The following is a 115,343-nucleotide window of genomic DNA, read 5'->3' as shown; positions in this document are numbered from 1 at the left end:
CCGTGGCCGGGATGCTGGTAGCGCGGTTTGCGGAGGGGAAAAACTGGGCAATGCCCCCTAACCCCCTGAAGGGGGAACAATAGTGTTGATGGATTAACACATAATATATGCTCCACATTTTATACATAGTCGCCATCATTGCCGAGGCCATGACGGCTGCCCTATCTGCCGGGAGGCGGGATATGGATTGGGTTGGGGTTTGTATCATTGCCTGGGTTACAGCTTTAGGCGGCGGCACAGTGCGCAATATCCTGTTTAACCACTACCCCATGAGTTGGGTTGAACATCCCGAATACCTGGTGATCACCGCCGGAGCCGCGATCTTGGCCGCTGTAATTGCCCGGTTAATGACCAAAATGAAAACACTTTTCCTGTATCTGGATGCCCTGGGACTGGTAGTATTCACCATCATAGGCTGCCAGATAGCCGAGCAGATTAACCTTCCCTGGCTTATTATTTTACTAAGCGGTATGATAACAGGCTGCGCAGGCGGCGTACTGCGCGATGTTTTATGTAACGAAGTACCGCTTTTGTTTAGGAAGGAGGTTTACGCCAGCGCATCCAGTGTTACCGGGGCACTTTACCTGGGGTTGGAATATTTGAACGTACCCATCGGAGTTGCCATCTTGATAGCCTGCGTTGTTGGCCTGGCTTTACGCCTGCTCTCCATCAAATATAACTGGCAGATGCCGAAGTTTGTTTATCGCGAAGAATGGCATTGATGTTTGATTTAGGAGTTGAGAATTTCGTATTTGCCCACCTGGTTCACTTTTTGGTGTCTCCATCCGCGGCTTATCTCACCGGGTCTAACTACGCTATCGATGGCGGCTCGTTACCTGTATGACGAATATCATACTTACCGGTTCCATAGGCTATATCAAAAAAACACTTGCAGCGGGCCCCGTCAAGAATGTACATCATGTTACTGCTATTGCCAGCAAGGCGAAGCGCATACCGGCGATTATCTTCGTTTAGGCTACATGAATTCCCGATTTGGCTACAACAAGCACCTCAATAGACCTGACCTTTGTCTTGATATTATTAAAAGATAAAGTTTATGCAGACAAACATGAAGAAAGTAGCCCTTGTTACAGGAGCTAATACAGGTGTAGGGTTTCAGATTGCCAAGGCCCTTGCAAACAATAATTACATAGTCTATATAGGTTCAAGGGATTTACAGAAGGGCGAAGCCGCCGTTTCTGAAATCGGCAGCAATGCCAAAGTTATTCAGTTGGATATTACCAATGCCGAAGCAGTCGAGGCTGCGGTAGCGACAATCCGGGAGGAGTTTGGCTATCTTTCATTATTGGTTAACAATGCCGCTATTTCCCATGCCGGAAAAGTAGGGCGTACTATGGAAGAAATCATAGCGGCCCAAAAACCGAGTATCGTTTCTATTTCTGAATTGCAAACGGTATGGAACACCAACGTATTCAGCACACTTGCCGTAACGCAGGCTTTCCTGCCCTTGTTAAAAGCAGCGCCTTCGGCGCGTATTGTTACAGTATCGAGCGCTTTGGGCTCGCTGACTATTAATTCAAATCCTCACAATCCGTACCGTTCAGCATTCGATGCAGTATATGGGGCATCAAAAACGGCGCTCAACGGCATTTTTGTATCGCTGGCGATAGAGCTTGAGAACACAGGTGTAAAAGTACATTTAGTGAGTCCCGGCTTTACAGCAACAGCGCTGAATAATTTCCAGGGGACTGATACGGTGGAATTTGGTTCATTAGAGCCTATCCGGGTTGCATTGGCAGAAGATCTTCCCAACGGAAGTTTTACCGGGCCGGCCGGCTTTGCAGGAACGGACAACATCCTTCCGTGGTAATATTTTAAGAAAAGGCTGAAACCTACGGCAAAGCCCCTGTCGTAGGTTTTATCTAAATTTGATGTATGAAAAAGAAAAACCTGGTACGGTTTCGATCTATCTCAGAAAGCCATGAGGCATTTGGGTTACCCAAACCCCAACATCCGTTAATCAGCCTGATCCATTTTAACGAAAACAACCCTTTTAATACGGGGATGGCCCCTATTTATGATATAGTTGACTTCTATAAAATAACGTTTATTACCCAAAACAGCGGGCGGTTAAAATACGGGCAGGATTACTATGATTATAACGATGGCAGCATGCTGTTTATAGCACCCAACCAGTTAGTAGGTAGCACGGAATATAACAGTAAGACTTACGCCTATATACTGCTTATTCACCCTGATTTTTTGTTAGGGTATCCATTGGCAAAAAAAATTAAAGAATACGGTTATTTTTCTTACTCGATGAATGAAGCGTTACACCTGTCCGGCCCGGAAAGAGAGATTATTTTATCAGTGTATCAGATTATGGAAAAGGAAATCAACGCGCGTGTTGATGAGTTTAGCCAGGAAGTAATTGTTTCCCAGGTTGATTTGCTGCTAAATTATGTCAACCGTTTCTATAAGCGCCAGTTCATTACCCGTAAAACGGTAAACAGTACTGTACTGCAAAAAACCGAAGCCATTTTAGAAGCCTACTTTAACAGTGGCGAAACCTTGCAACATGGTTTACCAACTGTGCAATTTCTTTCTGAACAGCTCCACTTATCAACGGGATATTTAAGTGACTTGCTGCGTTCCCTCATTGGCCTGAATGCACAGCAGTTTATTCATTTGAAATTGATAGAAAAGGCCAAAGAAAAACTGTCTGGCAGTAATTTATCCATCAGTGAAATTGCTTATGAATTAGGGTTCGAGCATTCACAATCGTTCAGCAAACTGTTTAAGACAAAAACAAAACTTTCGCCGATGGAGTTCAGGCAATCTTTTAACTGAGTACCTGAATAAACCTTGAAGATAATTATTCACTATCCGATCATTTAAGATAAATTTAATGGAGTATCGACGAATACCGATTTTTTTATCAATAAGCAGGCAACTCCATCTCACAGATTGCTATCAATACCTGTAAAGCTGGTTAAATACCCAAGATATTTTAAATTGATTATTTAAATATCCTATCTTAACGCTTTAGTTTTAGATAGATTTATGCCCCCTAAATTTTTACTATTGCTGCTTTTGTTTTTATGCCCGGCAGCAGTTATCAGTCAGATCCCTTCTATACGGTTAAAGTTTGAAAACGGCCAGGTAAAAAGCAGTTTTAAAAGCCCCAACGGTGAAAAAAGTTTTATACTGGATGCCGTTATACCCTCTACCAATCAAAGCCCTGCCCTATTATTGTATTCAGACAGTACGGGGATTATTTTCAGAAAACACATTGAATATTATAAAAACAGCTGCGATTTAACCAGTACCATAAAAAAAACCACCTACGGCTTACAGTGGGATATAGAGATCACTGCAAAAGACACTGATAGCTGGACGGCCCCCATCGAAACTTCATTACAATGGATCCGCCAGGATTCGGCGTTGTTTTGGACAACCTGGGCAGATAATCACACCCATCCCGAAACTGATACCTGGCATGATCCATTTACCTCAGCGCATTTTCAGGACCTGGCATTAACCTATGGCGGGGAAACACACCTTTCGCGTAATACTTTTGTGATACCTGTGGCTACCACCTTTTTTAACCAGGATAATATTGGTTTAAGTTTCCTCCAATCGCTGGATGATACCATCCTTGATTTGGAAATGCATACTACCGCCGATGGAAAAATAGCTTACCGGCATATCAACCACCGGATAAATTCAAAACACAGCATCCATATCCGTCATCAGATTGTTTTTCACCAGGCCGATTGGCGTGATGGCATAGCCTGGATGGCAAAAACTTATAAAGCCTACTTTTCCCCCGAAGAGCCAACGGTGAATAGCATTGTCGGCTGTGCCGCATATTCATCATACGAAGGTGAATTAGACACCGCCAAATACCATAAAATGGCCTTCAGTTTAAACTGGAAAGCATCGCTGGATTTCCCTTACATGGGTATGTTTATTCCCCCCGTTAAAAGTAAAGACGAAAAATGGGTAAAATACAAGCAAAGAGGCGTACAGGTAGATGATGGCTATGCAACTATAAACCGGCTGAATAAATATTCGGAACACTTAAACCAACTCGGCTTCCATACCATTAGTTATTTTAATGTAAATGAATTTGGTAATGGCATAGTTTACCCTTATAAAACCACTACTGTCGCTGATGATTCGCTCTGGAAAAACCCGAATAACTTTGTTTATACGAGGCTAAAAAAGGCTTTTTTGAAGCCGGCCGGTTTACTGCCCGACTGGGACGACCGACCGGTGTTTTCGAATTGGGAAGACTGTATAGTACTTGATCCGGCCGACTCTGTATATAAATCTTTTTTGCTTAACCAGGCCGCCCTGCATATAAAAAATATTCCAGCCTCGTCGGGCATATGTATTGACAGGCTCGACTGGATGCGGTTTTACAACGCCAATGGCGACGACCAAATCAGCATGGTCAACAGGCAAAAAACACAATCATTGCTCATGTCCTGGAAAAATTTGATGGATCCCTTGAGCCGGGTCATGCATAACGCGCATAAAGTTATCTTTTGCAACCCGCTTTACCGGCGGATAGATTTGATGGCACATATCGACAGCATTTACGATGAGTTTGGCTACATGGCATCCAGCTTAAACCTGTGCGCGCAAATGGCTTTTTTTAAACCAATCATCGCCTGGACAGCGTCAAAGGAAAACCTAATGCCCGATCCGGATGCCTATTTTCAGCGTCATTTATACCTCGGCAGCTTCCTGACAGCCCCATATCCCGGCAACGATCACTGCATACAGCCCGATGCATGGGCCGAAAAATATTACCTGGATTATGGCCCGCTGCTGTCGGCGATAAAAGGGCGCGAATGGCTCCTTGTTCCGCATATAGTGCAAGTTGTAAACGGACAGGCAAAGGCTAACGCTTTTAAAGTAAATGGGAAAGTAATTATACCGTTGGTATTAGGCGGGAGCACAAACCAGACATCAGTTATGCTCAGGCTGCCATTTACCGGGTTAAACAAGAAAAAGCTTCAAATAAAAGTATTATACCCCGGCCAAACTAAATGGAAGCTGCTTAAAACCACATCATATGCTCAAACGTTAAAGTTAGATGTGCCTATGAAAAGAGGATGCGCACTTATAGGTATTGATTAAAGACAAAGCCTTGTGCGTTAGACAATTTATAGCGATAGGTTGAACTTTGGTTTCAAATGAATTGAAAAACTTTAAATTCCTTACGATATTTGCTTTCTAAATAATGCCCTACGCTCACGTTCCCAAATTTCTTGATACTTCAGCTTACTTCTATGCCATCTCAATTGGTATAGACAGTAAGTATACCTATGTTAACCCTAACTATGACAGAAACTTTGGTTTAGGTAAAGCTACGCTTAAGGGGCAGCATTTTTCCGTAACGCTCCATCCGGATGACATAAGCATATGCGAGCAAGTCGGGCAGCAATGCTTTGAAGATACAAAGCGGCTTTATCCTGCTACCTTACGTAAACATGATGGCAAAGGTGGTTTTATTACCACACAATGGGAGATGCAAGGCATATTAGATGAGCATGGAGCACCTCAAAGTATATTTTGCATAGGCTATAATATTACAGAATTTCTTGATACCCGAGCGAAGTTGGATCTGGCAGCGCTTCAGCTGGACGAAATCAGCTTTATCCAGTCGCATGGTGTGCGTAAGCCGCTTGCCAACATTATGGCTATTGCCGGATTAATCGGGGTTGCAGAGGATATGGAAGAGGTCCGGCTCCTGACAAGCATGCTCAACCAAAGTGCTAACGAGCTGGATTTAATTATACGTGAGATCTCTAATAAATGATTTCAATCATCAATTTAAAGGCGGGATAACCAATCTGAAAACCATATAATACCGTTTGTATATAAAAAAATGACACACGACTATATTTTTAATGAAGTAGAAACCGACCGTATCATCGAAATGGCCTGGGAAGACCGTACAACATTTGATGCCATAACCCTGCAATTCGGGATCAATGAGCAGCAGGTGATAGAACTGATGCGCAGGGAAATGAAGGCCTCAAGTTTCAGAATGTGGCGGAAGCGTGTACAGGGACGAAGTACTAAGCATGTTATCAAGTCCTTACGTTTTAAATGCAGCAGGCAGCGACAGATAAGCGGAAACAAGATCAGCAAACGAAAATGACGCATGACGACACTGTCTGAAAAAAAGATTGCTTTAGTTTGGTTTAAAACCAATCTTCGTTTACGTGATAACGAATGTTTGACCCGTGCCTTAGCCGAAAACGACGAAGTTGTTCCTTTTTATTGTCTTGATGACCTGCTCTTACAAACTACATCGTACGGGTTTAAAAAAGCAGGCGCCTTTCGACTGAAATTTTTAAAAGAAAGTTTGCAGTGCCTTGACCAAGGGCTGCGCACAGCCGGATCAGGGCTGGTTTTTATAGCTGGCGCGCCTGAAAAAGAAATACCTGAACTGGCTATAACATATGGCGCCCAAACGCTTTATGCAGAAAAGGAAGTTGCGCCCGAGGAATTGAGTTTACAGGAAAAGGTAATAACCGGACTGTCCCGTTTAAATTGTTCGGTAAAAACTTTTGAATGCCGTAATCTATTTCATTCGTCTGATCTTCCATTCCCAACAGCACAACTACCTGAGATCTTTACAGAATTTAAAAGGAAGACAGAAGACGTTGTGACTGTACGTCCGGTATTTCCAAAGCCGGTATTCATACGTTCACCTTCAATCAAAAGCTTAGACTTATCAATCATAGAAGCTGAGGTTGAAGCAGATCCGCGTGCCGTGTTAGTGTTTAAAGGAGGATCAGATGCTGCTCATGAGCGCCTCCAAAATTATTTTTATCAAACAAAGGCGTTATCCAACTACAAACATACACGCAATGGCCTGGTAGGCGAAAGTTACTCATCCAAGTTTTCTGCCTGGCTCGCCGCAGGCTGCATCTCGGCCAGGGAGATCTATGAAGAAGTAAAAAAATATGAAATCATATTTGGCGGCAATGAATCTACCTACTGGCTTATCTACGAATTGCTTTGGCGGGACTATTTTGGATTTTGCATGGAGAAAAACAATTTGCGCTATTTCCGGAGATCAAGCCTCCATTCATCAACCGCGGTGCTTGATCTTTGGGTGGAGGCACGAACCGGTAACACTTTTATAGACGCCAATATGACCGAATTGAAACTGACCGGGTTTATGAGTAACCGTGGGCGGCAGAATGTAGCCAGTTACCTTTGCAACGACCTGAAGGTTGACTGGCGTTACGGCGCGGCTTATTTTGAGCAGCAATTGATTGATTATGACGTTTGCAGCAATTGGGGAAATTGGGCCTATCTTGCCGGTATTGGAAATGACCCCAGATCTAACCGGTATTTTAATACCGCCAAACAGGCCGCTGCTTACGATCCCGAAGGAACATTTCAACAGCTTTGGCTCGGATAAATTTTAACGTTACCTGCCAATCCTCTTCCGGTAAAAGCTTTCAGATGCCTCGAGCTTTTAAAAAATCCTGCTCCACACTGCAATTAATTGACGATCCAATTATATTTTACAAAATTATATTGCGCAAAACATTTTTAAATTTGCATCGTTTTGTAACTATGGAAGATTTATTGAAGCTCGAAAATCAGATCTGTTTCCCGGCATATGCCTTCTCCAGGAATTTGACTAATTTATACAGGCCACTATTGGCTCAACTGGATATTACCTATCCTCAGTATCTCGTGTTAATGGTACTGTGGGAGTATCAGGAGCAAACGGTAAACCAATTGTGCGAGAAGTTGCACCTGGATACCGGAACGCTTACGCCGCTGCTCAAAAGGTTAGAACAAAAAGGATTAGTGAACAGAACGCGGAGTAAACATGATGAGCGGGTTGTAATAATTTCTTTAACATCATCGGGCAAACAACTGAAAGAAAAAGCGAAACACATACCGATGGAATTGCTTAAATGTTCCAATGTTTCTATGGATGAACTTCAACAATTAAAAACTCTTTTAAATAAAGTTTTAACCAGATAATGCATACTACCAGACTACAAAATATTGCCCGCATCGTGCTGGGTGCCTTTCTTACATTTGCCGGTGTAAGTCATCTAACCTTTAACCGGTCGGAGTTTTTAGCGCAGGTGCCCAAATGGCTCCCTGTTAGTCCGGATCTCACGGTTATTTTATCGGGGATAGTGGAGATCAGCTTAGGTTTAGCGCTTATTTTTGCGGTTCGGTACAAGAAATGGGTAGGTATTACCGCCGCGGTTTTCTTTGTGCTGATCTTCCCCGGCAACGTAGCTCAGTACCTTAATAAGGTTAACGCCTTCGGCTTAAACACCGACAACGCAAGGCTGATAAGGCTCTTTTTTCAACCTGTCCTTATCCTGTGGGCGCTTTGGAGTACCAACGCGCTTAAAAAGAACAATCATTAATTGTAACATTAAAAAAATCTGACAATGAAAATTTTATTTGTAGTTACCTCTCACGATCAATTGGGCGATACCGGCCACAAAACAGGTTTTTGGGTAGAAGAATTTGCAGCCCCATATTACAAATTTACCGATGCAGGTTACGAAGTTGTGGTAGCTACCCCAAAAGGCGGACAGGCACCTATCGATCCAAACAGCGAGGCGCCCTCTGCGCAAACCGATGCTACCAAACGCTATTACAGTGATGCAAAGGTGCAGGATGTTATTGCTCACACCTATAAGCTTGCCGATGTGAATGCAACAGATTTTGATGCCCTATTTTATCCGGGTGGCCATGGCCCGCTTTGGGATTTGGCTAATGATACCAAATCGGCACAACTGATACTCGATTTTTACAATAGCGGCAAATTAGTAGGCGCTGTTTGTCATGCTCCGGGTGTATTTAAAAACGTAAAATTTGAGAACGGCGACCCTTTTGTAAAAGGCAAAAACGTAACCGGGTTTTCAAATACCGAAGAAGCAGCTGTAAAGCTGACTGAGGTGGTACCCTTTTTAGTAGAAAATGAGCTGAAGCACCTGGGAGGAAACTACAGCAAAGTGGAAGACTGGGGCGTACATGTGGTTGAAGATGGCTTACTGATCACCGGTCAAAACCCGGCCTCGTCTGAAGGTGTAGCTGAAAAAATGATCAACAGGTTAAAATAATATTCACATTTAAGATCTCATCAAGAAATGAAAACCTTGTATACCGCGGATGCAACCGCGACAGGCGGCCGCAACGGCCATGTAAAAAGCAGCAACGGCGTGTTAGACCTTGAGGTTAGAATGCCTAAAGCGCTTGGCGGTGCCAATGACGATTATACCAACCCCGAGCAATTGTTTGCTGCAGGTTATGCGGCTTGTTTTGACAGTGCCCTGAATCTGGTGATCAAGCAGGAGAAGGTTGCTGCCGGTGGTACCACCGTAACCGCGAAAGTAAGCATCGGTCAAAATGATACCGGTGGTTTTGGTTTAGCTGTGGAATTGGACGTTAATATCAAAGAAGTTGAACTGGATAAGGCGAACGAACTGGTAGCCAAAGCTCACCAGGTTTGCCCCTACTCTAACGCCACCCGCGGTAATGTGGAAGTAAAATTGGCGGTTACTAATAACTAATTCATCAAAAAGCGGGTTTAGATTTTTGAGCCCGCTTCATTTAATTTTTTATAGATGTCATTAATAGAAGATTTAAAGTGGAGATATGCCACCAAGAAATATGATCCGACTAAAAAAGTAAGTCAGGAAGATATCGATAAGATTGTAGAGGCCGCACGGTTGGCGCCTACTTCTTCGGGTTTGCAGCAGTTCCGTGTACTGGTAGTTTCCAATCAGGAGATTAAAGAAAAACTCGCCCCAAGCTCGCTTAACCCCGAGGTAATGGTAGATTGTTCGCACGTGCTGGTATTTGCGGCCTGGGACAGGTACACCGCCGAACGGATAGATACCATTTATGATCGCATCACCGACGAGCGAGGTTTACCCCGCGGCAGGTTTGGCAGCTATACAGATAAGATTAAAAATCTTTATCTGAATGAAACTGCCGAGGAAAATTTTATACATACCGCAAGGCAATCATACATTGGGTTTGCACTGGCCATTGCACAAGCGGCCGAGCTCAGAATTGACAGCACCCCAGCGGAAGGGTTTAACAATGCGCTTGTTGATGAATTGCTTGACCTTAAATCTTTAGGGCTGAAAAGCGTAACCTTGTTATACTTAGGGTACCGTGACGAAAATGATTGGCTGGCACCGATGAAAAAAGTGCGTAACCCGGTTGAGGATTTTGTGATTGAGTATAAGTAAGATCTGCCTGAATGAATGATGCATCTGCCTTTAGATGCATCATTTAATGTAACTAACGGACTGCTCCCCTACTCTTCATAATTTTTAAGATTTTTTTGCCGGAACAATTCGCGGACGATAATTTTCGTATTGCAGCCTAATTCTTCAAGGTTACAACACTTGCTGCTGATCTTTACAGGCAGGGCTTCAACCGTTTCTATAAGGTTGATATGAAGCAAGTCATTTTCTTTATATTGTTCTTCGCCGTGCAAACTATCAAATAAGGCATAGGCAATTTCCCGGTTATCGCCTATAGCAAATTCGCAGATAACATCATAGCCTGTTGGTGTTTTCAAGCTGAATGATATATAAAATGGCGTTTCCATATATTCAAACTTATAGCAAAGGCCCCGTTTCCGGAGCCTTTTGTCAAATTAACCTTATTATCGTTACCTGATCTCAATCTGGCGTCGAACTGCTTTAGCTTCTTCACGCTTGGCGATATCAATTTTAAGTACGCCATCGGTGTAGGTAGCATCAATCTGCTCAGCATTGGCAGTTTCCGGAAGAGTGAAAGAGCGCACCCACGACGCGTAACTGTATTCACGCTTGCTATAGTTTTTTTGCTGATCGTTTTGTTCCTGGCGGCTTTCAACCGAAATATTTAACACATTACGGTCGAGATTAAGTTTGAAGTCTTCTTTTTTGAGACCGGGAGCGGCAAGTTCTACATGAAAATGATCTTCACTCTCGCTGATGTTGGCCGCAGGCACCCTGCTGATCATGCGATCGTTAAAGAATGTGTCGTTAAAAATGGAATCGAACACGTCGCTAAAGCCTGGTAAAAGCGAACCGTTGTTGTTTTTAGCGGGATTAAATTTAACCAATGTCATAGGTCTTTCCTCCTTAATTTAATAATGATTAAAACTTATAATGTTAATTAAACTACTTAACCCTAAGCAACACCTGTGCCAATAGATTTTTTACCCTCAAGACTGAAAAAATATCATTCTTTCCTGAAAAATTTTCAGCGCCGTGATGTCAAATTTTCAAGTCACTTGTCCGGCGCAGGCGGTTCCGGAATTATAAAGAACAATCCCTCCTATCAAAACCAATGCAGATCCAAACAATTCACCTGTCATAAAAAACAAGAGATACCCGCTTGATTTAGCTCCATATAACGCCAAAGGCTCCTTTCTTATCGAAAAAAGCCTCTGATCTATAAATACAAATATTGGAGCCTGCGGTATATTACTTTTTACTCACCTTTCAGGCTTTTTACCGGGTTGGCTAAGGCGGCCTTGATGGCCTGGTAACTCACCGTTAAAACAGATATCAGCAATGTTAAAACCGCTGCTATTATAAACACCCCAATGTTGATACTGATGCGGTAACTATATCCCTTTAGCCACTGGAACATTAAATACCAGGCTAAAGGCGCGGCAATGCAAAATGAGATGGCTACCAGCTTCAGGAAATCGCGCGAAAGCAAAGCGGTTACACTTGTTACCGAAGCGCCGAGCACCTTACGGATACCTATTTCCCTAACCCGGTTTTGCGCCATGTAAGCAGCAAGCCCAAACAGCCCAAGGCAGGATATAACAATTGTTAACCCCGCAAAAAGGCTGGCCAAAGTTCCCATCCTCTGCTCATCGCCAAATTTCTTTGCATATTCCTGGTCAACAAAATTATATTCGAAGGGGTAATCGGGGTTATACTTTTTAAATATAGCTTCGGCGCGGCGCAGATTTTCTTTGGTAGTATTGGCATTATTCAATTTATAATGAATGATGTTGAACCAGGAGCTTGGCCCCTGTATCAGCATATGCTGTACCGGCTCATACGGCGAACTGATGATGAAATCCTTAATAACGCCAACAATATGCCAGGCTTTGGCATCTTTACCCTCTCCCTGGGTTATTATTTTGCCAACAGGATCTTTAAGGTTCATGATCTTAACCGAAGCTTCGTTAACCAATAATGCAGTCGAATCGGTAGGATAGTTTACAGGATCTATATCCCTGCCCGCTACAAGCTTAAGCCCCATAGTCTTAACAAGGCTGCCGTCGGTGGTGTAAATAATAAAATCTACCTTATTATTGGGTGTCGATCCCGGCCAGTTAAAGCCCCAGCTATCGCTGTAACGTTGGGTAATGGGCGAATTTGTTTTGGATACAGACGTTGCCGCGCCGCTTGAAAGTAATTCGTTTTTGATAGACTGATAATGCTTTTCAATCTCGCCCGACATAAAACTGTAAACAAGGTTATCTTTTTTATACCCGGTATCCCGATCCTGCGCATATTGCAATTGCCGACGGATTATAATGGTGCAAATAATTAAAATTACGGCAAAAGTAAACTGAACAATCACCAGCAATTTGCGTGGCGTAACCAACGCGTTAGCTGCCTTAAAAGTACCCTTCAACACGGCAACGGGCTTAAATGAGGAAAGGTACAAGGCTGGGTAACTTCCGGAAATTAAACCGGTAACCAGGATAAAGCCGAGTGCGACAATCCAGAAATACGGATTATTATAGGGAATAAACAGTTGCTTTTGCGTAAGCTGGTTAAAGCCCGACATGCTAACCTGTACAATTATAACGGCAAATATGCCGGCAATGGTTGCAATTAAAACCGATTCGCCTAAAAACTGCCAGATGAGTGAGCCTCTTAACGCGCCTACAGTTTTACGGATCCCCACCTCACGGGCGCGGCTTTCGCTCCTGGCCGTACTCAAATTCATGAAGTTGATACAAGCAATAATGAGGATCAGCGCGGCAATTAATGTAAAAACTTTAACCTTCTCAATATTTCCGCCTGTAATTTTTCCGTTTTCAAAACGCGAATACAGGTGCCATTTGCCGGCCGGGTGCAGAAACTGCTGGATATCTTTAGTGTCGGAATGGTTTTTTGTAAAGTTCTCTATAACAGCATTGGCGTTAGCTTCAGTTACGCCGGGCTTCAAAAGCACAAACGTTTGGATAGAATTATTGCCCCAATACTCATCATCCTGCCCGATTTTTTTAAGGTATGACCACGGCAACAGGTATTCAAAATCAAAGCGCGTGTTATTCGGCAAATCTTTCATTACACCCGTAACCTTGAAATAAGCATTGCTATCTATTTTAACCGTTTTTCCTATCGCGTTAGCTTCTCCAAAAAGTTTTTTTGAAAACTTCTCGGTTATCACGATGTTGTGAATATCGTTTAAAGCCGTTTTCTGATCACCGCTGATCAATGGGAAGCTGAACATGGAAAGAAAATCGGCATCGGTAAAGTCGCCATTCGCCGTTAGCCGTTTGTCTCCAATGGTAAACAAGAAATTGGCGTTGGTAACCCTGGCTACCTTTTCCATTTGCGGCAATTCCGCTTTCATTACCCGGCCCATAACTTTAGGGGTGGTTTCCCAACACCAAAGTTTTCCATCAAATTTCGACCGGTTATAGACAGAATAAAGCCTGTCGCCCTTTTCGTGAAACTGATCGAAGCTAAGCTCGTTCTGAACCCATAATAAAATAAGCGCTGCGCTGGCCATACCAATGGTTAGCCCCAGGATATTGATGAGCGAAAAAGTTTTTTGACGCAACAGGTTACGCCAGGTGATTTTTAAATAGTTTTTGAGCATGGGTCAGGCTTTAATAACGATAAGACTCCGCTGCCAGGCAATTCGTTGCAGCGTTTTTTTATTTTTGTTCGAAATCGAATTTACTAATTATCGCTTATCTTTTTATTGTGGTTCGTACATTGATATAGTTTCGTGTATACCTGACCGATATTGCCGCCGATAGCTTTTAAATGAAGCGGTCAGAACAAAAAACTGACAAGCATCACTTTTGCAACTGATTACGCTCATGCCATAAACATGCGCCTCCCGGTAACTTTGCTATTATACAAAATGCAGGCATATGAAAGTTGTAGCTTACAGTATTAAGGAATTTGAAAAAGAATTCCTGGCAAGGGCAAATCAAAAAAAACATGATATAACCCTGATTTCGAATCCACTAAGCGCTGAAACCGCTTCGTATGCCGAGGGCAAAGATGCCGTAGTTGTTTTTACCAATGATGATGTATCCGCCTATGTAATTAACCGCTTGGCAGACTTAGGCGTTAAATATATAGCCACCCGGTCGGTTGGTACCGATCATATTGATAAAGAGGCCGCGGAACGCAAAAACATTAAACTTGCTAACGTTCCGGAATATTCGCCGCAAGCCATTGCCGAGCATACTGTTGCCATGGCACTTGCCCTGAACCGACATCTTCTCGAATCGAACGAACACTGTCACCGTTTTGATTTCAGGCTGAACGGGCTCATGGGCTTTAACCTGGCAGGTAAAACGGTCGGGATTATCGGTTTTGGGCACATCGGCCAGGCGGTTGCTTCCATATTTAGTGGTTTCGGCTGCCGTGTAATAGTTTACGATCCTTTCAGTACCGTAAACCAGCCGGGTGTTGAACCCGCGGCTTTTGACGAATTGCTGGCTACCTCTGATATCATTTCATTACATGCGCCGCTATGCGTCGAAAATTTCCATTTAATTAATGAGGACACTTTACGTTTGATGAAGAATGGGGTAATGCTCCTGAACACCTCACGTGGCGGCTTAATTGATACCGAAGCAGTTTTACAGGCCCTTGAATCGGGAAAAATAGGGTATCTTGGCATTGATGTTTATGAGAAGGAAAAAGGGCTGTTTTTTGAACAACACCAACATGATACCGATAAAGACCCGCTGCTTGAAAAACTGATGACCTATAAAAACGTATTGGTAACCCCGCACCAGGCTTTTTTAACCAACGAAGCCTTGCAGCAAATAGCCAATCAAACTATAAAAAACCTTGATAATTGGCAGGCTGACAAACGTAGGGTTGATGCTTTTCAACAGCATCCCGGAATGATCAATCAAAGGGCTCCTGCGTTATAGAGCCCCGATATTTCAAGTGATCTTTTACTGCATCTTTACAGGAATTCTAATTAAATCGACTTTTTTAAGATAATACGTTATCTGTACGTACGTGGGTTGGTTATATGATTGAAGATAAATTAAACCCGGCGGTTGAAATTAAAAATTGCAACTCGGCTTCTGTTACTTCTGTACCCCCCTTACAATCAAAAACGCGGTTAAAGCCGCTGCAATACCCACCGATGCCTTTAACAAGCCGGAGGTTACACGCGGGGGAATATATTTTACACCCATCTCGTCGGCAGTTGAAGGATGCCCGACGTAACGCCCTGTAGCGGGAACGGCTGTTTCCTCGAAATAATCGGCAAGTTCGCGCAGGTCTTCCTTGAACTCGCGGCCGCGCATTACCGGGCCATGGCCCGCGCCCACCGTGCGCGGATGCAAACCAGCCAATTTTCGAACGGATTCGGCTGCAGCGGGCCAGTCGGTTGTAAGATATCTTGGCGGACCGGTCAGTTTCCTGATAGAACCGAAAGAGTATATAGCCGATTCGGCTTTGGTGGTTGAAAAGGCGTCGCCTGCAATCAGAGTGGAGTTTACCTGTAAAAAAAGTGAAATATGGCCGGGTGAATGCCCCGGGGTATGTACAACTTTCCATTCAGGCAATTCAGGAATGCCCTGCTCCATATCAATAGCTTTTATCCTGCTGCCGAAATTAAACGGGCGGAGCGGGAAGAAAGCAGACAAAACACTCATCAGCCCATCCTTTATAGACGGATCGGCAGGCGGATATGACGATAAACCGGTTAAATAAGGCAACTCCATGGCATGGGCATAAACCGGTACGTCCCAGATTTTTAAAAGCTCTTCGAGACCACCGGCATGATCTGCATGGCCGTGGGTGAGCACTATAGCTGCCGGCCTTGTGCCTGGGCCAAACAACTCTTCTGCCATATTAATAATTTTGTTGGCCGAACCTTTCAAGCCTGTATCAACCAATATCCAGCCCCTGGCTGCGCCCGGTCTGTTGGCGATCATATAAATGTTTACAAATAGGAGTTTGGTTCCCCATACCCTTTGGGATACCTGGAAATATTTTGTACTAAGCCTGCTGTTCATTCGGTTTATAATTGTTAAGAGAACGTAAGCAATATATTAAAAGTTTTAATGTACACGATTTTTCCGTTTTTGACATTTACACAAATATTGCAATACAAATCATAGCTATGTGTTAAAACAGAAGCCACGGGGCGCTTGTTAGCATAACAAAAAACGCAAAATATGGAACAACAATTTGAAGCTACCCTCACAGGTACCGATGGCATTATTGATGGTTTTGCCCAGGCCGTGAGCACGGATGCTTACCCCGAAGCTTATGAATTTAAATCGATAGATGAAACACTGCACCTTGTTATCGCGAGGGAGAGTGATGGAGCCTGGATCAGGATAGCCGGTACCGAGCCGTATCTTTCAAGCTGGATTGACGAACTCGCAGCCCAGGCGGTATAAACATAAAACGGATAGGCAAACAGCCTATCCGTTTTACATTTTGGTCATTGGGTAATTTGCGTTGCGTCATTTGGTTATTTTTCTCAGGCATGATTAAAATGACCTGATGACGCAATGACCAAAATGACTAATCCAATTCAACCTGCTTCATTTTAGGAGATAACAGATGCATAATAAACCATGCTACCAGGTACGCGCAGCCGCAAATAATAAATATGATGTTATACCCTATCGTAACATGACCGGATTTTTTGTAAAATTCAAGAATATTACCTACCAGCAAGGGAAATAAAATCCCACCCACCGAACCGGCCATCCCTCCTATGCCTACTATTGAGCTAAGTGCCTTTTTCGGGAACATATCTGATGCGGTTGTAAAAATATTGGCGCTCCAGGCCTGGTGCGCGGCAGCGGCAAGGCCAATCAAACCAACCGCCTGCCAAACGTTTGTGGCGTATTTTGCAGAGAAGACGGGCAGCACGCACAGTGCGAATATAAACATGGCTGTTTTACGTGCTTTGAAAACAGGCCAGCCTTTTTTGATGAAATAAGAAGACAAATATCCGCCGCCGATACTGCCAATTGATGTGGCTGTATACACCAATATCAATGGCAAACTTGGCTTCTTCAAATCAATGTTAAAGGTAGCCGAGAAATAAGATGGCAGCCAAAAAAGGAAGAACCACCAAATAGGATCAGTAAGTAATTTGCCGATAATGAACATCCAGGTTTGCCTGTATGAGAATAGCCTGATCCATTTTACTTTAGTTTCTGTACCGGTGTTTGTAACAGCCGGTTCGGCATCGCTATGGATATACTCGTACTCGGCCTTGCTTATCTTTGAATGTCTTGATGGTATTTCATAGCAAAACCACCAGAATAGCAACCAGATAAAACCAACTGCCCCGGTTACAATAAATGCCACTTTCCAGTTATAGGCCCCCAATAACCAGGGCACCATGATGGGCGCTACCACAGCGCCTATATTAGCGCCCGAATTGAAGATGCCGGTAGCAAGCGCACGCTCCTTTTTCGGGAACCACTCGGCAACTACTTTGATTGCCGCCGGGAAATTACCCGATTCGCCTATGCCCAATACAGCCCTTATAGCGCCAAAGCCTAACGTGCTTGTAACGGCAGCATGTAACATTGCAGCCAAACTCCATACAATTAATGAAATGGTATAACCAAGCTTAGTGCCTATTTTATCTATAAAATTGCCAAACAATAGTAAGCCCGCGGCATAAGCCGTTGAAAAAGCCATTACAATGTAACCATAATCTTTTTCAGTCCAGTCGAATTGCTTTTCGAGCGTTGGCTTCAATAAACCGATAACCTGCCTGTCAAGGTAATTGATTGTTGTTGCAAAAAACAACAGGGTAACTACAACCCACCTGTAATTGCCAACTTTTTCTTCTCTCATTTATAATTGGTTTTAATTGGCTATTTACCGGCTTTCACCATTTCAAGCAGCTTAACGGTATCGGCATAAAGCTGATTGTACAGCTGATTTTCCAGCACCGCTTTACTGATCAGTTTGCTCCCCATGCCCACCGCGCATACCCCGGCTTTAAACCAGGTACCGATGCTTTCGCTGTTCAAATCAACCCCACCTGTTGGTATGAACAATTGCCCGGCAAACAAATCGCGGATGGAGGACACAAACTCCGGCCCTAAAATATTGGCCGGGAATATCTTTATTAAGGCCGCGCCGTGTTGCTGCGCGGTGTAAATCTCGGTAGGTGTCATACAGCCGGGAATCCAAAGCAGCTCTTTTTCAGCCGCCATTTTACCAACCGCCGGGTTAACAATAGGCGATACGATAAAATCAGCACCGGCATCAATAAAGGCTTCAGCTTCTTCAAAGCTTTTTATAGTACCTATACCAAGCACCAGGCCGGGCATTTCGCCGTTGGCCAGGGCATTTTTCAGTATTTTGAAATTCGCAAGCGCCGCCGCCCCGCGATTAGTGTATTCAAATACCCTGATCCCGGCGCTGTAAAGCGTGCGCGTTATCTGCAGGCTTACTTCCGGGTCCTGGTAAAAAAATAACGGCAGTGTACCTTGCTCAATGATCGCGGTTAATGCAATTTCCTTTTTACTCATTATTTCATTGTGTTATAAACCTCATCAACTGTTTGTGTTGTGGCATCGCCCAAAATGGATAACTTGCCCCAGGCAGCCGCGGTTGCAAAATCAAGCAGTTGCTGCGGATCGTGTTTTTGATAGAAACCATAAATGAGGCCTGCCATAAAGCAATCGCCGCTGCCCACCTTATCAACAACGGTATCAGTTGTATACGTAGCCGAATGATAAAAGCGGTTGCCGGTATAAAGCGCGGTGTAGTATTCAATACCGGCCCCGGCATCAAAGCGGAAGGTATTGGCAACCGCGCGGCAGCGCGGGTAAGCATCCATTATTCTTTCTGATGAAAACAGCGCTTCTTTTAAATAAATGCTTTGCTGGCCTGACTCGTGCATTTCGGGTGTTACCTCGATACCCAACATGGTTTCGGCAGCCCAAACGTTACCCATAATAATATCGGCGTGCTGAACCAGCTGTGGCATAATCTCTACCGGCCTTTTACCGTATTGCCATAGTTTTGGCCGGTAATTGAGATCGACGGAGATAGTAATATGCTTACGGCATGCGGCTTGCAAAACTTCCTGGCAAACATCGGCAGCCTGTTGGCTTAATGCCGGGCATATCGCGCTGAAGTGGAACCAGCTTACACCATCAAGCACCTGGTCCCAATCAACCATACCCGGTTTCAGGTCGGCAAAGGCCGAACCTGCCCTGTCATAAACTACAGCGCTGTGTTTTAAATCTTTACCGCGGGTTAAATAATACAGCCCTATCCTGTTCCCATGCCTGTAAACGGCAGAAGTATCAATTCTTTTTTCCTCAAGAAAATTCAGGATCTGCGCGGTTAGTTCATTTTCGGGCACAGCGGTAAAATACCTGGCAGGCAAATCCCATAAAGCCAGGGCGTTTGCCACATTCAACTCCGCGCCGCCTATAAAAAACGGCAATTTGTTTTCTGCTAACCATTGGCCATCGCCATCCGGACATATCCGTAGTAATAACTCGCCAAATGACAGTATGCTTCCTTTTGTATTTTGGGTATTGCTCATTTAAAAATCAAAATAGTTTTTAGCGTTAAAATAGCAAATATCACTCACTATCTTGCCTGTCCACGCTATATCATCAGGTAACTCGCCGTTCTCCATATCATCTCCCAAAAGGTTACATAAAAGCCTGCGGAAATACTCATGCCTTGGAAACGACATAAAGCTCCTCGAATCGGTAAGCATCCCAACCATGCGGCTCAGCAAGCCCATATTTGATAACGCGTTCATTTGTTTAATCATGCCATCCTTCTGATCCAGAAACCACCAGGCCGAACCAAACTGCATTTTACCCGCAACCGAGCCATCGTTATAATTACCCACCATGGCAGCGAAAAGCTCGTTATCGGCAGGGTTAAGGTTGTAAATGATGGTTTTAGCCAGTTGGTTGGTAGTATCCAGCCTGTTAAAGAATTTGGATAGCGACCTGCCCTGCGTAAAATCACCTATCGAATCCCAACCGGTATCAGGCCCTAAATTGGCCAGCGCGCGGGCATTGTTGTTGCGCAAAGCGCCAAGGTGAAACTGTTGTACCCATCCTTTTTCATGATCCCAAATGGCGAAGTGGTACAACATGGCCGATTTAAATTTCAGGATCTCAAGCGGTAATAAGGCCCCGTTATTTCTTATTTTGTTAAAGATGATTGCAATCTCAGCATCCGTATAATCTTCCGCATAAATTTGCTCCAAACCGTGATCAGATAGTTTACAGCCATTGGCTGCAAAATAATCATGCCTTGCTTTTAAGGCTGATAAATATCCATCAATGTCGGATATAGAAGTATTGGTAACAAACTCCATCTGATCGATATATTTATTTAACCCGGCAACATCATCAGCGTTCATCGCTTTATCCGGGCGGTAAGCAGGCAGTACTTTTACAGCGTAGTTATCCTGTTTCAGCTTTTGATGATGGGCCAGGTTATCCAGGGGGTCATCAGTAGTGCCCACCACTTCTATATTTTTGTTTTTTAAGAGATTACGTACGCTAAACTCCGGCGACTGCAGTTTTTCATTGCATTCAGCATATATTTTCCGCGCCGATGAGGGGCTGAGCAATTCAGTTATTCCAAAGTAGCGTTGCAGCTCGAGGTGTGTCCAATGGTAAAGGGGGTTCCTTAAGGTATAAGGTACTGTTTCGGCCCATTTGATAAATTTTTCCTCGTCGGTTTTGTTACCGGTAATGTAAGCTTCGTTTACGCCGTTGGCCCGCATAGCCCGCCATTTGTAATGATCCCCATAAAGCCAGATACGGGTTATGTTTTCAAAGTTGATATCGTCAGCTATCTGGTCGGGCGGCAAGTGGCAATGGTAATCGATAATAGGCTGCTGCGCCGCATATTCATGATATAAACGCTGCGCCGTTTTGGTATTCAGTAAAAAATCCTGGTCTAAAAAGCTTTTCATGGGCTGTTAACTGGTGTAGTACGGTTGTTGGCAGTACATAGGCTTTGCTTGTTGAGGGGCAAATTACATATCGTAATACTAAGTTTAAAGTAAGTGAACTAAACAATCCACGCAAACGTTTTCGTGATGTAACACTCATGCTGCAAATAAGGGAAAAGCTCATGTTCCGTTCATTAATTATCTCTTGCGAAGACGCAAGGACACAAAGAAGCTATTAAATTTCTGCAGTAACTTATTACTTATAATCAATTGAAGCTGCAAATTCCGAAATTTCCCTCAGCTCTTCGGAAATAATAACGGCGGTGAAATTTCAATTCCACCGCCGTTATGCCGAAGCCATGATCTGCTACCAGAAAATTGAGTACAATGCAACCACAATACCGGTTACAATTAAAGCACCGGCAGTGAAGGCACGTGATGTTTTAAACATTGATGTATCAACCACCAGGCCGTTTGGAACGACGCCGCGGGCGTTTTCAATTTTCGAGATGATGTACATACCGATCACGCAAAGTACAAACACAAAGCCCATACGGTCAAGGAAAGGGATCTCGTAAAGTTTGGTCACTTTATCGTCCTGTAAAGCCAGTTTGGAAAAACCGTAAGGCGACAGGAAGCTAAGGTCAATAAACCGGGGACAAAGTTTAAAGAAACACGAGAAAATAAACCCGCCGATGGTTGCAAACAGCGCCGCGTTTGAAGTAGCCTTTTTCCAGAAGAAGCCAAGGATGAACATGGCAAAGATACCCGGAGATACGAAACCTGTGTATTCCTGAATGTACTGGAAGCCTTGTTTACCCTCACCCATCAGTTTTTCACCAATTACAAACGATAATAATACGCCTAAAGCCATAGCTACAATTACCGACATTTTACCAAGGTTAACCAGCTTTTTGTCGGTTGCTTCAGGGTTGATGGCTTTTTTGTAGATATCGAGCGTAAAAATAGTAGCGATACTGTTGGCCTTACCTGCCAGTGATGCAACAATGGCTGCGGTAAGCGCTGCGAATGATAAACCTTTCAGGCCTGAAGGCAATAAGGAGAGCAGCGACGGATATGCCTTGTTAGGATCAAGCACACCTGATGAACTCAGCATTTCTTTGTGAAACATCCCTTTTTCATGCAAAACGTAAGCAGCTATACCCGGCAATACCACGATAACCGGCATAAGCAGTTTCAGCACGGCAGCGAATAAAATACCGCCGCGCGCTGTTTTAAGATTTGCGCCAAGGGCACGCTGTGTGATGTATTGGTTGCAGCCCCAATAGTTAAGGTTAACAATCCACATGCCGCCTATCAATACTGATAAACCAGGCAAATCCATGTAGTTGTCATTATCTTTTTTCAGGATCATGTGGAAATGGTCTTTAGCCTGATCGTGCAGGTAATTAAGGCCGCTAACTAAACCTGGAGTATTGGTGTATTCGCTTAGTTTGTTCAAGGCGAGATAAACTGCCACCAGGCCGCCTAATACCAATACAGCAACCTGTATAACGTCGGTATAACCAATTACCTTCATACCGCCCAGTGTAATTACCACGGCAAAAACAGCCAGCAAAATGATACAGGCGTTGATATTGATATCGGCAATGTTGCTGATAGCCAACGCGCCAAGATACAGGATTGACATCAGGTTAACCACGATGTAAAGCAGCAACCAAAAAATTGCCATAATCATGGCCACCGTGCTGTTGTACCTTTCGTGAAGGAATTGCGGCATGGTAAAAATTTTGTTGCGCAGGTAAACCGGGATAAAGAAAACCGCCACAATGATCAGCGTTATTGCTGCCATCCACTCATAAGTTGAAATAGCCAAACCCATTTTGAAAGCCGAGCCGCTGGTACCGATAAATTGTTCGGCAGAGATGTTTGATGCGATAAGTGAAGCACCGATAGCCCACCAGGTGAGCGATCCTTCTGCTAAAAAATAATCTTTCGAGGTAGCATCAGCATTATGCTTCCGCTTGTACACCCACAGGCCGTAACCCGCCACGATAATGAAGTAGATAGCAAAAACGACGTAATCGCCGGAAGAAAGGGTTTGTTGATTCATTGTTTTGGTTTGTCTTTGGTTTTAATATGTATGATTGACAATTATAAACTATATATATCGATTTATCAAGTTTTCGATATATTCTTGTTTACCGCTTGTCACGTTAGGCTCGCCGTTAGCTATCGCATAGTTACGCAAATCTTCCAAAGAAACATTGCCGTTTTCAAAATCTTTTCCTGTGCCGGTATCAAAAGAGGCATACCTTTTGGCACGAAGCTTTTTATATTCCGATTTTTGCAGGATGTTATCAGCTGTTACCAAAGCCCTTGCAAACAAATCGATACCACCAACGTGCGCATAAAACAGATCTGCCGGATCGGTAGAGTTACGACGGATTTTGGCATCGAAGTTAATACCGCCACCCTGGAAGCCGCCTGCTTCCAAAATGATCAGCATGCATTCGGTAATCTCGTTGATATCATTCGGGAACTGATCGGTATCCCAGCCATTTTGGTAATCTCCACGGTTGGCATCTATCGAACCTAATAAACCGGCGTCTGCAGCAACCTGCAACTCATGCTGAAATGTGTGGCCAGCTAAAGTGGCGTGGTTTACCTCAAGGTTCAGTTTAAAATCGTTGATCAGATCATATTTCTGCAGGAAGCCTAATACGGTTGCCGCGTCATAATCATACTGGTGCTTGGTTGGCTCGCATGGTTTTGGTTCGATAAAGAATGTGCCTTTAAAGCCTTGTTTGCGGGCATAATCTTTAGCGGTATGTAAAAACTTAGCCAAATGCTCCTGCTCGCGTTTCATGTTGGTGTTCAGCAGGGTCATATAACCTTCACGGCCACCCCAGAAAACGTAGTTCTCGCCGCCTAAAGCTATAGTAGCGTCCAAAGCAGCTTTAACCTGCGCGCCTGCATGCGCCAGCACATGAAAATCAGGATTTGTTGAAGCACCGTTCATGTAACGTTTGTGGCTAAACAGGTTGGCCGTACCCCAAAGCAGCTTTACACCGCTTTCGGCTTGTTTTTGCTTGGCATAATCAACCAAAGCCTGTAAACGGCGCTCGTTTTCAACTACATCGTTGCCATAATCAACTACGTCTACATCGTGAAAGCAATAGTACGGCATGTTCATTTTGGTGATGAACTCAAAAGCGGCATCCATTTTGTCTTTCGCGCGCTCAACGGCATCGGCTTTTTCATCCCACGGGAAAACATGCGTAGCGCCGCCAAACGGATCGGCGCCGGTACCGCAGAACGAATGCCAGTAAGCACAGGCAAAACGTAAATGATCTTTCATGGTTTTACCTGCCACCACCCTATCCGCATCATACCAGCGGAACGCCAGCGGGTTATCTGATTCGAGGCCTTCAAATTTGATTTGACCTATTCCTTTAAAAAATTCTTTTTCGCCTGTTACGATCATTTTATTTAGTGAATTAGTGAGTTAATGAATTATTGATTTTTTTATTGGTAGTTGTTGATTTTAATTATTGAAGGAGGTTTAATGAAGCTACCTTTCGCCTTTATCCTTTTGCCTTTCACCCTAAACGGGCGCCTAATAACTCCTTCCACTCCTGGTAAACCGGTTCAAAGGCATCGGTTGTTGGTTCAATCAGTTTTATGGCCTGGATGTTGCTGAACGCCTCCGTTGCTGATTTGAAAATACCAGCGCCTATGCCTGCGCCTAAAGCCGCGCCAACGCTGCCATCGTTATTGTAAAGTTCAACAGGAACGCCTGTGGCATTAACAAAAGTCTGGGTAAACAGATCGCTTAAAAATAGGTTGCTTTTGCCTGCACGGATCACGGTTGGGTTCATGCCGTTGCCGCGCATAATATCAAAGCCATAACGAAATGAGGACGCGATCCCCTCCTGCACCGCGCGGAAAATATGCGCCGGGGTATGCAGGTTTAAATCGATATTCTGAAAGTGAGCGCCTACCTGTTTATTGTTCAGCATCCGCTCGGCACCGTTGCCGAACGGTAATACCTGTAGACCTTCGCTGCCCAATGGCGCTTTTTCGGCTTCGGCATTCATCTGGTTATAGCTGTAGCCGGTGCCGAATGTATTTTTCACCCAGCGGTAAAGGCTGCCGGTGCCATTTATGCACAATAACACGCCAAGTCTTTTTTGCTCTTCGGCATAATTAACGTGCGCAAAGGTGTTGATGCGCGATTGCTGATCGTAAGCCAGCTGGTCGCTCACACCGTATATAACGCCCGAAGTACCGGCTGTTGCAGCCACTTCGCCCGGGTTAAGTACATTTAATGAAAGTGCGTTGTTGGGCTGATCGCCGGATTTATAGGCCACCGGGATCCCTGCCTTTAGTCCTAACGTGTCGGCAACAGATATTTGCAACGCCCCATGCGAAGAAAATACCGGGTTAATAACCGGGAAAAGGCTTTCGTCGAATCCGAAATAATCAACAATCTCTTTAGAGATGCTGTTGGTTTTAAAATCGAAGAAAACACCTTCGGATAAGGCTGATACCGAGGTGGTGATCTCGCCGGTAAGTTTCATGCCGATATAATCGCCGGGCAGCATGATCTTATCGATCTTAGCATAAGTTTCAGGCTCGTTTTCCTTCACCCAGGCGAGTTTTGAGGCTGTGAAATTACCGGGAGAGTTCAACAGGTGCGAAAGGCAATGCTCCCCGCCTATCGCCGCGAACGCTTTATCGCCAATTTCAACGGCGCGGCTATCGCACCAAATGATGCTGTCGCGTAAAACATTTTGATCTTTATCTACCAGTACCAGCCCGTGCATCTGGTAAGCTATGCCCACTGCTGCTATATGCTGCGGGTTGTAGGCCCCTTTTGCATGGCAGCGTTCCAATGCTTTTTGAAACTGCTCCCACCACATGGATGGTGATTGCTCGGCCCAGCCTGGGTGCAATGCTTTTATCGGCGATTCTTCGTCGGGGTATTGTGCCGAGGCTACGGCTCGTTGTGTGGCGGCGTCAACAACGCTTACTTTTACCGACGAGGTACCTATATCGATCCCTAATAACAGCATAGCTTTTAAGTATAATTTTGGATATTTTGTTTAATTGGTAACTTAACGCAACGAAAATATGTAAATAAATGAAAATTGCAATCGATTGCGTAAAATATTTTTTCCAAATTGCACCTGTCAATGAAGAAAGTTAAACGTACCACCATTTATGATATTGCCGCCAAACTCGGCATTACGGCCTCATCGGTATCGCGGGCGCTGAACAACAGCAGCCAGGTAAACGAAAAAACCCGCGAGCTCATCATCAAAACCGCCGATGAGTTAAACTATAAGCGCAATACGCTGGCATCCAACCTGCGCAAGGGGCATTCAAAAACCATTGGAGTGGTGGTACCGCGCATCAACCAGAATTTTTTCAGTAACGTGATTGCCGGTATTGAGGAAACGACTTACCAGAAAGGGTACAACCTCATCATCTGCCAATCGGGCGAGGTGCATGATAAGGAAATTCAATGCGTTAACACGCTCATTAACCAGCATGTTGATTGTATCGTTATTTCTGTTTCGGCCGATAGCTATGATTACCAGCACCTGCAAAATGTACTTGACCATGGCATCCAGCTGATCCAGTTTGACCGTGTGGCCGAAGAACTGGAAACCCTGAAAGTAATTAATGATAACGAGCAGGCATCCTTTGAGGCCGTAGCCCATATGATTGATAACGGCTATAAACGGATAGCCCTGCTCGAGGGCCCGCAAAACCTCAATATCTTCCGCCAACGTAAAAACGGTTATTTGCGCGCCCTGGCCGACCGTAAAGTGCCCATTATTGATGAACTAATTATAGAGAATGCGTGGACTAAAGAGCTTGGCGCCAATGCCACCCGCAAGCTATTGAATTTGCCCGAACCTCCGGATGCCATATTCGCTTCCACATCTGATTTTTCGGCGCTGGGGGTTTTGGAAGTGGCTAACGCGATGAATATTAAAGTACCATCTGAACTGGGCATCTGCGGATACTCGAACGAGGCTTTTACGCAGATCACCAGTCCGTCAATAACCACCATCGATCAGTTTAGCGTTTATATGGGTAATACCATTGGTAACCTGTTTTTCCAGGAAGTTGCCAATAGCGACGTGGCTGTAAAACCGAAAATTATCAGTATTAAGCCGGAGCTGATCACCAGGGGGTCGACGGCGAAAAAAAGTTAGCTTAGCGTTTTTTGAAATAAAAAAGGTAATACACACTTCAAGCAATTATTCCTGAGTGAGATATTACCTTTTGATTAACAGCAATATAACAAAGTTACTTAGCAATTAGCTTCTGTCGTAAAATGCAGGCGGCTCTATGCCCAGGGCTCGCAGGTAAACATAGCCTTGACCACGGTGATGGATCTCATTATCGACGATGTACTGCAGGGTTGAATTAACCAGGCCTTCGTACTGCCCAAACGCCACAACTTTTTCCTGGAAACGCTGTAAACTTATTTGCGGCCAATAGTTAGTGATAACCTCTGTTGCATTATCCCAGAGTTGCAATAACTCCGCTTTGGTTGTGGCTGTTATTTTACCAGTGTGATGATCCAGACCGGCAATTGGTGTCCAGTCATCGGTTACTACGCCTCTTACGCCAGGCCCGCTCATGCTGATAATTTCCTTCGCCATATCGGCAAATGGCCTCATCCCGCCAATCGAGTAATTAAATAAAGCATCTTCAGGAAAGGCCTCTATCAGTCTGCGGGTAACGCGGCGATGTCCCAACCAATTTTGTAGAAGCTGATCGGGAGTGTATACATAAGCGGCAGGCTGTTCGGTTTGTTGTTGAATTGTGTTGTTTTCCATTGCAGTATTTTTTGTTTGTGATTACCCTGCAAAGAAAATACAGACCGGTGACAGCCCTATGTCAGCAGGAAAAACAAAATTCAACTATTTGCACTCCTGATAAATTCAACCAGCTGCTCCTGCTCGTAAACAGATAAAAAACCTTCCGAATAATGCCAGTCACTATCGCCCGTAAACCGGATCTGCCCAAGGTAGTCCGGATTTTTATTATCATCGATCGGTTGCACATTTTCGCCTATCTCAGGCGCTATAGGCTGCACTTCAAAAATTGTTGTTTCGGCTTCATCGCCTCCTTTGTATAATTTATATAAACCGGTATCCATAAGCTGGTTATCGGTTAACTGGTGCAGAACAGGTTCAATGATTACATGATGCTGAATCCCATTATTATCGGTTACATGACGGTTTATGGTATTAATCATAACTTATACTTTTAAGTAGTACAAGCCTGCGTACAAATTGTTTAGGCCGATTTTGCTTCACCGTACTTAACCGAGCGATTTTCAGCAATCAACAACACAATCATCATGATCAACCCAAGTACAAAGAAACCATCGAGCGCCAGGGTGGAGTTGCGCATTTCGCTGGTGAGCGACTCTACCAGGCCGAAACAGAATAAACCTACAACAATTGAAATCTTTTCTGTAACATCATAAAAGCTGAAAAAAGAAGCCGTGTCGGGTATGTTTTCCGGCAGGTATTTAGAATAAGTTGAGCGCGAAAGCGATTGCACCCCTCCCATCGCTACCCCTATAATAACCGCGGCTACGTAAAACTGAACGGAGTTGGTGATCAGGTAAGCGCAAAAACACACTACCGACCACACCGCTATCAACCAAACCAGGGTACGCACGTTCCCATATTTTTTTGACGATGCAGAGGCCAGCATAGCACCGGGTACGGCCACCACCTGTATAATTAAAACGATCGAGATCAGGGCCTCCTCCGACATGTGAAGCTCTTTGGCGGCGAAGTTGCCGGCAACCAGCAAGATGGTTTGCACCCCCACCGAATAAAAGAAGAACGAAGCCAGGAAGCGTTTTAACAAAGGCATGCTTTTTACTTTGCCATACACTTTGGCCAGTTCTTTAAAACCACCTGTTAAAACGTTATACCGGTGCGAACCTACATTTGGTCGGCCTTTAGGCAACAGTCTGAAGGGGATGATGGAAAAACCGATCCACCAAACAAATACCATAATAAAGGAAATGCGTGCGGGCAACCATTCATCGGTAATACCGAATAGCTGCGGGGCCAAAACCACCACAAAGCAGAGAACCTGCACTACAATACTGCCCACGTAGCCGTAAATAAACCCTTTAGCGCTCACGGCATCCTGCTGATCGGGCGTGGCTATTTGCGGGAGATACGAGTTGTAAAAAACAAACCCGCCGCAATAACCTATCGAAGCGAGGCCAAAACAAATCATCGGGATCTCCAAACCTACTCCTGGTTTAAAAAAGAACAAGCCGAAACAAGCCAGGCTGCCCAGCCAGGTAAATAACTGCAGGTAAGTTTTCTTGTTGCCCTTATAATCAGCTATCGAAGTAAGTATAGGCAATATGGCCGCAACAATCAGGTACGATAGCCCCAGGATATAATTGGATAAAACAGTGTTGACAAAGGTGCGCCCGAAAAAGGTTACCGTATCCTTACCATGCGCGTTGAATTTAGTAACCTCTACAAAATAAGCGGGAAATATGGTAGAAGTGATAACGAGGTTGTACGATTGATTGGCCCAATCAAACATGCTCCAGGCCCAGATGGTTTTCTTATTATTTTTTGCTTCCATTGCGGGTTTAAAATTATGGAATTTTGGGCGAGTAAGCATACGCTGCCGACCTGTGGCTATTATTTATGGATTCTTATACACTGTCAACTGCATTTACATCTCGCCATTGCTGTTTAGCTTCTTCATAAGCTTTATCTATTATTAACTTAAAAGCCGGATCAGTTTCGGATATTTTTGCAAGTACATGTTGTAAATGTTGGAAAAACTCTACGATTGCAGTTTGTCTACCACTATCTTTTTCCTTATCCATCATCTTAGTGAAAAGCTTCTTGCAAATGGATTTTACATCGTCGAATAAGCTTAGAAATAGAAATTTATCTTTCTCTTCCATGAACCCGTTTGTTGATTGTTTCTCACCGTATCTTTTTGTTAAAAATGTTTTCAAGTCATTCAATTTAAAACATTGATGGAACATAAAGATTGTACTGTCATGGGCAAAGATGTTTCTAATCTCCGAGAACTTTATCAGTTTACTTTTTTCTTCTTTATCAATTACGTTAATGTCGGCGAGCAAGTTTAATTTATCATTAAACGACAAACCATTTTTACCTAATGATTTAGAATTTTCGATGTCAATATTTAAAAACATACCTAACATAATTGTAATAACCCGCTCGATAGTGACAGAAGCTTCAATTACTTCAGTACGAGCTGCCGATGGAATACTAACGAATAGAAATTCATCGAGAGTTCTGGATGGTGATTTTGATTCATTTTGTTCACTCATATCGTAATTTATTTATTTGATTTACAAAGCTTATCACTATGTACGCAACCTATTTGCGTAGAAGAAAAAAATATCGACTAAATTAGTTCAACCTAAAAAAGGTCAATATTCTTTACAAATATTATTTGTGTGACTGCAACATAAAGCTAACGTTTATTACGTAATTTCACGTAAACTGAGAGGCTGACAGTCAGAGGCAAGACGGATATTCCCAGTTTATAACTACGAAAAAAAACAGAAAAATTATTAGTTAGTTATGAATAATTCTTATGCTCAAGCTACAATTGCAAATCCTTCCGACGGCAAAGCTTACGCGATTGCCGGCGGTTCGTACCGGATAGTGATCTCCGGCAAAGAGACCGGCGGCGCTTATGCCCTTATTGAAATGATGGTGCCACCGGGTAATGGCCCCGGCCCCCATGCGCATGCCGAAATGCAGGAATCTTTTTATGTACTGGAGGGTGAAGTGGAGGTAAAAACAGAGGCAGGCAACTATACTGCCACTAAAGGTTCGCTTATCAACATACCTTTAGGTGGATTGGTGCATTGCTTTAAAAATCAGAGTGATAAAATGGCGCGCCTGCTATGTACGGTAATACCTGCCGGACTGGAAGACCTGTTTGCTGAAATAGGGCAACCAGCAGAATTTGGCGTTTTCCTTCCCCCGCCGCCTCTTGATGATGCTGCCAGGGAGAAACTGATGGCCTTAGCAAAAAAATACAATCAAAAATTTTACCCGCCCGATTACCTCGACAAAATATAAACGGCCCAATTATTTGTATAACTAATTGTGAAAGCTAAATTTTCAATACCTGCCCATGGCAGGCCGCAGCATTTGCTGTTATTTGCAGCCGTAATTTTGCTTATTTGTTCGTTTTTCAATTATTCCGGCCAGATCGATATCAACCTGCAGGATACTTATTATGTAATTTCATATACCATTTTATTCGGGGGCATTGCCTTAGCCCTATTGCTTTACTGGATAATTTATTTAGTTGGTAATAGTTTGTTACCTGTAAAAGCGCTTAGCTGGCTGCACATATCAAGTACCATAATAACTTTCAGTGCGTTTGGTATCTTAACCACCTCACATCAGCTTGGGATAACAGCCTCAGCGCACAGCCATGATGCGCTTGCAGACTTTAAAAAGCAGATGCAATGGATAAATTTTGAAGGCTACTTATTTATAGCCGCGATAGTTGCCCAGTTATTTTTTATCGCTAACCTGGTAACAGGCCTGGTCAAAAAAATCACTTCACCACCAATAAAATAACCATCAAGCCGCAGTGACAGATATTGACCGACCTTCAACAAGAAGCGTTTCTTACCCTATAAAATTTATAAAAAGACCGGATTACAACATTCCCCCCACAGGAAACAATCAGGTAATCCGGTCAATTGCTACTTATGCGAGATATTTTTAATCAAAAATCTCCGGCAAGTGCTTATAATTTCCTTTCACCGTAGCAAGCACTTCATCAAACTTGCCACCAAGCATCATTTTTGTCATGGAAACAGCCATGCCTTTAACCATTTTCAGTTCGATGTGCGGCGGCATTGCAAGGGCGGTACCGTCCGTTAAAACGTTAACCAGCACCGGGCCATCGAACGCAAAAGCCTCGCTGATGCCTTTTTCAAGATCGGCAGGATCATTAATGGTGATGCCTTTTATGCCCATCGCTTCGGCAACAAGGGTAAAATTGGGGTTTTGCATATCTACCTCATAATCAGGTATACCCATCACCTCCATCTCCAGTTTCACCATTCCCAGTGCCCGGTTGTTAAATACAATAATCTTGATAGGGAGATTGTACTGTTTTACAGTAGCAAGGTCGCCCAATAACATCGAAATTCCACCATCGCCGCACATGGCCACTACCTGCCTTTCGGGGCAGGCCAGCGCTGCGCCAATGGCATGCGGCATGGCGTTAGCCATTGAGCCATGCACAAATGAGCCGATCATTGATCGTTTGCCATTGGCTTTGATATGCCTCGCGCTCCAGACATTGCACATGCCCGTATCGCAGGTAAAAACAGCATCGGCCGATGCGTATTTATCGATAAGGGAGGCAAGCGCTTCCGGATGGATAGCATCCTGCTTACCCCAATCCTTAATATAAGCTTCCTGCTGAGCTTTTACTTTTGCGTGCACGTGCAGCTGCGCGTCCAGGAAACTGCGGTCTGTTTTCTCATCCAGCAATGGCAATAGGGCTTTAACGGTTGATTTGATATCGCCATAAAGTCCCTGGTGCAGTTTTGCCCTCCGGCCCAGGTTTTCGGGCCTGATATCTACCTGCACTATTTTTTTATCCTGCGGATAAAACTGGGTATACGGAAAGTCGGTCCCCAGAAGTATAACGAGGTCGCTTTCGTGCATGGCATGGTAAGCGGCCGGCAAGCCGAGTAAGCCGGTCATACCAACTTCGTAGGGGTTATCATGCTCCAAAAACATCTTTCCGCGGAAAGAGTAACCAACCGTGGCTTTCAGCAAAGCCGCCAGCTCCACAACCTCATCGTGCGCATCTTCGCAGCCTATACCGCCAAAAATGCATATTTTATGATGACGGTTTATCAATTCGGCCAGTTGCTCCAACTCCTGTTGTACGGGGGTAATATTGGCCTTGCAAAAGAAGTTGTTAACCGACGATTCTATTTCTACGGCATCCTCACCGGCTACATCCCCCGGGAAGCCTAATACCCCGACTCCTTTACGTTGTATAGCCGTTTGAATGGCTGCCTGCGTCATGCGGGGCACCTGTTTATTATTGGCGGCCACCTGGTTGTAGTAGCTGCAATCATCAAAAAGCTTGATGGTGTTGGTTTCCTGGAAATAGCCGCTGCCAAATTCTTTGGTGGCGCAGGTTGAGGCGATAGCCAATACCGGCGCGCCTGCGCGGTGGGCATCGTACAAACCATTTACCAAATGTACGTGACCGGGGCCGCTGCTACCCGCGCAACAGGCTAAACCACTCAGTTGCGCATCGGCCGAGGCGGCGAAGGCACCGGCTTCTTCATTACGTACATGAATCCATTTCAGCTCGGGTTTACGACGCACCGCATCGTTCAATTCGTTCAAACTATCGCCGGTGATGGCGTAAATGCGTTTTATACCTGCCTGCAGCAGCGTATCAACCAGTTGTTCGGCTACTTTTTTTGCCATGTTTTTGAGGTGTTTTGTTAGATGTATGTAGTTCTGTCTTTTACAATAACACCAAAAGCGGACCAATTGTTAAGCAGTTTGAAGTCAAATATTTGCAAAAATCATCTCCGGATAAATCTTTTTAAATATCGTTTTTTTACGAAATAAAGTAAACCGTAGCTATACAGGTAGGAATTAAGATTTTACGAAACACTAAAAAGTAACTACGAATTTATGCCAACCCGGTTCGTACTCATATTGGATGGAATAACCGTACAACTGGCAAATATTTTTCACCAGGGTTAAGCCCAAACCTGTTCCCTGCGAATCCTTCCCTTTTTGAAAACGCTCAAAAATCTGCTGCGTGTTCAATGCAATTGCTGTGCCGGTGTTTTTTACCGAAAGCTGGTTGACTGTAAGATCAATAAGTACGCGCCCTCCCGGTACATTGTGCCGGATGGCATTGCTGAAAAGATTGTTTAATAAAATATCAACGAGGTACTTACTGGCTTTAATTTGCCTGGGCGTAAGCGTATGTTCAATTGTAATTTCCTTGTTTTGCAAAAGTTCATGGAACTGGAATATTTTTGTTTCAATCACCTTTTCAACACTGATTACCTCCTCCTCGTTAACCATTTTGTTTTCCAGTTTGGATAATAGCAATAACGACTGATTAAGGCGGCTCGACTTATTTACCGAACTGTAAATGTCGGCGATTTGCCCCAGCTGCGCGGCACTCAATGTTTCATCTTGTATAAGGGTGTCGAGTTTTGTGGTAACCACTGCCAGCGGCGTCATCATTTCGTGCGAGGCGTTTTCGGTAAACTGCTTCAGGCTAAGGTAATCATGATTTACCCTTAACGACATTTCCCTTATTGCCTCATTAAGCTCGGTAAACTCGTCAACTTTGCTTGGTTTGCCCTGAAACTGGTCAACATCAGCAATGTTAAACTGTTTAATTTCATTCAGGGTAAGCTGAAATGGCTTCCACAAACCGTTCAGCATGTATTTATTGGTTACAAAAAGTACCGCAAGTAAACCAACCAGCAATGCCAGCGTGATAACAGAAATTAATTCGATAAGGTGTTTTTGATCTGTGCGCGATACTGTGATCACCACCTTATAGTTACTTTCGCCTAATTTCACCAAATCTTCTACCGCCCTGCCTGCTTCCCTTTTCTGCTCTTTGGGGTTAAAATAAGTGGTATCAAAAAATCGCCTGGTAAACGGTAATTGCGCATTGGTTTTTACAAATACAGCGTGGTCACGGTCAAGGTCATATTGCTGCGGGTCACCTTTATTGCTCCTGATGTATTCTTCAGCTTCTGTCAGCTGTTGCTGCAACGCCCTATCCAGTTGCTGTTTGCCAATGTAGCTTATGGCAAAGTAGTAAATAACCGCTCCTATCACTAAAACAGTAAGGGAGATGTAAACGCTTGTCCTGGTATAATGCTGCGATAGCTTCATTAATCAGTAAATTTATAGCCCATACCATATATGGATTGCAAATAGTCCTTTCCGCCTGCTTCCAATATTTTCTTCCTCAGGTTTTTGATATGGGTGTATATAAAATCAAAGCTATCATACATATCCATTTCATCCCCCCACAAATGTTCGGCAATGGCATTTTTTGAAATTACTTTTCCTTTGTTCGCTATAAAATAAAGTAGCATATCATACTCCTTCCGGGTAAGGGTGATCGGGGTCTGATTAATTTCAACAGTTCGGCCCTGCATATCGATCGAAATTTCATTAAAAACCAATTTATTGCCGGTATTAAATGCTTTCCGCCGGTGTATGGCCATCAACCGTGCTTTTAACTCCGCTAAATGAAAGGGTTTTGTCAGGTAATCGTCGGCACCTATATTAAGGCCTTTTAATTTATCATCAAGCGAATTTCGGGCTGATATGATTAAAACAGCCTCGTTTTTTTGGCTGCTGCTCAGGTATTCAAGTACGCCAAATCCCTCACCATCGGGCAGCCCGATATCCAGTAGAATGCAATCGTAATCATAATCAGAAAGTTTTTGCAGCGCCGGTGTAAGCGCATTGCAGCTTTCGCAGATATTACCGTCTACATTCAAATAACTTGTAATGTTTTCGCGTAAACCTCGCTCGTCTTCTATTACCAGGATTTTCAAAGTTTTTTAATCAAATTTAAATACCGAAACTGAAGAGAAGCTGAAGTACAAACTACAGACTTACTTCAAAATCATCAGTTAATTTACAAAACTTTTTAAACAAGGTTATAACAAATCCATCCCGGTTACAAATTATGGCAACAATACAACCAGATCACGTAGAATCCACTCACCGCGTGTATTCTGCTCCGTTGCGCTTATGGCATTGGGCTAATACCATCGTTATCAGCGGCTCATTAATAACTGTTTTGATCAACGCTACCATCACCGACAGGCACACGATATCAAATTTGGTTAAAACTGAACTTAAAAACCAGGGCGATACCATAACAGACAATCAGTCAGGCTCAGTTGCACATGCGCTTGGCGATAGCGTTTGGGCTGTACATACCTGGTTTGGTTATGTATTGGCGGCATTGTTGCTTTTCAGGCTCCTGCTGGAGTTTTTTCAGTTGGCTGATCAGAAATTTATCCGCCGGATTAAAAAACTCTATATCCAGTTTCACTCCACCAGGAAAGAGCGCGAACTGGTGAAACACAGGCTGATGGTGAAAACCGCTTACGCAGCATTCTACATCGTACTTATTATAATGGCCGTAACCGGCTTATTCCTCGCGTTTGAAGACCTGTTAGCGCCTTTCAAATCTATAAGGCACAGCGTTAAAGAGGTACATGGGTTTTGCATGTACCTCATTATAGCGTTTATAGTCGCGCACCTCGGCGGCGTATTTCTGGCCGAGCGAAAAAACGAAAAGGGTATTGTTTCGGATATGATAAACGGCGGTAAAAGTTAATCAAGCCGGAAAAATTAAAACAATGAGTGTTGTTTGAAAAAAAAATTCACACGAATTATATTTAGGTCATACACAATTTAAACGAATTACACGAATGGTCATTTTTCTATTATTAAAGCATTAGTGTAATTCGATAATTCGTAACAATTCTTGTAAAAATTTTTAAGCCGTATATACCATATTTTTTAAACCGGTTGAAAGTTATTCCACAGCTAATCATTTTTGTTATCCGGTAATCAGCTTTGCCATAATAAACGCGGCCCCTGCTGCAAGCGCCCCAATTACCACCACCTTTAATGCACCGCTTAAGGCAGGCTGCCCGGTCATTTTACTTTTAAAGTAACCGAAAATAAACAGGCAAATGATGGTTACTGCGCAGGAGTACAGCAGGGCCTCCTGCGCTTCCTTAATAATAATATAGGGCGAAAGCGGGATTATTCCGCCCACAATATATGATATGCCTATGGTTATGGCACTGCGGGTAGCCCGGTTTGCATTGGGTTCTTCCAGGCCAAGCTCATAACGCATCATAAATTCAACCCATTGCTTTTTGTCCTTTGCCAGTTCATCTGCAATTTGGTCCTGGAGTTGTTTGGAAAGCCCGAAACCTGCAAATACTTCCTTTACCTCTGTTTTTTCCTGTTCGGGCACGCGCTCAACTTCATCGTATTCGCGCTTCAATTCAGATCGGTAATGGTCAACTTCTGTTCGCCCGGCAAGATATCCGCCAAGGCCCATGGCGATAGATCCGGCTACTATTTCGGCAATACCGGCAGTAACCACCAGCGACGATGAGCTTACCGCCCCGCTTAGCCCCGCCGCCAGTGCGAAAGGTACTGTTAAACCATCAGACATACCGATAACGATATCCCTGATGGTTTCTGAACTTGTTACATGGTGTTCACGATGCATATTAGTCTATTTAAACTTCATTGCTAAAGTTACAATATTTGAATTTAATCCGGTGGAGCGCATGTAATGTCCGGCCCTGATCTCCAGCGAATTGAAATGCTGCCATCCAAACACTCCAGTAGGCGGCGATAATCTGATGTTGGCACCCACAAAGCTGCTGTGCAATGTCGACAGATCGTAATCGCTGGTGTAATAAATGGCCCTTGGATCATGTTGCCCGTACGGCGCGAAATAGCGCGTTCCCCGCTGGTTGTTATACCTGTAATAAGGGCTTACCGATACAAACGAGGTTAGCTTTACTGGTATTTCCAACTCGGCGGTATGCGCCCTGATCCCCCAGTTGTCCAGGTAGTACCTGTAAAACGTCCTGATCACAAAATGATCGTCAAGGAAATAATTGAACCTTACCGCGATGGGAAGTTTATATCGGCTACCGGGTAGGTTTTCAACCCTTTCAGATCCGTCGGTAAAATAATCGCGCTGATATTTTGTGGCCAATAAACCATGCTGATACGAAGGTTCCACAATAAACAGGGCCTGCAAGCGCGTGCTTAACACCTGCGAAATTGCAAATGACGTACTGAATGAATTGCGGGGGCTGTGGTCTACCTTACCCCGCCCGTCGCGGTCTGAACCTGAACCATATCCGGGCGGCCTTAATTCAACCGGCAATATAACTTTCCAGGTATCAAGAAATACCTGTCCCTTAAAATCAAACTGTGTGTTTTTATCTTTTGATACCCTTGTGAGGTTGATCCCGCCTCCGAACGACTGGTAATCGAACTCGTGCGAATAAGACCCGGTTAAGCCGAACGCGTTTCCCGTTTTATCATTAGATACCGTCCAGTTTAGTGAAGGGTAAACCCGGGTATCCTGCCTCGATGCTGAAGAAATGCTGTACGGGTCGATCTTATCAGAAGAAGCGGACGTATAATGATCCACACCCAATTCAAAAGTAAAAGTGTGCTTATTTCCCCCTATACCATATTTAGATAACTGTAAATCGAAAGTATTGGCAAAATCAGTCAGCTTTTCGGTACCGATACCGCCTGTAACTGCCGAGTTGTTACCGTCCTGGTGGTAATAAGCGGATATGATATTAATTTCATCAATTTTAAGTTTCCGTGCCTCATAATTGCTGCTATCTTTTGCGGGCAAGGTTTTAGTTTGTGCATGCCCGGCAACTATCCCTAAATACAAGGCGGCAACGCATAAATATATTTTTCTCATTTCCGGCCGCTGTTTTAATTACATCCGCAGCCGCCGCCGCTTTTTCCGCCATTCGCGCCCGAGCCGCCTTCGCGGTACAACTGGAAACTTTGCTCAAACTTTTGCGATTTACGGGCCGATAGTTCCATTTCCGCGTCATTAAGACGGTTTTTTTGATAAGCCTTTACCGAAGTGCAGGACGACAGACCAATTGCCGGTAAGCTACTCACCAGCATCAATTTAAGCAGGGGTACTTTTTTCATGTATTAATTTTTAACGTTGATATTTTTAGAGGTGTAAAGACGGTTGTTGTCGTCGATGATGACGCAGGCAAGTTGTTGGAGTTGATTGACCAGATCCAGTCCTACCCTTACCCCCATTACGGTTACCGGTGTCGCCATAGCGTCGGCAAATTCTGCGCTCGGGCAAATAATACTCACGCTTTTAATGCCGCTTACCGGGAGGCCTGTTTTAGGGTCGATGGTATGGGAATATTTTTTACCATTTATTACAGCGTACTTTTCATAGTTACCGGATGTGGCAATGGCCATATTACTGATGTTTAGGGTTGAAAACGGTGTCAATTGCCTGTCGGGGTCTGCAATGGCTATGGTCCATGGCTTACCGTTAGGTTGCGTTCCCCAGGTGGTGAGGTCGCCGGCTGCATTTACAATCCCGCTGTTTACACCATTTTGCTGTAAAACAGCTTTTGCACGGTCGGCGGCATACCCCTTCCCTATCCCGCCAAAACCAATGCGCATACCTTTTTCTTTAAGCATCACCGTGAGGCTTTCAGTATCCAAAAGCACGTTTTTATAATTGATCAGCCGCACCGCATTACGCGCGGTTTCGGCATCCGGTAAACTTTTCATGTTTACATCAAAGTTCCACAGGCTTTTATCAATTGATCCGTAGGTAATATCAAAGGCCCCCTGGGTAAGCGCGGATATTTTCAGCGCACGATGAATAAGCTGAAACACCTCCGCGTCCACTCTTACCGGCTTTATGCCTGCGGCGGCATTAATTTGATTGGTTTGACTATCCGGGCTAAAGGTGGTGAGCAATTTTTCTATCCGGCTTATTTCGGCTACAGCCAGGTCAATACGGCCCGACGCCCAATGCTCATCATCGCTTACTACGCTTATTTCAAAGCGGTTGCCCATCAGCTTCAAAATGCGCTTATGAACGGTTGGTATTACACCGGCTTCCGTCATTTTGTAAATGCTTTAACCTGTTCAATAAACTGATCGGCAGATTCATTTGGATACCCATCCCATTGTGTTAACACCTTGCCGTGTTCATCAACCAGTAATGTAAAAGGGAACTTGCCATCGGGATTATATTGATCAGCAAGCGCCTCGTTCAGTTTCACCTGTTCTTTGCTCAATTGATTTTTCTTTTGCCGCGGAAAATCAGCCCTCACCAAAACAAGCTTATCAGTAGCAAAATCGTTGAATTTGTCAGATTCCAGTATCTCTTTTCTCAACCGGATACAAGGGCCGCACCAGTCAGAACCGGAAAAATTTATCAGGATGAGCTTATGTGATGCAGCCGCTTCGGCCTTTGCTTTGCTGAAGTCGCCAAGCCAGGTAACCGGCTGAGCCGTAAATAAAAAAAGTGCGATGATCAGTAATTTCATGTTATTTTTTTAGGAGAATACCCGCAGCGAGGTACCCGTTAGTGTTGTTTTGTATACGGTGAGGTTACGGTTTGCCGGCGCGTTTTTAACCACTCCCGCCTCTGTAAAGGCCGAACCGTGGTTATTACAATAAAACTGCTGGCTGCCTCCCTGGTAAATCAGCGGATAGCTTTCGTGTGTACAGGATTGCTGTACGGCTATGTAACTACCGGTAGTTGTTCTGGCAACAATTACGCCGTTTGAAGCAAGGTAGCCGCCGTTATTAAGCAAAGCCGAATTTGCCGAAACACTAAGATCAAGTGTAAAATCAACGCCGGTAGGCCCGGTAACGCCACCGCCCAACACGTTATCTGATTTTTTACTGCAACCAATGCAATTGATCAATGCGAACGATGCCGCGGTAATGCCGATTGTTGAAAGAAACTCTTTTATGTCCATAAATTTAAGATCGGGTATAGCAATAAACTCCATTAATCCTGCTGAGATAGTTACTGTTTAACCAGCGCCCGGGGATTTGAAACAATAGTATCGTAACATTCTGTAGTTGAGATGAAATCCCGGATCTTTAACAGAATTTAACAAAACGGCGACCTTTTATCTGCCGACCTGTTCACCCGGAAGCGGATAGCATTGAAGTTTAAACTTGCTTTGTGATTACGTTGTGACAGCAATCACAATTTAAACTGATAACGAGCATGTTAATTTTATAAAACCCGGCTTAGTTTTGTTAAGATTAAATACATGCCATTATGTTAGGAAAATTAACACAACCGGAAATTGAAGCTTTATTAAGCCGGCAAATTACGGGCCGCCTTGGATGCCATGCCGAAGGCACTACCTACGTTGTACCTGTTAATTACGTTTATAAAAACGGAATTATTTATGCGCACTCCGGTCCGGGAAAAAAGATTGAGATGATGCGGCAAAACCCTGAGGTTTGTTTTGAAGTGGATGAGATAAAAAGCATTTTTAGCTGGAAAAGTGTTATTGCCTGGGGAAGATTTGAAGAGATTACCGAAATTGACGAACAGCAACAGGCAATGCAGGCCTTAATTCACCGGATCATGCCACTGGTTGAACAACCTACCGGCCATCCCTCCCATGGAATCATCGAAAGCGAGTACGACCTCGGTGATAAAATAGACGTTATAGTTTACAAGATCATCATCGACAAAACAACCGGCCGTTTCGAGCAGAATTGATCTGTTACAGGCGCGAAGCTATACTTCTTACAAACAACCGCTTAAACCTGCGGCGGCCCGGATAAACATATCCAATAAGCCGGACACCTTAATTTATCTACATTAATAGTTATTGATCCTGACCAGCAATTTGGCAAAAAAATTCGTTAACCGGGTTATTGTTCATACCTGTAAAACGGTAGTGCTATAGTTTTTCTTAAAAATTTTGATTTAATATAAAATTTTTACACAGAATGTTATATTTATCCAAATTATTGAATATTGTTTGACAGCATCCTGACAATTAACAATAACGTTCAGGTGCAGTTGGTGGCATTTTCATGGCCTCAGTACGGCCCGGTTATTATGATGATGCTATGGGAAAATTATTAAGGGGTAAATTAAGAACAGCGGTTTTGCTTTCTTGTATCTTTATCGTTATAGCCTGCGGGCGATCAAATACCCCGGGTTCGGATAACCTGCCTGATATCTCGGCTATTATAGAGCGGGCAACTGTTTATAAAGATCAGGGCGCTACTAAAAAGGCCCTCGCTTTAATAGATTCGGCGCGCCATACCTATCCGGGTGCAGGACCTGCAGATCGCAGCCGCATTTATAAATTTATGGCTAACTGGTCGCTGGGAAAAAAAGACTATGAACTTGCAGGTCTTTACATAGACAGTATGCAACAGGTACTTAATCCCTTTGCAAAACAAACCGGCTATGATCTCTTATATGCTGATTCTTATTTGATGAAAGGAGATCTCCTTTTTTCGCAGGGCCTTTACAGTTATGCTTTTCAATACTACTTCAAAAGCCGCGAGCAAATACTTGAAGATAGTGCCCGAAAAGATCTGCATTTTTTTACTGCTCACTACTTTGAACGCCTCGCCATGATCTCTTATAAACAGGAGAACTTCGCACTCGCCGGCAGCTATTATAAGAAAGAGGTGGGCGAGATCGATAAGACCGGCAAAAGTGATTTTAATTACATTTTTGATAAGCAGGGCGCTCTGAGTAACCTTTCCAGCAGTTTCTTAAAATCCGGATTACCAGACAGCGCTTTATTTTATTACCGTGAGGCCCTGCAATTCCTGGAACAAAACCTTACAAAATATCCGGAAAAGAAAGATTTCTTTGAAATGGCGCGTGGTGTGATTGTCGGTAATATGGGCGATGCATGGATGATGAAAAAGCAATACGCTCTTGCAGAGCGTTCTTACCGGGAAGATATTGATATTAATGACCGTCCGGGACGATACAAGCAGGACGCTTTAATGACGAGGCTGAAACTCGCCAGGTTATTTATGCAAACCGGCCGCCTGTCGCAAGCCGGTTTACTCCTCGCGTCGGCCGGCAGGTCGCCCGTACTGGCTGACACTGACAGTAAGATCAACTTTTTGATGACCAGGGCCGACTATTCCCAGGCCGTTGGCAAATATGTTGATGCGCTTGATGACCTCCGCAAAAGATCAATATTGCGGGATTCTATACAACAGTACAGAAGGAAGCTCCTCAGTGCCAACATGAACGGCATATTTAAGGTAATGGAAATGGAGAGCGAGAAAAGATCAATGGAAAAACGCGATCAGTTTGAAAGCGCCGCGATCCTTGTTTTCTCCATCATGGTGTTCATCATTTTAGCGATGCTATCCCGAATGATCTATACTTCGAGAAGGCGGGTTAAAGATGGAGAGACAAGAAACTCGGAGTTACGGCTAACGCTGCGGGAAATGGAAGTTACTACCAGGGAAAGAATAAGAGTATCAGACCTGCTTGCCCATGACCTTAGAAACCCACTGCACGCGCTTTCCACTATAGTTTCATTGATGCTTGAGGATAACCGAAACGATGAAGATACAGAAATGCTTGGCATCGCTAAAGAGTCGATCATGAAGATTAATCTCATCATAGACGACATTCTTCACAAGGATAAAAACGTTGATCAGGGAAAACTGGACTTCAAAGAGATAGACCTGGCCGCGTTGCTTCGTCACAGCGTAGCGCTGCTTCGTTTTAAAGCAGCCGAAAAACAGCAAAAGATCATTAAAAACAGTGTTAGATCGTTGATTGTCTTCGCTGATCAGCATAAGCTGTGGCGCGTTTTTAATAACCTGTTGGTAAACGCTATTAAATTCAGTCCAAATAACACAACGATATGGGTTGAACTTAACGAATCGGATGGACTGGCAATCTTAAGCATCCGCGACGAAGGCATAGGGATTCCTGATCACTTGAAAGAACGAATATTCCAGAACACAGCCGAGGCCCGGCGGGTTGGTACCGCGGGGGAAGAAACATTCGGGTTAGGATTGTATGCTTCGAAACAGATTGTTGAGGCCCATGCAGGTAAAATTACTTTTGATGATCGTCCCGAGGGCGGGACTACCTTTTATGTCTGTCTTCCTTTGGGAGGCCCCCGGAGCAGTTCATAAACTTACCGGTCGGCATCCGCCGCATGTCAGGATCGGGTTATTTTAAGGCAATCCTGCTACCCACCTGTGTGAACAGGAACAGGCAGGACAAAAGCTCAACAATTGTTATAGCACTTTCAACAATAGTTGTAATGGTTTAAACCATGGTAAGGGTACTTTTAACTAATAGCTACCGTCCAATTTGCCGGTATTAAAAAACCCCAAAACATCATGACCAAAATCCGCCTTGCTGTTAGCTTATTGATCATTGCCGCCTTATATGCAGGCACCGCGTCGGCCCAAAACAAAAAGTTTTATATTTTTTTATGTTTCGGTCAATCAAACATGGAAGGTAACGCCCGCATACAACCACAGGACACGACGGTCGATCCGCGTTTACGTGTTTTAGAAACTGTTGACTGCCCCAATCTTAAACGCAATAAAGGCAACTGGTACACCGCCGTACCGCCTTTGGCAAGGTGCTACACCGGCCTTACCCCCGCCGATTATTTTGGCCGTACCCTAATAGCCAGTCTGCCCCACGATATCACAGTTGGCATAGTGAATGTATCGGTTGCTGGTTGTAAAATTGAGTTATTCCAGGAAGATAGTTATAAGACTTATGCTGCTACAGCCCCATCATGGATGGTAAATATGATTAACGAATACGGCGGCAATCCGTACGGACGATTAGTTGAAATGGCTAAGCTGGCACAAAGAGACGGGATCATCAAAGGGATCTTACTACACCAGGGCGAATCAAACCCGAATGATAGCCTTTGGACACAAAAAGTAAAAAGCATTTACGATAGGTTGATCAAAGACCTGCACCTTAAAGCAAGGAAAGTTCCGTTGCTGGCCGGAGAGCTGGTTAACGAAGACCAGGGAGGCAAATGCGCCGCTATGAACAAGGTTATTAACCAGCTACCGGAGGTTATCCGTAACTCTTACGTAATTAATTCGGCCGGCTGCCCGGCAGCGCCTGATAAGCTGCACTTTACGGCCGAGGGCTACCGGATGTTGGGTACACGGTACGGACTTCAAATGCTTAACCTGCTCGGTTATAAACCGAAGGACTCGGCAAATGCGGTGCCTGTTCAGGTAACCGGCGGCGGCAGGTAAGTGGATTCTGCAAATCAACAAGGCAGGTTACGCCACGCTTTTAACGCTCACTTTTTTTACCCGGTACTCTGATGGCAATATGTTATATTTTGCCTTGAATGATTTGGTGAAATAATGCGGTGTAGAAAACCCGATGGAATAAGCTATCTCGGCGATAGTGAGATCGGTTTTTTCGAGCAATACAGTTGCCTTATCCAGTTTTATGGAACGGATAAACTCCACAGGAGGCTCGCCGGTAAGCTCAGTGATCTTACTGTAAAATGAGCCCCTGCTCATACTGAAGTGATGGCTGATCTCCTCGACCGAAAATTTCGGGTTGTTCATATTTTTCTCGATATATATCACCACATCTTTAATAAACCGCTCTGATGGTGATTCAATATCCAGATCTTCAGGGATAACCTTTATCTTTTTCTGGTAAGTTTCCTTAAGCGAATTATTTAAGTGCAGCAGGTTTTTGATCTTGATATTCAGTATATCGAAATTAAAGGGTTTGGTGAGGTAATCATTTACCCCCAGTTCCAACCCGGCAATCTGGTCTTTTTGGCTGGCCATAGCCGTTAATAAGATGATCGGGATGTGGCTGGTCCGCTTATCTGCCCGGAGCTTGCAGCTCAACTGTATCCCGTCCATATAAGGCATACTGATGTCGCTTACGATTAGGTCCGGGTGTACGGCAAGCGCCTTATGCCAGCCATCGCGGCCGTTAATTGCTTCAGTTACTTTATAGGCAGCTCCGAGGTTTCCGGCCAGGTAATGCCGCATTTCGTCATTATCCTCAATAATAAGTACGTGCGGCAGTTTAACGCCTTTTGCCGCTTCTGTAGTAGCGGGTTTGCCGACGGTATCACCCTCAACAAAATCTACAGCAATGCTGGATTGATTTTGTTGAGGTATTGCCGTTTCTGTTAGGGCGATAAACGGCAACGAGATCGTAAATGAAAAAGTAGATCCCTTACCTAACTCACTTTCTACACCTATTTCACCACCATGCAACTGCACCAACTCGTGTGCTATGGATAAGCCAATCCCGCTGCCCTGGTTAAGGATAGCCGGCTGTGCATCGGCCTGGTAAAACCTGTCAAAAACATGGGCTGCCTGCTCCGGCGATATCCCGGTGCCTGTATCTGTAACCGAGATAGCAAGCAAGTAGGCATCACCATCGGCAGATATAGCCGGAGCGCCAACTTCAACGGTAACCTGCCCCCCTGCCATAGTAAATTTAACGGCGTTGGACAACAGGTTGAATAATATCCGCTCCACTTTATCGTGATCAAACTTTACAAACAACTGCTCACAAGCGGTTTTAAAAACGGCATGTATCTTTTTCCTGTTTGCCAGATCGTAAAACGAATCGGCAACCTCTCGCGCAAACGAAATAAACTCCCCTTCAACCAAATTGAGTTTAAGCTGATTTTCTTCAAGTTTTCTAAAATCGAGCAATTGGTTAACAAGGTTAAGCAACCGGCGCGAATTTCTTTTAATCACACCTAATTGCTCAGAAACCGCCTGGGTATTTGGCTGCTCCAAAAGCTTATCTACCGGAGCCATTATTAAAGATATCGGCGTCCGGAACTCATGACTTAGATTGGTTAAAAAACTGATCTTCATTTCATCAAGTTCATGACGGGCATCGGCATCCTTGCGTTCCTGCTCATCACGAAGTTTCTTTTTGAGCTTTTTGATGCCTTGCCTACGGATAAGCAGTAATACCCCAAATGCCAGCAATACATAGCAAACGTATGCATAAACGGTCATCCAGAATGGGGGCTTCACGATAATTTTCAATGCGGTGCCCGTGTAATTCCATTTTCCGTCGTTATTAGCGGCACGTACCCTGAATGTGTACTCGCCCGGATCAAGATTGGTATAACTGGCCGTTGTTGATGTCCCGGCATTTTTCCACGAATTGCTAAAACCCTCTAAAATGTAGGAATACCTGTTTTGTTGCGGAAGCGTATAATTAAGCGCCACAAAATTGATAGCAAAATCCTGTTTATATTTAATGGTGATTTGTCGCTCTTCGCTGATGTTAACAGGTTGCGGGTTATCATGATCGGGCGAAATCCGCTTATTATCCACAATAAGGGTGGTAAGCATAACCGGCGGAACATTTTTGTTGAGCCTTACATCTGTCCCTTTAAAATAATTAAACCCGGCTACCCCTCCAAAATAAAGTGTACCATCGGTGGCCAGCAGGCCTGATCCGTTTAAAAATACATTATTCTGAAGGCCGTTATCACCGCAATAAACATAAAGTTTCTGGTCTGCCGGATCGATGCGGCCAATACCCTGGTTGGTGCTGAACCATATATTGTTCGTTTTATCCTGCAAAATTTTACAGATCACACCGTTGGGCAACCTGTTATTATATTTAAAGGGGATTATTTTTTTCTTTAGATAACTATAGTAAAAAAGGCCATCGCCATTGGTGCCTATCCACATATTACCGTTTGCATCCTTTTTTAAGGATAAAACCTCTGCTATGGGTAAGCCCGTATTAGTTGGGTTAAAAGTATCAAACAGCCCGGTAGCCGGATTATAGATGGCAATGCCTGTGCCGTACGATCCTATCCACATGTTGCCATCTTTATCTTCTTCAAAAGCCCGGATATAACCGTTTGATGGAAATTCGCGACCTTTTTTTGCAGATAACGAGGGAGCGAACCTGCGAAAACTGTTTGTCCTGGTATCATAAATATCAATACCGGCGCCATTGGTACCGATCCACACATTGCCCAGGCGGTCCTCCTTGAACGCGAAAATGTTATTCTGGCTGATATTCAGTTCCCCGGGGCCTTTGGTATATTGGGTATAAGCGTTGTTAACGGTGTTCAGTTTAAACAGCCCGTGGCCGAAGGTTCCTATCCAAAGTTGCTGCCTGTGATCCAGCAGCATAGCCATGATTGGCAAACCCGCCGAGTTTATTTTTTCTTTAGGCTGTATAAGAACATGGCTAAAACGGTTGGTTTTGTTATTAAAGATGCTGAGACCGCCGCCGTCGGTGCCCACGTATAATTCGTTATCACTTTTTTGCGCAAAGGATGATACGATAGGCGCACGCAAGCCAAAGGGATCCAGTTCGGTGGATTGGACGTAATTGAACAGCGTAAGGTTTTTGTCGTATTTATTAATGCCGCCCATATAGGTACCCAGCCAATAAATACCCTGGGGGTCGACATAGATACTACGGATCGATTTACTGTTGAGACTGTACGGATCTCGCGGATCATGCCGGTATCTCACAGCTTTACCGGTGTTAATGTCCATTACGTTGAGGCCTCCCTCTGTTCCAACCCAGATATGATCTTTATCATCAGCGGCTATACTGTAAACAATATCACCGCAAAGCGACTGCTCATCCTTATCGTTGTAACAATAATTTATAAAATGCTCACCGTCTTTGGCAAGGCGGCTCAGGCCATTTGATGTACCTACCCATATATTACCGGCTTTATCCTCTGAAACAGTCATGATAATATCCGAGGGTAAACTCCGGGGATCACTTTTTTGATGCCTGAAAGCCTTAAAGTTTTTACGTGCTTCATCATATAAATATAAGCCTGAGCCGGTGCATACCCACATCCTGCCATGGCCATCCTCAAAAATATAGGTCATACTTTTAGCTGGTATCCCACCCGGTTCATCTCCACCGGTCTCCAAATGCCTGATATGTTTGCGGTCGGCAGCAATCACGTCAAGGCCGCTTACCGTACCTACCCAAACTTCACCCCTTCGGTTCGCATACACGGCGGTTACTACATTCTGGCTAATACGCTGCCCTTTTAGCGATGAAGTAAAGGACCTGAATACATCCGCCTTCCTGTCATAATAATACAGCCCGAAACCTATGGTACCTACCCATAACGTACCGAAACGGTCCATACTCATGCTGCTTATTTCGTTCGAACCCGGTTCTACCTGCCGTTTCACACCGAGCGGATACACTTTAAACCGCTTACCGTCATAGCGGTTCAAACTTTCGGATGTGCCTATCCACATCATTCCGTTCATATCCTTCATGATTGTGTTAACAGCATTACCCATTAAACCCTGTTTGGTGGTTAACGCCGTAAATTTCAGATTAGGTTTTTGAGCATGCGCCGGGAAGCATACAGCGGTTAAAACAACAGCGGCGATACTGCAAAGCAGCGCGTAAATACTTCCATGCTTATACAACAAGCGTAAAGAATACATCATAACAAACAGGTTATAAATCTCCGGTGCGGGTATAGGCCGCAGGAAAAAGTTATTGATGAACTATGGTTTAAAAAATTGGTAAAGACGACGGTTCCCTAACACATCATTAACCAAATTTACATTTTACAACAATGAAACAGGCAAACATTTGTTCAAAGAAATAACACTATTGTTCAATTATAACCATAATTATTGTACAAAAGTGAATATATAGCAATTTAAATTTATAACAGAAAGATGCCGGCTATTAACAAAAGTTGTAAAATTCGGCTAAAAAATGCGCACACCATTTTTTGCTGAAAGATACCTTTACGTTAATAAAATTGGCTTCTATCCACTTGTAGAGCCTTTATAAACTATTAAGCAAATACCTTATTGGTAAATAGTTTAGCGGTAAGCCGGTGGCAGATACTCAAAATAACAGAAAGAAACTCATTTTAAAATATGTGTTATAAAAACAATTAATAGTATTTAATAACAATTGAATACAAAAGGGCTGATGCCCACCGAAAAAACATACAAAAACTGCTGAACTACCATACATAAACCTCAATAATCTATTATGAAACCGAAACACTTACTTGCCTTGTTCGCCGTTACGTTTGCTTCCGGTATTTGCATGGCGCAAACCTCATCAAATTCAATAACCGACGATTTTAAACCGTCTGCGCTTAACCAACCGGGACAGGAATACCCACAGGTAAACTCGCAGGGTTACGCCCGTTTCCGCATTAATGCGCCAAAGGCCGATAGTGTTAAAGTAAGTCTTGGCTTGGGTGGTCGCGGCGGCACCAAACTTACAAAGGGAACCGACGGGTTCTGGACAGGCACCACGGAGGGGCCGATGGATGAAGGATTTCATTACTACCATCTAACTGTAGACGGCGGGGTGTTCAATGATCCGGGCACATTGAATTTTTATGGTTCCACACGATGGGAAAGCGGCATTGAAATACCTGCACATGATCAGGATTTTTACGCCCTTAAGGATGTTCCGCACGGCAACGTGCAGCAGATCCTGTTTCCGTCAAAAAGCACCAATACATCGCGCAGGGCTTTTGTTTATACTCCACCGGGGTACGATAAGGAAAAATCAAAAAAATACCCGGTATTATACCTGCAGCATGGATGGGGCGAAGATGAAACCGCCTGGAGTAACCAGGGGCACGCCAACCTGATTATGGATAACTTAATTGCGGCGGGCAAAATACAGCCATTTATAATTGTAATGACTTATGGGATGACCAACGGCCTGCGGCCCGGCCCAAACGCGCTTAGAAATTTTAACATCGAAGCGTTTCAGACCGTTTTAACAGATGAACTTATCCCCTATGTGGATGCCAGCTTTCGCACCCGGGCCGACAAGCCCCACCGCGCTATGGCAGGCTTATCGATGGGTGGTATGGAAACACATATGATCACGCTGAACAAACCAGATCTTTTTGGTTATTATGCCTTACTTAGCGGCGGAATTTATACGCCAGACGAGCTTAAAGACAAGCCCAAACCTAAACTGGTATTTATAAGTTGCGGAAGCAAGGAACGACCGGATGGTGTTAAAAATGCCGTGGTTGCTTTAAAAGCGGCTGGCTATGATGCTGTATCGTTTGTATCTGAAAACACAGCCCACGAGTTTCTTACCTGGCGCCGCAGTCTTTATGAACTTGCCCCGCTTTTGTTTAAGGAATAGCACCCTTATCTACCCTGTATAGTCCCTGCCGGCATCTGTCCGACAGGGCTATTTTTTATTAGCTGAAATCCCAAAATCACATCGTCCTTTTGTTTCAGCGGTTAATAGTTGATAAATTATTCAGTTAATGATGCAGCCCTAACTGGTTAGCTGCGCCTGATAAAACAACGTATTCGGCACAACCGGCTATCGTCACTTCGTTTTCGCCCCAGAAAAACGGCCAGTCTTCCTTGTTCTCCGGAAAATCGGGTTTAAGCAGCAGGATTCCCGGCACTACACCACCGGCTATAAATCTGAAATCGGCCCGGTTATTACCATAAGTTACCTTTTTTGAACGTACACCCACTGCCGATACAAACGACAGGTTGGAATAAGGATGACAGCCGAAAATATAATCCAGGCCCTTATAAACATATTCGGCACCAATAACATCAGGGAAATATTTGTTAGCGTAATAGTTGGTAATGGCGAAATTAATAACCTGGCCACTACCGCCCCAGCCACCTGGTGTAACAGGCACCCCATATGGGTTTTGCTTATCATAAGCATCGCACGAGGCTTTGTATTTTTGCATGTAGGCCGCTATTTTATCCTGGTAATCTTTATCCATATAAGGGTAAGCCCTTAGCGCGTTTATCATAACAAAACCCGGAAAGCGGTTAAGCATCGGCATGATGAGTTCTTTGAATCGGCCAGCATACTGCTCATCTTTGGTAGTGATGTACAACTGCAGGGCGGCAAGCATTTCGGTACCGGCCATAAACATGTTCCGTGCCCTGGCCGCCGAATCCATATGCATTTTTAAGCTATCATCTTCGTGCCATAGTTTCTGAGCACATTGCAGGCTTTGGAGGGAAAGCGTATCATTATACCCCTTCAGCGCCCGGCTGGCGGCAGCAAGCGCGGCCGTGGTTTGATAATCAAGCGATATGTTCCTGGTAGTGAAGGCCCAACGGTCATCCGGTGTACCGCTTGATTTTCCATCAGTTTGATAGGGCTTTAAGGAAGCGTTGTAAGGCAGGTTATCTGTTTCGTTAACGGCATCACCCAGGTGGTGATATTGGTGCAGGTTCGGCACTATAATACCGCGGGCCGGGTGACCTATATTTACAACCTGTGCCACCAAGTTCAATGTGCCGTGTTCAATTTGCTGTAACAGATCAGGTTTACCATCCGGGCGGTGTATATCCACATAGCGTGTGGCATAATCTACATACGTTTCATCCCGGTTAATTTTAAAATTCTCCCAGGCTTCAACAAAACTCAGCACCACGTTGCAGTGCGACGGCGTTTCAATGTCAAAGTCGCCGGCATCAAACCAGCCCCCAACGTTAAGCCCGGGAATCCTTTCAAGCGGCTTGTATCTGGTATCGGTGGTGGGCCCCATCTTGTAGGTATCAAAATGCTGGTGGTTTGGCGGCGCCTGTAACGCGTCGTCAAGAAAAGGCGCGCCGTGCCATACGCGGTATGCTTCGTTAACCATCATATGGTCCATTTGCACCGGGAACCACACATCCATAGTAGGATGCCCTATATTTTCATAAACGTTGGTATTAATAGGGAACGCGTTGGTTTTCTGATCGCCATAAGCTATAACATACAACCCAGCTTTTTTAATACTGCTGAAATCAAATTTCAGATAATTGTACCGGGTAAATTGTCCCCATTGCTGCAAGGTTGATCTTAAGCGTTCAACGTATTTACCGTCGGGAGTTACTTCAAAAAGGGTTGCGGTATTCAAGGGCTTATCGGTTTTATCAAGTTCTATTACAGCTGTTTTCCGCTGCTCCGGGCGATAACCCACCTGCGAAAACTCAATAACCGGTACACGTTTCCAGCCGGGTATGGCATTAGGCTCGATGTACCAGGTTAATACCTTGCCTGTTTTACCGGGGGGCAATAAGCTGCGTACAATAAACCAGCCGTTTTGTGCAAGGCTGCGGCCATCAAACAATAGCAAATCGGCATCAGCCGATTGTATTTTGATATTTTGAGCCGGATCTTCCGGTGCCATTACCAGCGTTCTGCCGGTAGCGAGCGGCGCCGGGTCGATAAATTCGTTCCTGCCGCGATCATCAAACGTAGTATGACCGGCAAACTGGGGGATCTTTTGGCTTGACGGAAGCATTTTGGTTAAGCCGGCCGGGTAAAGCGGGAACTCCCCGGGCTTTCCGTCAATTAAAAATGTTTTTTCAAAGTAAGCCGATGGTATAACCTCAAGGTTAAACCCTGCCCTTCCGGCCAGTTTTTCGGGAACGGGCTTATCCAGGTACACATTCAGTTCAACGCCATTGCCTTTTGGCGCCACGCTGATCCTCGAATTGAAATCATAATCTTCATAACGCATGGTAACATCAATGCGGTTATTTACGCTGTCAACCGTGCGGTTAACCAGCGTAGGCACCAGGTCCCATTGCTCTGGTGTATTTTGCATACGGACCGCGCCGCCCGTAATGGTACGCACACCGTGGTGGATCAGCTCAACACCCGCCGTTTTTTCATCCTGGAAAATACCGTTGTATTGACTACTGAATACCAGTACGTTTACGCCGGGCGTTTCGAAATAGCCCAGTTTGTTCAGTTTTAGTTTTTGCGCCCCGGAATGCAATGATGACAGGCAAAAGATCAATGCTATCAACAACCTAAACGGTTTTAGCGGGTAAATTTTTAATTGCATGGTTTATAAATTGCTTATAGAAGTTTACGGATTGGTTGTGCCGATTTCGGACTGTACGAAAGTATCCGTACAGAAAATGGTTTGCTACCACAATCCAATATTTTGATAGCACGAATGTACCTGCCTGTTTAACCCTTGAAAAAAGGCATACAATTGTTACAATTTAACCTGACAATGCAGCTGTCGCTAAAAACAATTTACATAACATGTTAAAAATCAATACTTTGAAACAGAACAAAATAAATAAACACCGTATTTATCCTTTAGTTGCCGCCAGGCTTTAACCGGTTTTGATAATTATTTTAATGTGCTTAAACATTCGTTCTATCATTATCGTAATTTGTGTTAACCGCGGCAAAAGTTGTTCGCCTACTTTCGGGTAATCCTCAAACGAGTAAAAACTAAAAATATATTAACCCGCATTAACATGCTGTTGATCCAATGGCGAGTTTAGCTCGGTTGGTTAACAGGTACTAAAAATTATGAAGAAGATAGTCTACCTTACCATCATCAGTATTTTGCGTGCAATGATGGCCCTCTCTCAGCCCGCTGTTAAGCACTCTCCCACTGGCTTTGATAAGCCCCGCACAGGAATAGCGCATGGAAAGCTGGATACCGTTACTTACACTTCAAGAACGGTCGATTCGCGCCGCCGCGCCATAGTGTATCTGCCGCCCGGATATACCCCCAAAAAAACTTACCCTGTTTTATACCTACTACACGGCATCGGTGGCGACGAATTTGAATGGCTTAACCAGGGCACCCCACAGGTGATACTGGATAACCTATATGCTGATAAAAAACTGGAACCGATGATTGTGGTATTACCCAACGGCCGCGCCATGAAAGACGACCGGGCAACCGGCAATATCATGGCGCCGGATAAAGTTGCCGCATTTGCAACCTTTGAGCGCGATTTGCTGGACGACCTGATCCCGTTTATCCAGAAAAAATATCCTGTTTATACTGATCGCGAGCACCGGGCCCTGGCAGGGCTATCGATGGGCGGCGGGCAATCGCTCAATTTCGGATTGGGGAACCTGGATAAATTTGCCTGGGTTGGCGGCTTTTCATCTGCACCCAACACCAAAAAACCTGAAGAGCTTGTACCCGACCCCGAGGCTGCGAAAAGTAAGCTTAAACTGCTTTGGATTTCGTGCGGGGATCATGACGGATTAATGTCATTCAGCAAACGTACACATGATTACCTCGAGCAAAAAAACGTCCCGCATATCTTCAGCGTTGAGCCCGGGATCCACGATTTTAAGGTATGGAAAAATGACCTGTACCTGTTCTCGCAGTTCCTGTTCAAACCGGTTGATATTGATAAATTTAACAGGATGATTCTGGGCGGCCCTGCATCTACCAATATCAGGGGCTCCAAATATCCTTTCATTCTGCCCGACCACCGGGTGGCCTTCCGCCTCAAAGCACCGGAAGCGCAAAAGGTACAGGTTGACCTTGGTAGAAAATACGATATGGTTAAAGACACCGCCGGTTATTGGACAGCCACTACCGATTCGGTAGGCGAAGGGTTTCATTACTATTCGCTGATCATAGATGGCGTAGCTACTACCGACCCTTCCAGTCAAACATTTTACGGTATGGGGCGCATGGCCAGCGGCATTGAAATACCTTTTGATGGCGGCGAATATTACGCTTTGAAAAATGTTCCGCACGGTGATATCCGCATTAAAACATATTATTCAACCGTAACCAAATCATGGCGAAGGTTATTTGTTTACACCCCGCCGGGTTATGATTTGAATAGCCGCGCTCAATACCCGGTGCTATACATCCTGCATGGCGGCGGCGAGGATGAAACCGGCTGGGCATTTCAGGGTAAAACCGACCTGATCATGGATAACCTGATTGCTGCCAAACAGGCTAAACCAATGCTGGTGGTTATGCCGGATGCTAACTTTAGCGGCGCCGGATTTGGCGAAGCAGGCCTTAAAACTTTTGCAAACGAAATAAAACAGAACATTATCCCCTTTATAGAAAAAACATACCGGGTTGACCGAACCCCGCAGGGCCGCGCCCTGGCCGGGCTTTCTATGGGCGGCATTAATACTTTATATACAGGTATTTACAACACCGACACGTTCAGTTATCTCGGGGTGTTCAGCTCCGGTTGGATTTTGCCCATGCAAAATAGCATCGCAGATGCACAATACGATTTTATGAAGAAGAACGCCGCCAAAATCAATACCAACCTTAAAGCGTTCTGGATTGCGATGGGTGGCAAGGAAGATATAGCCTATAAAAACTGCCAGGTTATGCTTGCAAAGCTTGATGAGATGAAGATTAAACATACTTATTACGAGTATCCTGGCGGCCATACCTGGCCTGTTTGGCGAAATGACCTTTATAAGTTTGCACCCGTTCTGTTTAAATAAATCAACGATAAATTTCACCCGAAATATTTAGTTCATGAAAAATATTAAGTTTTGGCTCTTGCTATTGGTTTCGGTAACGGGCTTCGCCGGGCAATGTGACGCGCAAAACCCATTGATCAGGGACCAGTTTACAGCAGATCCATCGGCGCGTGTTTTTGGCGACCGCGTTTATGTTTATCCCTCTCATGATATCAGGGCGACTCAGGGCCACGGCCGCCCAGGTTGGTTTTGCATGGAAGATTATCATGTTTTTTCATCAGCAAACCTTACTGATTGGACCGATCATGGCATGATCATCAGTCAAACCACCGTGCCATGGGCCGAACCTACATCATACAGCATGTGGGCACCAGATTGCATTTTTCGCGATGGTAAGTATTATATGTATTTTCCTACCACTAAAAAAGGCAGCGAAAACGGACGTGGCTTTGCCATTGGCGTGGCTGTAGCCGATAAACCTTATGGCCCGTTCACCCCGCAACCCGAACCTATTGAGGGCGTACACGGCATCGATCCCAACGTTTTTATAGATAAATACGGACAGGCTTACCTGTATTGGGCACAGGGTAACCTTTATGCCGCGAAACTTAAAGATAACATGCTGGAGCTTGCATCCGCGCCTCAAATATTGACCGAATTACCTGATAAGGGATTAAAGGAAGGCCCGTATCTTTTTGAGCGTAATGGTATTTATTACCTCACCTACCCTCATGTGGCTAATAAAATTGAAAGGCTGGAATATGCTATCGCTAATAACCCGCTGGGGCCATTTAAATTTACCGGTGTGCTGATGGACGAATCAGCTTCGGGCTGCTGGACCAATCATCAATCTATCATCCGGTTTAAAAACCAATGGTACCTGTTTTATCATAATGACGACCTGTCGCCCAACTTTGATAAAAACAGGTCGATAAGATGCGACAGTCTATTTTTTAATGCAGACGGCACCATTAAAAAGGTTATCCCAACCCTGCGGGGCGTAGGAATAACTAAGGCTTCGGAAAAAATACAAATAGACAGGTATAGCGATAAGGACAGCACCGTAAACATTACGTTTATTGATACCGCAAAAAAGTTTGACGGCTGGAAAACCACTTTCAAAAGCCCCGGTAGCTGGATCCGTTATAACCGTGTTGATTTTAACGGTAAAAAATTCAGTAAAATGCAGGTAATGGCCAACGCTGCGGCCGATGCGACGATAGAATTGCGTGTTGGCAGTGCGAGCGGGAAATTACTGGCAACGGCAAACATCGTTAAAGGTAACAACTGGCAACTTGTACACAGCCGTCTCACCTCGTCCCCACCTAAAATCGCAGATCTGGTCATAGTGTTAAAAGCCGGTACCGGCATAGATATCGACTGGATAAGTTTTAAATAAATTGATTTACATCAGTAAAAATACTTTCATATAATGAAGCTTAAATCTACCGCGTTGTTAACTTCTTCGCTATCAATCATGGCGCTTGCCTTGTTTGTTTCCTTCACAAACAGGCGAATTTCAGTCCCTGATTTTGCTGAGTTTCCGGCAGCGAAACAGTCACAAAAAGCCGAAAAAGGGCTGAAAGACTATTATCGAAAATATTTTCCGATTGGTGTGGCGGTTAATACCGCGGCGCTCAGCGGGGCCGAAGCAGCGTTGATTGCAAAGGAGTTTAACAGCGTTACACCGGAAAACGATATGAAAATGGGGCCTATTCACCCGCATGAAAATGAATATAACTGGAAAAACGCCGATGCTATAGTTGCGTTTGCGCAGCAAAACCATATGAAAATAAGGGGACATAATTTGTTATGGCACGCGCAGGCACCCGCCTGGATGTTTAAGGACAGCACCGGTAAACAGGTAAGTAAAGAAGTGCTGCTGAAGCGGCTTAAAGATCATATCACTGCCGTAGTCACTCATTTTAAAGGCAAGATTTATGCCTGGGACGTGGTTAACGAGGCTGTTGACGATAAACCCGGAACTTACCTGCGCAACTCGTTATGGTACCAGATCTGCGGGGAGGATTTTATCGCCAAAGCATTTGAGTACGCGCACGAGGCAGATCCGCAGGCCGAACTTTTTTACAACGATTATAATACCGAAGTCCCATCAAAACGGGATAAGATCTGCAAATTGTTAAAGGGCCTTAAAGATGCAGGTGTACCGGTAACCGGCATAGGCCTGCAAGGGCACTGGAAGCTAAATGAACCAGGTATTGAGGAAATAACCGAAGCTATGGATAAATACGCTGCGCTTGGCTTAAAACTGCAGATCACTGAACTGGATGTTACCGTACGTACTGCTCCGCCACGCAAAACTGAAGACCAGGCACCACCGGATTCTGCTTACACCGAAACTATGGCAGTTCAGCAGGCCGAGAGGTATAAAAGTATATTCGAAATCTTCAGGAGATACAAGAAAGTTATCACGGGGGTAACTTTTTGGAACGTATCAGACAGGTACAGCTGGCTCGATTTCCGCGGCGGTGGCATTGCCGGCGGCGCGGCTGCAAGCCAGGGTATCAGCCGTAAAGTTATCAAAGCCTATCCCCTTTTGTTTGATGGTAATCTTCACCGTAAAAAGGCGTATTGGGCCGTGGTTAACTTTTAATGTTTCAGATCATGATATCCAATCAAAAAATAAAGGGATTTTTCAGAAAACTGGGCTTGATATGCCTGGCATACTGGCTGGCAACGCAGCCGGTAAACGCGCAGAAGGCGCAAAACCCTATCATCTACGCTGATGTTCCTGATATATCGATGATCAGGGTTGGCGATACTTATTATGCAAGCAGTACCACGATGCACCTGAGCCCGGGCTTACCCATCATGAAATCGAAGGACCTGGTGAACTGGCGCATAGTAAACTACGCTTACGATACGCTTGATGAAGGTGATGCCCTTCACCTGAATAACGGGTTAAACGCTTATGGCCGGGGCTCGTGGGCAAGCAGTTTGCGTTATCATAACGGTACTTTTTACGTATCTACCTTTTCGGGCACTACCAATAAAACTTATATCTACAGCACAAAAAACATTGAAAAAGGCCCATGGAAAACGACTTCATTTTCTCCTGCACTGCATGATCATTCGTTGTTTTTTGATGATGATGGCAAAACCTATATGGTTTACGGAAGCGGCAGGATCATGCTTGCCGAACTGAATGACGACCTTTCGGGCATTCGCCAGGATAAAAGGCCACAGGTAATCATCGAAAACGCAAGTGCCGCTGCCGGGCCTACTCCGGGTTTGCCTGCCGAAGGGTCGCAATTATTTAAAATTAACGGCAAATATTTCCTGTTTAACATCAGCTGGCCTAAAGGCGGGATGCGCACAGTTTTGATACACCGGTCAGACCAACTTGCGGGGCCATATGAAGGCCGGGTTGGCCTGCAGGATAAAGGAGTGGCACAAGGCGGGCTAATCACTACCCCTAAAGGCATATGGTACGCCTATTTATTTCGTGATTTCGGCGCCGTGGGAAGGGTTCCTTACCTGGTTCCGGTTACGTGGAATGAGGGCTGGCCGGTATTAGGTGATCACCACGCGCCTGATACGCTGGATTTACCCGCAAGCCAGGGCCTGATCCCCCACTTAGTATCTTCAGATGATTTTAGCCGGAAGAGCGGAGAACCCGAATTGCCGCTGGTATGGCAATGGAACCACAATCCGGAAAACAGTTTGTGGTCGCTAAAAAGCCGACCCGGTTACCTGAGGTTAACCACCGGGCGGTTGGACAGTACGCTGCTAACCGCACGTAACACCCTCACGCAGCGAACCATCGGCCCGGAGTGCTCCGGAACAACGCTGGTTGATGTTGCGAATATGAAAGATGGCGACTTTGCCGGTTTGGTTTTACTGCAGCAAAAATATGGATTCGTGGGTGTTAAATCTGATAACGGATCCAAATGGCTCGTGATGTATAACGCGCAAGCCGGACCGGCTACAGAAGCAGCCCGGATCCCGTTGAAACAATCAACAATTTACCTTAAGGCAAGCTGTGATTTTAAGAACCGGGCAGACAAAGCTTATTTCTTTTACAGCCTCGACGGGCAAAAATGGGAGTCTATCGGTACGCCGCTGCAAATGGTATATACGCTCCCCCATTTTATGGGATACCGCTTCGGCCTGTTCAATTATGCAACCATGCAACCGGGCGGCTACGTGGATTTTGATTTTTTTCATATCAGTAACACCCTGTAAAAAGGGCATGCACCTCACGGGCTACTATTTGACATTAATTACAGATAACCAACCATGAAAAAAAAGTTATTGCTCTTAACCGCCTTATACTTCAGCGCTTTGGGCAACGCGCAGTCGCAAAATCGCCTTACTTCAAATCCTGCCAAAGTTGCACCGGGCCAGCCTGCCGCGCAAAGCGGCAAAGCAGCTGACAAAGCGGGAAGAGACACTACGGCAAGCCTTGCCCCCTATTTTACACAGGCTACCGCGTTGACAAACACGCCGGATGCCGAAGGATTTATCCGCCGCTGGCTGTTGTTGGAACCTATTAATAAGCCCAACCGCAGCAACACCGTATTTACCGACAGCTACCTCCGCGACACGTTTACAACAACCTATTTTCCAAATCAATTTACCACCATCCCTAAAAACGGCGATAAAGTAAAGGTTGATAGCCAGGAGTTGACATGGCATGCGCTGGAGAGCAGCAATTTTAATGTTAAACTTTTCCGGTTTGCATCCGGCTTGAAAAAAAACACTTACGGCGTTTTGTTTTGGGCGGTAACTATTGTTAACAGCCCGCGCGAAGTGAAAAATGTAAGGATGGCGGCAGGATCAAATTCAGGATCGATGTGGTGGTTAAACGGAAGGGAAGCCGTGCTGCTATCGGGAGACAGGCGGATGGTAATGGACGACTGCGTATCGCCCCGTCTTACCATTAACAAAGGGAAAAACATTATACGCGGCGCAGTGATCAACGGTCCCGGAATGAGCGATTTCTGCATCCGTTTTATTGATGAAAAAGGGATGCCTGTAAAAGACCTTACAATTAGTTACAAATAAATTGATTGATCATATCATTATGAACCTTATTACCAAAATAACCGGCGCAACAGCGTTGTTTTTAATATTTACAACCGTAAAGGTGGGTGCGCAAGCGGGGAAACCATTTATCCACGACCCGTCGACCATTATGTTATGTGATGGTAAATATTATACTTTCGGTACGTTTGGCGGTGGCCTGATATCTGAAGATGGCTGGACATGGAACAGCGGCGGCGTACGGCCAGGCGGCGGTGCCGCGCCTGATGTGGTAAAAATAGGCGACCGTTACCTGATTGCCTACGGTGCCACCGGCGGCGGTTTAGGTGGCGGTCATAACGGCAGGATCCTTACCATGTGGAATAAAACCCTCGATCCAACCTCGCCCGATTTTAAGTACTCCGAGGCAGTGGTGGTAGCTTCATCTGATGGCACGGAAGATAACGATGCCATTGACCCCGGGCTTCTTCTTGACCCAACTTCGGGACGGCTATGGCTGTCATACGGCACCTACTTTGGGTTTATACGCCTTGTGGAGCTTGATCCTAAAACAGGCAAACGGGTAAAAGGAAATAAACCCATCAATATCGCTATTGATTGTGAGGCTACAGACCTCATGTACCAGGATGGCTGGTATTACCTGCTTGGCACCCACGGCACCTGCTGCGACGGCCCTAACTCCACCTACAATATTGTGGTTGGCCGTTCAAGAAAGATAACCGGCCCCTATCTTGATAACATGGGTCGTGATATGTTAAAAGGCGGCGGTAAAATGGTACTCGCGGGCGGCAAAAAGCTAATCGGGCCGGGACACTTTGGCCGCATTGTGCTGGGCGAGGGCGTTCAGAAAATGTCATGCCATTATGAAGCCGACTTAGACCGGGGCGCGCGCAGCGTATTAGGGATCCGCCCCTTGCTCTGGAAAAACGGGTGGCCTGTTGCAGGCGCGATCTTTAAAGAAGGCACTTACCAGATCACCTCCGAAAGAAGAGGCTACGCCCTTGAATTGGCAGTTGATTTTGTGCGGATGCCGGGTGGGATGAGATTTGTACGCAATAATGACGAACCTGTAAAAACTGTTCCGCCGCAGGAATTAGCAGACGTAATTAGTACCTGGCCGAACGGAGATATCGGCGTAAGAATAGGAGATTACCTGTCGCGTCCGCACCAAAAATGGACAATTACAGCCGTACCGGATGCGGGGGGCTACTTCGGCAGTCCGTACTACAAAATAACTATCGCTGGCACCGACAGGGTATTAGCCGCGACAGCAGAAGCTGAGGTAATAACAGTTCCGGCATTTACCGGCGCGCCCGAACAATTATGGCGGATAGATCAGTTAACTGATGGCACTTACAGGATTATGCCTAAAGTTGTGCCAAACTCATCTGAGCAGCTGGCTTTGGTAGCTGCCGGAGACAGCACGCCAACGCTTGCAAAATTTGATATGCGGAGTGATAATTCAAAGTGGACCTTTAATGTTGATTGATTCATTGCTCTTCCATTAAACCGCGTTAATAGTCGGCACCACCTAAACAAGCAAAAACCCGGCGATAACAACACCTCATTTAAAGTTAGGTAGTTATCGCCGGGAGTTGATAGCAATCCTGGTGAATTGCTCTTATTGTCTATCCCTTAGTTTTTATACAACTTAATATTGAACACTGTAAAATAACTACCAGGATTACCTTTGCCAACGATATTGCCCAGGAAACCTATTGACACCACCTGCGGCGAAGAAAGGGTAAATGTAAAGGATTTTACCTCGCGTGAGTTTGGACTGGTAGCACCAACATTTGCTCCGTTAAACATGTTTATATATCCTAAAGCGGTTGAAAGTTGGTCAAGCACCGGGATGCCGTTACCACCCGCCGCGGCTACGCAATAAACCGAAGAGTTTGATTGCACTTCAGAATACGCATCAAACGAAACAATGTAAGTTCCGGCAGGCAGCGGCGATGATGTGGCCTGGTAAACTATCCCATTTACAACCGGGGTGTTATTCCAGGTTTCCCAGTTAATGGTTCCTCCGCCATCAGAGCTGTAACCGCCGTTGGTACCGCCATCCTTATTTTTGGCCGCAGCGTTGGTTACCCATGGGGCGGCAAGCGTTCCCCAGCGGCCATCAAAGCTACTCCTCTGGAAAGGCCCTGTATTTGAAAGATAAATACTTGTTACCTCTGCCTTAACACTATGGTCCTGGTAGTCTGCATAAAAAGTATCAATAGCTGTTTTATTAGGCTTAAATGCTGTACGGTAAGTAATTACGCTACCTGCTTTAAATCTTGGCAATGAAGTACTCAAGTTTGCAGGTACTGAAGTAATCAACGTATCGTGCTGTTTGTTGGATACGTCAGTATACTTAATCTCCATAGAAAGTAACCCGTCATCCGCATTCACATCAGCCCAGTTAATTAAAGCAGATCCATCCGGCTGAAGTTCGGCCTTGGCTATCCCCCGGTTAATGAGCGAGCTTTGGTATAAGCTGCCATACACGTTACCGGCCAAAGTAACGGGAACCGATATGTGCCCTTCATTATCATACGTACGCACCTCGAAGCTCATAACCCCTTCGGGCAAATCATTGATAAACAGTTTGGCGGTATCAACACCTGCCGTGCGGGTTACCGGGGTAACTATCGAATCCTGCTTGCTGTTCCAATACACCGTATATTTTACAATTTTGGGGTCGGATGTAAAAAGCCCGGTAAGCAATACCCTGTTCCTGCCCGAAAAAATCTGTACCGAATCAAGCTTACCCGGGTATTTGATTGGGCCGTTGGGCTCATATTTCTTTTTAAAATCATCCATTTTAGTGCAGGAGCCCATGATCAGCGCCGCCGCTATCAACAGATAGTATGATGTTATTTTGTATAGTTTCATAATAATAATTGAATTGATGAATACTTCCGCCCCTGCTATTTTCCAAAAAGGGTAAACTCGCTAATACTCATAAAATACGAGCCGGTCCAGTTCCTTAAACTCCTGATCCTGATATACCTGTAAGCGCTTAGTCCTGCCGGGAAATCAAAGCCCCAGCCGTCGTGGGCGTATTTATAGTCCGCAGCTGTTTCTGTGCCCGATGGCGATCCGGATGGCTTCACCACGTTACAGGTTATCAGCTTAGTCCATGAAGCGTCAAGAGCGCCGTTTACGTTTGGCGAATTGGAACCCCAGATTTCAAAATCACGTAAATTACCGCGCACATAATACACGTTCCCGATCTCGATAAAAGGGTTCATGATAAAACGGCTGAAAACGCGGGGCTTGCCCAGATCGATAGTTACCATTTGAGGGCTGCCGGCACTCTCAACGGTAAAGAGACAGTTAGGCCAGCCACCTGTAAAATTACCGTCGAAAATTTTGGTTACATCGGTATAAGAATACAGGTTGGTAGCATCGCCGGGCAAAGCATAAACAGACCAATCCTGCTTTGAAAACTGCTCTTCATAAAACGGCGTAAGCTTCATAAACAAAGTATCAGATTTGTTTAAGAACCTGTCGCGTACAAAAAACGCATATTTCCGCTCCACTGCCGGTTGCCCCCTTACTGCTGCCTTTATTATAGCACTGTTGCTGTAAATATTATCCATGCCCGTTGGCTGTACATACTGCCCGTTGTTGGCGGTATCAACCATAGGTACAATAGCAAGGTTATCTTTTGTATCGTTATTACAGGTAACGTTAAAACCACCGAAAGTAGCCGTTATTTTAAGCGACCGGAATGCCAGTATAAATGGTGGCGTTAAGGGATTTACGGTAACAGTAACCGGTGCCGACACCTTTTCGCTTGAGTTTACAGCGTATAACTTCACCACATGTGCAAGCGTATCGGCAAAACCGTCAACCGTTAAGTTATTGGTGTAATGCGAGGCAATAACTTCACGTGTTTTGCCGGGCGAGGTTTCATAAACAGCCTTTACGTAAAAAAGATCGTTATCCCCGGGCAGCGTATAAGTTAAGGTAGCCTGGCCGTTAAGGTTTTGTACCTGGACATTACTAACAACCCCCGGACCGCTATTATTGGTTATAGTTGGTTTATTGAGCGTTTCCTGCTTGCAACCGGCTGTTACTATCATTAATAGTACAATGTGCAGGGCAGCTTGTATTTTGCTAAGTTTCATGTTAATTTTTTTTGTGTTCAACATCGTGTTCACCGGCTTTTACCAGTTAGGGTTTTGTACCAGGTTCTGATTAACCAAAAGGTCATTTTCCTGTATCGGCCATAAATAATCGCGCGGTACTACAAAATGCCGCGAAAATATAGTGCGTTCACGGTAATACAGATCGGGCGAATTTTCATTTATCGACCAGCCAGTTACGTTGCCGTTAAGTTCGATGCCGGCTGTTTTCCAGCGCAGCAGGTCCCAGAAACGGTGCCCTTCAAAGCAAAGTTCCACGGCACGTTCCCGCTGAATGATTGACCGCATCCCTTCCTTGGTAGTATACTTTGTTGGGTTTATGCTGTAATTAGACCATGAATCCTGCACGGTAGGCAATCCTGCCCTTGCCCTGATCTTGTTAACATAAGTGTAAACATCGGCAACCGGGCCCTGCGCTTCGTTTAAGGCTTCGGCATAAAGCAGATACAGGTCTGAAAGCCTCATCTCCGGCCATGGATAGTTGATATAAGTTACCGTTGCCCATTCATAATGCCAGTTAAGCGCCTTTTTCATATAAAAACCAGCGATAGGTATAGGCGATGATTGGCCTACTTCAGCACCGCGCGCCTTCATCCACCAGGTATCCTCATCAGTTCTTGAAGGGCTGTTAGCCATGTACCACACACCACGGTCAAAGCCAAGATCGGCATAATAGCGGGGTTCGCGGTCAAAATTAAGGCGGGCAGTTGTTTCACCCTCTTTTATGTTAAACCTATCCGCATGCGTACCTACGCGCAGTTCTGCAATGTTACTGAAATCAAGCGTTTTGTCTTCATTAATGGGTACACCGTTTTTGGTGTAGAACAATTTGGCCATTTTTATGGTAGGGCCGAGCAACGGGCGGTTTGCCGATTTTGCCGCATCTGCATTATTGAAATCATACTGGCCGGCACACATCGACTGGAAAAATGAATTATAGCCGATATTATTATTGGCCGTTAATCCCCAGATCAGCTCACTATTCCATTTTTCGCTCATGGCATTCCTGATGCTCATTTGCGTCATGGTGGTTTGACTTAATGGATTAGTTGGCGTAGGAAAGGTATACAGTTGTATATTTTGCGACTCACAAAAATCAATGGCCACTTTACATGCGTCAGCTGCCTTTTGCCATTTCTCAGCACTGTAAGCAGAATTAAATAGTAATTCGCCGTCCTTATTTTTAAATGAACTATAGTCCGGGTTACCGTTAAAAAGCGGGCTGGCTGCTGTTACCAGTAATTTAGCCTTCATACTTAAGGCGGCAGCTTTGGTAACACGGCCAAGTTCGCTGCCCTCGTTCCTGATGGTTAGGGGGAGTTTAGCGGCGGCCTGGTCATATAACCCCGCTATATAGTTCACCACCTCATCAACCGGGCGGCGTTTCACCCTTATCTGATCTATAGGCGCGTCAATAGGCAGGTTTTTGTCAATAATAGGAATCGGTCCGTAAGCGCGAAATAACTGAAAATGATAAAAGGCTTTCAAAAACTGCGCCTCAGCAATCCATCGCTCGCGGGTATCAATATCAAGGTCGCGCACTTTAGTCTGGTCGCTTACATTTTCAATAAAAACATTACAATCGCGTATAGCCTTGTAGTTAGATACGGCGTCCCTGGTACCGTTCATGTAATTAGCAATAGGGTCGGAAGAGTTTTGAAAGCCCCGTGGTAACTGGAGCACGTTTGTTGACCGGATATGGTTTGCCGGATCTTCTACCCAAACTTCGTCGCTCGCCGTTAAGCCTACGTTAAAGGTAGGATCGGTTTCTATCGGCAGGTAGGAATAGCATGTAAACAGATATTTCTCGGCTTCCGTTTTAGAAACAAAGGCGTTGGCTATTGTTGATACGTTGTCAGGAACTACATCCAGAAATGATTTTTTGCAGGATGATACCGGTGCAAGCATGATTAAACCCATCACTGTAAGGGCGATATTCCCTTTTGATGTGCCGCCCGATACCAACCGCTTAATATTTTTTATAAAATTAGTTTTCATATAACTGATTTTGAAAGCTTTTAAAATTCTACCCTTAAACCCACGTTAAACACTTTTTGAATTGGATAGCCCAATCCTGATGTTCCCATTTCCGGATCCCAAAGTTTAAAACTGCTCAGGGTTAGCAGGTTCAAGCCGTTCAAATAAATGCGTGCGCTGTTCAGGTGCAGGCTCCTAAGCTGTTTTTTGTTAAAATTATATCCAAGCTCTGCGGATTTTAGGCGAACAAATGAGCCGTTACGCAACCACCAGGTTGAAGTTGGTGATGAAATCGTTTGACTGTTATTAGCCTGTATTTTGGTGCTTAAGCGAGGCCAAAACGCATAAGGATTGCGATTGTCTTCCGACCAATGGTCATTAGCGATTGAGCTAAGCAGGCCACTTTGATTACCAGTGTTAAGCCCATTATTTTGTAATCCGTTTACCAGGTAAAAAGGAGAAATATCTGCAGAATTGATCACGAATGACGAGCGTGCCGAACCCTGGAAGAACGCGCTGATATCAAAATTCTTGTAACCAAAAGAGAAACCAAAACCGTAAATGATTTCGGGAACCTGCGGATAACCTATTGGCACCACATCCGAACTGGTTATTTTCCCATCGCCATTCATATCCCGGTATTTGATATCACCGGCTTTATAGTCGCCAAAACTTTGTACAGGCGAGTTGGCCACATCTTTATCATCGATAAAAAGACGCTCGGCAAGAAGGCCATAAATCTGACTTAACGAGTTTCCAACCTTGCTCAGGTATTTCAGATTATCGGGATAAACAGGCTCCTCGTTTTTCAATAATTTACTTTTGGCATAAGTAAGCGTACCGCGCGATTGAACCCAAAAAGAATTATTGAAGCTTTTTTTATAGTCCATGGCTATGTCAATGCCCTTGCTTGACGATTTACCTGCATTTGCAGAAATATCGGCCTGTAACCCCATTGAAGTAGGTATGGTACTACGTACCATCAGGATGTTATCACGGTTTTGCTGATAAGCATCTACGGTTAAAGTGAAGTTTTTAGCAACCGTTAAATCCATACCGATATTGGTCTGCCTTGACTGTTCCCAGGTAATGTTTTTGTTTTCGTAGCGATAGGTAATTACACCAGGCCTGCTATAACTATAGTTAGTACCAAATTGTCCATTAGATCCATTGTCTAACCTCACGTCAGACAGATAAAAAAAACGGTCATTGGCCGAACCGATCTGATCGTTACCTACTAAACCGTATGTAAACCTCAATTTAAGGTTATCAATAGTTGATAATAACGGCTCGAAAAACTTCTCGTTGGATATTACCCATCCTGCGCCGACAGAAGGAAAAAACCCGAAGCGGTGATTACTCGCAAAACGTTCGGAGCCGTTATATCCAAAGTTGAATTCAACAAGATAACGATTGTCGTATCCATAAGTAAACCTGCCGGATACGCCCTGGTTACGCGATGGCAAAGATAATTGGAGCGTTGGTGCGTTAGCCGTCAGATAGTTTCGCATGGTACCGATAAGCAATCCGCTAACTGCATGTTTTTGCCCAAAGGTACGATTGTAATTTATCGCAGCCTCAATGTATGTAGTTGAGTTGGAGACACTGCCACCAGGATTGTAAGTTAAATACTCTGTTGGCGGAGTGCCGATACTACCTGTTTCTCCGCTGTTAAGTAAACTTAGCCCACTGAATTGACCGTTAAGCACGTTTGATTTGTAGTAGTATGGGCTATATTGGCGCGAAATGGTAAAATATGAATAACGTGTTGTATAAGCCATTACTCTCGAGGATAAACCCTGAGTAATAAAATCAAGCTTTTGATTCAAGTTTATTTGCGCGGTTAGCGTACTTGTATTGGAAGTTTGATAACCAGACAAGGATTGCGCGTATGGGTTCATATACAAACCGCCCCCTGGTATAATTGCATTACCGAAAAGAGGGTGGTTTGCATAAGGTAAAAGGCTGCCCGGATAAATAGCCGGAAAAGCTACAGGGTTGCTCCAAAGAGCATTTAAAAAGGTATAACCGCCACCATTGATAGGACCGTGATAACCATCAAACAGACCTTTTAAGCTCACTACTGCCTCGGTTGTTTTGGTGAGGTTTAAGGTGATATTTGATAAAATGGAGTACGACTGTAATTTAATATTGTTACTGAAATTATTCAAGCTGTTTTCAGCGAGGTTGCCATTATCAATATTGTAGGTCATGGCGAGGTAGTACTTCGCTTTTTCCGTTCCTCCGCTGGCATTCATGTTAAATCGCTGATTGTTTGTTTTGGTTTTTATCAGCTGCTTGATCCAGTTATTGCTCGGGTAAAGCAATGGGTCATCGCCTTTAGCCGTATGGTCTATCTTATTTTGCGAATAAGGGAGAACACCAAGTGGGTCACGGGTTAACACGGCCTCGTTAGCCAGTGTCATATAGGTGATATTATCGGCAAGGTCAATGTTCTTGATATTTGACGAGGTTGAATTTTCACCACGGATATTAAACTTCACTGCGCCAACGTCGCCTCGTTTTGTGGTTACCAATATAACGCCGTTAGCGCCCCTGGCACCGTAAAGCGATGAAGCGGTAGCATCTTTCAATACCGAAAACCCCGATATGTCATCCGGCTGCAGCCTAGCCAGGTCGGTAGTGCCTGATTCAATACCGTCAATCAGTATTAGCGGGTCAACTTTACCGGCCCCGAACGTTCCAACGCCCCTGATAAAAAACTGGGCGTTATCTGCACCCGGTTCACCACTTCGCTGGTACGAGATCATGCCCGGTACAACACCGGCCAACATGGTTGTAAGGTTACTTGATGGGCCTTTTAACTGTTTCGGGTTAACCGTAGTGATAGAACTTACCAGGCTCGTTTTTTTCTGCGTACCATAGGCAACCACCGCAACCTCTTCAAGCGCGTTTTTGTCGGCTCCCATTTGTACGTCAATTTTATAAACGCCCGCTGCTGATACCGGGTAATTAGCCAGATCAAACTCCTGCGATTTTGACCCTACAAATGAAAAAACGATGATCGTGCTACTGCCCTCTTTTAAGCTCAGGCTGTATCTGCCATCAATGTCTGATTGTGTTCCGTTTGTGGTTCCTTTAACTTTAACACTTACACCTGGTAAAGTAAGGCCTTTATCATCGGTAACAACACCCTGTACTTTTTTAGGTACTACGGCTTTTGCAGGTTCCTTTTTTGGCGGAGCGACGACGGGCGCGGGTTCATTGCTCTTTTCAATTACAATAAGTTGATCGCGTACAGCATAGTTAAGGTCTTTTCCTTTTAATAGTACGCCAAACACTTCTTTTAAACCGGCTTTGTTAAAATCTACAGAAACAACTTCCTTGTCGTTAAGTAGATTATTACTGTAAAAAACAGTTAAACCGGTTTGCTTTTTAATTGATTTGAATACGTCGGCTAAACTGATATTAGCCTTTTTGAGTGTAATTGGGGCCGTTACCTGTGCGTGCACAGCCGAGTACCGGGTTACCAATAAAAGAAAAATAAAGGGCAGTATGAGCCGCCGGCTAAATAAAATTCTATCCATATTACTGGGTTTATGATTGGTTTTCTTTAAGACCGGATAGTGATGAAACGGGTGAACGAAGAGCTAAAAAAAATGTTTTTTCAATAAAAAAATCCACAAATAAATGAATATCAGAAAGTTAAAAATTCATAAATGTAAATTTCCATGGCGACAACCAAACACCCCGGTAGCAAGCCGGATGATAATATTGAAAAATAAGTATTGGGTTAATTGAGGGTGGTTGTTACCTGATGTGCAGCACCCCGTTTTTAAGCACAGCGTCAACACCGGCAGATGCTTTTATATTCTGAATAAAAACATCAACTGGTTTGTTTTTTTCAATAGCCCCGCTAAAAGCCTCATCAGCTTTTGCCGGGTTATCAAAAACAACATCCACATCAAACCAGCGAAGTAATACATCGCTGATTTCATGAAGCCGGGTGTTATGAAAGTAATAAATATCCTTCATCCATGCCAGTTCAACGGTGGGATCAAATGGCTGGGTATCAAAGCCCGCAGCATCAGTATATATGGCCTGATAACCGGGCTGTAATAGCGTTTTTTGCTTATGCCTGCCGCTGGTTGACACTGAGCCTTCCACCAGTGAGGTTATTGTTTTATCAAGCTGGTAAGTGTTCACATTAAACTCGGTACCTAAAACCTTTACATCGGTTTGGCTGGTGTGCACTATAAAAGGCATCGAAGCGTTTTTAGCTACTTTAAAAAAAGCTTCGCCGGTTAAATAAACATCCCTGGTTTTGCCTGAAAATGCAAAGGGGAAGCGCAAACTCGATAAAGAATTTAGCCATACCTTGGTGCCATCTGATAAAACTATCCGGTAATTTAATTTTGAGGGGATAACAAGCGTACTCCACTCGTCTGTTTTAGCGTTATTGAGCTGATAGCTTAACCCGTTGGCTCCTTTGGTCAGGTTCGCGAAGGGTACACTAACCGTTTTTTTATTGGTATCTGAAAGATCAATATGTTGACCGTTAGCCATCCTTAATTCTATTGCGGGGGCTTTAATATTATTTTTGGCTATGACGGTATTTTTAACCGGCACTGAACGCCAGTAGTACCCAGCGGTGAAGGCAACACACAACAACGCGGCCATAGATAACCATTTAGCGATGGGCAGCCTGCGGGAAGCTTTAGGCAGAGGTGAAGTTATTTGGGGCGATACCTTGTTCCAGGCCTTATTTTCATCGATTGCATTAAAAAAGCTTTGTGCCTGATCAGATGACAGTGTATGCTGCATTTCGTCCCAAAGCTGTTTAACCCGCGAATCATTTTGTATAGCATCTGTAAGCAAATGGCTTTCCTCCTCACTGATCGTGCCGGCTACTTGTTCAATTATTAGTTCCTGAAAATACGCTTTATTGTATGTCATTATTTGTGAGACCTCATTTTATAAAAAAGGGTGAACTTATTTGGCACTTTTTATTCCTGCTTTTAAAGTTTTTACGGCCAGTTTTAAATGAGTTTTTAACGAATTTATACTAATGCCCATTTCATAGGCAGCATCTTTATACCTTTTATTTTCATAATGAACCAGAGTAAAGGCCTGCATCCGCTGCATGGACAGATCTGCCAGTAATTTGTCCGGAAAAATTTCCGGTATGTGCGTTTCTTCCTCCTCCACTTCTGTAAGGGTATATTTATAATCAACCAGGCTCTTTTGGGTTCGTGTTTCACTTTCAACTTTTTTAAGGCATCGGTTTCGCACAGCCGTAGTCATGTAAGCTTTTAACGATGAATTGATGTTGTTAAACAACTGCGCTTCCCAAAGATCGACAAAAAAACCCTGAACCGTGTCTTCAGCTTCCATTTCATCCCGCAAAATATAATAGGCTGATACGTTAAGCAATTTGTAGTATTTTTTAAATAATGCTTCAAAGGCCTCCTTGTTGCCTGCTTTTAATTGCTCAATAATTTGAGAATCGTTCAAAACTTCCATGAATTGGTCTTAACTGGTTTATAACTAAATAGGATGGGCTATTTAAAATCTAAATGTAAATATTTTTATTGTCAAAACAACAATTAATAAAATTATTTATCAACCAGTATAAAATTATGCAGAAAGTCCATTCTCCATCATAAAATCAAGGTTTTTAACCTAATAAACAAGCTAAACTATTTGACAATCAGTATCTCTAATTTGCAACCAAGCTATTATTATTAACGTAACAATTACACTTAAAAGCTACTGTGAATTATTTTGGGCCTTAGCAGAACATAAAAATGCCACTCCCAACGTAGAACATGTTTAATCGGGCTAAACATAAATCCGGCCGGTTTGAGGCTGTACGCTAACGTAAATCCGTGTAATATTTGATGGTAAAAAATGGTGTAGGTATAGGGCAGAAAAAGAGTATGCCCAATTTGGAAAGAAAAAAGGGACGCATCTTAAATGATAACATCCCTTTCGATTGGTTTTTATAGCAAGCTAAATGCTTAAAGGTTGCCGGTGCCTCAAAAGGCAATTTTTTTAAGTTTAAGGAGTCCAATCTAATTTTAAAAACTTTTTAAGTGATCTGCATTATTACTCAGACTTACCCCATTTTGCCTTTAATACGGCAGCTTCTTTTTCCGTGATGGGCATAACCGTACCATGACGTGGATGGAAATCCATAGATACCTCATCGTCGATCAGCTTGAAATTTTCAAGATCGGTAGTGCGGGTGAACTGGTACTTACCCTGGGTATACATATCATACATTAAAATGTAACCACTGCCATCATTCAACTTAAAGGTCCCGGCACCTTCCACCGGATCTTTGGTTTGCTGAACATACTTGTCGCGCAGCACATATCCCGAGGTTAACTTATCCGACACCGCTATTTTTATACCGGCACCTGAACCCTCTGTCTTGAAAAAGAGATAGTATTTTTTGTCTTTATAAACAATGTCGCCATCAATGCAGGCTCCGCCGTCAGGTTTAAAAAAAAGCTGTTTAGGTTCGGTTTCCAGGCCTGTAAAGTCCTTGTTTGCATAAGCATAATAGATTTTATCGGCTTCCTCACCAAAACGCATCGACCAATAGATCATATACTTTTTCACCTTCGGATCATAAATGGTTTGCGGTGCCCATACTCTGTTTACACCATCAAACTTTTTGAAGGTTTTGGTGATATCGATAGTTTTAGATGTCCAATGTATCAAATCGGTTGACTTTAGGAGCACCATCGATGAATCGGGCCCCCAGCCAAACTTTTCGGTATTCATATCCGTGGCTACCATGTAAAATGTTTTACCATCCGCAGCCCGCATGATATGCGGATCCCTTACACCGCCTGTGGCGCTGATTTCGGCCGAATTGATTACCGGCTGGTTGTTGTTTAACGCACGGAAATGATAGCCGTCATTACTCAAGGCGAAACGGATGGCTTCACCGCCTTTATCGCCGGTAAAATAAGTAAAAAGATAAGCGCTGAATTTTTGCGAAGGCTGCGCAAAAAGCGTTGTGCAGAAACCAATTAAAAGGCCCAGTAAAAGTGTTTTTTTCATGTATATAGGTTGTTTTTATTATTGGCGATAAATTAAGGCGGTTTATTTAACCCTGGAAACTTTTATCCTCAGCACGCTGAAAGAATATGCGGGAACGGTAAACGACCAGTTTTTTTGTAAGCTGATCGCCGTAGATTTCGGAAGAACAGCATCCGGATTGTTCGCCGTGTTTTCTGCCTGCATATCACCTGAAATGGTGGTAAGCATAGCCGAACCGGGAAACGCGCCAATCTTGCCCAACTGTGCTACGCCGGAAACAGCATTATTGCCTGCATTGGCGATCTTTAAAATAATATCACCTGTGGCTTTGTCCCTTACGCATGATACGCCGACTGTCGTGTCCTTCGTAGCCTGATCACCTTTAAGTGTTATTACATCGGGCAAATATTCGCTGCCGGAATTGGCGGCAAATTGCTGTTGAACATAATAGTTTACAGTTGGAAAAACGCGGGTGCCATTAAAGTAGATTAGGTCGGGGTTCCATGAGGTATGCCCGATCCTGGCTATCAGCGGCGCGTACGACGCCATTCTCACAACATCTCCGTTGCGTTCAAGATTAGTCATATAAACTGCTTCACAAAGCGCGTTAAACAGTTTATTACCCCATGAGGCATATTCGCCGATATAAACTTTAGACCGTTGCCTATCGTAGTTATTATAACGCGCCGTGTTTTTTAAAAACCATTGTGGTTTTTCATAATAATGCTCATCAACAATACCAACATTGAGCTGGTTGGCCAGTTTCCAGCCTTTGTCAAAATCTTCGCCATTTGGGCTTGGACCTACGGTTCCAATTATCTTTATTTCAGGATGGGCTTTGTGTACCGCATCGTAAATCATCCGGAAACGATCTTCAAACAACCCGGTAATCTTGTCTTCATTGCCAATGCCCAGATATTCCAGGTTAAAAGGTGCGGGGTGCCCTGCAGCCGCACGTTTTGAGCCCCATGTTGAATTTACGGACCCGTTGGCATACTCGATAAGGTCAAGCACATCCTGTACATAGGCTTTCATTTCATCCATCGGGATGCCCTTTTGCCCTGTAGAGCCGATTCTCCAGGTACCGCCCGAGTTTTGGCAGCTTACACCTGCGGCAAGTACAGGCACGGGTTTAGCGTGAATATCCTCGCAAAACTGAAAATATTCAAAAAAACCCAGGCCCATCGACTGGTGGTAATTCCAGATATTACGCTGATCTGTGCGCTGTTCAACCGGGCCGATAGTGTTTTTCCAACGATAAATATTGGCAACACCATCGCCATGCGTGAGACATCCGCCAGGGAAACGCATAAACTTGGGTTTCAGATCGGCAATAACCTGGGCCAGATCGGCGCGCATTCCGTTTTCATGGTGTTTAAACGTTTCGGTCGGGAATAATGACACCATATCTATACCGACTTTTCCCTTTGATTTTACCAGCATTACTAACCTGGCATCATCATCATCAAAATTGATATTGATCTGTTCGGTATACTTTTTCCAGCCATGGCCTGTAGCTGTGAATGTTGATGAGCCTAATTCTTTGCCTTTATCGTCAACAAGCGCTACAGCTATAGGTAAAGGATTAGCCGACATTACATTTAAAAACACGGAAAAGCGATAGCCTTTTCCTGCCTTAACGGGTATGCCGTCAAAACCTGAATTTTCCAGCCCCACTCCTTTCTGCCCCTCTTCCTCTACATTCAAAACAACATAATGAGGGTTATTTGAATGAACCGGAGCAGTGGTTTCTACAGAAATAGTACCGTAACCAAAGCCGTCAGTCTGGTATTTCCAGGCGGTTAATGAATGCCAGTCCCGGTTATCGGCCGGGCTGTATTCAAACGAACGGTTTTGAATCAATTCGGCATAAAGGCCGCCATCGGCGGCGTAACTTAAGTCCTCAAAAAAGATCCCAAAAAGGTCGGGGCTGATCTGTTTGGGTTTTAATGACGATACTTTTTGCTGGGCAACAGTTGGCAACCAGGTAAGTAGCATTAACAACAATGTGGCGTAACTTAATTTTCTCATGATGCAGGCTATAATTTATCAGTTAAACTTTTGTACCCCTTTGGTGCTCACCTTTTTAATATCGCCATTGGTATCAAAATTTAAACTATCAAGGCAAAGCTGGCGTAATACAAAAGATTCCTTCTGCGGAAAAATTCGGTGATATAAAATATAGCGCTGCCCTTTATTGATAAAGGTGGTGTGGTGACCGGGACCGATCACCGTACTGTCTGCCGAGGAGCTCAATATCACCCGGTGATCATTTTCTTTAAATGGGCCAAGCGGACTGCTGCCTTTGGCATACCCTACCTGGTAGCTTGCATCTATCGCTTTCCCTTCCGAAAACATCAAGTAATAAGTACGGTTACGCTTAACCATATGCGCCCCCTCAAAAAAATGAGGGGTAGTAATATCCTGGGGTTTACCGTCAAATGAAACCATATCGCTTTTAAGCTTTACAGCCATGCAGTGCCCGTTTATCCAATTATAGCCCGAACCCCAATACAGGTAAGCTGCTCCGTCGTCATCAATAAAACAATCCGGGTCGATATTATGAACATTTGGATAATCTGTGGATTTTACCATCGGCGAATTATCCTTTTTCAGGTTTTTCCAGGGGCCAAGCGGTGTATTGCTTACGCCACCCCATACTTCTCCGCCTACCGCTACGTACATATAAAACTTGTTGTCCTTCCCTCTTACTACCGATGGCGCCCAAACCATTTCATCAAGCGAGGTTTTGCTGGTACAGGCCTGCTTTGTTGGCCAGTTGATATGGTGCCGGGTAAATTTGATAAAGTCGGTTGTTTCCAGTACCGCTAATTCCTTAGCACCCCATGGATCGATGGTTGCATAAATGAAATAATGCCCCTTATCCTTAACAATGGTAGGATCGGCAAAATACCCACCCGTTATAGGATTATGAACCATTTGCTTTTGCGCCTGCAGGGCCTGGCAACACAAAAGCAGGATGAAAAGAGAAAGTAAACGCTGTATCATGCCCGCAAGTTAAAAAAGATTTTAAAATTAAGTGTGTTTTTAACAATTAATTTTAAAATCAGGGCATGATCATTTTACCACCGATAATTTAAGCTGTGCAGCAGGCAATCCATCGGCTTCGGCCGAAACAACTACCGTCCCGGATTTTTGCTTCGCTTGTATAACAGCCAAAGCAAGGCCATTAAAAGCATAACGGTAATTAGCTTTAAAAGGTTCGTGGCTTGTAGGGTCGCCGTTATCAACCCCGGCGATGAAAGCATCTCCATTAACCCTGAACATTATTTTATTTTTTGCGAATGGAACAAGGTTCCCATCCTTATCCAGTACTTTAGCGGTAATGAAGGCAAGGTCTGCATCCCCGGCTTTCAGTTTATCTTTATCTGCTGATAACTGAATTAATGCAGGCTTACCGGCTGTTTTCACTTCGGCAGATAATACTTCCGCACCATGTTTCCGGGGTACAGCCTTTAAGGTACCGGGGGCATATTTAACACGCCACATTACATGCAGATCATCGCCCTGTTTCTTTTTTACACCTAATGATTTACCATTCAGGTAAAGTTCCACCTCATCGGCATTGTTGTAATAGGCCCAAACGTCCACAGTTTTGCCCGGCTCCCAGTTCCAGTGCGGTAAAAGGTGCAGTACCGGCTTGCTTGTCCACTCGCTCTGGTACATGTAGTAAACATCTTTAGGAAAGCCAGCAAGGTCGATAATACCAAAATAGGAACTGCGTGCGGGCCAGGTATACGGTGTTGGCTCGCCCAGGTAATCAAGGCCGGTCCAGATGAACATGCCCGAAAGAAAATCATATTTTTTGATGATCTTCCAGGTTTCTTCATGGGTCGAGCCCCATGGCGTGGAAGCATTATCATAGGCCGACACAGTGAAATCGGCATTCATCGGCTGCTTATCCTCGTCAGACCAGCGGCGGATACTATCGCTTGGCATATCATAAACACCCCGGGTTTCGAGAGCCGACGTTGTTTCGGTACCGATAAATTTCTTATCCGGGTAACGCTCGTGAAAACCCACCAAATCGGTATGGTGATAATTATAACCCACCAGATCGATAGCGCCCGACCTGATGATCTGATTTTTGGTATCCGGATGATTGTTGGCGGCAGTAACCGGGCGTGTGCTATCCAGCCGGTGTACAATACCTGCCAGATCTTTTGCTATCCTGAAACCACTACTGTCACTTTGCTCAGGAATTTCGTTGCCTATGCTCCAGATCATCACCGAAGGGTGGTTACGGTCGCGTAATACCTGATCTTCCAAATCGCGTTTGTGCCACTGTTTAAAAAACAAATGGTAATCATATTTTTCCTTGGCTTTTTCCCAGCAATCAAAAGCTTCGTCCATCACAATAAAACCCATCGAATCGGCAAGGTCAAGCAGCTCGGGCGATGGCGGGTTGTGCGATGTACGGATGGCGTTACAACCCATCTCCTTTAACATTTTCAATTGCCTTGCAAGCGCGTGTACGTTCATGGCGGCGCCCAGGCAACCCAGATCATGATGCAGGCAAACGCCTTTTATTTTTACCTTTTCGCCGTTAAGGATAAAACCCTTATCAGTGTCGAAATAAAAATCGCGGATACCTACAGTGGTTTTGTAGGTGTCTACAGTTTCATTACCTGCCATAACCCGGGAAATAACCTGGTATAGTGCCGGAGCATCAGCCGACCATAGCCGCGGCCTTTGCAATGTAAGCTTTTGAATGGCGGTAGTTAATGTATCATTGACGAAGAGTTTGGCGGTAACCTGACCGCCAACAGCCTTACCTGCCATATCATACAAACCGGTTACGATTTTGTATTCGCCCTTTTTTCCGCCTTTATTACGAATGGCGGTTTGCACCGAAATATCAGCGCTGGCCTGGCTAACGTTGCTGGTAGTTACAAAGGTACCCCACTGGTCAACCGCTATTTTATTAACGGCAACCAAACGCACATGCCGGTAAATGCCCGAGCCGGAGTACCACCTTGAATTAGGCTGACTGGAATTATCAACCTTTACGGCAATAGTGTTGTTTTGGCCGCCGTATTTTAAATAAGGCGTTAACTCATACCTGAACGAAATATAACCGTTAGGCCTGAAGCCGAGGTGATGGCCGTTTACCCATACATCGCTTTTCTGATAAACGCCGTCAAATTCGATATAGGTCAGTTTGCTTTTATTAGCGGCGGGCACAGTGAATACTTTGCGGTACCAGCCAATACCGCCGGGTAATGCCCCGCCTTCAGGTTTAGCGGGATTATCCTTATTGAACTTACCCTCGATACTCCAGTCGTGGGGCAAATCCAGTTTTCGCCAACCGGCATCATTAAAACCGGCAATCTGAGCCCCGGCTAAATCACCTAAATGAAATAACCAGCTTTTATCAAAATTTGACACCTGTCTTCCCGATACGCTTTGCGCGGAAACCAGGGTTGCAGACAGCAGGAAAATACAAAGCAGGAAAAATTTATACTTCATGTTGGTATGAATAATTTTTAAATATGCCGGGGGTAATACCTTTTATGATTAGATTTTCAGGAAGATCTTATTGCGATATAGAATATAAAGCAAGGTTAACTGTATAAAAACTACAGATATGGCCGACCACACCGGCTGCCAGGTTTGAGAAAGATGACTAATAATACCGCCAAAAAAATAATTGGCAGTGTGCTGAAAATCAACCATTCCTTCCGAAGCAAGATAGATGACTATAGAGTTAACACCGATCAGTACAAATGGGAATGCCCATTTACGCCAGCCGGCAACATCTATAATGAGATAAAACACTGATAAAAAAACACAGCTCCAACCACCCACAAACAACACGAACGAACTGCTCCATAAACGTTTGTTTATCGGGAAACTAAAATTCCACAACCAGCCAATAGCGATAAGTATTAAACCGGCCATAAATATTGCAACGCCTTTTTTCCACATGGGCCATCGCGCATTATCCAACTTTAAAAACTGCCCTGCAAAAATGCCCAGCATGGCCGTGCCAATGGCAGGTATGGTAGATAGTACGCCCTCGGGATCGTGTACTTTATCATGCAGGCGACCTGGAAGCAACAGGCGATCAATATACGATTCGAGGCTGCCGTTCATGGTTAAAACACCTGCGCCATATCCCGGTACAGGGATCCACTCCATAGCCGCCCAGTAGCCCAGCAGCAAAATGCCGAACCATAAAACCTGGCCGCGAACACCGCAGTTGATATATATAATACCCGCGAAAAACCAGGCAAGCCCGATACGGCCCAATACGCTGGCAAAGCGGGTATTTTCATAGCCATTAAATTTAAACAGCCCGTTAACCACCATACCTAAAAAAAGCAGAATGAGCGCCCGCCTGATCATCGAAATATAAATTTCCCGTTTTGCATTGGGCGGCAACAGGTGCGGATGCGCAACGCCATGTTTTGCAGCTTTGTTCCCCAGCGAATAAGGCATGGAAACACCTGCGATGAACAAAAACAAGGGGAAGATCATATCGTAAAATGTGATGCCGTTCCACACTGTGTGGTGCAACTGGCCCGACATCCACACAAAAACAGGCCAGCCTGTGGCTTTGGCAAGCGCGTGTATAACGCCTTCGCCGCTCATGATCCAGAACATATCAAACCCGCGGAGCGCATCTAACGATAACAGCCGGGCCGGTTTAGATACCGGTTTTTCGGCTTGTATTGCCTGATTATGTAAATTACTACTCATGCCCGTTATTTAAGATCGTTACCCATATTAACCCGATATTTATGATATAGCTGCTGCACAATCAGAGTGCTGCTGCCAACCGGCACAACCGGATATGCTTTTGATGAATTTACCCATTCCCACTCCCAGTTTTTGATCGATTGTTCGAATTCCTTAAAATCGGGTTCCTTGCCCGTCTCCAGCGATGCCTGTAGTACGCCGAAAAACTTTTGCCACCGCACCTTATAAAAGTCGTTAAGCAAACCGCTCCATTGCCTGCACGAGTACTCGTGCAGCGGACTATCAGCCCCTCCCCATAAGGTAATGAGGTTGCGGGCGTTCTTTTCGTAAAGCGCCTTTTCTGTCGCGTTGGTTCCGCATTTACGTGCGTCGCTTAGCCAGGGGCCAAGCATAAAGTCCTTTTGTGTAGCAAGCAGCTTATCCATATCGTTGATCAGGTTGAGGTATTCGCCGGTGTACTTTGCAAAAGCCTTGTCATCTTTTTCCTGGTACGCCCTGATCCATTTTAGCTGAAGCGGACGGCCATAGTTGGCAAGCACCTGTCGTGTCACATCAACCAGGTCGTAATTAAAGCCGTTGCTTTGTTTACATTGTGGTATGGCGGCAAACATTTTATCCCAGGCGGGAAGCAGGTCTTTACGATTATAATTAAGATGTGTACGGGTCCATACCGCTGCCGAATCGAGCGTAGGGCGGCCTGTAATGATGGATTCGGCGCCGTCGCGGATATCCTTGCCGTTAAAAACGGTTGTACGGAGTATCTGCCAGGCTTGCTCCGCCTCTTTACTTTTTACACCATAGCGGTTAAACACATATCGCGGCAGCCATTCATCAAGGTTAACGGGTTTGCTTTGCCAGGTATTTTGTGTCATTAATTCGTACAACACTGGCGTTTGCTCAATAGCTTCCATCGTTAAGCCTATGCCTACCATCCTGCCCGAGGCCGGATCGGCAAGCGCCTGTGCGGGTTGTGTAGCCACAGCTTCAATACGGCCGAATAAACTGTTGTTGCCGCCGTAATTGTGCAGCATGTTCCAGATCCAGGGTTTGCCGTAAAAGGCTTCGGTACGTTTCCATACCGGTTCGTAATCGGTGTTCAGGTCCAGAACAATCATATGATCATTGGGCACGGCGTTCAGCAACGCTTTGATCTGCTCGTTTTTCCAGAACTTGCGGTCGCTGAAAAACAGCCAGCCCTGCATCACCCAAACAGCTTTTGGATCGGCTCCCTTCATGCCATCGTAAACCCTCGCGCTCAATTCTGACAGGAACTGAGGATCGTTAGATGGCGGCTCATTTTCGTTGAAAGTATCTGCCGAATACAGGTGGTCAGTTCCGTAAACTTTGGTTTGTTCCTCTATAAACTTCTTGCCTATCTGCGCGAACAACGAATCTTCCGAATCAAGGATATAAGTGTCGGCAAAGCCATTATTCCAATTGGTTTGTTTTAGTTTGGCGTTAGGATAGTGTGTTTTAAACGATGCCGGTACATGCCCAGTAAAAGCCGGGAGTACAGGTTTTATGCCGAGTTCGCGCTCGCGCCGTAATATTTTAACCTGCAGGTCGCGGTGGCTTGTTATCCAGCTTTGGGGAAGCGGCCCGTCCCAGGCATCGATATTGCCCATGTAAAACCAGCCAAAATATGCCGGACCGGTAAAAAACCCCTTCATATCCTGATCGCTGAAACCCATGCTTTTGTACACTTTATCCCATACGTACTCCTGCCCGGTAATGGCCAGGGGCATATTGATGCCATGCAAGGCCATCCAATCAATTTCTTTTTCCCATCGTTTCCAGTCCCACCAGCTCATGCTGTAGCTGTAGGTACAGTAGTTGAGGTAATACCTGTATTGGTAAGGCGTGGTTTTGCGAATTTTACCGGCAGGAACAGGCAACCTAACAGGCAGGTTAAGGTTTGACCCGTTCCAGGTAACCTGGCAGTGCGCATATTCGGTAAGATAATGGTATAGGGCCGAGGCAACAGCCACACCGTTATTACCTCTTAATATGATCTTACCCATCTTACCTTCAACCTCAAAAACATCCTTGGGTTGGTTGGCAGGGAGCGGCTCAACTATAAATTTCGGGGCTGCGGCAGGTATAACCCTTTTTATTAAAGCGTAGGAGGACGGTACATTTAATTGCGCCGCGGATTTGTTTACTTTACAACAAAGGCCGCATAGCAGCATGTAAATGAAAACTCTGGATTTGCGTTTCATCTGTTTTAGAATACTTTATTACTGGGTTTTTATTACCTGGCGGCGCTTATCTGCAGGTTGTATATCCTGCAGCATTTTCACTTTAACGTTATTCAGCAGCATTAACGGTAGTGTTTTAAAGCCGGAAACGGTTACCTTTTCGGCGTAAAGGCCATTTACATCATCAAAAACAAATGGTGTGCGGAAGTCATAACCGGTGTAGCTGATATGTATATTTTTCAAATTGATCCCCTCTGCATGCCTTGCATAAAAAGCGGAAACCGGCAGCTCGCCGAACATGGAAAATTCGGGGTAAGCAGATATCTGCTCGGGTATTTTGGTTAATGAATCGATATTGAAAAAGGCTGTGGTCTTTTTAGCTGTGGCCGCATAGGTGATATCGATATCCTCGAGCGTAACATCCTTTACCGGTGAGCCGGGGATCCCGGTAACCGACACAGGGAAAACATTATGTTTAAACAGCTCGCGCGGGCCATCCATATGATAACCGGCATCCGGCTTTCCGGCGGGAACCTCAGCTTTCACGTCTGCAATATGAATACCGCTAACCGCACCTGCATCCCTTGATTTCTGGCGTTTGCCCAACCTGATAAAAACAGCGTTACCGGTATTTTTCGCGCGCACATGCCTCACATCAATATCCTCGACAATACCACCGTCTACAGATTCAAGCGCGATGGCCGACCGGAACGTATCGTACACATCAATATTACGCACCGTTATTTTTTTAAACCCGCCAAAGGATGCCGTACCCATTTTAAAAGCGCTCGCGCTCGAGCGGATCCTGCAATCTGAAATAACAATGTCTTCGCAGCAACTTTCCGGGTCTGACGATTTAAGACAGATACCGTCGTCAGCTACATTAAAAAAGCTATTGGTTAGTTTTACCTTTTTGCAATCTACCAGGTCAATCCCATCATTGTTTAAAAATGTATTGCTGATAACCTTGATATTATTGATCGTCATATTGCTGCAACCACGGTACTCCTGGATCCAGCACAACCCGTTTTTAATCGTTACATCGCTGATCCTGACGTTATCGCATTTTTCAAAAAATATCAGCTTGGGCCGGTTGTCTTCTTCCGGGCGCATCTGGTGCCAGTCGTTATAGGATTGCCATTCCTTATCCTTCAGCGTACCGTTCCTGAGCATACGGTATATATCTTTTAATAAAGCTTCCCCCCTGCCATCTATTATGCCGGTACCCGTAATCGCTATGTTAGTACAGCCTTTGGCTACTATTAAGGCCGAGGCTTTTGCCGGGCCATAGGCTATGCGTTTTACAGTTGCCAGTAGTTTAGCGTTGGGGTTTAAATGTAATTCGACATTTGATTTAAGTTCGATCACCCCTGTTACAAATTCACCTTGCGGAACCAGTACTATACCTCCGCCCGAAGCCGCGCAGTTATTAATTGCCTTTTGAATGATGAGCGTGTTATCGGTTTTACCATTGCCAACAGCTCCCAAAGCCGCTATATTGAAAATCTTTTCCCCGGCACAAGCACGGTGGGCGAACGCTGTAAAATGCGCAAACAAAACAATAACAAGTGCAGATGTAAATTTCATGGCAAAATATATACTGTTACAAATTGAAAAACAAGGGCGACGGTATATTTTACCCGCCGCCGCTTTAATCAAATAATCAATCAGTAACCCGGGTTTTGAACAAGCGCCTTGTTTAGCTGCATGGCTGCTGTAGGTATAGGGAAAATACGGTGGGCCGGGTTGGCATCTGTTTTGAAGCCCCAGGATGTTTCATACTTTCCAAACCTGATCATATCATTCCTGTGCCATGATTCCCAGGCAAACTCCCGGCAACGTTCGGCATAAAGATCATCCAGCGTTACCGAAGTCCATGCTGGTGACGTAGTGCGCTCGGCGCGCAGCATGTTAACCAATGTAAGCGCGGTTTGCCCTTGGGTTGGCGCGCCGCCCCTTAAAATTGCCTCGGCCTTCATCAGCAGGATATCCGAATAACGGAAAACCGGGATATCATTTTTCATATTCCTGTTCAGCGATGTTGAATCCGGGTAAAACTTAAGGTTGTGGTAACCCATATTCCAGCCTATTTCATCGTTACCCACATCAAAAGTGCCAACGTCCTGTCTTAAAACAATGTTTGGTGTTAACTCAACCTGGTAGGTTATAGAACCGTTAGGGTCGCTCCCTTTATAAAACTGGTCGTAGCTTTGGTTGGTAGTGGTATAAGTTACGGGGGTTATGCCGTCAAACTGATATTGCTTACCGGTTAACCATTGCTTATTCCTGATATCGTTTACATCATTAAAATTGGCATAATACGATGGCAAAGTGCTGATAGCGCCATCCGGTGTAAAATTAACCTTGTATTTGTTCACCAATCGCCTTGGCAGGTCATACCGCTGGTGAAGGTTCTGGCTCCTGAAAGGCAGCGTATTACTTGCCGAAGGGTCAAACGGTATCGCGAATATGAACTCGGCGGTTTGCGGGCCGTTGTTGGGGTAAAACATTTTCAGATAGGTGCTCCTCGGTTCGAGGTGGTACGCACCTGAGCTGATCACGTTATCGCAGGCCGCGATGCAATCATCATAACGTTTGGTGCCGGTGTAATATTCGGCGTTCAGGTACATTTTGGCAAGCAGTGCATAAGCCATATATTTAGTGGGCCTGCCGTAGGTAGTTTGCCCTGTAGTGCTGCTTAGCGCCGGTAACGCGGCTTTGAGTTCCGATTCGATAAAGTTGAAAACTTCAGTGCGGCTTTTGTTAGGGTGCTGCGCGTAGTCGCCCGCAACGGTTACTATTGGCACATTGCCAAAGCTATCCATCTGGTAAAAGTAAGCCAGCGCCCTTACTGCCCTTAACTCGGCCAGGTCCTGCTGCTTGGCTGCTCCTTCCGGTTCTACCGCCTGCAGGGTTGCCAGGGTTTGGTTAGCGAGGCCGATGATGGTCGATGTCCAGGTCCACTCACCGCCTACACCGGGGTGATCTTTTGTCCAGGTATGGTAGTGTAACTGCTGATATTCGCCCCCGTTATACCAGTTACCGCCGTAAGCCGGGAAGATCACCTCATCAGTAGTGGCAGACTGCATAAAAAAGTGCTCAACCGATATATTACCCCTCAAAGCCACATACACCGGGCCGGCCGCCTGCGCGTATTGCGCTGTATTTTGAGGGAAAACATCTGAGGTTAATTCTGTTTTTACGGGTACCGATACTTTTTGGCACGATGTAAAACCTGACATGAGTATAGCGCAAAAGCCAATGCTTTTTAATATTCTGTTCATGATAATTCTTTTAACTGGTTAAACCTAAAAAGTTACGTTAGCCCCTACCAGCAGTGTCCTGGTTTTGGGATAAAAGTTATTGTAATCTACACCAGGAGAAATGCCGCCCTGGTTAATTTCCGGATCAACACCTTTATACTTGGTTATGATAAAGACGTTGTTGGCCGAAGTATAAATCCTGAAAGCCTTGATGTATTTACTGGTCAGTTTAAAATTATAGGCCAGGGTTGCGTTATCTAAACGCAGGTAACTTCCGCTTTCCACAAAACGCGACGAATACAGATAAGCGTTATAATCTGCTGCCGATTCGCCGGCGGCATCCTTCAGGATGTTGGTGTATTGCGCTGTATTAGGTCTGAAGAGATCGGCACGGGTGGCATCAAAAATCTTGTTGCCAAATACTCCCCTGAAAAATATATTCAGATCGAAATTTTTATAATGAAAATCGTTCGACCAGCCTAACAGCAGTTTGGGCTGGGCACTGCCCAAATAGTGATAATCTGTACCTATTGTTGGCGAGGTTGTCAGTTTGCCATCGGCTCCCACAAATTGCGAAACGCCGTCAGCATTTTTACCGGCATACTGAAGCGAAAAGAATTCGCCTAACGGTTTGCCTGATTTTAAGATCTGTAATGAGTGGCTTGACTGGCCTGCGCCTTCAGGGAAGGAGTACAACACCGAATCGCCCCCGGAAAACAGCGGGTTAGATAAGCTATTGATCACGTTTTTATTATGCGCAAGGTTAACTGAGGTTGACCACCGGAAATTTGGTGTGCGTACAGGCGTGGTGCTAACTGATAGCTCAATACCTTTATTGGTCATACTGCCGCCGTTAGCCACGATACTGCCTGTTGGTACCAGCACAGGATCAACCGCATAAGAGAAGATCATACCGGTGGTTTTTTTGTTGTACACCTCAAGCGAGCCGCTCACCTTTCCTTTAAACAGTTCAAAATCTAAACCAAGGTTGGCAGTGGATGTTTTTTCCCATTGCAGGTTTGTGTTGGCTGCCTGTGTGGCGCCCAACGCGTTAATGTAATTACCGTTACTGTAAAAAGTACCAAGGGTACCTGAAATGGCTTGCGCTGTATAAGCGTTAAAACCCGATGAGTTACCGGTGATACCGTAGCTGGCGCGCAGTTTTAGATCATTTACAGCGTTGCTTTCTTTCATAAAGCCTTCCTGGCTTATGCGCCAGGCAGCGCCTACAGATGGGAAATATCCCCACTGATGATCTTTACCGAAAACAGAGCTGCCGTCGCGCCTTACTGATGCCTGTAACAGGTATTTTTCGTTGTAATTATAGTTTAACCTGGCAAAATCAGATATCAACCTTGTTTCCTGGAACACACCGTCCGGACCAAAGTTAACCTGGAAACCGGATATCGCGTAAGGGTTACTCAAAGCGAGGTTATTGTAGCTAACATTATCAACCGGGAAGTTGGATGTAGTTACCTGGAAACCATCGCCAATAGTATTGTTTTGCCATGAATAGCCTAATACCGCGTTAATGGAGTGGTTGCCGATCTTTTTATCCCAGTTAAAATAGGTTTCTAAAATTTTATTCACTGTTTGCAACGCGCTCCTGGTAGCCTGCCCGTTTGTGCCAAACGTTTGCTGAGAGTGGTATCCTAAACCGGGATCAGGGTTATCATACAGGCCATTATAATGCGAAGTATAATAAGAGGTATAATATTCTCCGTGTAAGGTATTGGTTTTTAGATAGGATAAATTTAAGTTGTAAGTTAAGCCAAAAGGAAGTTTGAGCTGGGTATTGAACGCGGCTACCAGGTTGTTATATTTAGTATCGCTCACGCTGTTGTTGAGCATAGCAACCGGGTTGTAATAGTTTTGCGTTGTCGGGTTTTCAAAATAACTGCCATCGGCATTTTTTACAGGCGAAAAAGGCAGGAAAAGGGCCGACTGCAGCAGGATCACGTTGCGGTAAGGCACATCATTAGCATCGCTGTTTGAATTGGTTACCGAAAGGTTGAATTTCAGTTTATCATCAAAAGCGCTTTGTGTTAGGGCCATACGGCCAATTACACGCTCTAAACCGGTGTTGGCAATAATACCGTCTTTTTTCACGTAATTAACGCTGGCGTAATAGCTGCTATGATCGGTTCCGCCACTAATAGATATATTATGATTGTGCGATATAGCCGTGTTACGTTCAATAGCTTTTTGCCAATCGGTGTTAGCGCCTTTGTCGTCGGCAGATGAAGGCGCCTGATTATTGGCTTTCAGAAAACTTCTCAATTCAGTAGCATTCATCATGTCAAGTTGATTAGCTACTTTTTCGGCGCCTACATAACCGTTATACGCTATTGCCAACTGTCCTTTTTTACCTTTTTTAGTGGTAACCATGATCACACCGTTAGCCGCCCTGTTACCATAAATAGCGGTAGCCGCGGCGTCTTTCAATACGTCAATGGTAGCGATATCATCAGGCGCGATGGTTGCGATATCAACGCCCGGAACACCGTCAACAACGTAAAACGGCCCCTGCGAACTGTTTATGGTTGATGCTCCACGTAAAACAACTGCAGCCGGTTTATTAGGGTCACCGCTGGCAGTGATGTTCAATCCGGGAACCTTACCCTGTAATAACTGGCCCACATCGGTAATAGCGCCTTTATTCAGATCTTTATTGCTTACGGTAGATACGGCACTACTTAAAGTTGCCCTGGTGGCATTACCATAACCAATTACCACCACTTCGCTTAAACCTTTCGAAGCCTCTGTAAGCGTAACATTCAGCGTTGTTTGCTCGTCAACCAATACTTCTTTGGTTTCGAAACCAAGAAAACGGAATTGCAAAATCTCTCCCTTATTTGCATTGATAGTAAACGATCCGTCGGCAAGGGTTGATACCGCTGCCTGACCGCCTTTCACCATAACCGTTACTCCAGGAATGGGGTTACCTTTACTATCTGTAACCTTTCCCGTTATTTTTTTTGGTAAAGGCGCCTGATCATCTTCTTTATCCTGTGGTTTGGGTGCTGTACGCTCTTTAATAATAATGGTATTATCATCAAGTTCGTAAGTTAAAGGCTGATCTTTAAATATCTGCACCAGTACCTGGCTAAGCTCGGTGTTCACCACATTAATGGTTACCGGCTTGGCCTTAAGCATAACCGCGTTATTAAAAATGAATAAGTAACCTGTGCGTTTGTGCAGTTCTTTTAAAACCGATTTCAACTCGCTGTTTTCCTTGGTGATGCTAACTTTTTGCGCCATGGTACGGGCGCTAAGCTGCATAGCCAGCAAGAAAATGAGTAAGCCCGTGATCTTCATCGTCCTTAGTACCAGTTTTAAGTAATTTCTTTGTTGTTGGTAGTCACATTCTCCGTGCGGAACAGGCACAGGAATTTTAGAATGCAAGAGTAGTTTCATACATTTGAATGTTTGGGTTAAGTTTAAATCAGAGTCTAATTTGAAATTTGGGTTAATCCAGGCATACTGCCTTTCCGGCCGGAATCCGGGAGGGCTTTTTTATGGGATTACCGCTGAAGTAGTAAGCGTTTATTTATCCATATTTTGCATTTAAATTTAATAATTGGTTTATAGCTATTTTTTCTCGATAATCACTTTATTGGCAGCAATGGTAAACTTAATACCACCGGTTGTTTCTAATATCTTCAGCGCTTTTGATAATGGGATATTCTTTTTAACCAGTCCCGTAAAGTTAAGCTGAGGTTTAACGCCTTTATACTCAATATCTATATCGTACCACCTGGCCAATTCAAGCATCACCTGGTCAAGTTCTGTATTGTCAAAAACAAACAAGCCATTTTTCCAGGCCACGATATCGTCTGTATCAACAGCCTTGATGTCAAACTTTTGAGCGCCGGTGTTGTAAACCGCCTGCTGCCCCGGCACCAGTAATTGTTTTTGGCTTCCGTTAGATATTTTTACGGAGCCTTCTAATAGCGTAGTTTTACCAGGCTGCTCATTATAAGCGCGGATATCAAAATGCGTCCCCAATACTTCTACCTTCTGTTTTCCGAAGGTTACAATAAAAGGCATCTTCTTATCTTTAGCAACTTCAAAATAAGCCTCGCCGGTGATGCTTACATTTCTTATTTTGCCGGTAAATGCTGTTGGATAGGAAACAGATGATTCAGCGTTAAGCATTACTATGGTACCATCGGGCAACTGCAACCTGTATTGTCCCCCGCGCGGCGTACTCATGGTGTTGATCATTGAAGTGCCGGCCGACTGGTTTCCGGCCACATAAGCAACGCTGCCATTGGCAAGCTTAACAACTGCCGTGTTACCCTGCTGTACAAGCTTACCGTTTTTCGCGTCGTTCAGTTCAATTTTAGCGCCGTTGGCCAAGGTCAGAACAGCCTTATTGCCCCCGGGTTTTACATCTGGCTGCGGCCTGGTAGCAGCCAGGGCCTCCTTATTTTTTTGTGACCGGTATTGATATATGCCTAATGATAATGCCAGAACCAACACCGCGGCGGCAGCTATATATATAATTTTATTGAGCCGTTGAGTTAAAGGGATAATCCTTTCTTCAACCGTGTTTTCTACTGTGCCTTCAAACACAGTATTTAGCATTCGCTCCCGGGTACCCGGCGCGAACGGATCGATATCAAAGTGCTCAGATGTAAACACTTCCTCCATCAGCGACTGAACCTCGAATTCAGAGCCGGGCGTGTTGATCAACCGCATCAATTCGTCGCGCTCTGCCGGGGTTTCAGTCTTGTTAAAATATTGGTGGAATAAGTAGTTTAATCTTTCAGACATCTTTTTTCTCTCTTCTGCTACTAAAGAGTCAAAACGATAAAAAAAGGGGTAGTCAGAAAAAAGAAAAAAAATATTTTATTTTAAAAAATGAGCGTAAACCATAAAAAAGAGCAGAAAGAGGTGATCGTTCTTCTCAGAAATACTGTTTTTGATGAATTTATTAGCTGCTACAATATGTTTCTTCACCGTCTCGGGAGAGATGGATAGTAAAGCCGCAATTTCGCCGTATTTTAAATGGTTTATCTTACTTAGTTCATAAACCTTTCGTTGCTGGGGAGGCAACTTCTCTATCAACTCATCTATCATACGGGAAAAATCCTCTTCTGTGCTGGTTTCGTCCTGGAAACAGCATTCTTCCTGGTACTGCTGTTCATATTGCTGCTGCCTGGTATGCGCCAGGGCCTTCTCCTTTAAAAAACGGTAAGTTTTGTTGCGGGTAATAATGAAAAGATAATTTGTAAAACTATCTATCTGCTGAAGATTTTCCCTGCCCGACCAGATCTTAACGAAAACATCCTGCACAATCTCTTCGGTAGCATCAAGCGATTCGGTTAATCTGTACACATACTGCCCCAGGTGCCGGTAATAAAAATCGAACAGGCAGGTAAATGCCCTTGCATCTCCAGCAGAAATTTTGCTGAGGATCTCGCTTTCATTATGGATTGGTCGAATTGGCAATGTTTAATTAATCGAATTTAAAATTATATAAATTTTATTATACCGTTAAATTTATATAAAACTATCACGGTTAACCTTTATTAAACGGGGATTAAATAGGCAGAACGCATAGCAAGTTACTAATTACACCGTACACCATAGCGGCAATTCGCTTTTAGCAATGAAAAAGCCCCCCGTTTAACTTTGGCTAAATTCATGAATGCGGTATAATAACTGTTGAACGCGTATTGCACGATGAGTTCGCCTGGGTATCTTCTATGATCGATGTAAAAACCGGGTATCTCTAAATTTCATTGTAAATAAATTTTTTAATTAAAAAACAAACAAAACACCGAATGGTTGTAAACGTATAGTTTCACTTAAACATCTACCATTATGTTTTATCACGTAAAAGAATTACAATTTAACGCACGCGTTTCACGTCCTGATCCGAGGTTTGCGAACCTGTTACTGGAACAATTCGGCGGTGAAAACGGAGAGCTTGCTGCTGCCATGCAGTACTTTACCCAGGCCTTTGGCGCCAAAATGCCTCATCCCGATAAATACGATATGCTGATGGATATCGCTACGGAAGAGTTCAGCCATCTTGAAATTGTAGGCGCTACCATCCAAATGCTGTTAAAAGGGGTAAACGGGGAGCTAAAAAATGCCGCCGATACTTCGGAGATCATGCAGGTAATGAACGGGAAGGCTGCTAAAGAGGATATCATTCACCAGGCCGTTTTTGCCAATCCGCAATTTGGCGTTATTACCGGCGGTGGTGTTACCCCGCGCAACAGCCAGGGTATTCCGTGGTGCGCGTCTTACATTCACTCTAACGGAGACCTTACTGTAGACCTGCGCAGCAACCTGGCATCCGAATCGAGAGCTAAGCTGGTATACGAACACTTGATGAAGTTTACCGATGACCCTTACATACACGAAACGCTATCTTTTTTAATGACCCGCGAAGTTGCTCATTACAAAATGTTTGAGGCTGCCCTGCTTGACATACAACCTAATTTCCCGCCGGGCGTACTGGCTGCAGATCCGCGTTATACGCAGCAGGCCTACAATTTATCTGAAGGTAGTGTAAGGGGGCCGTGGAATGAAGGCGAAATGCCTGGCTTAGGAAAGGAATGGATTTATGTAGAAAATCCCCTGCAACAGGTAAAAGAAACCGAAGGCCAAGCCAACACTTCCGAAAATTTTACAAAAGAGCTAAAGGCAACCGAAAAGCTCAACAAAGACATGAGTGACCTGAAAAGCAATGAGGTAAAAAGTGCTGAACCTGATGGCCTTTCGCAATGGAGCACATACCCGGCAGCAACTGAAGCATAACCGGCTATCAGACTATTAAATCCAATCTAAAACTTTAACTACGCCATTTTATCATCAGTATTACCGGTGGTAAAATGGCTTTATTGGATTTGTTGAGACTGAAATGCAGCTATTACTACAACGCGTTTCTGTCCGATTACTTAATATAACATCAATAACTTTATTGAACATGAAAAATTTCAAGCGATTGATACCCATGTTTTGTGTTGCCGCCCTGACTGCAGCATGCAATGGCGCTCCAAAAGATAGCAAAGAACAGGCTGACAGCGTTAACAGTAAATACGATTCCGTCAACAACAAAAATACCGAAACAGGCGGCAGGGCGTTAAGCGGTGCGGATGCAGAGTTTTCCGTAAACGCGGCCAACGGCGGATTAACCGAGGTTGAGCTTGGAAAGCTGGCACAGCAAAAAGCAGCGAATGCCCAGGTAAAGGCATTCGGGGCAATGATGGTGAACGACCATACCATGGCTAATATGGAACTGAAGGAACTGGCCAAAAGTAAAGAGATCACCCTCCCCGACTCCATCGGCGGTGAAGAAAAGAAATTGAAAGAACAACTGGAAAAATTGTCCGGTTCAGCATTCGATGCTGCTTATGTTTCGGCGATGGTAAAAGATCATCAGGAAGATATCCGGGAATTTGAGGATGCAAGAAAAAAAGTTAAATATCCGGAAATGGGCGAGTTGATAGATAAAACATTACCAGTGCTTAGAAAGCATCTCACAGCCATCCAAAAAATCCAACAACAGCTGCCTTCAAAATAGCTTAGTTCTATTTAACTCCTGTCGGGCGACAGGAGTTTTTTTTAATGTGCGTTATTAGTCGGCTGCAATTTGCTGCAATTCCCGGATGAGGCTCTCGCTTCCCCAAAGAAATACACTTTGATCATTATAGGAATAGCCAACCTTTACGGCGTTGTTTTTAATAAATGCCTTTAACTTATTTTCAAATTGCTCTCGTTTTATCTGCAGATGTTTTTGTAGCTCCATAGTTATTCACAAATAACAAATATTGTGCCCATGTACCAATTTATAGTGATAGCGAATCGGTAAGAAACACAGCCCAGATATAATAGCCCATTGATACTTAACTCTTAACGCCAGTAAATGTATTTTATTAAGAAATATTTTTAATTTCTAAAAACATCACTACACTTTTGATTGTAATGTATTGTATACAACAGCGCACAATGAAAAGCAGGCTTTCTTTAAGAGACGGGGAGAATAACAGTCCCTGGCAACAAATAACTACCGACACTATACAAGTAACGCCGGATGCGGCAACCGTGATAGATTGCCTTATTGTAGGCGGTGGAATTACCGGCCTTACCGCTGCCTTGCTTTTGCAGAGGGCAGGCAGGCAAACTGCTATTGCAGAAGCACATACCATAGGTTTTGGAACAACCGGCGGTACAAGCGCCCATATTAACACTTTTGCAGATACTACTTACGCTGAAGCAGAAAGCGTCTTTGGAGAAGAAGGAGCGCGTTTATTTGCCCGGGCTATTACAGATGGCGCAGGTTTAATCAGGAGCAACATCAATGAGTTAGCTATTGATTGCGATTACGAAACCAAAACAGGTTATATCTACGCCGAAAACGCTGATCAATGCAAGCAATTGGATGATATTTATAACGGCGCTTTAAAAGTAGGCGTTGCTGTAGCCTATGTGGAAAAAGTTCCTACACCTGTACCCTTCCAAAAGGCGCTGGCTTTTGACGGGCAAGCACAATTTCATCCGACAAAATATCTTAACGGTTTAAAAAAAGCCTACCTCGATGCCGGCGGAGTTATATATCAACATACACTTATTGAAACTATTAACAGTAAAGACGGGGTACACTATGCGCAGTCGGGAGAAAAAAGCCTGGCTGCAAGGGCGGTGATCTACGCTACGCATTTACCGCCCAACATCAATGTATTCAATTTTGAATGCGCACCGTACCGAAGCTACGTTATTGGTGTGAGCCTGAAAAGTGGCAGATATCCTGACGCTTTGATCTATGACTGTCAGGAACCTTACCATTACGTACGCAGCCACCGGCTTAACGGTGAAGAAATTTTACTGGTTGGCGGCAATGACCATAAAACAGGGCATGATGATCCGGAAAAAGCTTTTGCCGATCTTGAAAAATATACAAGAGAATATTATCCCGTGTCTTCGGTTAAATACCGTTGGTCCAGCCAGTATTACGTGCCGGTAGATGGTTTGCCTTACATCGGCCAGATGCCGATGGCAGCCAAAGGTATTTTTTGCGCCACGGGCTATAATGGTAATGGGATGATGCTGGGGAGCATTGGCGGCCGGGTACTTGCCGACCTAGTTGAAGGTAAGGAAAGCCCCTATCAAAAAATTTTCGACCCCGGACGCATAAAACCGGTTGATAGCTTCAGCGAATTTGTAAAAGAGAACGCGGACGCGGCTTACCACTTCGTGGCCGATCGGTTCGGCATTAAAGAAACAGATTCATTGAAGCAACTCCTGCCCGGAACCGGACAATTATTGGAAGTAGATGGTAAAAAAGTAGCCGCTTACCGGGATGAAAAGGGCGGAATCCATGCCTTGAACCCCGTTTGTACCCATGCCGCCTGTATAGTAGCATGGAACGGTACAGAAAAAAGCTGGGACTGCCCCTGCCATGGTGCCCGTTATGACATCGATGGCAACGTGCTAACCGGGCCTGCAACCAAAAACCTGCAACCTATTAATGAAGATGAGATTTAAAGATGTTTTGATATCGGCGATAACAGGCACCACTTTCATGACCCTGTTCAGTTACCTCGTGTCGGTTGCAGAGAATGAAAACTTCAGTGAACCGGAAAGGCTCGGGCAGTTAGCTGGTCGCCTGTTGCCAAAACTTAGCCAGCAACAACGCTGGTCGCTGGGCTGGCTTGGGCATTATGGCGTAGGGATGCTTTTCGCGTTGGTGTATGTTCATCTCTGGCGTAGCGGCAAACTGAAGCACGATTTATTAACCCGAATATGGTTGGGCGGCGTTAGCGGTATTATAGCTGTAGCTGTTTGGAAGGCAACCTTCAAGGCGCATCCGCGGCCGCCGGCTTTAAGCTATGATAAATACTATATACAGCTTGTACCCGCCCACATGGTATTTGCGCTTTTCGCCGGGTTAGGTTATCAAATGCTGAACCGTAACCATCATTGTATTTTAAACAAAAGTGAATATGCTAAAATTAATAGATAACCTGCCCAACCATGTAGTTGGTATCAGGGCCACGGGCGAAATAACCCGCGGAGACATGGAAACAGTTTTACTACCTGCTATAAACGAGCTTGCCGCGCGCGAAGGCGCTATCAATTACCTGTTGGTTCTTGATACAGGTGTACAAAATTTCACCCTGGCCGCCTAGTGGTCCGACCTAAAAGTAGGCCTGAAGAATTTTATCAAGTGGAACCGTATAGCGGTTGTCTCGGAACAAAAAGGAGTGGAATGGTTTACCGACCTGTTTCGGTTCGTGATCCCCGGCAAATCAAAAGGGTTTACGCATGAGCAACTGGACGAAGCCAAGGCCTGGATAAGCGAAACTGGTGAATAAGCAAAAAATGTCGGAACAAAAAATACAACAATGCAGCAGGATCATGGCCGAACTTGGGCTGACAGTAGCGTTTGCCGAAAGCGCTACCGCCGGTTGGTTATGCTCGGAGTTTGCGCTGGCGGAAGAATCAGGAAAGGTGCTTCAAGGAGGTATTACCTGTTATGACGCTGATTTAAAAGTTTCCTTGCTTGGTGTACCGCGTAAACTCATCAACCAATTTACGCCAGAATCGATGGAGGTAACAAGGGAAATGGCTTATCGCCTGGAAAAACTTATCCCGTCAAATATACAGGTTACAATAACCGGTTTAACAACGCCGGGAGGCAGCGAAACCAAAGAAAAACCTGTCGGGACGATGTTCATATTCGTACGCATCAACGGGCATGAAGTCGGCGCAAGAAAGGTTTTTGAAGGCTCATGCGAGGAAATCATCCATCAAACCATCAGCGCCGTAGCGGATTTGCTGATTAACGAATTGCAACAAATTAAAAACAACAAACATAAATCTACCATTATGGCAACAAAAACAAGCAAAAAAGCCGTAACCGCGGCTACCCGTACCCCGGAAGCGGAGAGTGCGCTTAAAGAATTATTTATTGACGAGTTAAAGGATATTTACTGGGCAGAGCAACACCTTGCCAAAGCCTTGCCTAAGATGGCTAAAAACGCCACATCAGAAGACCTGAAGCAGGCGATCAACAACCACCTGGAAGAAACCAAAAATCATGTTGCCCGTATAGAACAGGCATTTGAGTCGATTGGTGAAAAGGCTAAAGCTGTAAAATGCTTAGCGATGGAAGGTTTGCTTAAAGAAGCGGACGAGCTGCTTTCTGAAACCGAAAAAGGCACTGAAGTGCGTGACGTCGCGATCATCTCGGCAGCTCAAAAAGTAGAGCACTATGAAATCGCATCTTATGGTACGCTGAAAACACTTGCCGGAACCTTAGGCTACAATGACGCGCAGGCCTTATTTGAAGCTACACTGGCTGAAGAAAAGAATGCAGACGCGCTACTGACAGAAGTAGCTGAAAATTACGTTAACGAAGCGGCAGCTTCAGAAACTGAATAACGATGATGATTAACATAAATAGCGGCGCCGGAAAAACCGGGCCGCTATTTACGTTAAGGTAAATCCAGTTAACCTGCTACTTCAAATTCTTCTTTTACGGTATTCGGTCTGCCGTTTTTAAATGCCTTACGAGGAGTTAAACCTAAAAGCTCAAACATAGCCATATCGGTATCAAAAGATGGGTTTGGTGTGGTTAGCAGTTTTTCACCGGCAAAAATTGAATTGGCCCCCGCCATAAAGCAAAAAGCCTGCTCAACAGTAGACATTTCGGTACGACCTGCCGACAAGCGAACTACCGTTTTTGGCATGATAATACGGGTTGTAGCCACCATGCGTACCATATCCCAAACAGATACACGGGCCTGATCGGCCAGCGGCGTTCCTTTTACCGGTACCAGCGCATTAATCGGCACCGATTCGGGATGCTTAGACAGGCTCGAAAGTGTTTTCAGCATCGAGATCCTGTCGGCAACGGTTTCGCCTAAACCAATGATCCCGCCGCTGCATACCGTAATCTTTGCTTTACGCACGTTTTCGATGGTTTTCAAGCGCTCATCGTAAGTACGGGTAGTGATGATCCGCTTATAATCCTCTTCGGATGTATCAAGGTTGTGGTTATAAGCATATAAACCGGCATCGGCCAAACGTTGTGCCTGGCTTTCGGTAAGCATGCCCAATGTACAGCAAACTTCCATATCCAGTTCGTTAACGGCTTTTACCATATCTATTACCTTGTCAAAATCACGGTTATCGCGCACTTCCCGCCAGGCCGCACCCATGCATAAACGTGAAGCGCCTCCGGCTTTCGCTTTTTCGGCGGCAGCTATCACTTCATCTTTGGGCATTATAGCATGTACATCAACACCGGTGTTGTAACGGGCAGCTTGCGGGCAATAAGCGCAATCTTCAGAGCATCCACCGGTTTTGATCGAGATCAGCGAACTGATCTGCACTTCCGAATAATCCTTGTTTTCGCGGTGAATAGTTGCCGCCTTATAAACCAGGTCCAGCAACGGTGCATTGTATATTTCTGCTATTTCTTCCTTGGTCCAGTCGTGTCTAACTTCAGTCATCAGTTTCAGATTAAATTCTTCCCAACAGTGTTATTTAGTAAATGCGAACACGCAAATATCAAAGATTATTTATAAATATAACATTTTTGGCTGGTTAATGTGCGGAAGAAGCTAATAAGCAAAGGGTTTTGTTTTTTTTGGAGAATGTTTTTCGTTTTGCAGGGAGGTGAGTTTAGGCACGCGAAGGCGCTAAGACGCGAAGTTTTTCGTGGTTGGTTGGCGAATTCTATGCACGCATTTTTCCGGGGGAGCTCATAAACTATTGGCTATTCAGGTAACTCCTGAATTTTATCAATTAGAAATTGCAATTTCATGGGTAAAGTTCTTTGTGTCTTAACGCCTTTGCTTGCTCAAAATGTTAAACTTTTAAAGACGCTTGCGCCTCTGCGGCCAAAAACTTAACATTACTTTACTTCAACAGCAACTTGGTAGCTAAATACAAAGGCAGTAAAAACCCGATACAATCAGTAAAAGTGGTGATAATGATGGACGAGGCTACAGCGGGGTCAATCCCTACCCTTTTTAAAATCAAGGGAATAGAGGCACCGGTTAAACCGGCGATTATCAGGTTGCCCGTCATAGCCAGGAAGAGCACCAGGCCCAACATCGGGTTGGCATCGTAAAAAAAGGCTACTACAAATACAATCAGCCCGTTGGCAGCACCATTTATCATACCAACCAAAAACTCCTTTAAAACCGTGTTATAGGCCTGTTTATCGGTTAGGTCGCTTAGCGAAATACGGCGGACCGTAACCGCCAGGGCCTGCGTGGCCGCGTTTCCACCCATACCTGCAATAATGGTCATGTAGGCGGATATGATAGATAGTTTGGCTACTGTATCATCAAAAGTACGGATAATGGATGCTGCTAAAAAAGCCGTACCAAGGTTAATCACCAGCCATGGCAAACGGCTTTTAACCGCTTCCAGCCAGTTACCGCTCAGTTCCTCGTCTTCAGATACACCCGAAATTTTCAATAAATCCTCGGTACTTTCTTCTTCCAGTACGTCAATGATATCATCTACGGTAACACGCCCGAGGAGTTTCATATCGTCGTCTACAACAGGAATACTGGTGAGGTTATATTGCTTGATCAAACGCGCAACTTCCTCCTGGTCCAGATCAGCTTTAACAAAAACAAAATCGGTATTTACAAGGTCGCTTATCCGTGCATCGGCGCGGGCTTTGATCACCGTTTTGATAGAGAGGATGCCTTTGAGGATATCGTTATTATCAACCACACAAATGGTATAAAACTCTTCCATCTCTTCCGATTGGCGGATGATCTCATCAAGGGCGTCTTTTTTATCCGAGTTGATATTTACCTTGATGATCTCGGAGTTCATCAACCCGCCGGCAGTATCTTCGGCGTAGGTCATCAGGGCGCGGATGTTGCTCGCGTCTTCCTGGTCAAGGTCTTCTAATATCTCCTGCTGGTCTTCTTCATCAAGCTGGGAGATAATATCGGTCGCGTCGTCGTAGTCAAGTTCTTCAATTATCTCGGTACGTTTTTCGGGCTCAAGATTTACCAGCAATTCGGCGGGACCGTGCTCTTCGTCCATTTCCGACAAAACTTCCGAAGCAACATCGGTGGGGAGGATATTGATGATCCTCTCCTTTTCTTCCTGCTGCAGCTTTTCGAATAGTATAGCAATCTCCGAGGCATGGTATTCCTTCAGAACGAGTTCTAAATCAGCATCCTCCGCTTCGAGGGCCGCCTTAATACGAAGGAAGTCGGTTTTATCTAAGTCAAACGATTGCATACCCGACGAAATTAAGACAATTACCGCACAATTAAGGAATTAAATCGGCACAAAAACAACGCCAAAACAGTACAGCACGGTTAAATACTGTAATCGTATTTTACCTTTACACCGCTTATTTTACTGAGTTTAAAAAGGGCCTGTTCTACCTGGGTTTTACGGACGGACAGTTGAATGCTGCAATCATTATCAAATTGCTGGTTCAATATCAAAAGGCTATCTTCTTTAATTACCCGCATCACATCATTCATCTGCAGGTATTCGAACGAGGCTGTATAAACGTCATTAACGGTTTTACTAATCACAGTCACCGCATTCAATGCTTCTTCGGTCGCAACTTTATAAGCGTTAATTAACCCGGGAACACCTAACAGCGTTCCGCCGAAATAGCGAACCACCACCACCAGGATATTGGTAAGATCTTTTGATAGCAGCGTGTTCAGGATGGGCCTTCCTGCTGTTCCTGATGGTTCGCCATCATCATTAACCCTGAAAACAGATCTGTCGATAGTTAGGCGCATGGCCCAGCAATGGTGATTGGCTTTGGGATGTTCTGCCTTTAGCCGGGCCACAATGGCTTTAATATCGTTTTCTGATTGGATAGGATAAGCGTAAGCTAAAAATTTGCTGCCACGGTCACGAAAAACACCTTCGGCAGGTTTTTCTATCGTTTTATAAGTATCTTCAAAAAGCATCAATTACAATTACAGGTGCAAAAAGCCCAGCGTTTGCGGGAAATAAATAATGATAATAGCCAGTACGGCAACACCAATACCTATTTTATTGAGCAGGCTCAACTTCTCTTTAAAAACAAGTATGCCAATTAAAGCGCCAACTACAATAACGCCTATATTCATGGATGAGAATACTGCGGATGGGTTATTGGCCAGGGCTTTATGGGCTTTCAGGTAAAACAGGATATTTCCAAAATTCGCCGCGCCTAAAATCCATCCTATCAGGATATGCGGCCACGAGAACTTCATCTTTTTGGTGGCCACCTGGTAAATTAAGCCGATAAAGGTAAGCGCAAAAGCTATGATAAAAATAACCAATATAGCCGTGGTAAAGGGTACGTTATTAACCTTTGTTAACTGTTTTAACAATACATCAATAACACCAAAGCCTAAAAACACAATTAGCAGGTAGCCCCAGGCACCGCTTTCGGTTTTGCTGCCCGATTTTTGCCAGGGTATGGAACAAATGATGGCGATAAAAGCCAGCGCGATACCGATGACCTTTATCGCCCCCGCGGTTTCGCCAAACAATAAAAAGGCTGCCAGTATGGGTATAAACAAAGAAAGCCGCTGGGCGATGTCTGTCCGTACAATACCCGCCTTACGCACCGAGGCGGCCATAATAACAAATAAAGCAGGGAACAATACGCCCAACGCCGCATAGTTATACACCGGCGCGTTTTTTAAGGCTCCCAACTCAGGCTTATAAAAAATCCAGGTAAGCAGTATCGCCATCGAGTAGTTCCAGGTAATAGCCTGGTAAACATTAATGTGATAACGCCTGGCCAGTTTTAATAAAATGGATACAATTACGCTACAACAGATACTTAAAAAAACAAACAGCATTTTATATAGCAGGTTTATGATAAAACAATTGCAGGCGGTCGGCACCCACATTATCTTCGGTTGCAAGTATACCTGTTATTTGCGGTGCTTTTATGCCTTTGGCTAAAACTTTATTTCCTGTAAATACCCGGGCCTCATCCCAAAGCCCGGCCTCAATAAATGAGTTAAGGGTATGTGCGCCTCCTTCAATAATAACCGACTGGATATCCTGCAGGTACAACTGGTACAAAATATACTGGGGCACAAAGCGATCAAAATCTTCGAGGGCTATGAACTTATTATTGCCCTCCACATCAAACTTAACCTCGTTAAATACCAGCGTCTCGGCCGAGTTATCGAATACATTAAGTCCTTTATCTAATTCAAGCCGGCGATCAATAACAACGCGTTTGGGTGATGGGCCTTCCCAGTACCGGGTGTTTAGCTGCGGGTTATCAGCCATTACGGTATTTTTGCCAACCAGTATGGCATCTTCTTCGCTGCGCCATTTGTGTACCAGTTTGCGGGCTTCCTGACCGGTGATCCAAAACCGGCTGCCATCGGCAGGGGCGAAAAACCCTTCACTGGTTTGCGCCCATTTCAGTATAATGTAAGGACGGTGTTTTTGTACCTTTGTAAAAAAACGGCGGTTAAGCCAGCGGCATTCCTCTTCTAAAACGCCTGTAACCACGTCAATGCCCGCATTTTGCAGTTTTTCGATGCCTTTCCCGTCAACCTGCGCAAAGGGGTCGCGGCAACCCACTACTACTTTCGGGAACTGGTGTTTAATGATCAGATCGGCACAGGGGGGCGTTTTACCATAATGTGCGCAAGGCTCCAGCGAAACATATATGGTTGAGTTTTTAAGCAATTCAACGTGGTTATCAAAACGCCCGGTTACCTGCGCAATGGCGTTAACCTCAGCATGGGCCTGACCATATTTCTGGTGGTAGCCTTCGCCTATTATTTTACCTTCATGCACTACAACCGCGGCAACCATAGGGTTCGGGCTAACATAACCCGCCCCCAATTGGGCCAGTTCCAGGCAGCGACGCATATATTTTTCATGTTGAACCATGCTGCAAAAGTAGCTTTTATGTTACTTTGTTGCATGATGACGATTAAGGATGTTTTTGAAGATTACCGTGCACAGATAAACGGCGTATATGATGCCAATGAAATTGAAGCAATTACGCTGCTTGTTTTAGGAGAGATTACCGGTATGTCGAACGCATCGATCAAAGCCTTCCCTGATAGAGTATTAAGCACAGAACAGGCTGAACAGACGAAAAACGTACTTGCTGAACTAAAAACCGGCAAGCCCATCCAATATATTTTCGGCGTAACCGAATTTTACGGTCTGTCATTTAAAGTTAACCCTTACGTGCTCATACCACGCCCCGAAACGGAGGAACTGGTGGAATGGATTTTAGAAGGTGAAAGGCAAAAGGTTAAAGGCAAAAGGCTGTCTATACTGGATATTGGTACCGGTAGCGGTTGTATTGCTATCAGCCTGAAAAAAAACTTGCCCGGAGCCCATGTTTCTGCTATCGATATTTCGACAGGTGCTTTGGAAACAGCCAAAGGCAACGCTGAGTTGAATAACGTTGAAGTTAATTTCATTGAAACTGATATCCTCAACATCAAATCCGAAATAGAAATTCCAAAATCCGACATTATTGTTAGTAACCCCCCATACGTTACCCTCGAGGATAAAAAGAAGATGCATAGTAATGTAACAGATTTTGAGCCGCATACTGCATTATTTGTTCCTGAGGATGAGCCCTTACTGTTTTATAGAGCGGTAGCCGATTTTGCTTTGGAGAATTTAAATGCCGACGGGCAGTTGTATTTTGAGATAAATGAAGGCTTGGGCAAAGAAACTGTTCAATTGCTGGCTGATAAAGGGTTTAAGGATATTGAGTTAAGGAGAGATATGAGTGGCAGGGATAGGATGATAAAGGCCAGCCCCCTCTAAATCTCCCCCGGCAGGGGAGACTTTAAAACTTTTTTTAAGCCCTCCCTGCCGGGGAGGGTTGGGTGGGGCCGTGCTCACGATCTTGGATGAAAACGGCTTATCGTACTCTTTAAATACTCTCTATCCAAATGGGTATAAATCTCGGTAGTGGTAATACTTTCATGCCCTAACATTTCCTGCACCGCCCTCAGGTCTGCACCGCCTTCAACCAGGTGCGTTGCAAAGGAATGCCTGAACGTATGCGGACTTATCTTTTTTTGGATCCCAACGGCTTCGGCGAGGGCTTTAATATTCATGAAAATGAGCTGGCGGCTGAGGCGGCTCCCCCGGCGGTTTAAAAAAACAAAATCTTCCTCACCTTTTTTTATAGGGACATGTACCCTTACCTGCTCAATCCATATTTTCAGCGCCTTTATTGCTTCGGCGCCAATAGGCACCAGGCGTTCCTTGTTGCCCTTACCGGTTACTTTTATAAATTCAATATCAAGGTACAGGTTGGATAATTTGAGTTCTATAGCTTCCGACACGCGCAAGCCCGACCCGTACAGGGTTTCAAATATCGCTTTATCGCGTACGCCTTCCGGTTTAGAGAGATCGATAGCGGCAATGAGCTTGTTAATTTCGTGATAGCTTAACGTATCGGGCAGCTTGCGCCTGATTCTCGGCGCTTCGAGCAACTCGGACGGATCACTACTGATGATATTCTCTATCAGCAAATACTTAAAAAAAGCTTTAGTGCCCGAAAGGATACGCGCCTGCGACGAAGGGATCATGCCTATTTCAACTATCCAGGTAATAAAATCACGCAGGTTGGTCAGCGTAATCGCATCCGGTTTGAGTTTATTGTCACCCAATTCGCAAAACTGGTATAGCTTTTCTATATCACGGCTATAGGCCTCAACCGAATTGGCAGACATCGACTTCTCTAACCGCAGATAAGCCTGGAAACCTTTTATTGCCGAACGCCAATCCAAGTTTATTTATTTTTGATGATTTATAACTAAGTTTGAACTGATGAAGATACAAATTATCAACGGCCCCAATTTGAACCTTTTAGGCGTTCGCGAAAAATCAATTTACGGCGATGCCAGTTTTGAAACCTATCTCGCAACCCTTCGTGCCCGCTTTGCCAACATCAGTATCGATTATTACCAAAGTAATATTGAAGGCGAAATTATAAATAAATTACACGAAGTTGGCTTTAGTTATGATGGCATCGTGATGAACGCAGGCGCGTACACACATACGTCTATCGCTATTGCAGATGCTATTGCCGCTATCAATACGCCGGTTATTGAGGTACATATCTCCAACGTACACAAACGTGAAGCGTTCAGGCATAAATCAATGATTGCCGCTAATTGCAAAGGGGTTATTGCCGGTTTCGGGATGGATAGTTACCGTTTGGCTGTTGAACACTTTAGTTTATAGTTTTTTGATTTCAGTAATTTTTTTGATTATCACTGATAAGGACTTAGTTTTAATGCCAACCCTTGTTAGTTAGATATAGAAAAATCAATAATCGGTGAAAACAAAAAAATCAATTAAAATCATCAAAAAAACAAAACGCTTTGTCGCTTCTTTTGTTAACCCGTTGCTCAGTTTACTACCTGTTCGAAGATGCCTAAAATAAAAAAAGTTGCTACGTTGAGTGTATTGTTTGTTACACTGATGTTCAGTTTAAATGCATCGGCACAAACAAAAAAGAAAAAAACACATTCCGTGCGCGATTCCCTGCGGGCGGCAATACTGGCGCGCGATTCGGTGATGCGCTCGCTTAAACGTTCAGATACTTCGGTAAATAACCTGTTGCAAAAGGTTGAGTATTATACCTCCGAGTTTAACCAGATCAAGGCAAACCTTTCCAAAAAGCTGGATACTGCAGAGATCAGCGCCGCGCTGCCATCCTACGAAAAACGAATTACCCTGATCAAATCATTAATAGATAACGATAAATCGAGCACCCTCCGGTACCTGTACACCATCCGGGATGTGCTTACCCGTAGTGATGACCAGTTGGATATATGGCAGGAGCAACTGGCTGATATTAACACTAAACTCACTCAAAACCAAAACGATCTCGACGCTATTTCAAGAGATAGTGTCTTAAAGATCCTGCCCGCCGATAGCTCATTGGCAACAACCTATCTTATCCAAAAAATAGCTATCGACAGTAAATACCATCGCCTGGACACCATCAATAAAAAAGTAACGGTAAAAATAGGCCTGCTTCAAAACCGTGTTTCGGCAGTTTATATTTCGATACTTGATATGAAAGACCAGATCGATTCAAAGATCAGGGATTTTAGCGAACGTGCGGTATCGCAGGAGTACAACAACATCTGGGCTATGGAAGCCGACGAAGGAAGTGATTTCGGGGCTGCCACGAAGGCAACCAGCGATATGAATATTAAACTGTTTAGTTTTTTCATTGGCCGTGACGTTATCATCCACTTGTCCGGCTTGGTGTTGCTATTAGCCTTTTTTGCCTGGATCCGTGCCAGCCGCCGTAAAATATCCCGTGATAATGAATCTTCCGGTGATATCCTGAGCCAGGCAAACTACGTGGTAAAACACCCCTTTGTTTCCTCGATTATCATAACGTTTACTTTAGTACCCAATTTTTACAACCATCCGCCGGTTGTTGTGCTCGAAACTTTTTTGGGGATCCTGATGGTGGCCATTCTTTACCTTATCAAAAAGGTTTGCCCGGCCAACATGTTCAGGTATATGGCCGCTATTTTTGTAGTAACATTTTTGTATAGTTTAAGCAATCTGTATATCCAGGTTACCAATATTGACAGGGTAACCATCTTGCTGTTAGCTTTAGCGGCTTCGGTAATAAGTTTCAGCTTTTTACAAAAAGTTAATCTCGATAAAGACCTGTACCTGCCTTACAGTAGCTTGATTTTAAAAGCCTTTATTTTTTTTCAGGCCGTATCCTTTCTTTGCAACGTATTCGGCAGGGTGAGCCTGGCTAAAATTATCGGGGTAACCAGCGCGTATCACTTGTGGCTGGCGCTGGCCATGTATTATATCGTACATATATTGATGGAAGCCTTGTTTTTGCAACTTGAAGCAGGCAAAAACAGCAATAACCTTACCTCATTTATCGATTATAAGTTATTAAAAAATAAATTTAAAAGTGTACTAAGTGTTTTGGTAACGATACTATGGCTGGTAATGCTTACCCAAAACCTGAGCGTGGAAGATACCGTATTCGATTTCCTGGGTGATTTCCTTACCAAAAACCGCAGCATAGGCGGTACTAATACGCAGTTCACGTTTCAAAGCGTAATTATTTTCGTTACCGTGATCTGGCTCTCGTCCATCGCCTCCAAAATCATCAGCTACCTGTACGATGTATCGGCAAGGCATGCCAACGATCTGGATGTAGCAAAGAAAAAGAACCGCACCTCTACCCTGCTCATCCGTATCGGTGTTATTGCTTTGGGGTTCTTCCTGGCTGTAGCGGCTTCCGGCGTTCCTATCGATAAAATTACCATCATCATCTCGGCATTTGGTATCGGTATCGGCTTCGGTTTGCAAAACATTGTCAACAACCTTGTGTCCGGGCTAATCCTCGCTTTTGAAAAACCGATCCAGGTGGGCGATATTATTGAAGTTGACAGCCGCTCGGGCACCATCATGGATATCGGCATCCGTGCCAGCAAAATAGCCACATCAGACGGGGCCGAAGTAATTGTACCCAACGGCGACCTGATATCGCACCACGTAATAAACTGGACACTCAGTAACAATAACCGCCGTGTAGATCTAATTGTTGGCGTAGCTTATGGTTCCAATATTCAACAGGTAAAAGAGATTTTGTTTAGCCTTTTGCAGGGCCATGATGACATCATGACCGAACCGGCGCCATCTGTGCTTGTACATAACCTGAATGAAAGTTCGGTTGATTTCAGGATCCTTTTTTGGGCGGCGGATATTAACACCTGGGTTGGTTTGAAAAGCAGGGTACTGGCCGATATTTATGAGGTATTTGCACGCGAAGGCATTGAAATTCCGTTCCGCCAGCAGGACGTAAAAATTGTTTGGCCGGATAATTTGCCGCCAATTAAAATAGAGGCGCCAATAACGCGTGAAACAAAAACCGAAGACAGACAGGATACCACAAATCCTACAAATCCGCCGGATCAAGATCAGTAAAACGGGTTTTCTTTTTAACAAAAAAAGCCCAAACTATACTTGCCCTCAAAATACCTTTTGTATTCTGAACAGCCCCATCTTTTACCTTTAACCTTTTGCCTTTTGCCTTTTTAAAAAGGCTTAAAACAAAGGCCTGATGCGCGCGGCTCACGGCCCATGCATCCTTACGTTTGCCTTCCATTAAAAAGCGCAGTAAAGCCATCAGGTCCATCATAAAGCGGATACAAATCACCCGGAAAGCACTGAAAGCAGGCATGTTTTTCCTGATCAGGAAAAGGTTATTCCTGAAGTTGAGGTAAGTTTTAAAAGGGTTTTCGGCATTGAGCGTACCGCCGCCAACATGATAAATGATGGATTGCGCGCAATACATTACTTTATAACCCATGTTTTTTAGCCGCCAGCAAAGGTCGATCTCCTCCATGTGAGCAAAAAAGCTTTCGTCGAAACCGCCGGACTCATCCCAAATGTGCTTTTTAATGAATAATGAAGCTCCGGATGCCCAAAACACCTCGCCCGATTCATCGTACTGGCCATGATCTTTTTCCAGTTCATAAAAAATACGGCCGCGGCAAAACGGGTAACCATGTTTATCAATAAAACCACCGGCAGCGCCGGCATGTTCAAAATATTCTTTCTGGGCGTACGAACGTATCTTAGGCGCCGCTGCAGCGATCATGCTGTCGCTTTCCATCAGTTCTATAACGGGTTCTATCCAGCCAGGCATAACCTCCACATCCGAATTGAGCAGGATGTAATAATCGGCCTCCACCTGTGCCAGCACACGATTATAGCCGCCTGTAAAACCATAGTTTTTATCGTTTTGGATAATACGTACACCCGGGTAATATTGGCGTATAAAAGCAACCGAATCATCCGATGAGGCGTTATCCCCCATTACAATATCAAGATTAGGCCAGGTAGAGGCTAAAACCGAGGGAAGAAATTGTTTAAGGTATTTTAGGCCGTTCCAGTTTAAAATAACTACAGCAACTTTGGGTGTATGGGTCATCTGTGTAAATCCTCCGGCTTAAACTTCCATCTCCGGTGAGACCAAAGCCAGTATTGCGGCTCTCTCCTGATCACCTTTTCCAGATATTGCACGTGCATATCTGTTATCTCGTATTCGGCTGTTTGCTTGGGCGTTTCTGTTAGCGGGATCAGCGTATATTCATAATATCCGCGTTTTATCCGGCGCATATCGTAAAAAACAACGGCAGCATCAATTGTTTTGGCTATTTTTTCAATGCCCAAAAAAACCGCGGTGGGTTGGTTTAAAAAGTTGGTAAAGTAATTCACCTCATGCATTACAGGGGTTTGATCGCCCACCAGCACGCTTACGGTAAGCTCTTTACGATACTCGATCATTTTACGCAAGGTTTGCTTCATGGCCACCGGCTGCCCCCCGAAACGCGAGCGGATTTTGATAAAAAAATCATTAAACGTTGGGTTGCTGAGCGGCTTATAAACAATCATAAAACGCTTATCGGTAACAAAATTAAAGTTAAGCGCCGCCATCTCCCAGTTGCAATAATGACCTGCTACCGCTATGATACTTTTGCCTTTACCAAAATATTCAAAAACCAGGTCGGAGTTGGTGGCCACTACCCGCTTGCGGATCTGCTTTTCAGATACGGTGATCATTTTAATGGTTTCCACCATCAAATCCGAAAGATAACGGTAATATTTACGTTCGATATTATGGCGCTCCCGGTCTGATTTTTCCGGGAAAGCGTTCCGGAGGTTTTGCTGCACCACGTCGCGGCGGTAATGCACCACGTAGTAAATGATCAGGAACGAAACGTCGGATAAAATGTATAAAAACCAAAAGGGAAGCAGCGAGATCAGGTATAAAATTAATATACCTAACTTATTAAGACCCTTTTTTATCATTATTTTAACCAATTTTGAACACAAACATAAAATATATGATTGAAAAAGGCGCTGTGTTACCCATGTTTTATCTTCCCCCGGTTGAGTATTTTGTACAGCTAAACACGTACAAGCCTGATATACTGATAGAAAGAGAAGAGCATTTTCCTAAACAAACTTACCGTAACCGGGCAAACATTTTTACGCCGGATGGTGTACTGGCCCTGGTGGTACCTGTTATAAAAGGTTCAAAGAACCATACCGTTGTTAAAGATGTTAAAATAAGTTACGATTTCAGGTGGCAGCGCCTGCATTGGCAAAGCCTGCAGGCCTGTTACCGCCGCTCGGCTTATTTTGAGTATTACGAAAGCGATTTCGCGCCCTTTTATGAAAAACAATTTGAGTTTTTATTTGATTATAACCAGGAGCTTTTGAACCTGCTGCTAAAGCTTACCAAAATAAAAACAGAGATCACCTATACAGATGAGTACAAAGCCGGATATCCCAACCTGCATGATTTCCGGCACACTATTCATCCAAAAAAAGAAAGCGAAATGCAGCAGAAACCCTATTTCCAATTGTTTGAAGACAGGCAGGGCTTTAAAAAGAACCTGAGTATTGTAGACCTGTTGTTTAACCAGGGCCCACAAACCATAAATTATTTGTAAATGAACGGAGTAAAGCGTTTACGCTTTAAAAAACACAAGCGTGCAGGCCAGGTTGGCGACAGACCTGGTATGATAAGAATAGCTGAAGACGCGCTAAAGCCTATCATTTCGGCTTATTCGTATAACAAAGACGAGCTGGTGACTTGCGAAGGCCGGGATATTAAAGCTGTTTTAAAACAACTTGATAAATGTGATAATCATACCCACTGGATAAAGATAAACGGTTTGGGCGACGCCGGGTTAATAGAGCAGATTGGCGAACATTGTCAGATCAATTCGTTGGTTTTAGAGGATATCGCGAACACCCATCAGCGCCCAAAGTTTGATGAATATGACGACTATGCCTTTTGCACCAGCCGCATAGTTTATTTTAACCACGACAATGAGATTATCAACTGCCAGTTTTCGGCTATTATTAAAAATAATATCATCATCAGTTTTGAAGAAGACCATAATGAAAACCGGTTTGAAGCTGTTAAAGCCCGTTTAAAGGCAGGCAAGGGTTCAATCCGTACTGACGGGCCGGGCTATATGTGTTATGCGCTTACCGACACTATTATAGATAATTACTTTGTGCTACTGGCCGAAATTGGCGACCACCTTGACGCACTTGAAGATAAGCTTTACCAAAGTGCTGATAAATCCATCATGTTTAACGCCCAACAGCTAAAGCGTACGCTTATTGTTGTGCGGCGTGCCAGCTGGCCCGAGCGGGATAAGATCAATGACATGATCCGGTCTGAAAGTCCGCTGGTTACGCCGGAAGTAAAACTTTACCTGCGCGACGCGTATGATCACTGCATCCAGGCAATGGATTTGATTGAAAACTATAAGGAAGTTACCTCGAGCATCATAGATCTGTACCTATCCATGGTGAGCAACCGCATGAATGAGATTATGAAAGTGCTCACCATCATCTCGGTGATCTTTATTCCTCTTACCTTCATTGCCGGTATTTATGGGATGAACTTTTCACGTCAGGACGACAAAGGCCACATCATTGCCGATAATATGCCCGAACTTTACTGGCACCACGGGTATATATACGCTATTGTTTTTATGCTGCTGATTGCCGTTATACAGGTGTTTGTATTTTGGAAAAAAGGATGGTTTAACAGGCTGTGAGCCCCCGGCCCCCTGAAAGGGAAGGAAAAAGTGTAGAATGTAAATATAAACCAATGCTCAGAAAGCTCCCCCTTTAGGGGGCTGGGGGGCATGGGCTTTCTTCACCATATGTAATATCTCACTTAGCCCGTTGGTCTTAATCTCGAAGGTGGTTGAAAGCAGCATACCCAGTTTATCTTTGGTAAAGCCTTTACCCGCCATCCATTCCAGGTAGCTTATGGGGATATCGGCGATAATGGTGCCTTTATACTTGCCGTAGGGCATGCGGGTTTGAACAATATCTATCAATACCTGAGGGTTGGGTGTTATGTTTTGCACCCGGCAAATGTAAACCGAACCTGTTTAATAAACACCATCAATTTCCCAACACCTCATTTTTTCGCCATCGCATTTTATACCGATGATGACGAATCAGGCAGGCAGCAGGTCGCAATACCAGAACCCGGCCGGTATTTCATCAGTTGATGATATACACGAATCATCGGCGTTTTTTGGCGCCTTGTATTCCTTAAAAACCTTATCTCCGGTTTTATAAGCAATCTCGTTTTTAAAAATCGGGCCTTTATAAGTAAACGTGTGAAACTCGCCGTTTTCGCCGCAAACATCCACATCATCCGGTAACGAATCTATAAGCTCCCGGCTAATCTCCCGTCCAAGAATACGCTCCAATCGCTGTTGGGTACAGGCTATTACTGTACCGAAACCAAGGTTCAAAAACTCGCTGATCAATTGACGGGTGTCGCGTTTCCATAAAGGATAAATCCCCGTTAAACCAGCTTCACTTAGTCTGGCGTCGCGGTAATCCTTCAGGTCCTGCAAAAAAATGTCGCCAAAAATACTGTGCGTTACGCCCTCATTTTTAAAGATGGATAAATGATGGCGCATCACCTCATCATATTCTTCCATTCCCGGCATTTCGGCCAGGCGAATCTGGTACAGGGGGATGCCGATACTTGCCGCCTGTTGAATTAACAGTTCGGTACGTACGCCATGCATCGAAATGCGGTCGGCAGCATAGTTGATGGTAGTTACCAGATATGCGATTTCTATTTCGGGATTTTGCAGGCAATAATATAAAGCGAGGGCGCTATCCTTACCGCCGCTCCAGTTAAAAATACATTTCAAGTTCAGGTGATTTAATTTAATCGTTCAACAACTTATTAACCAGATCCGGTACGCCAACCGAAGCCCGCTCTTCTATCTTTATAACCTCCCCGCGTACATTTACGGAAGGGATTTTCGGGTCGACGATATATTTGGGAACTTCCGGGTCGACATAGCCAATCAACCCGGCCGCCGGATAAACAGCAAGTGATGATCCCACGAGGATAAACACATCCGCCCCGGCACAAATCATCGCGGCCCGCTCAATCATGGGCACAGGCTCGCCAAACCAAACCACGTGCGCACGCAGTTGAGAGCCTAATTCGCATTTCTCGCCCATTTTCAATTCCCAGCCTTCGATTGGATAAGTTAGTTCGGGGTTGATGCTCGATTGCGAGCGGGTAATAATACCATGCAAATGCACCACATTGGTTGAGCCGGCACGTTCGTGCAAATCGTCAATATTTTGGGTAATTATGGTAACGCGATGTTTTTCTTCCAAAGCTGCAAGCGCGAAGTGCGCGGCGTTAGGTTTTGCCTCCAGTACGTTTTTACGGCGCTCATTATAAAATTGCTGTACCATTACCGGGTTCCATTCCCAGGCCTGCGGGGTGGCTACATCCTCAATATTGTAACCTTCCCAAAGCCCGTCGCTATCCCTGAATGTTTTTAAACCGCTTTCGGCGCTGATACCCGCGCCCGTTAACACTACAATGTTTTTCATATTGGTTTTATGTAGACCAAGACCGCGAGGTCATAAAAAAAGCGGATTGCCTTACAACAATCCGCTTTAAATTTAAATGCTTTTATGTTATAAAGCGAGTTGCTTTTTATCCTGCAGAACAGTGTATTTGGTTTTAGCCAGTTCAAAACCGCCGAATAAGATAGCGCTAAATACAAGCGTTCCGTACACAAGATTATATTCAAACGGAATAGCTGCCACTAACGACTGGCCGTAACCTGCAAGCGTGTGCGGATACATATCGCCGGGAAAATCAGTAAGGAGCCAGTGGATGAGTACAGGCGCGGTTGAAGCAAGTAATATGTTTTGCACATTTACCTTTTTTATCAGGCTACCAACCCATACCATCAATATAAAGCTTACATATACCCAAAAAGTTACGGTGTAACCTAAAGTAATTGTTGATGTACGTAAATAATTGATCAGGATATCAGTGAAAAACAAGGTAGCAAGAACTACCACATAACCTTTCCATTTCTCCTTAAAATAAACGCCGCCGAACAAGGCGATGGCTCCTACCGGCGTGAAATTACTCAATGCCGGAATGTAAACAGCAAGCACCCTGAAAACGGCCGCGACTATAATCAGTACTATCAAAAACAAATTACGTGTGTTATTATCTTTAGCGATCATGATTTTATAAGATAGTTGCAAATTTAATGATAATATACAGAAAAACGGTGTTAATTATCTGTTTACGAAAACAACACTGCCAGGGTTGATGCCTGTAACCAGACTATATTCCTTTTTTCCATTTTTATCAAAAGCATAAATTAACCCGTTCGATTTGTAATCTTTGGCGTCTGTAACAAAAACCTCGCCGGTTAGCGTATTAGTTACTACGGCATAAGCGGCAGTAAAGGTTGTGCCATCGGTTATGAAATTTGACGAAGATGCTTTCAGCTCCTTTAAATCATAAGTATTAATAGTACCGTCAGACGTGATGTAATATGCAATATCGCCGTTTACAGCAAAAGGGCCTCCGGCAAACTCTGTGATCGATTTAACCACATCCGTTTTACTATCAATAATAGTAAGCTGCGGGCTACCGGGGTATACGTTATAAGAGTGAACAAACACATCGCCATAGCTGTCAACACTAATTGCATACGGGTTTAAGCCAACCGTTAATGTTTTAGTAACCGTTAACGAGCTCAGGTTAATGATAGATACTGTTTTATCAACGTCGGGGTAGCTCAGGCCGCCTCCATTTACCACGTATAATTTGTCATTACTTACTGCCAACTGTTCGGGGTTACGACCTACAGGGATGTATTTAGTTATAGTAAGCGTCGCAGTATCTAAAACCGCTACGTTGTTATCATAAAGCGTGATAAATGCGTTGCCTTTATAAAAAGCGATTGACCGGGGCTCGCGCGATGATTTATCGGCGTTTTGAAACAACACCTGTTTTATCGATTTAGCTGTTTTAGGATTTACAACTTCTACCGTGCCTGATTTATCAACCACGATATACATTTTGGCTCCGTAAATTTTCACATCGTTGGCTGTATTGCCCAGGCCTTTACCGTTTGCCAATAAAAAAAAATCGGGGGTTAACAGTTTGGTGGTATAGTTATAGGAAGTTAAAGTAC

Annotated in this window: 98 protein-coding genes and 1 pseudogene (2 of these 99 running past the window's edge); 42 read left to right on the top strand and 57 right to left on the bottom strand. The window is 44.5% G+C overall.

Annotated features, from left to right (window positions below; all coding sequences use genetic code 11):
• The 14 genes from LX99_RS07875 to LX99_RS07810 form a co-directional block, all read left to right on the top strand.
• Positions 1-83: the final stretch of a dicarboxylate/amino acid:cation symporter gene (locus tag LX99_RS07875; RefSeq protein ID WP_109607356.1), read on the top strand. 1,156 nt of this gene lie to the left of the window's left edge; the window shows 83 of its 1,239 coding nt (coding positions 1,157-1,239); its start codon lies beyond the left edge, outside the window; it ends in the stop codon at positions 81-83.
• Positions 84-107: 24 nt separating this feature from the next.
• On the top strand, positions 108-722 hold the full coding sequence (locus LX99_RS07870) for a trimeric intracellular cation channel family protein (protein WP_109607355.1): 615 nt from the start codon (positions 108-110) through the stop codon (positions 720-722).
• Complete coding sequence (locus LX99_RS26245; RefSeq protein ID WP_281270932.1) at positions 722-844, top strand: hypothetical protein; 123 nt, start codon at positions 722-724, stop codon at positions 842-844. Before LX99_RS07870 ends, LX99_RS26245 begins: the two co-directional genes overlap by 1 nt.
• Before the next feature lie 225 nt (positions 845-1,069).
• The gene (locus tag LX99_RS07860; protein ID WP_245927869.1) at positions 1,070-1,831 is read left to right on the top strand and encodes an SDR family NAD(P)-dependent oxidoreductase; all 762 of its coding nucleotides are present in this window, start codon (positions 1,070-1,072) and stop codon (positions 1,829-1,831) included.
• A gap of 65 nt (positions 1,832-1,896) precedes the next feature.
• Positions 1,897-2,811 carry a helix-turn-helix domain-containing protein gene (locus tag LX99_RS07855; protein ID WP_109607353.1) on the top strand — a complete coding sequence of 305 codons (915 nt, stop codon included), beginning with the start codon at positions 1,897-1,899 and terminating at the stop codon, positions 2,809-2,811.
• 213 nt (positions 2,812-3,024) lie between these two features.
• The gene (locus LX99_RS07850) at positions 3,025-5,112 is read left to right on the top strand and encodes a hypothetical protein (RefSeq protein WP_109607352.1); all 2,088 of its coding nucleotides are present in this window, start codon (positions 3,025-3,027) and stop codon (positions 5,110-5,112) included.
• Between the two features lie 103 nt (positions 5,113-5,215).
• The gene (locus LX99_RS07845) at positions 5,216-5,794 is read left to right on the top strand and encodes a PAS domain S-box protein (RefSeq protein ID WP_109607351.1); all 579 of its coding nucleotides are present in this window, start codon (positions 5,216-5,218) and stop codon (positions 5,792-5,794) included.
• A 69-nt stretch (positions 5,795-5,863) separates the two neighbouring features.
• A complete protein-coding gene (locus tag LX99_RS07840; protein ID WP_109607350.1) occupies positions 5,864-6,139 on the top strand; it encodes a TIGR03643 family protein in 276 nt (91 codons plus the stop codon).
• 3 nt (positions 6,140-6,142) lie between these two features.
• The gene (locus tag LX99_RS07835; RefSeq protein ID WP_109607349.1) at positions 6,143-7,414 is read left to right on the top strand and encodes a DASH family cryptochrome; all 1,272 of its coding nucleotides are present in this window, start codon (positions 6,143-6,145) and stop codon (positions 7,412-7,414) included.
• 158 nt (positions 7,415-7,572) lie between these two features.
• On the top strand, positions 7,573-7,992 hold the full coding sequence (locus tag LX99_RS07830; protein WP_109607348.1) for a MarR family winged helix-turn-helix transcriptional regulator: 420 nt from the start codon (positions 7,573-7,575) through the stop codon (positions 7,990-7,992).
• Complete coding sequence (locus LX99_RS07825) at positions 7,992-8,393, top strand: DoxX family protein (protein WP_109607347.1); 402 nt, start codon at positions 7,992-7,994, stop codon at positions 8,391-8,393. The genes LX99_RS07830 and LX99_RS07825 overlap by 1 nt, the downstream gene beginning before the upstream one ends.
• Positions 8,394-8,417: 24 nt before the next feature.
• Positions 8,418-9,095: a type 1 glutamine amidotransferase domain-containing protein gene (locus LX99_RS07820; RefSeq protein WP_109607346.1), complete on the top strand. Its 678-nt coding sequence runs from the start codon at positions 8,418-8,420 to the stop codon at positions 9,093-9,095.
• Between the two features lie 27 nt (positions 9,096-9,122).
• Entirely contained in the window at positions 9,123-9,545 is a 423-nt protein-coding gene (locus tag LX99_RS07815) for an organic hydroperoxide resistance protein (RefSeq protein WP_022833861.1), read from the top strand.
• Positions 9,546-9,599: 54 nt separating this feature from the next.
• The gene (locus LX99_RS07810; protein ID WP_109607345.1) at positions 9,600-10,232 is read left to right on the top strand and encodes an NAD(P)H-dependent oxidoreductase; all 633 of its coding nucleotides are present in this window, start codon (positions 9,600-9,602) and stop codon (positions 10,230-10,232) included.
• Between the two features lie 68 nt (positions 10,233-10,300).
• Here LX99_RS07810 and LX99_RS07805 read toward each other — a convergent pair whose 3' ends face one another.
• The 3 genes from LX99_RS07805 to LX99_RS07795 form a co-directional block, all read right to left on the bottom strand.
• The gene (locus tag LX99_RS07805) at positions 10,301-10,597 is read right to left on the bottom strand and encodes a hypothetical protein (protein WP_109607344.1); all 297 of its coding nucleotides are present in this window, start codon (positions 10,595-10,597) and stop codon (positions 10,301-10,303) included.
• Between the two features lie 63 nt (positions 10,598-10,660).
• A complete protein-coding gene (locus LX99_RS07800; protein WP_109607343.1) occupies positions 10,661-11,104 on the bottom strand; it encodes an Hsp20/alpha crystallin family protein in 444 nt (147 codons plus the stop codon).
• Positions 11,105-11,469: 365 nt separating this feature from the next.
• Positions 11,470-13,836 carry an ABC transporter permease gene (locus LX99_RS07795; RefSeq protein ID WP_022833857.1) on the bottom strand — a complete coding sequence of 789 codons (2,367 nt, stop codon included), beginning with the start codon at positions 13,834-13,836 and terminating at the stop codon, positions 11,470-11,472.
• A gap of 280 nt (positions 13,837-14,116) precedes the next feature.
• Between LX99_RS07795 and LX99_RS07790 the strand changes: the two genes are divergently transcribed.
• Complete coding sequence (locus tag LX99_RS07790) at positions 14,117-15,136, top strand: 2-hydroxyacid dehydrogenase (RefSeq protein ID WP_109607342.1); 1,020 nt, start codon at positions 14,117-14,119, stop codon at positions 15,134-15,136.
• A gap of 162 nt (positions 15,137-15,298) precedes the next feature.
• Here the strand turns inward: LX99_RS07790 and LX99_RS07785 are convergent, their stop codons facing one another.
• Entirely contained in the window at positions 15,299-16,234 is a 936-nt protein-coding gene (locus LX99_RS07785) for an MBL fold metallo-hydrolase (RefSeq protein WP_109607341.1), read from the bottom strand.
• Positions 16,235-16,396: 162 nt separating this feature from the next.
• Between LX99_RS07785 and LX99_RS07780 the strand changes: the two genes are divergently transcribed.
• Entirely contained in the window at positions 16,397-16,624 is a 228-nt protein-coding gene (locus LX99_RS07780; RefSeq protein ID WP_109607340.1) for a hypothetical protein, read from the top strand.
• A 127-nt stretch (positions 16,625-16,751) separates the two neighbouring features.
• Here the strand turns inward: LX99_RS07780 and LX99_RS07775 are convergent, their stop codons facing one another.
• The 7 genes from LX99_RS07775 to LX99_RS07745 form a co-directional block, all read right to left on the bottom strand.
• Positions 16,752-18,047 carry an MFS transporter gene (locus LX99_RS07775; protein WP_109607339.1) on the bottom strand — a complete coding sequence of 432 codons (1,296 nt, stop codon included), beginning with the start codon at positions 18,045-18,047 and terminating at the stop codon, positions 16,752-16,754.
• A gap of 20 nt (positions 18,048-18,067) precedes the next feature.
• Positions 18,068-18,730, bottom strand: a complete 663-nt coding sequence (locus LX99_RS07770) for a bifunctional 4-hydroxy-2-oxoglutarate aldolase/2-dehydro-3-deoxy-phosphogluconate aldolase (protein ID WP_211318974.1) — start codon at positions 18,728-18,730, stop codon at positions 18,068-18,070.
• Positions 18,730-19,758 carry a sugar kinase gene (locus LX99_RS07765; protein WP_109607337.1) on the bottom strand — a complete coding sequence of 343 codons (1,029 nt, stop codon included), beginning with the start codon at positions 19,756-19,758 and terminating at the stop codon, positions 18,730-18,732. Before LX99_RS07765 ends, LX99_RS07770 begins: the two co-directional genes overlap by 1 nt.
• The gene (gene uxaC / locus LX99_RS07760; protein ID WP_109607336.1) at positions 19,759-21,159 is read right to left on the bottom strand and encodes a glucuronate isomerase; all 1,401 of its coding nucleotides are present in this window, start codon (positions 21,157-21,159) and stop codon (positions 19,759-19,761) included.
• Between the two features lie 346 nt (positions 21,160-21,505).
• The gene (locus tag LX99_RS07755) at positions 21,506-23,212 is read right to left on the bottom strand and encodes a sodium:solute symporter family transporter (RefSeq protein WP_109607335.1); all 1,707 of its coding nucleotides are present in this window, start codon (positions 23,210-23,212) and stop codon (positions 21,506-21,508) included.
• 48 nt (positions 23,213-23,260) lie between these two features.
• On the bottom strand, positions 23,261-24,586 hold the full coding sequence (gene xylA, locus LX99_RS07750; protein ID WP_109607334.1) for a xylose isomerase: 1,326 nt from the start codon (positions 24,584-24,586) through the stop codon (positions 23,261-23,263).
• A 115-nt stretch (positions 24,587-24,701) separates the two neighbouring features.
• Positions 24,702-26,177 carry a xylulokinase gene (locus LX99_RS07745; protein ID WP_109607333.1) on the bottom strand — a complete coding sequence of 492 codons (1,476 nt, stop codon included), beginning with the start codon at positions 26,175-26,177 and terminating at the stop codon, positions 24,702-24,704.
• 120 nt (positions 26,178-26,297) lie between these two features.
• Between LX99_RS07745 and LX99_RS07740 the strand changes: the two genes are divergently transcribed.
• Positions 26,298-27,329: a LacI family DNA-binding transcriptional regulator gene (locus LX99_RS07740; protein WP_031265667.1), complete on the top strand. Its 1,032-nt coding sequence runs from the start codon at positions 26,298-26,300 to the stop codon at positions 27,327-27,329.
• A 105-nt stretch (positions 27,330-27,434) separates the two neighbouring features.
• Here the strand turns inward: LX99_RS07740 and LX99_RS07735 are convergent, their stop codons facing one another.
• The 4 genes from LX99_RS07735 to LX99_RS07720 all read right to left on the bottom strand — a co-directional run bounded on the left by LX99_RS07735 (position 27,435) and on the right by LX99_RS07720 (position 30,478).
• Complete coding sequence (locus LX99_RS07735) at positions 27,435-27,959, bottom strand: DinB family protein (protein ID WP_109607332.1); 525 nt, start codon at positions 27,957-27,959, stop codon at positions 27,435-27,437.
• 80 nt (positions 27,960-28,039) lie between these two features.
• Positions 28,040-28,381 carry a hypothetical protein gene (locus LX99_RS07730; RefSeq protein WP_109607331.1) on the bottom strand — a complete coding sequence of 114 codons (342 nt, stop codon included), beginning with the start codon at positions 28,379-28,381 and terminating at the stop codon, positions 28,040-28,042.
• Between the two features lie 41 nt (positions 28,382-28,422).
• Positions 28,423-29,751: an MFS transporter gene (locus tag LX99_RS07725; RefSeq protein ID WP_109607330.1), complete on the bottom strand. Its 1,329-nt coding sequence runs from the start codon at positions 29,749-29,751 to the stop codon at positions 28,423-28,425.
• A gap of 73 nt (positions 29,752-29,824) precedes the next feature.
• Positions 29,825-30,478: a hypothetical protein gene (locus tag LX99_RS07720; RefSeq protein ID WP_109607329.1), complete on the bottom strand. Its 654-nt coding sequence runs from the start codon at positions 30,476-30,478 to the stop codon at positions 29,825-29,827.
• Positions 30,479-30,734: 256 nt separating this feature from the next.
• Here LX99_RS07720 and LX99_RS07715 point away from each other — a divergent pair, with 256 nt between their 5' ends.
• Together LX99_RS07715 and LX99_RS07710 are read left to right on the top strand one after the other, a co-directional pair.
• A complete protein-coding gene (locus LX99_RS07715) occupies positions 30,735-31,241 on the top strand; it encodes a cupin domain-containing protein (RefSeq protein ID WP_109607328.1) in 507 nt (168 codons plus the stop codon).
• A gap of 27 nt (positions 31,242-31,268) precedes the next feature.
• Positions 31,269-31,751 (top strand): hypothetical protein, encoded by a 483-nt coding sequence (locus tag LX99_RS07710; protein ID WP_109607327.1) that lies wholly within the window; start codon positions 31,269-31,271, stop codon positions 31,749-31,751.
• Between the two features lie 147 nt (positions 31,752-31,898).
• Here the strand turns inward: LX99_RS07710 and LX99_RS07705 are convergent, their stop codons facing one another.
• From LX99_RS07705 to LX99_RS07695, 3 genes are all read right to left on the bottom strand, one after another.
• Positions 31,899-33,638 carry a thiamine pyrophosphate-dependent enzyme gene (locus LX99_RS07705; RefSeq protein WP_109607326.1) on the bottom strand — a complete coding sequence of 580 codons (1,740 nt, stop codon included), beginning with the start codon at positions 33,636-33,638 and terminating at the stop codon, positions 31,899-31,901.
• Positions 33,639-33,830: 192 nt separating this feature from the next.
• On the bottom strand, positions 33,831-35,084 hold the full coding sequence (locus tag LX99_RS07700; RefSeq protein WP_109607325.1) for a sensor histidine kinase: 1,254 nt from the start codon (positions 35,082-35,084) through the stop codon (positions 33,831-33,833).
• Positions 35,084-35,758, bottom strand: a complete 675-nt coding sequence (locus LX99_RS07695; protein ID WP_022831586.1) for a response regulator transcription factor — start codon at positions 35,756-35,758, stop codon at positions 35,084-35,086. The genes LX99_RS07700 and LX99_RS07695 overlap by 1 nt, the downstream gene beginning before the upstream one ends.
• 134 nt (positions 35,759-35,892) lie before the next feature.
• Here LX99_RS07695 and LX99_RS07690 point away from each other — a divergent pair, with 134 nt between their 5' ends.
• Entirely contained in the window at positions 35,893-36,552 is a 660-nt protein-coding gene (locus tag LX99_RS07690; RefSeq protein WP_109607324.1) for a cytochrome b/b6 domain-containing protein, read from the top strand.
• A gap of 225 nt (positions 36,553-36,777) precedes the next feature.
• On the opposite strand, the gene LX99_RS07685 is transcribed toward LX99_RS07690, so the two are convergent.
• From LX99_RS07685 to LX99_RS07660, 6 genes are read right to left on the bottom strand one after another with little or no spacing between them, the layout of a single operon-like run.
• Positions 36,778-37,464, bottom strand: a complete 687-nt coding sequence (locus tag LX99_RS07685; protein WP_109607323.1) for a VIT1/CCC1 transporter family protein — start codon at positions 37,462-37,464, stop codon at positions 36,778-36,780.
• Positions 37,465-37,470: 6 nt separating this feature from the next.
• Positions 37,471-38,694, bottom strand: a complete 1,224-nt coding sequence (locus LX99_RS07680) for a DUF3570 domain-containing protein (RefSeq protein ID WP_109607322.1) — start codon at positions 38,692-38,694, stop codon at positions 37,471-37,473.
• Between the two features lie 14 nt (positions 38,695-38,708).
• Positions 38,709-38,936, bottom strand: coding sequence for a DUF4266 domain-containing protein (locus LX99_RS07675; RefSeq protein ID WP_022831589.1), 228 nt, complete (start codon positions 38,934-38,936; stop codon positions 38,709-38,711).
• 3 nt (positions 38,937-38,939) lie between these two features.
• Positions 38,940-39,887, bottom strand: coding sequence for an FAD:protein FMN transferase (locus tag LX99_RS07670; protein WP_109607321.1), 948 nt, complete (start codon positions 39,885-39,887; stop codon positions 38,940-38,942).
• Positions 39,884-40,312 (bottom strand): thioredoxin family protein, encoded by a 429-nt coding sequence (locus LX99_RS07665; protein ID WP_109607320.1) that lies wholly within the window; start codon positions 40,310-40,312, stop codon positions 39,884-39,886. The genes LX99_RS07670 and LX99_RS07665 overlap by 4 nt, the downstream gene beginning before the upstream one ends.
• A 9-nt stretch (positions 40,313-40,321) precedes the next feature.
• Positions 40,322-40,783: a QcrA and Rieske domain-containing protein gene (locus LX99_RS07660; RefSeq protein WP_245927868.1), complete on the bottom strand. Its 462-nt coding sequence runs from the start codon at positions 40,781-40,783 to the stop codon at positions 40,322-40,324.
• A 278-nt stretch (positions 40,784-41,061) separates the two neighbouring features.
• Here LX99_RS07660 and LX99_RS07655 point away from each other — a divergent pair, with 278 nt between their 5' ends.
• The 3 genes from LX99_RS07655 to LX99_RS07645 all read left to right on the top strand — a co-directional run bounded on the left by LX99_RS07655 (position 41,062) and on the right by LX99_RS07645 (position 45,029).
• Entirely contained in the window at positions 41,062-41,514 is a 453-nt protein-coding gene (locus LX99_RS07655) for a pyridoxamine 5'-phosphate oxidase family protein (protein ID WP_022831593.1), read from the top strand.
• A 356-nt stretch (positions 41,515-41,870) separates the two neighbouring features.
• Positions 41,871-43,928: an ATP-binding protein gene (locus LX99_RS07650; protein WP_170122654.1), complete on the top strand. Its 2,058-nt coding sequence runs from the start codon at positions 41,871-41,873 to the stop codon at positions 43,926-43,928.
• A gap of 210 nt (positions 43,929-44,138) precedes the next feature.
• Complete coding sequence (locus tag LX99_RS07645) at positions 44,139-45,029, top strand: sialate O-acetylesterase (RefSeq protein WP_109607318.1); 891 nt, start codon at positions 44,139-44,141, stop codon at positions 45,027-45,029.
• Between the two features lie 27 nt (positions 45,030-45,056).
• On the opposite strand, the gene LX99_RS07640 is transcribed toward LX99_RS07645, so the two are convergent.
• Entirely contained in the window at positions 45,057-49,229 is a 4,173-nt protein-coding gene (locus tag LX99_RS07640) for a hybrid sensor histidine kinase/response regulator transcription factor (RefSeq protein ID WP_109607317.1), read from the bottom strand.
• Between the two features lie 562 nt (positions 49,230-49,791).
• Between LX99_RS07640 and LX99_RS07635 the strand changes: the two genes are divergently transcribed.
• Positions 49,792-50,919 (top strand): alpha/beta hydrolase-fold protein, encoded by a 1,128-nt coding sequence (locus tag LX99_RS07635; RefSeq protein WP_109607316.1) that lies wholly within the window; start codon positions 49,792-49,794, stop codon positions 50,917-50,919.
• A 124-nt stretch (positions 50,920-51,043) separates the two neighbouring features.
• On the opposite strand, the gene LX99_RS07630 is transcribed toward LX99_RS07635, so the two are convergent.
• Entirely contained in the window at positions 51,044-53,596 is a 2,553-nt protein-coding gene (locus LX99_RS07630) for a glycoside hydrolase family 9 protein (protein WP_109607315.1), read from the bottom strand.
• Between the two features lie 482 nt (positions 53,597-54,078).
• On the opposite strand from LX99_RS07630, the gene LX99_RS07625 reads away from it, so the two are divergent.
• Genes LX99_RS07625 through LX99_RS07600 form a run of 6 tightly spaced genes read left to right on the top strand, consistent with a single transcriptional unit; the run spans position 54,079 to position 62,470 of the window.
• Entirely contained in the window at positions 54,079-55,995 is a 1,917-nt protein-coding gene (locus tag LX99_RS07625) for an alpha/beta hydrolase-fold protein (protein WP_109607314.1), read from the top strand.
• Positions 55,996-56,029: 34 nt separating this feature from the next.
• Entirely contained in the window at positions 56,030-57,373 is a 1,344-nt protein-coding gene (locus LX99_RS07620) for a family 43 glycosylhydrolase (RefSeq protein ID WP_109607313.1), read from the top strand.
• A gap of 33 nt (positions 57,374-57,406) precedes the next feature.
• Positions 57,407-58,588 carry an endo-1,4-beta-xylanase gene (locus LX99_RS07615; RefSeq protein WP_245927867.1) on the top strand — a complete coding sequence of 394 codons (1,182 nt, stop codon included), beginning with the start codon at positions 57,407-57,409 and terminating at the stop codon, positions 58,586-58,588.
• A gap of 11 nt (positions 58,589-58,599) precedes the next feature.
• A complete protein-coding gene (locus LX99_RS07610; protein WP_109607601.1) occupies positions 58,600-60,180 on the top strand; it encodes a glycoside hydrolase family 43 protein in 1,581 nt (526 codons plus the stop codon).
• Positions 60,181-60,234: 54 nt separating this feature from the next.
• On the top strand, positions 60,235-61,002 hold the full coding sequence (locus tag LX99_RS07605) for a hypothetical protein (protein WP_211318973.1): 768 nt from the start codon (positions 60,235-60,237) through the stop codon (positions 61,000-61,002).
• A 19-nt stretch (positions 61,003-61,021) separates the two neighbouring features.
• Entirely contained in the window at positions 61,022-62,470 is a 1,449-nt protein-coding gene (locus LX99_RS07600; RefSeq protein ID WP_109607312.1) for a family 43 glycosylhydrolase, read from the top strand.
• A gap of 146 nt (positions 62,471-62,616) precedes the next feature.
• On the opposite strand, the gene LX99_RS07595 is transcribed toward LX99_RS07600, so the two are convergent.
• The 17 genes from LX99_RS07595 to LX99_RS07515 all read right to left on the bottom strand — a co-directional run bounded on the left by LX99_RS07595 (position 62,617) and on the right by LX99_RS07515 (position 91,755).
• Positions 62,617-63,864 carry a DUF4998 domain-containing protein gene (locus LX99_RS07595; RefSeq protein WP_109607311.1) on the bottom strand — a complete coding sequence of 416 codons (1,248 nt, stop codon included), beginning with the start codon at positions 63,862-63,864 and terminating at the stop codon, positions 62,617-62,619.
• A gap of 35 nt (positions 63,865-63,899) precedes the next feature.
• Positions 63,900-65,105 carry a DUF5000 domain-containing lipoprotein gene (locus LX99_RS07590; protein ID WP_109607310.1) on the bottom strand — a complete coding sequence of 402 codons (1,206 nt, stop codon included), beginning with the start codon at positions 65,103-65,105 and terminating at the stop codon, positions 63,900-63,902.
• A gap of 39 nt (positions 65,106-65,144) precedes the next feature.
• The gene (locus LX99_RS07585; protein WP_211318972.1) at positions 65,145-67,121 is read right to left on the bottom strand and encodes a RagB/SusD family nutrient uptake outer membrane protein; all 1,977 of its coding nucleotides are present in this window, start codon (positions 67,119-67,121) and stop codon (positions 65,145-65,147) included.
• Positions 67,122-67,141: 20 nt separating this feature from the next.
• On the bottom strand, positions 67,142-70,648 hold the full coding sequence (locus tag LX99_RS07580) for a TonB-dependent receptor (protein ID WP_109607309.1): 3,507 nt from the start codon (positions 70,646-70,648) through the stop codon (positions 67,142-67,144).
• A gap of 223 nt (positions 70,649-70,871) precedes the next feature.
• On the bottom strand, positions 70,872-72,017 hold the full coding sequence (locus LX99_RS07575; RefSeq protein WP_109607308.1) for a FecR family protein: 1,146 nt from the start codon (positions 72,015-72,017) through the stop codon (positions 70,872-70,874).
• A gap of 36 nt (positions 72,018-72,053) precedes the next feature.
• Positions 72,054-72,584, bottom strand: a complete 531-nt coding sequence (locus tag LX99_RS07570; RefSeq protein WP_022833816.1) for a sigma-70 family RNA polymerase sigma factor — start codon at positions 72,582-72,584, stop codon at positions 72,054-72,056.
• 585 nt (positions 72,585-73,169) lie between these two features.
• Positions 73,170-74,135, bottom strand: coding sequence for a glycoside hydrolase family 43 protein (locus LX99_RS07565; protein WP_109607307.1), 966 nt, complete (start codon positions 74,133-74,135; stop codon positions 73,170-73,172).
• A gap of 42 nt (positions 74,136-74,177) precedes the next feature.
• Positions 74,178-76,145: an alpha-L-arabinofuranosidase C-terminal domain-containing protein gene (locus LX99_RS07560; RefSeq protein WP_109607306.1), complete on the bottom strand. Its 1,968-nt coding sequence runs from the start codon at positions 76,143-76,145 to the stop codon at positions 74,178-74,180.
• 18 nt (positions 76,146-76,163) lie between these two features.
• Positions 76,164-77,123, bottom strand: a complete 960-nt coding sequence (locus LX99_RS07555; RefSeq protein WP_109607305.1) for a family 43 glycosylhydrolase — start codon at positions 77,121-77,123, stop codon at positions 76,164-76,166.
• A 69-nt stretch (positions 77,124-77,192) separates the two neighbouring features.
• On the bottom strand, positions 77,193-79,604 hold the full coding sequence (galB, locus tag LX99_RS07550) for a beta-galactosidase GalB (RefSeq protein ID WP_109607304.1): 2,412 nt from the start codon (positions 79,602-79,604) through the stop codon (positions 77,193-77,195).
• 48 nt (positions 79,605-79,652) lie between these two features.
• Positions 79,653-80,837, bottom strand: a complete 1,185-nt coding sequence (locus tag LX99_RS07545) for an acyltransferase family protein (RefSeq protein ID WP_109607303.1) — start codon at positions 80,835-80,837, stop codon at positions 79,653-79,655.
• Between the two features lie 5 nt (positions 80,838-80,842).
• On the bottom strand, positions 80,843-83,056 hold the full coding sequence (locus tag LX99_RS07540) for an alpha-N-acetylglucosaminidase (RefSeq protein ID WP_109607302.1): 2,214 nt from the start codon (positions 83,054-83,056) through the stop codon (positions 80,843-80,845).
• 18 nt (positions 83,057-83,074) lie between these two features.
• The gene (locus LX99_RS07535; protein WP_109607301.1) at positions 83,075-84,622 is read right to left on the bottom strand and encodes a glycoside hydrolase family 28 protein; all 1,548 of its coding nucleotides are present in this window, start codon (positions 84,620-84,622) and stop codon (positions 83,075-83,077) included.
• 80 nt (positions 84,623-84,702) lie between these two features.
• A complete protein-coding gene (locus LX99_RS07530) occupies positions 84,703-86,319 on the bottom strand; it encodes a RagB/SusD family nutrient uptake outer membrane protein (RefSeq protein ID WP_109607300.1) in 1,617 nt (538 codons plus the stop codon).
• 24 nt (positions 86,320-86,343) lie between these two features.
• Positions 86,344-89,715 carry a TonB-dependent receptor gene (locus LX99_RS07525; RefSeq protein ID WP_211318971.1) on the bottom strand — a complete coding sequence of 1,124 codons (3,372 nt, stop codon included), beginning with the start codon at positions 89,713-89,715 and terminating at the stop codon, positions 86,344-86,346.
• A gap of 174 nt (positions 89,716-89,889) precedes the next feature.
• Positions 89,890-91,077: a FecR family protein gene (locus LX99_RS07520; RefSeq protein WP_109607298.1), complete on the bottom strand. Its 1,188-nt coding sequence runs from the start codon at positions 91,075-91,077 to the stop codon at positions 89,890-89,892.
• Positions 91,078-91,152: 75 nt separating this feature from the next.
• On the bottom strand, positions 91,153-91,755 hold the full coding sequence (locus LX99_RS07515) for an RNA polymerase sigma factor (protein WP_109607297.1): 603 nt from the start codon (positions 91,753-91,755) through the stop codon (positions 91,153-91,155).
• Positions 91,756-92,130: 375 nt separating this feature from the next.
• On the opposite strand from LX99_RS07515, the gene LX99_RS07510 reads away from it, so the two are divergent.
• Both LX99_RS07510 and LX99_RS07505 read left to right on the top strand, forming a co-directional pair.
• Positions 92,131-93,075 (top strand): manganese catalase family protein, encoded by a 945-nt coding sequence (locus tag LX99_RS07510; RefSeq protein ID WP_109607296.1) that lies wholly within the window; start codon positions 92,131-92,133, stop codon positions 93,073-93,075.
• A gap of 169 nt (positions 93,076-93,244) precedes the next feature.
• On the top strand, positions 93,245-93,841 hold the full coding sequence (locus LX99_RS07505; RefSeq protein ID WP_170122653.1) for a DUF4142 domain-containing protein: 597 nt from the start codon (positions 93,245-93,247) through the stop codon (positions 93,839-93,841).
• Positions 93,842-93,895: 54 nt separating this feature from the next.
• Here the strand turns inward: LX99_RS07505 and LX99_RS25600 are convergent, their stop codons facing one another.
• Positions 93,896-94,066, bottom strand: coding sequence for a hypothetical protein (locus tag LX99_RS25600; protein ID WP_022829844.1), 171 nt, complete (start codon positions 94,064-94,066; stop codon positions 93,896-93,898).
• Between the two features lie 200 nt (positions 94,067-94,266).
• Between LX99_RS25600 and LX99_RS07500 the strand changes: the two genes are divergently transcribed.
• From LX99_RS07500 to LX99_RS26350, 5 genes and pseudogenes are all read left to right on the top strand, one after another.
• The gene (locus LX99_RS07500) at positions 94,267-95,802 is read left to right on the top strand and encodes an FAD-dependent oxidoreductase (protein ID WP_109607294.1); all 1,536 of its coding nucleotides are present in this window, start codon (positions 94,267-94,269) and stop codon (positions 95,800-95,802) included.
• On the top strand, positions 95,786-96,280 hold the full coding sequence (locus LX99_RS07495) for a hypothetical protein (RefSeq protein WP_146203077.1): 495 nt from the start codon (positions 95,786-95,788) through the stop codon (positions 96,278-96,280). The genes LX99_RS07500 and LX99_RS07495 overlap by 17 nt, the downstream gene beginning before the upstream one ends.
• Positions 96,261-96,446: a SpoIIAA family protein gene (locus tag LX99_RS07490; RefSeq protein ID WP_109607292.1), complete on the top strand. Its 186-nt coding sequence runs from the start codon at positions 96,261-96,263 to the stop codon at positions 96,444-96,446. Before LX99_RS07495 ends, LX99_RS07490 begins: the two co-directional genes overlap by 20 nt.
• Before the next feature lie 12 nt (positions 96,447-96,458).
• Positions 96,459-96,632 (top strand): annotated as a pseudogene (locus LX99_RS07485) (STAS/SEC14 domain-containing protein); the annotation flags it as partial.
• Positions 96,633-96,639: 7 nt separating this feature from the next.
• Positions 96,640-97,701, top strand: coding sequence for a DUF892 family protein (locus LX99_RS26350; protein WP_342769416.1), 1,062 nt, complete (start codon positions 96,640-96,642; stop codon positions 97,699-97,701).
• 68 nt (positions 97,702-97,769) lie between these two features.
• Here the strand turns inward: LX99_RS26350 and bioB are convergent, their stop codons facing one another.
• From bioB to ribD, 5 genes are all read right to left on the bottom strand, one after another.
• Positions 97,770-98,774, bottom strand: a complete 1,005-nt coding sequence (gene bioB / locus LX99_RS07470) for a biotin synthase BioB (protein WP_109607290.1) — start codon at positions 98,772-98,774, stop codon at positions 97,770-97,772.
• A gap of 409 nt (positions 98,775-99,183) precedes the next feature.
• The gene (gene mgtE / locus LX99_RS07465) at positions 99,184-100,536 is read right to left on the bottom strand and encodes a magnesium transporter (RefSeq protein WP_109607289.1); all 1,353 of its coding nucleotides are present in this window, start codon (positions 100,534-100,536) and stop codon (positions 99,184-99,186) included.
• An 80-nt stretch (positions 100,537-100,616) separates the two neighbouring features.
• Positions 100,617-101,231, bottom strand: coding sequence for an IMPACT family protein (locus tag LX99_RS07460; protein WP_211318970.1), 615 nt, complete (start codon positions 101,229-101,231; stop codon positions 100,617-100,619).
• 9 nt (positions 101,232-101,240) lie between these two features.
• Positions 101,241-102,116: a DMT family transporter gene (locus tag LX99_RS07455; RefSeq protein WP_109607287.1), complete on the bottom strand. Its 876-nt coding sequence runs from the start codon at positions 102,114-102,116 to the stop codon at positions 101,241-101,243.
• 1 nt (position 102,117) lies between these two features.
• Positions 102,118-103,173 carry a bifunctional diaminohydroxyphosphoribosylaminopyrimidine deaminase/5-amino-6-(5-phosphoribosylamino)uracil reductase RibD gene (gene ribD / locus LX99_RS07450; RefSeq protein WP_109607286.1) on the bottom strand — a complete coding sequence of 352 codons (1,056 nt, stop codon included), beginning with the start codon at positions 103,171-103,173 and terminating at the stop codon, positions 102,118-102,120.
• A 33-nt stretch (positions 103,174-103,206) separates the two neighbouring features.
• Between ribD and prmC the strand changes: the two genes are divergently transcribed.
• Entirely contained in the window at positions 103,207-104,073 is an 867-nt protein-coding gene (gene prmC, locus LX99_RS07445; protein ID WP_211318969.1) for a peptide chain release factor N(5)-glutamine methyltransferase, read from the top strand.
• Between the two features lie 74 nt (positions 104,074-104,147).
• Here the strand turns inward: prmC and xerD are convergent, their stop codons facing one another.
• Positions 104,148-105,047 carry a site-specific tyrosine recombinase XerD gene (gene xerD, locus LX99_RS07440; protein WP_109607284.1) on the bottom strand — a complete coding sequence of 300 codons (900 nt, stop codon included), beginning with the start codon at positions 105,045-105,047 and terminating at the stop codon, positions 104,148-104,150.
• Positions 105,048-105,087: 40 nt separating this feature from the next.
• On the opposite strand from xerD, the gene aroQ reads away from it, so the two are divergent.
• Both aroQ and LX99_RS07430 read left to right on the top strand, forming a co-directional pair.
• Entirely contained in the window at positions 105,088-105,504 is a 417-nt protein-coding gene (aroQ, locus tag LX99_RS07435) for a type II 3-dehydroquinate dehydratase (protein WP_211318968.1), read from the top strand.
• A 189-nt stretch (positions 105,505-105,693) separates the two neighbouring features.
• Complete coding sequence (locus LX99_RS07430; RefSeq protein ID WP_109607282.1) at positions 105,694-108,240, top strand: mechanosensitive ion channel family protein; 2,547 nt, start codon at positions 105,694-105,696, stop codon at positions 108,238-108,240.
• On the opposite strand, the gene LX99_RS07425 is transcribed toward LX99_RS07430, so the two are convergent.
• Positions 108,212-109,249, bottom strand: coding sequence for a glycosyltransferase family 2 protein (locus tag LX99_RS07425; RefSeq protein ID WP_109607281.1), 1,038 nt, complete (start codon positions 109,247-109,249; stop codon positions 108,212-108,214). The genes LX99_RS07430 and LX99_RS07425 overlap by 29 nt on opposite strands.
• Complete coding sequence (locus LX99_RS07420) at positions 109,246-110,130, bottom strand: lysophospholipid acyltransferase family protein (RefSeq protein WP_109607280.1); 885 nt, start codon at positions 110,128-110,130, stop codon at positions 109,246-109,248. The genes LX99_RS07425 and LX99_RS07420 overlap by 4 nt, the downstream gene beginning before the upstream one ends.
• A gap of 14 nt (positions 110,131-110,144) precedes the next feature.
• On the opposite strand from LX99_RS07420, the gene LX99_RS07415 reads away from it, so the two are divergent.
• Entirely contained in the window at positions 110,145-110,777 is a 633-nt protein-coding gene (locus LX99_RS07415) for a WbqC family protein (RefSeq protein ID WP_342769415.1), read from the top strand.
• Positions 110,778-111,902: a magnesium/cobalt transporter CorA gene (corA, locus tag LX99_RS07410; RefSeq protein ID WP_109607278.1), complete on the top strand. Its 1,125-nt coding sequence runs from the start codon at positions 110,778-110,780 to the stop codon at positions 111,900-111,902.
• Positions 111,903-111,959: 57 nt separating this feature from the next.
• Here corA and LX99_RS07405 read toward each other — a convergent pair whose 3' ends face one another.
• The 5 genes from LX99_RS07405 to LX99_RS07385 form a co-directional block, all read right to left on the bottom strand.
• Positions 111,960-112,220, bottom strand: a complete 261-nt coding sequence (locus tag LX99_RS07405; protein WP_109607277.1) for a DUF3820 family protein — start codon at positions 112,218-112,220, stop codon at positions 111,960-111,962.
• Between the two features lie 93 nt (positions 112,221-112,313).
• Complete coding sequence (locus LX99_RS07400) at positions 112,314-113,027, bottom strand: Dph6-related ATP pyrophosphatase (RefSeq protein ID WP_245927865.1); 714 nt, start codon at positions 113,025-113,027, stop codon at positions 112,314-112,316.
• 16 nt (positions 113,028-113,043) lie between these two features.
• Positions 113,044-113,730: an SIR2 family NAD-dependent protein deacylase gene (locus LX99_RS07395; RefSeq protein ID WP_022829863.1), complete on the bottom strand. Its 687-nt coding sequence runs from the start codon at positions 113,728-113,730 to the stop codon at positions 113,044-113,046.
• 87 nt (positions 113,731-113,817) lie between these two features.
• Positions 113,818-114,381 (bottom strand): DUF6580 family putative transport protein, encoded by a 564-nt coding sequence (locus tag LX99_RS07390; RefSeq protein WP_109607275.1) that lies wholly within the window; start codon positions 114,379-114,381, stop codon positions 113,818-113,820.
• A 54-nt stretch (positions 114,382-114,435) separates the two neighbouring features.
• On the bottom strand, positions 114,436-115,343 hold the 3' portion of the coding sequence (locus tag LX99_RS07385; RefSeq protein ID WP_109607274.1) for a YncE family protein. The gene runs 151 nt beyond the window's last position; the window shows 908 of its 1,059 coding nt (coding positions 152-1,059); the start codon falls outside the window, past its right edge — the gene reads right to left on this strand; the stop codon is at positions 114,436-114,438.

The organism is Mucilaginibacter oryzae, assembly GCF_003148845.1.
GTDB lineage: Bacteria > Bacteroidota > Bacteroidia > Sphingobacteriales > Sphingobacteriaceae > Mucilaginibacter > Mucilaginibacter oryzae.
This window is presented reverse-complemented; position numbering and strand designations above follow the sequence as displayed.

Bases quoted from the DNA above. Each gene is read 5' to 3' on its own strand.
- LX99_RS07870 (WP_109607355.1), top strand. From the start codon at position 108: ATGCTCCACATTTTATACATAGTCGCCATCATTGCCGAGGCCATGACG.
- LX99_RS26245 (WP_281270932.1), top strand. From the start codon at position 722: ATGTTTGATTTAGGAGTTGAGAATTTCGTATTTGCCCACCTGGTTCAC.
- LX99_RS07860 (WP_245927869.1), top strand. From the start codon at position 1,070: ATGAAGAAAGTAGCCCTTGTTACAGGAGCTAATACAGGTGTAGGGTTT.
- LX99_RS07855 (WP_109607353.1), top strand. From the start codon at position 1,897: ATGAAAAAGAAAAACCTGGTACGGTTTCGATCTATCTCAGAAAGCCAT.
- LX99_RS07850 (WP_109607352.1), top strand. From the start codon at position 3,025: ATGCCCCCTAAATTTTTACTATTGCTGCTTTTGTTTTTATGCCCGGCA.
- LX99_RS07845 (WP_109607351.1), top strand. From the start codon at position 5,216: ATGCCCTACGCTCACGTTCCCAAATTTCTTGATACTTCAGCTTACTTC.
- LX99_RS07840 (WP_109607350.1), top strand. From the start codon at position 5,864: ATGACACACGACTATATTTTTAATGAAGTAGAAACCGACCGTATCATC.
- LX99_RS07835 (WP_109607349.1), top strand. From the start codon at position 6,143: ATGACGACACTGTCTGAAAAAAAGATTGCTTTAGTTTGGTTTAAAACC.
- LX99_RS07830 (WP_109607348.1), top strand. From the start codon at position 7,573: ATGGAAGATTTATTGAAGCTCGAAAATCAGATCTGTTTCCCGGCATAT.
- LX99_RS07825 (WP_109607347.1), top strand. From the start codon at position 7,992: ATGCATACTACCAGACTACAAAATATTGCCCGCATCGTGCTGGGTGCC.
- LX99_RS07820 (WP_109607346.1), top strand. From the start codon at position 8,418: ATGAAAATTTTATTTGTAGTTACCTCTCACGATCAATTGGGCGATACC.
- LX99_RS07815 (WP_022833861.1), top strand. From the start codon at position 9,123: ATGAAAACCTTGTATACCGCGGATGCAACCGCGACAGGCGGCCGCAAC.
- LX99_RS07810 (WP_109607345.1), top strand. From the start codon at position 9,600: ATGTCATTAATAGAAGATTTAAAGTGGAGATATGCCACCAAGAAATAT.
- LX99_RS07805 (WP_109607344.1), bottom strand. From the start codon at position 10,597: ATGGAAACGCCATTTTATATATCATTCAGCTTGAAAACACCAACAGGC.
- LX99_RS07800 (WP_109607343.1), bottom strand. From the start codon at position 11,104: ATGACATTGGTTAAATTTAATCCCGCTAAAAACAACAACGGTTCGCTT.
- LX99_RS07795 (WP_022833857.1), bottom strand. From the start codon at position 13,836: ATGCTCAAAAACTATTTAAAAATCACCTGGCGTAACCTGTTGCGTCAA.
- LX99_RS07790 (WP_109607342.1), top strand. From the start codon at position 14,117: ATGAAAGTTGTAGCTTACAGTATTAAGGAATTTGAAAAAGAATTCCTG.
- LX99_RS07785 (WP_109607341.1), bottom strand. From the start codon at position 16,234: ATGAACAGCAGGCTTAGTACAAAATATTTCCAGGTATCCCAAAGGGTA.
- LX99_RS07780 (WP_109607340.1), top strand. From the start codon at position 16,397: ATGGAACAACAATTTGAAGCTACCCTCACAGGTACCGATGGCATTATT.
- LX99_RS07775 (WP_109607339.1), bottom strand. From the start codon at position 18,047: ATGAGAGAAGAAAAAGTTGGCAATTACAGGTGGGTTGTAGTTACCCTG.
- LX99_RS07770 (WP_211318974.1), bottom strand. From the start codon at position 18,730: ATGAGTAAAAAGGAAATTGCATTAACCGCGATCATTGAGCAAGGTACA.
- LX99_RS07765 (WP_109607337.1), bottom strand. From the start codon at position 19,758: ATGAGCAATACCCAAAATACAAAAGGAAGCATACTGTCATTTGGCGAG.
- uxaC (WP_109607336.1), bottom strand. From the start codon at position 21,159: ATGAAAAGCTTTTTAGACCAGGATTTTTTACTGAATACCAAAACGGCG.
- LX99_RS07755 (WP_109607335.1), bottom strand. From the start codon at position 23,212: ATGAATCAACAAACCCTTTCTTCCGGCGATTACGTCGTTTTTGCTATC.
- xylA (WP_109607334.1), bottom strand. From the start codon at position 24,586: ATGATCGTAACAGGCGAAAAAGAATTTTTTAAAGGAATAGGTCAAATC.
- LX99_RS07745 (WP_109607333.1), bottom strand. From the start codon at position 26,177: ATGCTGTTATTAGGGATCGATATAGGTACCTCGTCGGTAAAAGTAAGC.
- LX99_RS07740 (WP_031265667.1), top strand. From the start codon at position 26,298: ATGAAGAAAGTTAAACGTACCACCATTTATGATATTGCCGCCAAACTC.
- LX99_RS07735 (WP_109607332.1), bottom strand. From the start codon at position 27,959: ATGGAAAACAACACAATTCAACAACAAACCGAACAGCCTGCCGCTTAT.
- LX99_RS07730 (WP_109607331.1), bottom strand. From the start codon at position 28,381: ATGATTAATACCATAAACCGTCATGTAACCGATAATAATGGGATTCAG.
- LX99_RS07725 (WP_109607330.1), bottom strand. From the start codon at position 29,751: ATGGAAGCAAAAAATAATAAGAAAACCATCTGGGCCTGGAGCATGTTT.
- LX99_RS07720 (WP_109607329.1), bottom strand. From the start codon at position 30,478: ATGAGTGAACAAAATGAATCAAAATCACCATCCAGAACTCTCGATGAA.
- LX99_RS07715 (WP_109607328.1), top strand. From the start codon at position 30,735: ATGAATAATTCTTATGCTCAAGCTACAATTGCAAATCCTTCCGACGGC.
- LX99_RS07705 (WP_109607326.1), bottom strand. From the start codon at position 33,638: ATGGCAAAAAAAGTAGCCGAACAACTGGTTGATACGCTGCTGCAGGCA.
- LX99_RS07700 (WP_109607325.1), bottom strand. From the start codon at position 35,084: ATGAAGCTATCGCAGCATTATACCAGGACAAGCGTTTACATCTCCCTT.
- LX99_RS07690 (WP_109607324.1), top strand. From the start codon at position 35,893: ATGGCAACAATACAACCAGATCACGTAGAATCCACTCACCGCGTGTAT.
- LX99_RS07685 (WP_109607323.1), bottom strand. From the start codon at position 37,464: ATGCATCGTGAACACCATGTAACAAGTTCAGAAACCATCAGGGATATC.
- LX99_RS07680 (WP_109607322.1), bottom strand. From the start codon at position 38,694: ATGAGAAAAATATATTTATGCGTTGCCGCCTTGTATTTAGGGATAGTT.
- LX99_RS07675 (WP_022831589.1), bottom strand. From the start codon at position 38,936: ATGAAAAAAGTACCCCTGCTTAAATTGATGCTGGTGAGTAGCTTACCG.
- LX99_RS07670 (WP_109607321.1), bottom strand. From the start codon at position 39,887: ATGACGGAAGCCGGTGTAATACCAACCGTTCATAAGCGCATTTTGAAG.
- LX99_RS07665 (WP_109607320.1), bottom strand. From the start codon at position 40,312: ATGAAATTACTGATCATCGCACTTTTTTTATTTACGGCTCAGCCGGTT.
- LX99_RS07660 (WP_245927868.1), bottom strand. From the start codon at position 40,783: ATGGAGTTTATTGCTATACCCGATCTTAAATTTATGGACATAAAAGAG.
- LX99_RS07655 (WP_022831593.1), top strand. From the start codon at position 41,062: ATGTTAGGAAAATTAACACAACCGGAAATTGAAGCTTTATTAAGCCGG.
- LX99_RS07650 (WP_170122654.1), top strand. From the start codon at position 41,871: ATGGGAAAATTATTAAGGGGTAAATTAAGAACAGCGGTTTTGCTTTCT.
- LX99_RS07645 (WP_109607318.1), top strand. From the start codon at position 44,139: ATGACCAAAATCCGCCTTGCTGTTAGCTTATTGATCATTGCCGCCTTA.
- LX99_RS07640 (WP_109607317.1), bottom strand. From the start codon at position 49,229: ATGATGTATTCTTTACGCTTGTTGTATAAGCATGGAAGTATTTACGCG.
- LX99_RS07635 (WP_109607316.1), top strand. From the start codon at position 49,792: ATGAAACCGAAACACTTACTTGCCTTGTTCGCCGTTACGTTTGCTTCC.
- LX99_RS07630 (WP_109607315.1), bottom strand. From the start codon at position 53,596: ATGCAATTAAAAATTTACCCGCTAAAACCGTTTAGGTTGTTGATAGCA.
- LX99_RS07625 (WP_109607314.1), top strand. From the start codon at position 54,079: ATGAAGAAGATAGTCTACCTTACCATCATCAGTATTTTGCGTGCAATG.
- LX99_RS07620 (WP_109607313.1), top strand. From the start codon at position 56,030: ATGAAAAATATTAAGTTTTGGCTCTTGCTATTGGTTTCGGTAACGGGC.
- LX99_RS07615 (WP_245927867.1), top strand. From the start codon at position 57,407: ATGAAGCTTAAATCTACCGCGTTGTTAACTTCTTCGCTATCAATCATG.
- LX99_RS07610 (WP_109607601.1), top strand. From the start codon at position 58,600: ATGATATCCAATCAAAAAATAAAGGGATTTTTCAGAAAACTGGGCTTG.
- LX99_RS07605 (WP_211318973.1), top strand. From the start codon at position 60,235: ATGAAAAAAAAGTTATTGCTCTTAACCGCCTTATACTTCAGCGCTTTG.
- LX99_RS07600 (WP_109607312.1), top strand. From the start codon at position 61,022: ATGAACCTTATTACCAAAATAACCGGCGCAACAGCGTTGTTTTTAATA.
- LX99_RS07595 (WP_109607311.1), bottom strand. From the start codon at position 63,864: ATGAAACTATACAAAATAACATCATACTATCTGTTGATAGCGGCGGCG.
- LX99_RS07590 (WP_109607310.1), bottom strand. From the start codon at position 65,105: ATGAAACTTAGCAAAATACAAGCTGCCCTGCACATTGTACTATTAATG.
- LX99_RS07585 (WP_211318972.1), bottom strand. From the start codon at position 67,121: ATGAAAACTAATTTTATAAAAAATATTAAGCGGTTGGTATCGGGCGGC.
- LX99_RS07580 (WP_109607309.1), bottom strand. From the start codon at position 70,648: ATGGATAGAATTTTATTTAGCCGGCGGCTCATACTGCCCTTTATTTTT.
- LX99_RS07575 (WP_109607308.1), bottom strand. From the start codon at position 72,017: ATGACATACAATAAAGCGTATTTTCAGGAACTAATAATTGAACAAGTA.
- LX99_RS07570 (WP_022833816.1), bottom strand. From the start codon at position 72,584: ATGGAAGTTTTGAACGATTCTCAAATTATTGAGCAATTAAAAGCAGGC.
- LX99_RS07565 (WP_109607307.1), bottom strand. From the start codon at position 74,135: ATGAAAAAAACACTTTTACTGGGCCTTTTAATTGGTTTCTGCACAACG.
- LX99_RS07560 (WP_109607306.1), bottom strand. From the start codon at position 76,145: ATGAGAAAATTAAGTTACGCCACATTGTTGTTAATGCTACTTACCTGG.
- LX99_RS07555 (WP_109607305.1), bottom strand. From the start codon at position 77,123: ATGATACAGCGTTTACTTTCTCTTTTCATCCTGCTTTTGTGTTGCCAG.
- galB (WP_109607304.1), bottom strand. From the start codon at position 79,604: ATGAAGTATAAATTTTTCCTGCTTTGTATTTTCCTGCTGTCTGCAACC.
- LX99_RS07545 (WP_109607303.1), bottom strand. From the start codon at position 80,837: ATGAGTAGTAATTTACATAATCAGGCAATACAAGCCGAAAAACCGGTA.
- LX99_RS07540 (WP_109607302.1), bottom strand. From the start codon at position 83,056: ATGAAACGCAAATCCAGAGTTTTCATTTACATGCTGCTATGCGGCCTT.
- LX99_RS07535 (WP_109607301.1), bottom strand. From the start codon at position 84,622: ATGAAATTTACATCTGCACTTGTTATTGTTTTGTTTGCGCATTTTACA.
- LX99_RS07530 (WP_109607300.1), bottom strand. From the start codon at position 86,319: ATGAACAGAATATTAAAAAGCATTGGCTTTTGCGCTATACTCATGTCA.
- LX99_RS07525 (WP_211318971.1), bottom strand. From the start codon at position 89,715: ATGAAACTACTCTTGCATTCTAAAATTCCTGTGCCTGTTCCGCACGGA.
- LX99_RS07520 (WP_109607298.1), bottom strand. From the start codon at position 91,077: ATGTCTGAAAGATTAAACTACTTATTCCACCAATATTTTAACAAGACT.
- LX99_RS07510 (WP_109607296.1), top strand. From the start codon at position 92,131: ATGTTTTATCACGTAAAAGAATTACAATTTAACGCACGCGTTTCACGT.
- LX99_RS07505 (WP_170122653.1), top strand. From the start codon at position 93,245: ATGAAAAATTTCAAGCGATTGATACCCATGTTTTGTGTTGCCGCCCTG.
- LX99_RS25600 (WP_022829844.1), bottom strand. From the start codon at position 94,066: ATGGAGCTACAAAAACATCTGCAGATAAAACGAGAGCAATTTGAAAAT.
- LX99_RS07500 (WP_109607294.1), top strand. From the start codon at position 94,267: ATGAAAAGCAGGCTTTCTTTAAGAGACGGGGAGAATAACAGTCCCTGG.
- LX99_RS07495 (WP_146203077.1), top strand. From the start codon at position 95,786: ATGAAGATGAGATTTAAAGATGTTTTGATATCGGCGATAACAGGCACC.
- LX99_RS07490 (WP_109607292.1), top strand. From the start codon at position 96,261: ATGCTAAAATTAATAGATAACCTGCCCAACCATGTAGTTGGTATCAGG.
- LX99_RS26350 (WP_342769416.1), top strand. From the start codon at position 96,640: ATGTCGGAACAAAAAATACAACAATGCAGCAGGATCATGGCCGAACTT.
- bioB (WP_109607290.1), bottom strand. From the start codon at position 98,774: ATGACTGAAGTTAGACACGACTGGACCAAGGAAGAAATAGCAGAAATA.
- mgtE (WP_109607289.1), bottom strand. From the start codon at position 100,536: ATGCAATCGTTTGACTTAGATAAAACCGACTTCCTTCGTATTAAGGCG.
- LX99_RS07460 (WP_211318970.1), bottom strand. From the start codon at position 101,231: ATGCTTTTTGAAGATACTTATAAAACGATAGAAAAACCTGCCGAAGGT.
- LX99_RS07455 (WP_109607287.1), bottom strand. From the start codon at position 102,116: ATGCTGTTTGTTTTTTTAAGTATCTGTTGTAGCGTAATTGTATCCATT.
- ribD (WP_109607286.1), bottom strand. From the start codon at position 103,173: ATGGTTCAACATGAAAAATATATGCGTCGCTGCCTGGAACTGGCCCAA.
- prmC (WP_211318969.1), top strand. From the start codon at position 103,207: ATGATGACGATTAAGGATGTTTTTGAAGATTACCGTGCACAGATAAAC.
- aroQ (WP_211318968.1), top strand. From the start codon at position 105,088: ATGAAGATACAAATTATCAACGGCCCCAATTTGAACCTTTTAGGCGTT.
- LX99_RS07430 (WP_109607282.1), top strand. From the start codon at position 105,694: ATGCCTAAAATAAAAAAAGTTGCTACGTTGAGTGTATTGTTTGTTACA.
- LX99_RS07425 (WP_109607281.1), bottom strand. From the start codon at position 109,249: ATGACCCATACACCCAAAGTTGCTGTAGTTATTTTAAACTGGAACGGC.
- LX99_RS07420 (WP_109607280.1), bottom strand. From the start codon at position 110,130: ATGATAAAAAAGGGTCTTAATAAGTTAGGTATATTAATTTTATACCTG.
- corA (WP_109607278.1), top strand. From the start codon at position 110,778: ATGAACGGAGTAAAGCGTTTACGCTTTAAAAAACACAAGCGTGCAGGC.
- LX99_RS07395 (WP_022829863.1), bottom strand. From the start codon at position 113,730: ATGAAAAACATTGTAGTGTTAACGGGCGCGGGTATCAGCGCCGAAAGC.
- LX99_RS07390 (WP_109607275.1), bottom strand. From the start codon at position 114,381: ATGATCGCTAAAGATAATAACACACGTAATTTGTTTTTGATAGTACTG.